This window comes from Agrobacterium sp. NPDC089420 (assembly GCF_044900305.1).
In the GTDB taxonomy this organism is placed as follows: Bacteria; Pseudomonadota; Alphaproteobacteria; order Rhizobiales; family Rhizobiaceae; genus Agrobacterium.
The window spans coordinates 1-113,343 of record NZ_JBJDMY010000016.1 but is presented as its reverse complement, the minus strand read 5'-3'; the positions used below and the strand labels follow the sequence as shown (position 1 = coordinate 113,343).

107 protein-coding genes (1 of these 107 only partly in view) are annotated in these 113,343 nt (G+C 61.7%); 44 read left to right on the top strand and 63 right to left on the bottom strand.

Annotation, left to right across the window (positions count from 1 at the left end; all coding sequences use genetic code 11):
* The 7 genes from xylA to ACI2KA_RS21700 all read left to right on the top strand — a co-directional run.
* Positions 1-427: the 3' end of a xylose isomerase gene (gene xylA, locus ACI2KA_RS21730; RefSeq protein WP_404504533.1), read on the top strand. Its footprint begins 884 nt before the window's first position; 427 of the gene's 1,311 nt are visible here — the last part of the coding sequence; its start codon lies beyond the left edge, outside the window; the stop codon is at positions 425-427.
* Between the two features lie 715 nt (positions 428-1,142).
* On the top strand, positions 1,143-2,522 hold the full coding sequence (locus ACI2KA_RS21725; RefSeq protein ID WP_404504532.1) for a GH1 family beta-glucosidase: 1,380 nt from the start codon (positions 1,143-1,145) through the stop codon (positions 2,520-2,522).
* Between the two features lie 366 nt (positions 2,523-2,888).
* Positions 2,889-3,518: an NAD(P)H-dependent oxidoreductase gene (locus ACI2KA_RS21720; protein ID WP_404504531.1), complete on the top strand. Its 630-nt coding sequence runs from the start codon at positions 2,889-2,891 to the stop codon at positions 3,516-3,518.
* Positions 3,519-3,886: 368 nt separating this feature from the next.
* The gene (locus ACI2KA_RS21715; RefSeq protein WP_404504530.1) at positions 3,887-4,927 is read left to right on the top strand and encodes a methionine ABC transporter ATP-binding protein; all 1,041 of its coding nucleotides are present in this window, start codon (positions 3,887-3,889) and stop codon (positions 4,925-4,927) included.
* Complete coding sequence (locus tag ACI2KA_RS21710) at positions 4,917-5,585, top strand: methionine ABC transporter permease (protein WP_404504529.1); 669 nt, start codon at positions 4,917-4,919, stop codon at positions 5,583-5,585. Before ACI2KA_RS21715 ends, ACI2KA_RS21710 begins: the two co-directional genes overlap by 11 nt.
* 33 nt (positions 5,586-5,618) lie before the next feature.
* Positions 5,619-6,398, top strand: coding sequence for a MetQ/NlpA family ABC transporter substrate-binding protein (locus ACI2KA_RS21705; RefSeq protein ID WP_404504528.1), 780 nt, complete (start codon positions 5,619-5,621; stop codon positions 6,396-6,398).
* Between the two features lie 199 nt (positions 6,399-6,597).
* On the top strand, positions 6,598-8,841 hold the full coding sequence (locus ACI2KA_RS21700) for an EAL domain-containing protein (RefSeq protein WP_404504527.1): 2,244 nt from the start codon (positions 6,598-6,600) through the stop codon (positions 8,839-8,841).
* Between the two features lie 68 nt (positions 8,842-8,909).
* Here ACI2KA_RS21700 and ACI2KA_RS21695 read toward each other — a convergent pair whose 3' ends face one another.
* From ACI2KA_RS21695 to ACI2KA_RS21685, 3 genes are all read right to left on the bottom strand, one after another.
* Positions 8,910-9,854 (bottom strand): rhodanese-related sulfurtransferase, encoded by a 945-nt coding sequence (locus ACI2KA_RS21695; RefSeq protein ID WP_404504526.1) that lies wholly within the window; start codon positions 9,852-9,854, stop codon positions 8,910-8,912.
* 101 nt (positions 9,855-9,955) lie between these two features.
* On the bottom strand, positions 9,956-10,864 hold the full coding sequence (locus ACI2KA_RS21690) for a CHAD domain-containing protein (protein ID WP_404504525.1): 909 nt from the start codon (positions 10,862-10,864) through the stop codon (positions 9,956-9,958).
* Positions 10,848-11,336: a CYTH domain-containing protein gene (locus ACI2KA_RS21685; protein WP_404504524.1), complete on the bottom strand. Its 489-nt coding sequence runs from the start codon at positions 11,334-11,336 to the stop codon at positions 10,848-10,850. The genes ACI2KA_RS21690 and ACI2KA_RS21685 overlap by 17 nt, the downstream gene beginning before the upstream one ends.
* Positions 11,337-11,508: 172 nt before the next feature.
* On the opposite strand from ACI2KA_RS21685, the gene ACI2KA_RS21680 reads away from it, so the two are divergent.
* The 4 genes from ACI2KA_RS21680 to ACI2KA_RS21665 all read left to right on the top strand — a co-directional run bounded on the left by ACI2KA_RS21680 (position 11,509) and on the right by ACI2KA_RS21665 (position 14,142).
* A complete protein-coding gene (locus ACI2KA_RS21680; RefSeq protein ID WP_404504523.1) occupies positions 11,509-12,147 on the top strand; it encodes a 2-dehydro-3-deoxy-phosphogluconate aldolase in 639 nt (212 codons plus the stop codon).
* Positions 12,148-12,255: 108 nt separating this feature from the next.
* Positions 12,256-12,951 carry a tellurite resistance TerB family protein gene (locus ACI2KA_RS21675; RefSeq protein ID WP_404504522.1) on the top strand — a complete coding sequence of 232 codons (696 nt, stop codon included), beginning with the start codon at positions 12,256-12,258 and terminating at the stop codon, positions 12,949-12,951.
* Positions 12,952-13,247: 296 nt separating this feature from the next.
* A complete protein-coding gene (locus tag ACI2KA_RS21670) occupies positions 13,248-13,934 on the top strand; it encodes a GNAT family N-acetyltransferase (RefSeq protein WP_404504521.1) in 687 nt (228 codons plus the stop codon).
* Positions 13,927-14,142: a hypothetical protein gene (locus ACI2KA_RS21665; RefSeq protein ID WP_404504520.1), complete on the top strand. Its 216-nt coding sequence runs from the start codon at positions 13,927-13,929 to the stop codon at positions 14,140-14,142. Before ACI2KA_RS21670 ends, ACI2KA_RS21665 begins: the two co-directional genes overlap by 8 nt.
* Here the strand turns inward: ACI2KA_RS21665 and ACI2KA_RS21660 are convergent.
* The 3 genes from ACI2KA_RS21660 to ACI2KA_RS21650 form a co-directional block, all read right to left on the bottom strand.
* A complete protein-coding gene (locus ACI2KA_RS21660; RefSeq protein ID WP_404504519.1) occupies positions 14,133-15,182 on the bottom strand; it encodes a nickel/cobalt transporter in 1,050 nt (349 codons plus the stop codon). The genes ACI2KA_RS21665 and ACI2KA_RS21660 overlap by 10 nt on opposite strands.
* Complete coding sequence (locus tag ACI2KA_RS21655; RefSeq protein ID WP_404504518.1) at positions 15,176-15,817, bottom strand: DUF1007 family protein; 642 nt, start codon at positions 15,815-15,817, stop codon at positions 15,176-15,178. Before ACI2KA_RS21655 ends, ACI2KA_RS21660 begins: the two co-directional genes overlap by 7 nt.
* A gap of 109 nt (positions 15,818-15,926) precedes the next feature.
* Positions 15,927-17,105: a hypothetical protein gene (locus ACI2KA_RS21650; RefSeq protein ID WP_404504517.1), complete on the bottom strand. Its 1,179-nt coding sequence runs from the start codon at positions 17,103-17,105 to the stop codon at positions 15,927-15,929.
* 269 nt (positions 17,106-17,374) lie between these two features.
* On the opposite strand from ACI2KA_RS21650, the gene ACI2KA_RS21645 reads away from it, so the two are divergent.
* From ACI2KA_RS21645 to ACI2KA_RS21630, 4 genes are all read left to right on the top strand, one after another.
* Entirely contained in the window at positions 17,375-17,662 is a 288-nt protein-coding gene (locus tag ACI2KA_RS21645; RefSeq protein WP_003505460.1) for a hypothetical protein, read from the top strand.
* A gap of 129 nt (positions 17,663-17,791) precedes the next feature.
* Complete coding sequence (locus tag ACI2KA_RS21640) at positions 17,792-18,016, top strand: hypothetical protein (protein WP_404504516.1); 225 nt, start codon at positions 17,792-17,794, stop codon at positions 18,014-18,016.
* 178 nt (positions 18,017-18,194) lie between these two features.
* Positions 18,195-18,842 (top strand): outer membrane protein, encoded by a 648-nt coding sequence (locus ACI2KA_RS21635; RefSeq protein ID WP_404504515.1) that lies wholly within the window; start codon positions 18,195-18,197, stop codon positions 18,840-18,842.
* Between the two features lie 207 nt (positions 18,843-19,049).
* A complete protein-coding gene (locus ACI2KA_RS21630; protein ID WP_404504514.1) occupies positions 19,050-20,231 on the top strand; it encodes an MFS transporter in 1,182 nt (393 codons plus the stop codon).
* 228 nt (positions 20,232-20,459) lie between these two features.
* On the opposite strand, the gene ACI2KA_RS21625 is transcribed toward ACI2KA_RS21630, so the two are convergent.
* The 3 genes from ACI2KA_RS21625 to ACI2KA_RS21615 all read right to left on the bottom strand — a co-directional run bounded on the left by ACI2KA_RS21625 (position 20,460) and on the right by ACI2KA_RS21615 (position 23,727).
* Positions 20,460-21,452 carry a WD40 repeat domain-containing protein gene (locus tag ACI2KA_RS21625; RefSeq protein WP_404504513.1) on the bottom strand — a complete coding sequence of 331 codons (993 nt, stop codon included), beginning with the start codon at positions 21,450-21,452 and terminating at the stop codon, positions 20,460-20,462.
* Between the two features lie 229 nt (positions 21,453-21,681).
* Positions 21,682-22,812 (bottom strand): CobW family GTP-binding protein, encoded by a 1,131-nt coding sequence (locus ACI2KA_RS21620; protein ID WP_404504512.1) that lies wholly within the window; start codon positions 22,810-22,812, stop codon positions 21,682-21,684.
* A 114-nt stretch (positions 22,813-22,926) separates the two neighbouring features.
* A complete protein-coding gene (locus ACI2KA_RS21615) occupies positions 22,927-23,727 on the bottom strand; it encodes a creatininase family protein (RefSeq protein WP_404504511.1) in 801 nt (266 codons plus the stop codon).
* 79 nt (positions 23,728-23,806) lie between these two features.
* Here ACI2KA_RS21615 and ACI2KA_RS21610 point away from each other — a divergent pair, with 79 nt between their 5' ends.
* The 3 genes from ACI2KA_RS21610 (at position 23,807) to ACI2KA_RS21600 (ending at position 26,896) form a co-directional block, all read left to right on the top strand.
* On the top strand, positions 23,807-24,316 hold the full coding sequence (locus tag ACI2KA_RS21610) for a MarR family winged helix-turn-helix transcriptional regulator (protein ID WP_404504510.1): 510 nt from the start codon (positions 23,807-23,809) through the stop codon (positions 24,314-24,316).
* Positions 24,317-24,449: 133 nt separating this feature from the next.
* Positions 24,450-25,472, top strand: a complete 1,023-nt coding sequence (locus tag ACI2KA_RS21605; RefSeq protein ID WP_404504509.1) for a LacI family DNA-binding transcriptional regulator — start codon at positions 24,450-24,452, stop codon at positions 25,470-25,472.
* A gap of 461 nt (positions 25,473-25,933) precedes the next feature.
* On the top strand, positions 25,934-26,896 hold the full coding sequence (locus ACI2KA_RS21600; protein ID WP_404504508.1) for a 2-hydroxyacid dehydrogenase: 963 nt from the start codon (positions 25,934-25,936) through the stop codon (positions 26,894-26,896).
* Positions 26,897-27,132: 236 nt separating this feature from the next.
* Here ACI2KA_RS21600 and ACI2KA_RS21595 read toward each other — a convergent pair whose 3' ends face one another.
* From ACI2KA_RS21595 to ACI2KA_RS21570, 6 genes are all read right to left on the bottom strand, one after another.
* Positions 27,133-28,260 carry a Gfo/Idh/MocA family protein gene (locus tag ACI2KA_RS21595; RefSeq protein ID WP_404504507.1) on the bottom strand — a complete coding sequence of 376 codons (1,128 nt, stop codon included), beginning with the start codon at positions 28,258-28,260 and terminating at the stop codon, positions 27,133-27,135.
* A 215-nt stretch (positions 28,261-28,475) separates the two neighbouring features.
* Positions 28,476-29,288 (bottom strand): 5-deoxy-glucuronate isomerase, encoded by an 813-nt coding sequence (iolB, locus tag ACI2KA_RS21590; RefSeq protein WP_404504506.1) that lies wholly within the window; start codon positions 29,286-29,288, stop codon positions 28,476-28,478.
* Positions 29,289-29,527: 239 nt separating this feature from the next.
* Positions 29,528-30,436, bottom strand: coding sequence for a myo-inosose-2 dehydratase (gene iolE / locus ACI2KA_RS21585; RefSeq protein ID WP_404504505.1), 909 nt, complete (start codon positions 30,434-30,436; stop codon positions 29,528-29,530).
* Between the two features lies 1 nt (position 30,437).
* Entirely contained in the window at positions 30,438-32,264 is a 1,827-nt protein-coding gene (gene iolD, locus ACI2KA_RS21580; protein ID WP_404504504.1) for a 3D-(3,5/4)-trihydroxycyclohexane-1,2-dione acylhydrolase (decyclizing), read from the bottom strand.
* Positions 32,261-34,177: a 5-dehydro-2-deoxygluconokinase gene (gene iolC / locus ACI2KA_RS21575; protein ID WP_404504503.1), complete on the bottom strand. Its 1,917-nt coding sequence runs from the start codon at positions 34,175-34,177 to the stop codon at positions 32,261-32,263. Before iolC ends, iolD begins: the two co-directional genes overlap by 4 nt.
* A 206-nt stretch (positions 34,178-34,383) precedes the next feature.
* A complete protein-coding gene (locus tag ACI2KA_RS21570; RefSeq protein WP_404504502.1) occupies positions 34,384-35,199 on the bottom strand; it encodes a MurR/RpiR family transcriptional regulator in 816 nt (271 codons plus the stop codon).
* A gap of 300 nt (positions 35,200-35,499) precedes the next feature.
* Between ACI2KA_RS21570 and ACI2KA_RS21565 the strand changes: the two genes are divergently transcribed.
* Positions 35,500-35,790 (top strand): GIY-YIG nuclease family protein, encoded by a 291-nt coding sequence (locus ACI2KA_RS21565; protein WP_174033401.1) that lies wholly within the window; start codon positions 35,500-35,502, stop codon positions 35,788-35,790.
* 188 nt (positions 35,791-35,978) lie between these two features.
* Here ACI2KA_RS21565 and ACI2KA_RS21560 read toward each other — a convergent pair whose 3' ends face one another.
* From ACI2KA_RS21560 to ACI2KA_RS21540, 5 genes are all read right to left on the bottom strand, one after another.
* Positions 35,979-36,695, bottom strand: a complete 717-nt coding sequence (locus tag ACI2KA_RS21560; protein WP_404504501.1) for an ABC transporter ATP-binding protein — start codon at positions 36,693-36,695, stop codon at positions 35,979-35,981.
* Positions 36,676-37,440 carry an ABC transporter ATP-binding protein gene (locus tag ACI2KA_RS21555; protein WP_404504500.1) on the bottom strand — a complete coding sequence of 255 codons (765 nt, stop codon included), beginning with the start codon at positions 37,438-37,440 and terminating at the stop codon, positions 36,676-36,678. Before ACI2KA_RS21555 ends, ACI2KA_RS21560 begins: the two co-directional genes overlap by 20 nt.
* Positions 37,437-38,444 carry a branched-chain amino acid ABC transporter permease gene (locus ACI2KA_RS21550; RefSeq protein WP_404504499.1) on the bottom strand — a complete coding sequence of 336 codons (1,008 nt, stop codon included), beginning with the start codon at positions 38,442-38,444 and terminating at the stop codon, positions 37,437-37,439. The genes ACI2KA_RS21555 and ACI2KA_RS21550 overlap by 4 nt, the downstream gene beginning before the upstream one ends.
* A gap of 1 nt (position 38,445) precedes the next feature.
* Positions 38,446-39,309 (bottom strand): branched-chain amino acid ABC transporter permease, encoded by an 864-nt coding sequence (locus tag ACI2KA_RS21545; RefSeq protein WP_404504498.1) that lies wholly within the window; start codon positions 39,307-39,309, stop codon positions 38,446-38,448.
* Between the two features lie 119 nt (positions 39,310-39,428).
* Complete coding sequence (locus ACI2KA_RS21540; protein WP_404504497.1) at positions 39,429-40,601, bottom strand: ABC transporter substrate-binding protein; 1,173 nt, start codon at positions 40,599-40,601, stop codon at positions 39,429-39,431.
* A 343-nt stretch (positions 40,602-40,944) separates the two neighbouring features.
* Between ACI2KA_RS21540 and ACI2KA_RS21535 the strand changes: the two genes are divergently transcribed.
* Entirely contained in the window at positions 40,945-41,322 is a 378-nt protein-coding gene (locus tag ACI2KA_RS21535) for a hypothetical protein (protein WP_404504496.1), read from the top strand.
* Positions 41,323-41,518: 196 nt separating this feature from the next.
* On the opposite strand, the gene ACI2KA_RS21530 is transcribed toward ACI2KA_RS21535, so the two are convergent.
* The 7 genes from ACI2KA_RS21530 to ACI2KA_RS21500 form a co-directional block, all read right to left on the bottom strand.
* Positions 41,519-43,252 (bottom strand): M14 family metallopeptidase, encoded by a 1,734-nt coding sequence (locus tag ACI2KA_RS21530; RefSeq protein WP_404504495.1) that lies wholly within the window; start codon positions 43,250-43,252, stop codon positions 41,519-41,521.
* Positions 43,253-43,257: 5 nt separating this feature from the next.
* Positions 43,258-44,106, bottom strand: coding sequence for an ABC transporter permease (locus ACI2KA_RS21525; RefSeq protein ID WP_404504494.1), 849 nt, complete (start codon positions 44,104-44,106; stop codon positions 43,258-43,260).
* Positions 44,107-44,112: 6 nt separating this feature from the next.
* Complete coding sequence (locus ACI2KA_RS21520) at positions 44,113-45,036, bottom strand: ABC transporter permease (protein ID WP_404504493.1); 924 nt, start codon at positions 45,034-45,036, stop codon at positions 44,113-44,115.
* A gap of 77 nt (positions 45,037-45,113) precedes the next feature.
* Entirely contained in the window at positions 45,114-46,649 is a 1,536-nt protein-coding gene (locus tag ACI2KA_RS21515) for an ABC transporter substrate-binding protein (RefSeq protein WP_404504492.1), read from the bottom strand.
* Positions 46,650-46,690: 41 nt separating this feature from the next.
* Positions 46,691-48,511 (bottom strand): ABC transporter ATP-binding protein, encoded by a 1,821-nt coding sequence (locus ACI2KA_RS21510; protein ID WP_404504491.1) that lies wholly within the window; start codon positions 48,509-48,511, stop codon positions 46,691-46,693.
* A gap of 137 nt (positions 48,512-48,648) precedes the next feature.
* Positions 48,649-48,786, bottom strand: a complete 138-nt coding sequence (locus tag ACI2KA_RS21505; protein WP_404504490.1) for a hypothetical protein — start codon at positions 48,784-48,786, stop codon at positions 48,649-48,651.
* 379 nt (positions 48,787-49,165) lie between these two features.
* Entirely contained in the window at positions 49,166-51,067 is a 1,902-nt protein-coding gene (locus ACI2KA_RS21500) for a bifunctional sugar phosphate isomerase/epimerase/4-hydroxyphenylpyruvate dioxygenase family protein (RefSeq protein ID WP_404504564.1), read from the bottom strand.
* Positions 51,068-51,189: 122 nt separating this feature from the next.
* Here ACI2KA_RS21500 and ACI2KA_RS21495 point away from each other — a divergent pair, with 122 nt between their 5' ends.
* A complete protein-coding gene (locus tag ACI2KA_RS21495) occupies positions 51,190-51,882 on the top strand; it encodes a TetR/AcrR family transcriptional regulator (RefSeq protein WP_404504489.1) in 693 nt (230 codons plus the stop codon).
* Here ACI2KA_RS21495 and aroQ read toward each other — a convergent pair.
* The 12 genes from aroQ to pcaD form a co-directional block, all read right to left on the bottom strand.
* Positions 51,857-52,300, bottom strand: a complete 444-nt coding sequence (gene aroQ, locus ACI2KA_RS21490; protein WP_404504488.1) for a type II 3-dehydroquinate dehydratase — start codon at positions 52,298-52,300, stop codon at positions 51,857-51,859. The genes ACI2KA_RS21495 and aroQ overlap by 26 nt on opposite strands.
* Positions 52,297-53,166 (bottom strand): shikimate dehydrogenase, encoded by an 870-nt coding sequence (locus ACI2KA_RS21485; protein WP_404504487.1) that lies wholly within the window; start codon positions 53,164-53,166, stop codon positions 52,297-52,299. Before ACI2KA_RS21485 ends, aroQ begins: the two co-directional genes overlap by 4 nt.
* 203 nt (positions 53,167-53,369) lie before the next feature.
* Positions 53,370-54,128, bottom strand: coding sequence for an amino acid ABC transporter ATP-binding protein (locus ACI2KA_RS21480; RefSeq protein ID WP_404504486.1), 759 nt, complete (start codon positions 54,126-54,128; stop codon positions 53,370-53,372).
* A gap of 29 nt (positions 54,129-54,157) precedes the next feature.
* Positions 54,158-54,994 carry a transporter substrate-binding domain-containing protein gene (locus tag ACI2KA_RS21475; RefSeq protein ID WP_404504485.1) on the bottom strand — a complete coding sequence of 279 codons (837 nt, stop codon included), beginning with the start codon at positions 54,992-54,994 and terminating at the stop codon, positions 54,158-54,160.
* A 35-nt stretch (positions 54,995-55,029) separates the two neighbouring features.
* On the bottom strand, positions 55,030-55,869 hold the full coding sequence (locus tag ACI2KA_RS21470) for a transporter substrate-binding domain-containing protein (protein ID WP_404504484.1): 840 nt from the start codon (positions 55,867-55,869) through the stop codon (positions 55,030-55,032).
* 39 nt (positions 55,870-55,908) lie between these two features.
* A complete protein-coding gene (locus ACI2KA_RS21465) occupies positions 55,909-56,559 on the bottom strand; it encodes an amino acid ABC transporter permease (protein ID WP_404504483.1) in 651 nt (216 codons plus the stop codon).
* A gap of 10 nt (positions 56,560-56,569) precedes the next feature.
* Positions 56,570-57,238, bottom strand: coding sequence for an amino acid ABC transporter permease (locus ACI2KA_RS21460; protein ID WP_404504482.1), 669 nt, complete (start codon positions 57,236-57,238; stop codon positions 56,570-56,572).
* Between the two features lie 368 nt (positions 57,239-57,606).
* Entirely contained in the window at positions 57,607-58,668 is a 1,062-nt protein-coding gene (locus tag ACI2KA_RS21455) for a 3-carboxy-cis,cis-muconate cycloisomerase (protein ID WP_404504481.1), read from the bottom strand.
* A gap of 68 nt (positions 58,669-58,736) precedes the next feature.
* Positions 58,737-59,357 (bottom strand): protocatechuate 3,4-dioxygenase subunit alpha, encoded by a 621-nt coding sequence (pcaG, locus tag ACI2KA_RS21450; protein WP_404504480.1) that lies wholly within the window; start codon positions 59,355-59,357, stop codon positions 58,737-58,739.
* A 2-nt stretch (positions 59,358-59,359) separates the two neighbouring features.
* Complete coding sequence (gene pcaH / locus ACI2KA_RS21445; RefSeq protein WP_003505508.1) at positions 59,360-60,100, bottom strand: protocatechuate 3,4-dioxygenase subunit beta; 741 nt, start codon at positions 60,098-60,100, stop codon at positions 59,360-59,362.
* Entirely contained in the window at positions 60,097-60,531 is a 435-nt protein-coding gene (gene pcaC, locus ACI2KA_RS21440) for a 4-carboxymuconolactone decarboxylase (RefSeq protein WP_404504479.1), read from the bottom strand. Before pcaC ends, pcaH begins: the two co-directional genes overlap by 4 nt.
* Positions 60,532-60,534: 3 nt before the next feature.
* On the bottom strand, positions 60,535-61,332 hold the full coding sequence (pcaD, locus tag ACI2KA_RS21435) for a 3-oxoadipate enol-lactonase (protein ID WP_404504478.1): 798 nt from the start codon (positions 61,330-61,332) through the stop codon (positions 60,535-60,537).
* Between the two features lie 95 nt (positions 61,333-61,427).
* On the opposite strand from pcaD, the gene pcaQ reads away from it, so the two are divergent.
* The gene (gene pcaQ, locus ACI2KA_RS21430) at positions 61,428-62,369 is read left to right on the top strand and encodes a pca operon transcription factor PcaQ (protein WP_404504477.1); all 942 of its coding nucleotides are present in this window, start codon (positions 61,428-61,430) and stop codon (positions 62,367-62,369) included.
* 176 nt (positions 62,370-62,545) lie between these two features.
* Here the strand turns inward: pcaQ and pobA are convergent, their stop codons facing one another.
* On the bottom strand, positions 62,546-63,718 hold the full coding sequence (gene pobA / locus ACI2KA_RS21425) for a 4-hydroxybenzoate 3-monooxygenase (protein ID WP_404504476.1): 1,173 nt from the start codon (positions 63,716-63,718) through the stop codon (positions 62,546-62,548).
* Positions 63,719-63,835: 117 nt separating this feature from the next.
* Between pobA and ACI2KA_RS21420 the strand changes: the two genes are divergently transcribed.
* The gene (locus tag ACI2KA_RS21420) at positions 63,836-64,759 is read left to right on the top strand and encodes a helix-turn-helix domain-containing protein (protein ID WP_404504475.1); all 924 of its coding nucleotides are present in this window, start codon (positions 63,836-63,838) and stop codon (positions 64,757-64,759) included.
* On the opposite strand, the gene ACI2KA_RS21415 is transcribed toward ACI2KA_RS21420, so the two are convergent.
* Positions 64,729-65,490 carry an IclR family transcriptional regulator gene (locus ACI2KA_RS21415; protein ID WP_404504474.1) on the bottom strand — a complete coding sequence of 254 codons (762 nt, stop codon included), beginning with the start codon at positions 65,488-65,490 and terminating at the stop codon, positions 64,729-64,731. The genes ACI2KA_RS21420 and ACI2KA_RS21415 overlap by 31 nt on opposite strands.
* 139 nt (positions 65,491-65,629) lie before the next feature.
* Here ACI2KA_RS21415 and ACI2KA_RS21410 point away from each other — a divergent pair, with 139 nt between their 5' ends.
* The 10 genes from ACI2KA_RS21410 (at position 65,630) to ACI2KA_RS21365 (ending at position 76,087) form a co-directional block, all read left to right on the top strand.
* Complete coding sequence (locus ACI2KA_RS21410) at positions 65,630-66,337, top strand: 3-oxoacid CoA-transferase subunit A (protein ID WP_404504473.1); 708 nt, start codon at positions 65,630-65,632, stop codon at positions 66,335-66,337.
* Complete coding sequence (locus tag ACI2KA_RS21405) at positions 66,334-67,029, top strand: CoA transferase subunit B (RefSeq protein WP_404504472.1); 696 nt, start codon at positions 66,334-66,336, stop codon at positions 67,027-67,029. The genes ACI2KA_RS21410 and ACI2KA_RS21405 overlap by 4 nt, the downstream gene beginning before the upstream one ends.
* 10 nt (positions 67,030-67,039) lie before the next feature.
* A complete protein-coding gene (gene pcaF / locus ACI2KA_RS21400; protein WP_404504471.1) occupies positions 67,040-68,245 on the top strand; it encodes a 3-oxoadipyl-CoA thiolase in 1,206 nt (401 codons plus the stop codon).
* 509 nt (positions 68,246-68,754) lie between these two features.
* Complete coding sequence (locus ACI2KA_RS21395; protein ID WP_404504470.1) at positions 68,755-69,783, top strand: LacI family DNA-binding transcriptional regulator; 1,029 nt, start codon at positions 68,755-68,757, stop codon at positions 69,781-69,783.
* A gap of 282 nt (positions 69,784-70,065) precedes the next feature.
* A complete protein-coding gene (locus ACI2KA_RS21390) occupies positions 70,066-71,007 on the top strand; it encodes a sugar ABC transporter substrate-binding protein (protein WP_404504469.1) in 942 nt (313 codons plus the stop codon).
* A gap of 152 nt (positions 71,008-71,159) precedes the next feature.
* Positions 71,160-72,068, top strand: a complete 909-nt coding sequence (locus ACI2KA_RS21385) for a substrate-binding domain-containing protein (protein ID WP_404504468.1) — start codon at positions 71,160-71,162, stop codon at positions 72,066-72,068.
* Between the two features lie 46 nt (positions 72,069-72,114).
* Entirely contained in the window at positions 72,115-73,011 is an 897-nt protein-coding gene (locus ACI2KA_RS21380; RefSeq protein WP_279658260.1) for a sugar phosphate isomerase/epimerase, read from the top strand.
* Positions 73,012-73,021: 10 nt separating this feature from the next.
* The gene (locus ACI2KA_RS21375; protein WP_404504467.1) at positions 73,022-74,032 is read left to right on the top strand and encodes a Gfo/Idh/MocA family protein; all 1,011 of its coding nucleotides are present in this window, start codon (positions 73,022-73,024) and stop codon (positions 74,030-74,032) included.
* A gap of 7 nt (positions 74,033-74,039) precedes the next feature.
* On the top strand, positions 74,040-74,825 hold the full coding sequence (locus ACI2KA_RS21370; RefSeq protein WP_404504466.1) for a TIM barrel protein: 786 nt from the start codon (positions 74,040-74,042) through the stop codon (positions 74,823-74,825).
* A 215-nt stretch (positions 74,826-75,040) separates the two neighbouring features.
* Positions 75,041-76,087: a LacI family DNA-binding transcriptional regulator gene (locus tag ACI2KA_RS21365; RefSeq protein ID WP_404504465.1), complete on the top strand. Its 1,047-nt coding sequence runs from the start codon at positions 75,041-75,043 to the stop codon at positions 76,085-76,087.
* Between the two features lie 249 nt (positions 76,088-76,336).
* Here ACI2KA_RS21365 and ACI2KA_RS21360 read toward each other — a convergent pair whose 3' ends face one another.
* The 6 genes from ACI2KA_RS21360 to ACI2KA_RS21335 form a co-directional block, all read right to left on the bottom strand.
* On the bottom strand, positions 76,337-77,386 hold the full coding sequence (locus ACI2KA_RS21360) for a carbohydrate ABC transporter permease (RefSeq protein WP_404504464.1): 1,050 nt from the start codon (positions 77,384-77,386) through the stop codon (positions 76,337-76,339).
* 2 nt (positions 77,387-77,388) lie between these two features.
* Positions 77,389-78,384, bottom strand: a complete 996-nt coding sequence (locus ACI2KA_RS21355; RefSeq protein ID WP_404504463.1) for a carbohydrate ABC transporter permease — start codon at positions 78,382-78,384, stop codon at positions 77,389-77,391.
* Between the two features lies 1 nt (position 78,385).
* Positions 78,386-79,492 carry an ABC transporter ATP-binding protein gene (locus tag ACI2KA_RS21350; RefSeq protein WP_404504462.1) on the bottom strand — a complete coding sequence of 369 codons (1,107 nt, stop codon included), beginning with the start codon at positions 79,490-79,492 and terminating at the stop codon, positions 78,386-78,388.
* Entirely contained in the window at positions 79,492-80,844 is a 1,353-nt protein-coding gene (locus ACI2KA_RS21345) for a glycoside hydrolase family 28 protein (protein ID WP_404504461.1), read from the bottom strand. The genes ACI2KA_RS21350 and ACI2KA_RS21345 overlap by 1 nt, the downstream gene beginning before the upstream one ends.
* Complete coding sequence (locus ACI2KA_RS21340; protein WP_404504460.1) at positions 80,841-81,935, bottom strand: glycoside hydrolase family 88 protein; 1,095 nt, start codon at positions 81,933-81,935, stop codon at positions 80,841-80,843. Before ACI2KA_RS21340 ends, ACI2KA_RS21345 begins: the two co-directional genes overlap by 4 nt.
* 116 nt (positions 81,936-82,051) lie before the next feature.
* Positions 82,052-84,574, bottom strand: coding sequence for a hypothetical protein (locus ACI2KA_RS21335; RefSeq protein ID WP_404504459.1), 2,523 nt, complete (start codon positions 84,572-84,574; stop codon positions 82,052-82,054).
* Positions 84,575-84,769: 195 nt separating this feature from the next.
* Here ACI2KA_RS21335 and ACI2KA_RS21330 point away from each other — a divergent pair, with 195 nt between their 5' ends.
* Together ACI2KA_RS21330 and ACI2KA_RS21325 are read left to right on the top strand one after the other, a co-directional pair.
* Positions 84,770-86,050: an ABC transporter substrate-binding protein gene (locus tag ACI2KA_RS21330; RefSeq protein ID WP_404504458.1), complete on the top strand. Its 1,281-nt coding sequence runs from the start codon at positions 84,770-84,772 to the stop codon at positions 86,048-86,050.
* Between the two features lie 231 nt (positions 86,051-86,281).
* Complete coding sequence (locus ACI2KA_RS21325) at positions 86,282-88,264, top strand: phosphatase PAP2 family protein (RefSeq protein WP_404504457.1); 1,983 nt, start codon at positions 86,282-86,284, stop codon at positions 88,262-88,264.
* Between the two features lie 55 nt (positions 88,265-88,319).
* Here ACI2KA_RS21325 and ACI2KA_RS21320 read toward each other — a convergent pair whose 3' ends face one another.
* From ACI2KA_RS21320 to ACI2KA_RS21300, 5 genes are all read right to left on the bottom strand, one after another.
* Positions 88,320-89,543, bottom strand: coding sequence for an MFS transporter (locus ACI2KA_RS21320; protein ID WP_404504456.1), 1,224 nt, complete (start codon positions 89,541-89,543; stop codon positions 88,320-88,322).
* On the bottom strand, positions 89,543-91,972 hold the full coding sequence (locus ACI2KA_RS21315; protein WP_404504455.1) for a TonB-dependent siderophore receptor: 2,430 nt from the start codon (positions 91,970-91,972) through the stop codon (positions 89,543-89,545). Before ACI2KA_RS21315 ends, ACI2KA_RS21320 begins: the two co-directional genes overlap by 1 nt.
* A gap of 118 nt (positions 91,973-92,090) precedes the next feature.
* Entirely contained in the window at positions 92,091-93,074 is a 984-nt protein-coding gene (locus ACI2KA_RS21310) for a FecR family protein (protein ID WP_404504454.1), read from the bottom strand.
* A gap of 84 nt (positions 93,075-93,158) precedes the next feature.
* Positions 93,159-93,665, bottom strand: a complete 507-nt coding sequence (locus tag ACI2KA_RS21305; RefSeq protein WP_404504453.1) for an RNA polymerase sigma factor — start codon at positions 93,663-93,665, stop codon at positions 93,159-93,161.
* Positions 93,666-93,871: 206 nt separating this feature from the next.
* Positions 93,872-95,020 carry an ROK family protein gene (locus ACI2KA_RS21300; protein ID WP_404504452.1) on the bottom strand — a complete coding sequence of 383 codons (1,149 nt, stop codon included), beginning with the start codon at positions 95,018-95,020 and terminating at the stop codon, positions 93,872-93,874.
* A 145-nt stretch (positions 95,021-95,165) separates the two neighbouring features.
* Here ACI2KA_RS21300 and ACI2KA_RS21295 point away from each other — a divergent pair, with 145 nt between their 5' ends.
* The 6 genes from ACI2KA_RS21295 to ACI2KA_RS21270 all read left to right on the top strand — a co-directional run bounded on the left by ACI2KA_RS21295 (position 95,166) and on the right by ACI2KA_RS21270 (position 100,962).
* The gene (locus ACI2KA_RS21295; protein WP_404504451.1) at positions 95,166-96,395 is read left to right on the top strand and encodes an extracellular solute-binding protein; all 1,230 of its coding nucleotides are present in this window, start codon (positions 95,166-95,168) and stop codon (positions 96,393-96,395) included.
* A gap of 84 nt (positions 96,396-96,479) precedes the next feature.
* Positions 96,480-97,520 (top strand): ABC transporter ATP-binding protein, encoded by a 1,041-nt coding sequence (locus tag ACI2KA_RS21290; RefSeq protein ID WP_404504450.1) that lies wholly within the window; start codon positions 96,480-96,482, stop codon positions 97,518-97,520.
* Positions 97,520-98,374, top strand: a complete 855-nt coding sequence (locus tag ACI2KA_RS21285; protein WP_404504563.1) for an ABC transporter permease — start codon at positions 97,520-97,522, stop codon at positions 98,372-98,374. The genes ACI2KA_RS21290 and ACI2KA_RS21285 overlap by 1 nt, the downstream gene beginning before the upstream one ends.
* Positions 98,374-99,237, top strand: a complete 864-nt coding sequence (locus tag ACI2KA_RS21280) for an ABC transporter permease (protein ID WP_404504449.1) — start codon at positions 98,374-98,376, stop codon at positions 99,235-99,237. The genes ACI2KA_RS21285 and ACI2KA_RS21280 overlap by 1 nt, the downstream gene beginning before the upstream one ends.
* Before the next feature lie 46 nt (positions 99,238-99,283).
* A complete protein-coding gene (locus ACI2KA_RS21275; RefSeq protein ID WP_404504448.1) occupies positions 99,284-100,180 on the top strand; it encodes a glycerophosphodiester phosphodiesterase family protein in 897 nt (298 codons plus the stop codon).
* A complete protein-coding gene (locus tag ACI2KA_RS21270; RefSeq protein ID WP_404504447.1) occupies positions 100,177-100,962 on the top strand; it encodes an inositol monophosphatase family protein in 786 nt (261 codons plus the stop codon). The genes ACI2KA_RS21275 and ACI2KA_RS21270 overlap by 4 nt, the downstream gene beginning before the upstream one ends.
* A 72-nt stretch (positions 100,963-101,034) precedes the next feature.
* Here ACI2KA_RS21270 and ACI2KA_RS21265 read toward each other — a convergent pair whose 3' ends face one another.
* The 9 genes from ACI2KA_RS21265 to ACI2KA_RS21225 all read right to left on the bottom strand — a co-directional run bounded on the left by ACI2KA_RS21265 (position 101,035) and on the right by ACI2KA_RS21225 (position 107,906).
* Entirely contained in the window at positions 101,035-101,610 is a 576-nt protein-coding gene (locus tag ACI2KA_RS21265) for a flavin reductase family protein (protein WP_404504446.1), read from the bottom strand.
* 11 nt (positions 101,611-101,621) lie between these two features.
* Entirely contained in the window at positions 101,622-101,957 is a 336-nt protein-coding gene (fdxA, locus tag ACI2KA_RS21260; RefSeq protein ID WP_065116941.1) for a ferredoxin FdxA, read from the bottom strand.
* Between the two features lie 102 nt (positions 101,958-102,059).
* A complete protein-coding gene (locus tag ACI2KA_RS21255) occupies positions 102,060-102,659 on the bottom strand; it encodes a superoxide dismutase (protein WP_404504445.1) in 600 nt (199 codons plus the stop codon).
* A 235-nt stretch (positions 102,660-102,894) separates the two neighbouring features.
* On the bottom strand, positions 102,895-103,692 hold the full coding sequence (locus ACI2KA_RS21250) for a 2-keto-4-pentenoate hydratase (RefSeq protein WP_404504444.1): 798 nt from the start codon (positions 103,690-103,692) through the stop codon (positions 102,895-102,897).
* Between the two features lie 24 nt (positions 103,693-103,716).
* Positions 103,717-104,565 (bottom strand): fumarylacetoacetate hydrolase family protein, encoded by an 849-nt coding sequence (locus ACI2KA_RS21245; protein WP_404504443.1) that lies wholly within the window; start codon positions 104,563-104,565, stop codon positions 103,717-103,719.
* A gap of 9 nt (positions 104,566-104,574) precedes the next feature.
* Positions 104,575-105,261 carry a hypothetical protein gene (locus ACI2KA_RS21240; protein ID WP_404504442.1) on the bottom strand — a complete coding sequence of 229 codons (687 nt, stop codon included), beginning with the start codon at positions 105,259-105,261 and terminating at the stop codon, positions 104,575-104,577.
* Between the two features lie 8 nt (positions 105,262-105,269).
* Positions 105,270-106,019, bottom strand: a complete 750-nt coding sequence (locus tag ACI2KA_RS21235; RefSeq protein ID WP_404504441.1) for an SDR family NAD(P)-dependent oxidoreductase — start codon at positions 106,017-106,019, stop codon at positions 105,270-105,272.
* Positions 106,020-106,080: 61 nt separating this feature from the next.
* A complete protein-coding gene (locus tag ACI2KA_RS21230) occupies positions 106,081-107,070 on the bottom strand; it encodes an ABC transporter substrate-binding protein (protein WP_404504440.1) in 990 nt (329 codons plus the stop codon).
* Positions 107,071-107,102: 32 nt separating this feature from the next.
* Positions 107,103-107,906 carry an ABC transporter permease gene (locus tag ACI2KA_RS21225; RefSeq protein WP_404504439.1) on the bottom strand — a complete coding sequence of 268 codons (804 nt, stop codon included), beginning with the start codon at positions 107,904-107,906 and terminating at the stop codon, positions 107,103-107,105.
* A gap of 132 nt (positions 107,907-108,038) precedes the next feature.
* Between ACI2KA_RS21225 and ACI2KA_RS21220 the strand changes: the two genes are divergently transcribed.
* The 3 genes from ACI2KA_RS21220 to ACI2KA_RS21210 all read left to right on the top strand — a co-directional run bounded on the left by ACI2KA_RS21220 (position 108,039) and on the right by ACI2KA_RS21210 (position 111,080).
* Positions 108,039-108,848: an ABC transporter ATP-binding protein gene (locus ACI2KA_RS21220; protein WP_404504438.1), complete on the top strand. Its 810-nt coding sequence runs from the start codon at positions 108,039-108,041 to the stop codon at positions 108,846-108,848.
* A 114-nt stretch (positions 108,849-108,962) separates the two neighbouring features.
* Entirely contained in the window at positions 108,963-109,733 is a 771-nt protein-coding gene (locus tag ACI2KA_RS21215; protein ID WP_404504437.1) for an IclR family transcriptional regulator, read from the top strand.
* A gap of 147 nt (positions 109,734-109,880) precedes the next feature.
* Entirely contained in the window at positions 109,881-111,080 is a 1,200-nt protein-coding gene (locus ACI2KA_RS21210) for an AGE family epimerase/isomerase (protein ID WP_404504436.1), read from the top strand.
* A 129-nt stretch (positions 111,081-111,209) separates the two neighbouring features.
* Here the strand turns inward: ACI2KA_RS21210 and ACI2KA_RS21205 are convergent, their stop codons facing one another.
* A complete protein-coding gene (locus ACI2KA_RS21205; protein ID WP_404504435.1) occupies positions 111,210-112,973 on the bottom strand; it encodes an ABC transporter ATP-binding protein in 1,764 nt (587 codons plus the stop codon).
* A gap of 269 nt (positions 112,974-113,242) precedes the next feature.
* Positions 113,243-113,343, bottom strand: a 101-nt coding sequence (locus tag ACI2KA_RS21200) for a hypothetical protein (RefSeq protein WP_404504562.1), incomplete at its 5' end; no start/stop codon positions are given.

Below are 113,343 nucleotides of genomic sequence, written 5' to 3'. Positions count from 1 at the left end.
CATGAACCGCAACGATTACCAGTCCGGCTGGGACACCGACCAGTTCCCCAACAACGTGCCGGAAATGGCGCTCGCCTATTACCACGTGCTTGCCGGCGGCGGTTTCAAGAATGGCGGCACCAATTTCGATTCCAAGCTGCGCCGCCAGTCGCTCGACCCGCAGGACCTGCTGATCGGCCATATTGGCGGCATGGATTGCTGCGCCCGCGGCCTGAAGGCGGCGGCGAAGATGATCGAGGACGGCGCGCTGTCGAAGCCGCTTTCCGAGCGTTATGCCAAGTGGGATTCTGCCGAGGCGCAGAAGATGCTGCGTGGCGAGCTGAAGCTCGACGAAATCGCAGCGCTGGTCGAGCGCGAGGATATCAATCCCGAGCCGAAGTCCGGTCGCCAAGAATATCTCGAAAACGTGGTCAATCGTTACGTCTGATTGGGTCATAGGTTCCAAAAGGAAAGCGGGAGAACATCTCCCGCTTTTGCCGTTTCGGCCTGGCGATCCCCGTCGCAACGCTCCAACGTCATTCCGAGGCTTGAGCCGAGGATGACGCAGGGTGTGGAGGAAGGCAGGCCTTAAGGGTCGGGTGAGGGGGACATGCTCTGCGTTGCCCACCCCTAGGCGGGGAAGGTTTTCCGCCGCCGCTCTTCATTTTTCAGCAACTTCCAGAAAAATACGGTCCCGTCCGTCCCCATCCGCCATTTTTGCCGCATCATTCTTCCCGCAACCGGAACGGAAAGGCGATACGCGCGGCGTCTTTCGCGAACCGGAGGCCGGCATCGACAAGCATGGTTCTGGCAGACCGTGTTTCGGAGAGGCGTCCCGCAAGGCCAGAGGCGGGGAGAGCCGATCGGATAGATGTCGTGACAAGGCTGTAAACGAGAGGCCATGATGACGGTCTCAATGATGCGGCCCGGCGAATGCAAAGACTTTCACCACCTCCCGTTCCACCCGCATTCGCCGGGCCTGCCTCCTGCGCCGACGGCAAACCGCTGCGGCGGCTTTCGTGCATGCAAAGCGCTTTGGATCTGTTAACTGCATGGTCTGAAACGTTGTAGATTTCTGCCCGCCCGACTGTACCTGGCAAGCGACATGGTCTAAACCGCTGCTGATCTTTTCACGCTCGATGGATGACGAAAGGGCCTCTCCGATGACCGATCCCAAAGCGCTTGCAGCCCGTTTCCCCGGTGATTTCCTGTTCGGGGTCGCAACCGCCTCGTTCCAGATCGAAGGGTCCACGAAAGCGGATGGCCGCAAGCCTTCCATCTGGGACGCCTTCTGCAACATGCCGGGCCATGTCTTCGGGCGACACAATGGCGATATCGCCTGCGATCATTACAATCGCTGGGAAGAGGATCTCGATCTCATCAAGGAGATGGGTGTCGAGGCCTATCGTTTCTCCATCGCCTGGCCGCGCATCATTCCCGACGGTTTCGGGCCGATCAACGAAAAGGGGCTCGATTTTTACGATCGCCTCGTTGACGGTTGCAAGGCGCGCGGCATCAAGACCTATGCGACGCTTTACCATTGGGACCTGCCGCTGACCCTGATGGGCGACGGCGGCTGGGCCTCGCGCTCCACTGCGCACGCCTTCCAGCGTTATGCCAAGACCGTCATGGCCCGCCTCGGCGACCGGCTGGATGCGGTGGCGACCTTCAACGAACCCTGGTGCGCGGTGTGGCTCAGCCATCTCTACGGTATCCATGCGCCGGGCGAACGCAACATGGAAGCGGCCCTTGCCGCCATGCATCATATCAATCTCGCCCATGGTTTCGGTGTCGAGGCATCCCGCCATGTCGCGCCGAAGGTGCCGGTGGGACTGGTGCTGAACGCCCATTCCGTCATTCCCGCTTCCGATAGCGAGGCCGATCTGAAAGCTGCCGAACGGGCCTTCCAGTTCCACAACGGCGCGTTTTTCGATCCGGTCTTCAAGGGTGAATATCCGGTCGGGATGATGGAAGCGCTGGGCGATCGCATGCCCGTCGTGGAGGCGGAAGACCTCGCCATCATCAGCCAGAAGCTCGACTGGTGGGGCCTGAATTATTACACGCCGATGCGCGTTGCCGACGATGCGACCCCGGGCGCGGAATTCCCCGCCACGACGCCGGCTCCCGCTGTCAGCGAGGTGAAGACCGATATCGGGTGGGAGGTTTACGCCCCGGCGCTCCAGTCGCTGGTGGAGACGCTTTACAAGCGCTACGACCTGCCGCAGTGCTACATCACGGAAAACGGCGCCTGCTACAATATGGGCGTCGAAAACGGCGAGGTGAATGACCAGCCGCGTCTCGATTATTATGCCGAACACCTCGGCGTCGTCGCCGATCTCATCGGCGACGGATATCCGATGCGCGGATATTTCGCCTGGAGCCTGATGGATAATTTCGAGTGGGCCGAGGGCTATCGCATGCGTTTCGGCCTCTTTCATGTGGATTATGACACGCAGCTGCGCACGCTGAAGAACAGCGGGAAGTGGTACAGTGCGCTGGCTTCGGGGTTTCCGAAGGGGAACCATGGCGTGGCGAAGGGGTAAGGCTCTCTTCCTCATCCCTGTGCTTGTCACAGGGATCCAGCCAGCCCAAGTCTTTGGGCTGAAAGGACTCTTTTCGCCGTGCAGACGCACGTCGGCTGGATTCCTGTGACAAGCACAGGAATGAGGGTGGGGCGGGGCGTGCATGAACTTTACGTGCCGTATCCGATAACAGGCGAGGGCACGAAGCCTCTCCACAATAAAGTTCTCTCCCCTTATTATCAGTTTTCCTAACTTTTTCCCCGGTTACCGCGCGGTGCCTGCTTGCACCCGCCGTCCCGCCTCCTATGTCAGGCAGGCTACAAAGACGTAGCGCCCGTTCTGTCGCCCAAGGGGCAGGGCGGGCCGGTCCTCCCAGGGAAAACGAAGATGCTTATCGAAAAACTCAACTGGCGTTACGCCACCAAAAAAATGGATCCTTCCAAGGCCGTGTCGGAAGACAAGGTCGAGCGCATCGTCGAGGCGGCGCGGCTTGCCCCCACCTCCAGCGGCCTGCAGCCTTTCGAAGTGATCGTCGTCACCGATCCGGACGTGCGCGCCAGGATCCGCGAGATCGCCTGGAACCAGGCGCAGGTGACGGATGGTTCGCATCTCTTGGTGTTTGCGGCGTGGGACAATTACACTGAAGAGCGGATCAACCACATGTTCGATCTGGTCAATGAAGAACGCGGCATCCGGAATGAAGGCTGGGAAGCCTATCGACAGATGCTGCTCACCACCTATCCGCAGCGCGACCAGCAGGTGAATTTCGAACACGCCGCCCGTCAGGCCTATATCGGCTTCGGCATGGCCGTGGCCCAGGCCGCTTTCGAGGGTGTGGATTCCACCCCGATGGAAGGTTTCGACCCCGCCAAGCTCGACGAGATTCTCGGCCTGCGTGAAAAGGGCCTGCGCTCCGTCACCATCCTGCCGCTCGGTTATCGCCAGCCGGATGGCGACTGGCTGGTGAACCTGAAAAAGGTGCGCCGTCCGGCCGAAGAATTCGTCAGCCGCGTCTGATTTTACGCCGCTCGCAAAAGCTTGACTGCCGCAGGGCCGCAAAGGCGGCTTTGCGGTAGATTTTTTCTCTCTTTTCGGATAATTGAAAAAACATCCCTGTTAAAAGGTGGCGCCTGCGGGCAAGTATGCGCCATCGAATTGCCGATCCCCGGCATTTCTGAGTGAAAGCCTGACGAAATGACCCGGAAAATCAGCTGTCATCGAATGTGCCCGAAGGCTGCATGAAGAGAGCGGTTCAGCACCGCAACAGGATTTTTTGAGACCCGATCCGTCACGCATTCCCAGAGTTCACAATGAGTTTTCCATCCAGTGCGGCCTCGCCCGCGCGTTCAGAACAGGCGGTCCCGCAAGGGGCGGCAAAGGAGCCGATGGTCACGTTTGAAGGCGTGACCAAGACCTTTGGCGGCACGGGCGGCAAGCCCGGCTTCGCGGCCCTTGCCGGTATCGACTACACCGTGCCGAAAGGCTCCATCACCGGCATCATCGGCCGCTCCGGTGCGGGCAAATCCACGCTCATCCGCCTCGCCAACGGCCTTGAAAAACCCTCGACCGGCCGTGTGGTCGTCGATGGCGTCGATGTCGCGGCGCTCGACGAAAAGAGCCTGCGCACCTTGCGCCGGTCCGTCGGCATGATCTTCCAGCACTTCAATCTCCTGTCGTCGCGTACCGCTTTCGACAATGTCGCCCTGCCGCTTGAAATCGCCGGCATGGGCAAGAAGGAGATCGAGACCCGTGTCGCGCCGCTGCTCGATCTCGTCGGGCTTTCGGACAAGGCGAAGCGGTATCCCGCCGAACTTTCCGGCGGCCAGAAGCAGCGTGTCGGCATTGCCCGCGCGCTCGCCACCCAGCCGAAGCTGCTCCTTTCCGACGAGGCGACATCGGCGCTCGATCCGGAAACGACGCAATCCATTCTCGAGCTGCTGAAGCGCATCAATGCCGAACTCGGCCTCACCGTGCTGCTCATCACCCATGAGATGGAGGTGGTGAAAACCATCGCTTCGCAGGTCGCCGTCATCGACAGGGGCCTGATCGTCGAGGAAGGCACGACCTTCGACATCTTCACCGCGCCGAAACACGAGACGACCCGCAGCCTGCTGTCGTCCTCGGTCGGCGTGAAGCTGCCGCATTGGGTCACTTCGGGACTGAAACCGCAGGCGGCTGAAGGCGACCGCGTTCTGGTGCGGCTGGTATTCTTCGGCGAAACGGCCTTCCAGCCGCTGACGGCCCGTTTGGTCGCTGAAATCGGCCCGGACGTGAACATTCTCGCCGGCACCATCGAGGAAATCTCCGGCGCGCCCTTCGGTTCGCTCGTGGTCTCCTATCCCGCCTCGGCCGAGGTCACCGCCCGCGCCAGCCGCTTTTATGCGGAAACCGGTCTTCACACGGAGGTGCTTGGTTATGTCGCCTGATATGCTGTTCAGCCTTCTCTCCAAGGGCCTGTTGCAAACGCTGCACATGGTTGCGGTCGCCGGCATCGTCGGCTCGCTGATCGGCGTGCCAATGGGTGTTTTCCTTGCCACCAGCGGCAAGGGCGAGCTGTTTCCGGCGCCGATGACCAACCGGATCCTCGGCCTCATCGTCAATGCGGCGCGCTCCACGCCCTTCATTATCCTTGTCGTGGCGATCATTCCCTTCACCCGTCTCGTCGCCGGCACTTCGATCGGCACCAGTGCGGCCATCGTGCCGCTGACGGTCGCGACCGTGCCCTTCATCGCAAGGCTGGTGGAAGCGGCGATCCGCGAGGTGGACAAGGGCCTGATCGAGGCCGCCCGCGCCATGGGCGCCACCCCGTTGCAGATCGTCACCAAGGTGCTGCTTGCCGAAGCCAAGCCCGGCATCACGCTGGCGCTCACGCTCACGCTGGTCAGCCTCATCGGCTATTCGGCCATGGTCGGCGCTGTCGGCGGCGGCGGGCTGGGCGATCTCGGCATCCGCTACGGTTACCAACGCTTCATGCCGGACGTGATGCTGGCCGTGGTTCTGGTGCTCATCGTGCTGGTGCAGCTGGTGCAGAGCGCCGGCGACAGGCTGGCCCGCAGCTTCGACAAGCGGACCCGCAAGAATTAACTGCCTTTATAATAACAACCCAAGGAGACACCCATGAAGAAACTCATTCTCGCGGCTTCGCTCGCCGCTCTCTTCACCGCCGGCCAGGCGCTGGCGGAAACCATCAAGATCGGCGTCACCCCCGCCGAACACGCGCAGATCATGGAGCAGGTGAAGAAGATCGCCGCCGCCAAGGGCCTCGATATCGACATCGTCGAATTCTCCGACTATGTCGTGCCGAACCAGGCGCTCGCCGATGGCGAGCTGCAGGCCAACTCCTTCCAGCACCAGCCTTACCTCGACAACCAGATCGCCGACCGCAAGTTCGATCTCGTCAGCGTCGGCACCACCATCACCACCCCGATGGGCGTTTATTCCAAGAAGGTGAAGAGCCTTGACGAGCTGAAGGACGGCGCAACCATCGGCATTCCGAACGACCCGACCAATGGCGGCCGTGCCCTGCTGGTTCTCGCCTCCAAGGGCGTGCTGAAGGTGAAGGAAGAGGCCGGCCTGAAGGTAACGCCTGCCGACATCACCGAAAACCCGAAGAACATCCAGATCGTCGAGCTTGACGCCGCCCAGCTGCCGCGTTCGCTTGACGATACCGACGCTTCGGTCATCAACACCAACTACGCGACGGCAGCGGGTCTCAACCCCAAGAAGGATGCGATCGCCATCGAAAGCGAAAAGTCTCCTTATGCGAACGTCATCGCCGTTCGTGCGCAGGACAAGGACAAGCCCTGGGTGAAGACGCTGGTGGAATCTTACCACAGCCCGGAAGTGAAGGCCTTCATTCTGGAAAAGTATAACGGCACGGTCATCCCGTCCTGGTAAGAACCGCCGTTACCGTAAAAATGAGGACCTCTCCCATCCGTTGGGGGAGGTCTTTTTTCTTTCAGAATGGGCACAAATCCGCCATCTCTGAAAAACCCCTGCCATTCCAGGGAAGGATTTTTCAGCGCTCCGTGCAGACTGTCGTTTTATACCCGTAGTTTTTTGGGGTTCGGCCACAATGCGGCTTAACGCCTTCTGAATGTTTCCTTCGCAAGATGATGCTTTCGAAGGGGATTTTATGCGGATTGCGCCGCGCAACATTGGAGACTATCTGCCGGTCGGGCGCAGAACCGCCGTGGGTGTGGTGCTGTCCACATTCGCGCTGGTGCTTCTCATCGTCACGGCGCTTGTGCTCTCCGCCCTCAGCCAGGTCCGGGAAAAGGCGAACCTGCTCGACAATGCCCGTTCGCGCGAAACGACGGCGGGTGCCCTCATCACCTTCCGCGAGCAGCTTGGCGCCACGCTGAACGACTATGCCGCCTGGGACGATGCCGCCGAATATGTCTATGCTCCCGACCGCTTCGACTGGGTGGCCAGCAATTACGGCGAGATGACGGTCAATAACGACCTTTTCGACACGGCCGTGGTCATCGATGAGGACGGCAAGGTCCGCATGGCCTATCAGAACGGCATGCCGGTCAAATGGGCCTATGGCAGCTATTTCGCGGGTGGCCTGCAGGAGATGATCGAGCGCGTCCAGGCCATGCGTCCCGGCATCACCTCGCATGTCACCGGTTTTGTCAAAACCGAAGACGGCATTGCCGCCGCCGGTGTGGCGCTTGTCCGGCTCAAATCCGGGGCGCTGCCGCCGGTCGGCGCGGAGCGGCGTTATCTGATTTTCGCCCGCCACCTCAAGCAGGCGACGGTGGACAAGCTTGCCCGCAACTATGTGATCGAGGGTCTGGAACTGCAATATGGCGACGGACCTGCCGCCAACCACGTGGATATCGTCAATCCCATGGGACAAGTGCTGGCGCGCCTCGTCTGGCGTTCGCACCTGCCGGGAGACGTCAGTTTCCATGAGGCGCGGCCTGTCGTCTTCACCGCGCTCGGTATTGCCGGCACGTTTTTCCTGGTGCTTCTGATCATCGGTTCGGCCACGCTCGACCGGCTGAAGGCGGATGAAGCCGCGGCGCGGGAAGAGGCGCTGCGCGATCGGCTGAGCGGGCTCAGCAACCGCGCCGGCCTGTTTGCGAAACTCAACCGCATGGTCGGCAAGGCCCGGCATGACAAGAGCGATATCAAGCTGCTTTACCTCGATCTCGACGGCTTCAAGGAGATCAACGATTCCTACGGCCATGCCGCCGGCGACCGGCTGATCAAGGGGGTTGCCGCGGCGCTCAGGGTGCTGGTGCCGGAAGACGCCGTGCTGGCGCGGCTGGGCGGCGATGAATTCGCCATCGCCATTCAGGGCAATGACGTCTGGTCGGAAGGCCGCAAGCTGTGTCTGTCGCTGCTTGAACTTTTTACCGAGCCTTTCAGCATCGGCGAAAGGGTGGCGAGCATCGGTTGCAGCATCGGCACCTCCGTTTCCCGCGCCGGCGATATCAATGGCGAGGAACTGCTGCGGCGCGCCGACATGGCCATGTATCAGGCCAAGGAGAACGGGCGCGGCCGTTACGTTTCCTACGAGCTGAAGATGGATGCGCTGCGTGAGGAAAAATTGCAGCTCGAGGCCGATCTCCGCTGCGCCATCCTGAACGACGAAATTTCGGTGGTCTATCAGCCGGTGGTGAATGCCGCCACACGCTGTATCACCGGGGTGGAAGCGCTGGCCCGCTGGCAGAGGCCCGGTTATGGCTTCGTGCCGCCGGATATTTTCATTGCCGCCGCCGAAACCAGCGGCCTGATCGACCGGCTCGGCCTGCTGGTTCTGCACAAGGCCTGCGAGACGGCGCGGCAATGGCCATCCATCAAGCTATCCGTGAATATTTCGCCGGTCCAATTCCGCAATCCGGCCTTTTCCGGCCATGTGGCGGATATTCTCGACGTCACGCGGACGCCACCGGAAAGGCTGCGGCTGGAAATGACGGAAGGTTATTTCATCCAGCATCCCGAGCGGGCGAGCGCGGCGATCGACAAGCTGAAACAGCTTGGCCTGCATATTGCGCTCGATGACTTCGGCGCCGGTTTTGCGAGTGTCGGATATCTGCGCCGCTTCGGTTTCGACCGGATGAAGATCGACCGGTCGCTGATCGTGGCGCTGCAGCAGGGCGGGCGGTCGCTGGAGATGTTGCAGGCGACCGTGGCGCTGGCGAAATCGCTCGATATTCCGGTCACGGCCGAAGGTGTGGAGACGGAAGAACAGGCGGCGATCCTGCATCTGTGCGGTTGCGATGAATTGCAGGGCTATCTGTTTTCCAAGCCGGTGGCCGCCGAAGAGATCACCGCCATGCTGGACGGGCAGGATGCGCCGCTGTTTGCTCTCCGGGCCGGGGCGTGAGTGATTTGAACTGCGTCATCCCGGATCCGGTCCGGTATGACGGAGAATAGATCGGTGCGGGCTTCGGCTCACCGCCCCAGATGCCGCCCGCCGCGTTTCTTCGCCAATTCGATCTGCTGCTGCCGGTCGCGAAAACGCTGGCGGTCCTCTTCGCTGCGCTCGTCGTAACAGCTCGGGCAGGAAACGCCGTCCTCGAATTTGGGAGAGAGGCGCACATCCGGCGTGATCGGGTTGCGGCAGGCGTGGCAGAGCTGGTGGTCGCCCTCGGCAAGGCCGTGCACCACGGAAACGCGTTCGTCGAACACGAAGCAGGCGCCTTCCCACAGGCTCTCTTTTTCCGGCACTTCCTCCAGATATTTCAGGATGCCGCCCTTGAGGTGATAGACCTCGTCGAAACCCTGTTCCTTCATGAAGGCGGTGGCCTTTTCGCAGCGGATGCCGCCGGTGCAATACATGGCGATCTTCGGCTTGTTGTGCAGGCCGGGATTGTTCTTCACCCAGTCGGGAAACTCGCGGAAGGTTTTTGTCTTCGGATCGACCGCGCCCTTGAAGACGCCGATGGCGGTCTCGTAATCGTTGCGGGTATCGATGACGATCGTATCGGGATCGGAAATCAGCGCGTTCCAGTCGCGCGCCTCGACATAGGTGCCGACGATGCGGTTCGGATCGATATCCGGCACGCCCATGGTGACGATCTCTTTCTTGAGCTTCACCTTCAGCCGCACGAAAGGCATATGCGCGGCACGGCTTTCCTTATGCTCCAGCGCGGCAAATTCGGGCTGGGCGCGCAGGAAGGAAAGCACGGCATGAATGCCCGCATCCGGCCCGGCAATCGTGCCGTTGATGCCTTCGGCGGCAAGCAGCAGCGTGCCCTTGACGCCGTTTTCCTGGCAGAGCGCAAACAGCGGCTCGCGCAGGCTCTCGAACCGCGGCAGGCGGGCGAAATGGTAAAGCGCGGCCACTAGGAAATCGCCAGAGACTTCCGGGCGGGGGAGAATGGTCGTGTCGGTCATGGGCGCTGAAATACAGCGACGGCGGCCGCAAAGCAATATTTATCGGCGCGGGGCGGTATTTTGAAAATCGTCAAATCCCGAGATTTTACGGGTTCTCCCGCCTATTTCGCCGCCTGCCGCCACAACAGGGCGACGATGCGGCTTTCGGTGCGGGCGGATTCGGAAAACACCTCGTCGGCCAGCTCAAGACCTTCGCTGCGCAGGGCCTGCTGCCTTGCGATGATCGCATCGAGGAGCAGCGCCAGCCGCTCGCCATTGCCGAAACGTTCCGGTTCCCGGTCGGCGACGGCGGCAAGGACGGAGAGATCATGCTCATGGCCGAGAATATCGACCAGCCGCTTGGTATCGGCCCGCTTGGCGCGCATGGCCGAGGGCCAGAGGCGGCGCATCAGGCCGAGATGCATCCAGTAGGCCTGTCCCGCCTTGCGCAATTCGTGGAAATGTTCGACGTCCGCCCGGTCGTGGCAATCGGAAAGCGCCTTGCGCGCTTTCGCCCTCTGTTTCGCCCAGCTGCCTCTCACCAGCCGCAGCGTCTTTCTCAGGTCATCCGGCAGGCAAAGGGCTTCCAGCCTTTCGCGTCCCGCCTCGCAGCCGGCGATGGCCGTAGCGATCGCCTCGTCGAGACCGGCTTCATGCTGAAGGGCATCGTCGCGGCGCTGGCGCAGCATCGCCGTGATCGAGCGTAGCGCCTCGCCCTGCGTATCGGAAAGGGCGAAAGCCTCGAGATATTCCGCCGTTTCCACCAGCGCCGCCGCATCGCGCGCAAAGGCGAGCGAGCGGGCGATATCGCGGAAACGGGCGTTTTCGGCGCGGCTGAAATCGGGCGCCGCCTTGCGGATGAGGCGGTACAGCGCCCGCAGCCGCTTGAAGCGCTTGCGGGCGCCGTGCACTGCCTCATGCGGACCGGAAGGCTGATCGCGCAGGATGGTGATCGCATCCTCGATCAGTTCCAGCCCGGCACGGCGGATTTCATCGCCGAAGGGTTTCTTCGGATCAATTCTGAAGGGCATCCGGCAAGTCTCCACTCGGACAGTCCATGGCGAGCGACTGGTTGGAAAAACGGCGGTCGCCCGTTACCTCCCTGCCCAGCCAGGAGGGCAGGTCCGGATCGGCATTCTCGTCGTTCATTTCCACTTCCGCCACCACCAGCCCCTGATAACGGCCTTCGAAAACATCGATTTCCCAGGTGAAGCCGCCATGATCCACCGTGTGACGCGTCTTTTCGATCACCACGCCCGGCGCGCTGGCCATCAGCTCTTCCGCGTCCTTGAGGGGAATGGAATATTCATATTCGTCGCGCACAAGCGCGCTTGCGCCGATCTTGATGGTCAGTGTCGCGTCACGCCCGTTGACGATCCTGACCCGGACCGAACGATTGTCCAGCGAAGCGACATAAGCCTGCCGGAAAGCCATGCTATGCGTCACCTCATCGCGCCATTCACCGCCCGCAACAAGAAACTTCCGTTCGATTTCCTTGGCCATGCTGTCTCCGCACACTGGTGCGCCAGATTATCGCAAGAGGGCTTCATGAAGAAGCGAATTGATTGAAGTATCTGGATAAAAAATGGCCCTGCCACGCCTCGACATCAAAGCCGGGGCAGGCTAATCGGTAAACGGGATTTCAATCGTTTCAATCGCGCAAGGGAGGCTCATCTTGGCCCAGGACTCCGAAAAACTTCTCTCCATCCTCAAGCTTCAGCCGGTCGTTCCGGTGCTGATCGTGGATGATGCCGCTTCCGCCGTGCCGCTCGCGCGCGCCCTGGTCGCTGGCGGCCTGAAGGCAATCGAGATCACCATGCGCACGCCGGCGGCCCTTAACGCCATCCGTGCGGTTGCGGCGGAAGTGGAAGGCGCCAATGTCGGCGCCGGCACCATTCTCAACGCGAAGGATTTCGAAGCGGCGGCCGAAGCGGGCTCCACCTTCATCGTCAGCCCCGGCATCAATAAAAGCGTGCTGGAAGCCGCGCGCGCTTCCAAGGTGCCGCTGCTTCCCGGCGCCGCCACCGCCAGCGAGGTCATGGCGCTGCGTGACGAGGGTTACAAGGTGCTGAAGTTCTTCCCGGCCGAACAGGCCGGCGGCGCGCCTTACCTCAAGGCGCTGTCCTCGCCGCTCGCCGGCACCGTGTTCTGCCCGACCGGCAGCGTGTCGCTGAAGAATGCCAATGACTACCTGTCCCTGCCAAACGTCGTCTGCGTCGGCGGCTCGTGGGTTGCCCCGCGCGAACTGGTGGCGACGGGCGACTGGGCGGGCATCACCAAGCTTGCCGCCGAAGCGGCCGCATTGCGCGGCTGATTTGTGTCCTGTCAAACCCGTTCACGAAGGCGTGAGCGGGTTTGACATTTATATTCGCGCGACGGCTTCCTATCTCCCCCTTAGATTTGACCTCTACAGGAGATTTTGATGTTCGACGCCAAGAAGCTTCTTGAACAATTCCTCGGCTCGCAGGTGCCGGGCCTTTCGGGAAGCGTCCGTGACAGAGCCGGGCAGGCCGCCGATATCGCCAAAAACAATCCCCTGAAGGCCGGCGCGCTCGCCGCTGCCATTCTCGGTACCAAGACCGGCCGCAAGCTTGCCGGCAATGTCGCCACCATCGGCGGCGTCGCGGCCATCGCCGGCCTCGGTTATCTCGCCTACAAGAATTACAAGTCCGGCCAGGCGCCGGAAGCCGCGCCGAAACCCGAGCCGGAGCTTCTCGCCCCGCCGGCCGATTCCGCCTTCCACCCGCAATCGCCGGCCCTTTCCAATGATTTCGCGCTGAAGCTCATCCAGGCGATGATCGCTGCCGCCAAGGCCGACGGTCATATCGACGAGAAGGAGCGCGCCAATATCATGGACAAGGTGCAGGTCTCCGGCCTCGATACGGAAGCGGAGCGTTTCCTGGAGAAGGAACTGGCCGATCCGCTCGACATCGACGCGCTGGTGGCGGCCGCCCGGACGGAAGAGCAGAAGGTGGAGCTTTATACCGCTTCGCGGCTTGCCATCGAGGCCGATACGCGGGCGGAGCGCGGTTATCTCGATCTTCTTGCGGGGCGGCTTGGGTTGCCGGATGCGCTGGTGGATCATATCGAGGCGACGGTGGTGGCGGCGAAGGTTTGAGGTAGGGGTCTGGTCTCGGTGGGCGGGGTTTACCCCCCTCTGCCCTGCCGGGCATCTCCCCCTCAAGGGGGGAGATCGGCAGGACGCGCTCCCACCACTTCATTCGCAAAGGTTGAGATGGGCGAGACTTAACCACTTGTCGATCTCCCCCCTTGAGGGGGAGATGCCCGGCAGGGCAGAGGGGGGTGAGCCACACCCACCAAGCCGGCAAGTCCTGCTCCATACCCAACCCCACATCCACTGTTGTCATCCCGGCCCGCTTGCCCTAATCCTTTCCCCAGCAAATGGGGAAGAGAATGCGCGATCTGAGTGATTTCAAGGGATGTCCGGCGCCCAAGCCGGTGGTGCTGAAGGGCCGTTATGTAACCGCCGAGCCGTTCGATCGCGAAAAACATCTTGCAAAGCTCTGGTCAGCCCTTGGCGGCGAGGGCGTGAATGCGCTGCTCAAATATTTCCCGCAAAACGCCTTTCCCGATGCCGATGCCTTTGGCGACTGGCTGATCGGCGCGGGCGAAAAGCTCAACTGGGTCACGCTGGTCTTTATCGAAAATGCGACCGGCGATGTCGTCGGCATGGCGAGCTACATGCGGCCCGATCCCGCCAATGGCGTGGTCGAGGTGGGTTCGGTCGCCCATGGCGCGAAAATGAAGCGCTCGCCGCTCTCCACCGAGGCGCATTACCTGATGGCGAAACATGTGTTCGAGGATCTGGGTTACCGCCGCTACGAGTGGAAATGCCATAATGAAAACGAACCCTCGAAAATCACCGCCACGCGTTACGGCTTCACCTTCGAGGGCGTCTTCCGCCAGCATATGATCTCCAAAGGCCAGAATCGGGATACAGCGTGGTTCTCGATGATCGACGGTGAATGGCCGCTGATCGGCAAGGCCTTCGAAGCCTGGCTTTCGCCTGACAATTTTGCCGCCGATGGCAACCAGAAGCACAAGCTCGAGGATATTCGCGCGGGGCTTGCCGATGCCTGAGAAGAAGGAAAGCTCGCCGGCCATCGCCGCCGCCCTTATCATCATTGGCTTCGGGATCGTCTTCTTCGTCATGCCGAAGATCATGTTGTGGCTGGGCGATTATTCGCCATGGCTCGCCGCAGGATTCGGCGCGGTTGCCGTGCTATGTTTCTTCCTGCTGTTCTGGCTGCGCGCCCGCTACCAGCGCCGCCGCGATCATCAGAACTGAAGCGAGGCGCCGAGCAGCAGCAATCCCATGATCAGCACGAACAGCGCGCCGGCGATCTCGATCGCGTGGCTGATGCCGGCTGCCTTGCGGCTGCCGGGGCCGGCAAAACGCACGGCAAGCCCCTTGGCCGAGACCGCCATGATGGCGAGAGCCGACACCGTGATGGCGGTGCCGAGCGACATGGCGAGTACGGAAAGCACGCCGCCGAGATAAAGCCCGTTCAAGAGCGCGAAGCTCATGACGATGATCGCGCCCGAGCAGGGCCTGAGCCCCACGGCAATTATGGCCGACCATGCTTCGTGCAGGCTGAAATTCTTGCTCTTCAACAGCATGGGATCGGGCGCATGGGATTTGCCGCAGGCGGTGCAGAGATCGCCGGTGCCGTTGTGATCATGATCCGCAAAGACCGGTTTGCCCTGGAACCGCAGCCCGGTGCCCATGCCGGTGGCTCTGGCCGACGGGGCCTCGCCCGCCGTGGCGAAGGCGGCAACCGGTTCGCGCCGGATGCGCAGCGACCAGAGCTTGCGCACCAGCAGCCACGCGCCGAACAACGCCACCATGGCGAAGCTGGCGATCTCCATCGCCTGTGTCGCCCTGGTCATGGTGATGGAGGTGCCGCGCAGCACCAGCCAGGCCGCACCGACGAGGCCGATGGCCATCAAACCCTGAATGAGCGCCGAGACGAAGGAAATGAGGATGCCGCGTCTCAACTGCGTTTCATTGGCGATCATGTAGGACGAGATGACGGCCTTGCCGTGGCCGGGGCCGGCGGCGTGGAAAACGCCGTAAGCAAAGGAAAGGCCGATCAGCGAGCCCAGCGCCCAGCCATCCTCGCGCATCGCCTTCAGCGCGCCGGTCAGCGCCCGGTAGAACATCTGCTGGTGCACGTTGATCCACTGCATCAGCGGCGCAAACGGCCCGCCGACAGAAAAGGACGGTTCGGCCGAACCGATGCCGAGCGGCGACTGCGCATGCGCCGTGCCGGCGAGCGCAATGAGGCCGATGGCGACGGCGGCGAAGCCTGCCCTGCGGCTCAGCATGAGACCTCCAGCCGGGTGGCGAACAGCTTGGTCATGTCGGTGCCGGTCGGATCGTTGAAAAAGGCGTCGGTGAGCGAGCTCTGGTTCTGCGAGATCACCTCGTCGGGATCGGGGCGCACGACATGGTGTTTGCAGGCATTGAGATCCTTGCCCTGGGTGGCGATATCGCTGTCCTTGGCAAAATCGATCGCCGTATACATGGTCGGATCCCAGGCGCCGAAGCTGAGCTTGCCCTTGACGGCCAGGGGCTTGGTCGGCTTCACGGAAAAGAACATCAGGATCTGCTGATCCTTGTAGTCCACGTGAATGGCGTCCGGCTTTGAAAATTCCACCGGTTTTCCGTTGGCGGTGATGAAGGTGTAATAGGAATATTCGGCAAGCGATTCCAGAACGGTATTGCCGATTTCGGCCAGCTCGTCCTTGTCCAGCTTCAGGTCGCTGTTCTTGTCGTAATCCATCACCACGCTTGCGGAAAACATTTCGTCGAAACGCCAGATATTGCGCACCTCCTGAATGGTGCCGTTCGGCCCCTCGACGATTTCCATGCGCGCTTCGGCAAAGATATGCGGATGCGCCGACGCCGCGACGGGAAGACAGGCGAAGCCGGCCGCGAGAAGCAAAAATCGTCTGTTCATTGTCCGGTCTGTCCTGCCTTCGAATCTCGAAGGCCCGACTCTAGCAGAAATTGGGACCGAATTTCGACCTGATGCGCCGCTTGATCCTGCATGCGGCCGCCGGCCGGGCTTAGAATGTGCCGGTGAAACGCGAGGTGAGGCTGGAGCCGCTATATGCGAACTCGTCGTCGCGCTCGCCATGCAGCAGGCGGTTGAATTCCAGTTCCAGCTTGCTGTTCCTGCCGGTGTCGAAGGACAGCGTGGCCACCAGCCGGCGCTCGCTGCTGTCGTAATTATAATAGATCCAGTCCTTGTGCACGCGCCGCAGGGCAAGATCGAGCCCCACCTTGTCGGTAAGCCGGCTTTTCATGACGACTTGCCAGCGGCGGTGAAATTCGGCAATCGGGTCGTCCGGGTCGAAAAGCGCATAATCCTGCGAAAAGCCGACGCCGAAGGCGAGGCGCTCGCTGGCCTTCATCTCCGCTTCCGCCCGCAGATAAGGCCGGGTGCGCTTGACCGTGTCGCTGATCTCGTCGCCGGAAATGGAGGTGAGGCCCGCCTCGGCCAGAACCGCGAAACGGTCGGAGAACCTGTAGCCATAGGCAAGCGAACCGCGCAGCGTACTGGCCTGAAACCGCTCGTATTTCTCCCGCTGCCCTTCCGGCACCAGAAGGCGGTCATAGGCAAGGGTCAGGCCGGCCTCGCCGCCGGCCAGCGGCCGTTCATGTTCGGCCTTCAGCGACAGCAGCGCCTCATTGGCCTCCAGCCGGGTGGGCATGAAATAGGCGGGGCGGAACCGCGCCTTGCCTTTCATCAGGCTGGCAATGCCTGCCGTCAGCGTGTTCTTGGCCCCAAGCGCGAGGAAGCCGAGCTGGGAAGAGGCTTCCAGCTTGTGATCCAGCCGCCGATAACCGATGTCTTCTTCCGGCAGATGCAGGAAAATATCGCCGGCATCGCTGCGCGTGCCGCGCAGTTCGATCGCCCATTCCAGCTTTTCGGAAAAGCGTCTCGTCAGCCCCAGCGCGGCGACGGTATTGTGTTCATTGGCGAAACGGTATCGGGGAAGGCGGACCTCCTCGTGTTCGAGCAGATAGCGCAGCTCCGCCCCTTCCAGCGCGACCTTGCCGTTGAGCCCGAAGCCGGCGCGCAGCGAAATCGCACTCAGCCGGTTGGTGTCGGCGAAATAATTGCTGTCATAGGCGATGCCGGACTTGTAGGTGACATTGTGCTCATCGGCGTTTTCCCCCGCCCGCACGCCACAGGCGCAGGCAAGCCCGAGAACAAGCGCGATATATCCCCCCAGCCGCATTCGCATCTCCGGTCTCTAATTAAGCAATATCTTATATTTGGATGGTTAACAAAGTTCTCTGTGCGGCATGACTGCCAAAGCGGAGAGATTGGCGAAAGAAGGGGAGTTGCGAAAAGTCCCGACAATGATGCGAGATGTAAAATTCTATTAAAATCGCCAGTATTAAAGTTAATCGTTTATTGTAATATTAGGCTTTGCTTGAATTAGAATCCTCTAAATATACAGTCCGGTTACGCCAGATGGCGTGATCAAACAAAGAGGAGAGAGAAATGATTGCAAAGTTTGCTTGTGTGGCGGCCATTCTTACTGTCGCTTCCGTTGGTCAGGCCAATGCCGGCGGCCTTCTGGGCGGCATCCTGTCCGGAAACAGCAACAAGGGCGGCGCGCTTGTCGTCGTCTCGCCGAGCATCGATCTCGGCGTCAGCGGCATCCTGTCCAATAACGGGATTCTGAACGGCAACAAGACGGGTATCCTGAATGGCCTACTGAACGGCAACAAGACCTCCGTCGATGTCATCGACAACAAAAATGACGGCGGCAAGAAGCGCCGGCACTAACTGACATACGGTGCGGGGTGGCCGGATGTTCCGCCCATCCCGCCCCGCGCAAGGCTCTACCATCGTCCGGCATGGTCGAGGCGAGCGATGCGCGGATTGCCCGGGCCGGGGTCGGGCCGCAAATCTTGCATGGCCGGTGCATGTCCTTCAGGAACAGACAGCGCGGCGTGTGACGGAAAAGCGCGGCTCGTCAGCCTGGCTTTTGTTCGGGCCGGCCCCGACCAGGCGGCTGGCGTTTTACCGGTAAATACTACTTTTAATGGTTTTTGGGGTGGGTCTATTGTTGGCGCCGCTCAGTTTTCCGTTTGGATTTTATATATTGATTTTCTAATTTATTATTTATTCAATATTTGAAAAGTTGATATTTTTATTTCCCTATTCATGGTTTCCCAGATGGTTTTTACCTGGTTTTAACCCTGTTGGGTTTCAATCGATAGCTGCGTTCGCCCCGTCAGTCACCTTGTGATTTTGGTCGTGGCCCGGTTCACATCCCGCAGCATGGCGGGGCAGGTATTTTTCAAGGAGCTATCACATGTTGAAACATTCATTTCTGGCGCTCGCCGCTCTCGGCATGCTTTCGGGCACCGCCCTTGCCGCAGATGCGGTCAATGACGTTCCGGCCGCGCCCTATGTTGACGATGCCGTGTCTTCCTTCTCCTGGGGTGGTTTTTATGCCGGTGCTGCGGCCGGTTACGGCCGGTCGCGGCTAAAGGCGACCGAAGCCGGCGAAACCGACAAGTATAATTTCGACGGCGCGCGCTTTTCCGGTTTTGCCGGTTACAATGCGGAAGTCGCGCCATCCGTCATTCTCGGTCTCGAGGCCGATATCGGTTATTCCTGGGGCGACAGGAAAGTAAACCTCTCGGAAGTGTCCACCGGCCTCAACGGTTCTGCCCGCCTGCGCGCCGGTTACGCGCTCGATCGCGCCCTCATCTATACCGCCGGTGGATATACCGCGACGGACAGCGAGATTGAAACGCCGATCGGCAAGGACAGCAAGGTTCTGCATGGCTGGACGATCGGCGCCGGCGTCGATTATGCCTTCACCGACAATCTATTTGGCCGTCTTGAATATCGGTACAATGATTTCGGCAAGGAAACCTATACCGTCCAGGGCCTTTCCGCCGATGGAAAGCTCAGCGACCATGTCGTCAATGTCGGCCTCGGCGTGAAGTTCTGATTGCCGGCATTTTCCTGTCGGAAAAAAGTGCCGGGCTGCCGTCGCCCCACCACCGCCTCGGCCTGATGGCGGCGGTGGCCTGCGTAAACACAGACGGCCGGCTTTCATTCTGAGATAAAACCGCCGGACTTGCCTTCTGGGCTTGAACTGGCGGTCGTTTCGGTGTGATGGTGCGTTTCCATTCCGCTCCATCCCCAGTCGATTCCCATGTTCCAGAAACGCGCCTCGCCGGGCGCTTTTGATCGTCAGGCCTATTTGATCGCGCTGCTGGTCTTCCTTGCCGGCAGCACCAATGCGGCCATCGTGCCGTTTATCGGCTTTTACATCATTCAGGTGCTTGGACATCCGCCGGCGACGCTTGGTCTTTACAGCGTGACGGCGGCGCTCGCCTCGATCGTCGCCAGCCGCCTTTATGGCGAACGCGTCGATGCCGGCGTGCCGGTGCGGCCGCTGCTGCTGCTCTCGGTCACCGGCGCCTTCATCGCCGCGGGGGCGGCCACCTTCGGGCATCTGGCGCTGCTGGTGGCGGTCACGGCAACCGGCATGGGGCTTTCCAATGCGGCCAGCACGCTCATCTTCAGCTATGGCCGTTATCACGGCCGGGCGGCGGCGCTCGATGCGACCGCCTACAACGCCTTTCTCCGGACGATGGTGTCGCTGGCATGGATGCTGCTGCCGGCCGCGGCTTTCCTGATCGTCGATTTTGCCGGTGCGAAAGCGGTGTTCGTCAACGCCATGCTGATGGCGGCCATCTGGGGCGGGCTGGCGCTCGCCATCGTGCCGCGCGGCCAGACCTGCCCGATGGAGCGGCGGCAGGAAAGCGAGACGGAGGCGGGGCGAAACCTGCCGCTCTTTCTGGCGGCGGCGGCCAGTTTCTGCATGTCTTTCGCCCATGCCCTGTGCGCTTCGGCCCTGCCGGTGTTTCTGGTGCGGGAGGTCGGCCTGCCGGACTTCGCACCGGGCCTGTCGCTCAGCGTCAAATGCGCCATGGAGGTTCTGTTCATCCTGCTTGCGCCGCGCATCATGCGTCGCGTCAGCCCCCGCATCCTGCTGTGCGTCTCGGCGGTGATGGCGATCATCGCCTTCAACATCATCGCCGCGGTCCAGTCCCTTCCGGCCATGCTGGTCGGGGCGGCGATGGAAGGGGCCTATTACGGCCTTTGCGCCGGCACTTGCCTGACCTTCGTGCAGGGTTTTGCGCGTGGACGCACGGCGCGGGCAACCGCGCTCTACATGAATTCGATCTTCCTCGCCGCGCTTTTTGCGGTGCCGCTGATGGGGTTTGTGTCGCAATATGCGAGTTTCGGCGTTTCGATCCGGCTGGCTTCGGTCGGAGCCGGCGCGGCCTTGCTGCTCCTGTTTCTGACACGGCGGCAGGTGGCGGATTAGGGTATTGCAGGGTGGCGGCAATCTTGCACAAATGCTTGTCTGACGGCGACATAGCGGGCGACCCTCATGCCTGTGCTTGTCACAGAAATCCAGTCGACGCGCGTCTGCACGGCGGGAGACTCCTTTCAGCCCGAGGACTTGGGCTGGCTGGATTCCTGTGACAAGCACAGGAATGAGGGGCGGGAGATTGGCCGTGGAATGAGTGGCCGCCACGCGACCGACCAGCCCTCACGCCGAAATATCGATGATCCCGCAATCGCCCGCTTCCGACGCAAAGGCGAGCAGCTTGCCGGTGGCGCTCCAGTCCATGCCGGTAATGGCGCCCTTGCCGGGGCGGCGCAGCAGGGCTTCCTTGCCGTCCGCGAGCCTGACGCCGAGGATCATGCCGTCGATGAAGCCGATGGCGAGCACGTCTTCCACCGGGTGGAAGGCGACATGGGTGACCATGATGTTGGCGCGGGTGCCGAGTTCTTCCGGGGCCTTGCCCATCGGGCCGTCCTTGCCGGCAAAAGGCCAGACGATGGCGGCCGGCGCGCCGGAGGAGGCGAGCCATTTGCCCTTGGCCGACCAGGACACGGATTTGACCTTGGCGGGATAACCCGTCATGCGCATGTGCCGGGCTTCCATGCCGCCCTTGGTGGCGTCCATCTTCCAGCCGTGCAGGGCGTTTTCCTGCATGGTGGTGACGAGGAACCTGCCATCGGGCGAAAAGGTGACGCCGGTATGCGCGCCCTTCCATTCCAGATCGACGGGATCGCCGGCGGTTGCCACCCAGTGCAGCGTTACGCCGTTATAACGGGCAACGGCAATGCGCAGGCCTTTCGGCGCAAAGGCGATCGCCTCCACCGTGCGCTCTTCCTTGAATTCCTTGACCGTGCCGTCCGACAGCCGCACGAAGCTGGACTTGCCGACGCCATAAGCGACCGCCTTCTGCGGCCCGCCGGCCACGACGCCCACCCATTTGCGCGGCACATTGGCGATTTCGCTGATGCTGCCGTCATGGCCGATGCGCAGCACGCGACCGTCTTCGCCACCGGAAAGCAGGGTGGCGCTATAAGGGTCGCGCACGCAGGTCAAAAGCCCGTCATGCGCCTCAGTCACCTTCTCGCCGCCATCCAGCCGGTGGATGGTGCCGGCGGCGGTGGCAAACAGCGGAATGTCGCCGAGAAAATGGGTCGAGACCACGTGGCCTTCGATATCAAGCGGGGCAACAGTCGGCATGGAGCATCGGTCTTTCGTATCTGTGTTTTTCGTGTGGTGGATTTCGGTAGCTGACCAGGTCGGGAAGACCCGTTGTTGCGGTTTCAACCCGTGGCGTCATGGTCGGGCTTGACCCGGCCATCCACATGCTGGCGGCAATGGGTCCTCGGGTCAAGCCCGAGGATGACGTCGAGTATGGGGGAGGACGCCGGTAAGCAGCAAGAGCGTCCCGGCGTGTCCCTTGAAAATTTCAAGCCGACGCGAGGCAGGCGTTGAAGCTCTTTTCCAGCTTCTCGCGGTCCAGTTCGCGGCCGATGAAGACGAGGCGGCTTTCGCGTTTTTCGTCTTCCTTCCACGGGCGCTGGTGGTCGCCTTCGATGATCATGTGCACGCCCTGCACCACATAACGCTCGGCATCGCCCTTGAAGGCGATGATGCCCTTGAGGCGCAGAATGTTCGGGCCGTCGGTCTGGGTGACCTTCTGGATCCACGGAAAGAACCGCTCGGGGTTCATCTCGCCGCCGCGCAGCGAGACCGACTGCACGGTGACGTCATGGATCGGCGACACGGCGCCATGGTGGTGATGATCGTGGCCATGGTCGTGCCCATGGTCATGATCGTGGTGATGATGCCCGTGATCGTGATCGTGGTCGTGATGATGGTGGTCATGATCGTGGTGGTGATGGTCGCAATCGGGGCCGCAGACGTGGTCGTCATGGCCGTGCTCGAGGAAATGCGGATCGTTTTCGAGCGCCCGTTCCAGATTGAAGGCGCCCTGATCGAGAACCCGGGCGAGATCGACGCCTGAACGCGTCGTCTTGTAGATGCGGGCGGACGGATTGATGGCGCGCACGATATCCTCGATGCGGGCGACTTCCTCGGGCGAAACGAGATCGGTCTTGTTGACGACGACGACATCGGCAAAGGCGATCTGGTCTTCGGCCTCGCGGCTGTCCTTCAGGCGCAGCGGCAGATGCTTGGCGTCAACCAGGGCAACGACGGCGTCAAGCTCGGTCTTGGCGCGCACGTCGTCATCCATGAAGAAGGTCTGGGCGACGGGCACCGGATCGGCAAGGCCGGTCGTCTCGACGATGATGCCATCGAAACGGCCGGGACGGCGCATCAGGCCTTCCACGACGCGGATCAGGTCGCCGCGCACCGTGCAGCACACGCAGCCATTGTTCATTTCGTAGATTTCTTCATCGGACTCGACGATCAGGTCGTTGTCGATGCCGATCTCGCCGAATTCATTGACGATGACCGCGTATTTCTTGCCGTGGTTCTCGGAGAGAATGCGGTTGAGAAGCGTCGTCTTGCCGGCGCCGAGATATCCCGTCAGGACTGTGACTGGAATGGGCTTGGCTATAGCTGTTTCGGTCATGGAAAACCCCGTATCGAGACAGGCCGTCGGGCCTTGAGGAAGATGTGTCGTCGTCCATATAGGCGCGACGTCCTGGCAGTTCAAAGAGATTTTGGCCGAATTCGGCCAGGCGGCTCAGATTTTGTTATGAAATAACGTTATGTCAAAAGCGTGGACATCTTCAAGCAGTTCGACAAGGCCGTTTACGGCATGGGAAATCAGCCTTTCGCCCTTTTCCACCGTTGCGGCGGCGGCGTTTCCGGCGACGCCATCGGGGTTGAGATCGCTCATCAGCCAGCCGAAGGCATTCGGGCCATAGGCGCGCAGGTGTTTGAAGCGGCTGGTGAAATCGCTCTGGCGGGAGGGAAAGTTTTCGGCCTTCTGCATCGCCACCCGTTCGGGGTGAAGCGCCAGCATGACCGATGTCTCGATATCGCCGCCATGAATGTCGACCGCCTTGTCCTCAGGCTTCACGATATCGGCCGGCACGCCGAAACGGGTCCAGCTGGTGGCGACCGCCAGCATGCCGAAACGGGCGCGGGCCTCGGTGGCGACGATGGTCATCAGCGGTGAATTGCCGCCATGGGCGTTCAGCATCACGAATTTGCGCACGCCCTTTTTATATTCCGCCTCGGCGATGCCGAGCCAGCGCTCGATCGCCTTATCGTATCGCAGCGTCTTCGTGCCCGGCACATCCATGTGTTCGATGGAATATCCGACCGGTTCCGCCGGCAGGAAGGAGACGGGCAGATGGCCGGGCAGGGCGGCGGCGAGACGGGCGGCGATGCCTTCGGCAATCAGCGTATCGGTCTCGAAGGGCAGGTGCGGTCCGTGCTGTTCATGCGCCCCGAGCGGCAGCACGGAAATTGCGGCTGTTGCGCGAAGATGCGGGTCTGTTACGTTTTCGTCGTGATAATGCGTGTATGAGTTTGGCATCTGGCAGTCCGCGCGTGCATTCGTTAAGGATTTCCAGCAACATATATCGGTTCCGCCACAGGGTAAAAGGCACTCGCATATGAGCAAGGACAAATCCGGGCATAAGGACAAAAGCGCCAAGAAGGAAAAAGGCGGCAAGAAATCAAAGGACGCCAAAAAAAGGGATGAGAATTTCAACCCCGAGGAGCTGGCGCAATCCATTACCCAGGCCGCCCGTTCCATGCGCACGGCGCTGAGCCACAGCCTTGCCGAAAGCGGGCTTTATGCGGGCCAAGACGGTGTCATCCTGGCGCTGGCGCAGGAAGGCAGCCTCACGCCGGGCCAGATCGCCCAGAAGCTTGGCGTCAAGGCGCCAACCATGACGCGCACCATCGGCCGCATGGAAGCCCAGGGTTTCGTGGAACGCAGCGGTGACGACGAGGACGGCCGCGTGACGCTGGTAAAGCTGACGGAGGCAGGCCTGAAGAGCGTCGAGCACATCAATCTGTCGATAGCCGATTGCGGCGCAAGGGCCATAGAGGGTCTTTCAGCCAAGGATGTGCGCAATGTGGTTAAACTTCTCAAGGCGATAGACGCTAATCTTCAATAAAGACGTTGAAATTTTTAAATCATATCTTGCTTTTGAGGGTATTCCTTAAACGGGTTGCGGATTTCGTTTAAATTGTTTAATTGCAATTTAAACAGGGACATCCGTCGCTGACATGCGTTTGGGGAGGAATGCCGTGGCCCAAAAGGTCAAACTGTCCACGATTGCCGAAAGCCTTGGCCTTTCAACCGCCACCATTTCGCTTGCCCTGCGCGACAGCCCGCTGGTCGCCGCCGATACCCGCGACAAGATCAAGGAACAGGCCCGCGCGCTGGGTTATATCTATAACCGCCGCGCCGCCAGCCTGCGCACCTCGCGCTCCGGCATTGTCGGCGTGGTGTTCCATGATGTGATGAACCCTTTCTATGGCGAAATCCTCAAAGCCATTGAAAGCGAGCTGGACCGCAGCCGCCAGACCTTCATTCTTTCCAACCATTATGATTCGGTGGAAAAACAGCGCACCTTCATCGAAACGCTGCTGCAGCTCGGCTCCGACGGCATCATCATGTCGCCGGCCATCGGCACGCCGATCGAGGACATGACGCTTGCCGAAGACAACGGCATGCCCGCCATTCTGGTGGCCCGTTCCATGGACGGTGTCGACATGCCGACCTATCGCGGCGACGACAGCTACGGCATTTCGCTGGCCACCAACCACCTGATCAGCCTCGGCCACCGCACCATCGCCATGGTTGGCGGTACCGATCAGACATCGACCGGGCGCGACCGTTACCAGGGTTATGTCAATGCGCTGCGCAAGGCCGGTATCGAGGTCGATCCGAACCTGCGCATTCCCGGCCCGCGCTCCAAGCAGGGCGGTTTCGAGGCGGCGGTGCATTTCCTGTCCTTGCCGCAGAAGCCGACCGCCGCCGTCTGCTGGAACGATCTCGTCGCCATCGGTCTCATGAACGGCATTTCCCGCGCCGGTCTGGTGCCGGGCGTCGATATTTCCGTTACCGGCTACGACGATCTGGAGGAAGCGGCGATCGCCACTCCGGCGCTGACCACCGTTTCCAACGGCCAGGCCGAGGTCGGGCGCCTGGCGGCCCGCGCGCTGCTGGACAGGCTGGCGGGCAGCCACGAGCCTGACGGCATTCACCTCATCAAGCCGGAAATGCGCATCCGGCAATCGACCGGGCCGGTGCGGCCGCGGGTGTGAGCTCGTTCGCGACTCTGAGCCGGCTGACCGTGCGCCCATAATCGTCCGCAGCGTTTCCTTCCTCCGTCATGCCGGCCTTGAGCCGGTATCCAGCCAGCCCAAGTCCTTGGGCTGAAAGGACTCTCTCGCCGTGCAGACGCGCGCCGGCTGGATTCCGGCTCAAGGCCGGAATGACGAGCTATATGTTTCCTACCTTCTGGTCGCCTTCTCGATTCAAACCGGACAGGGTGGACCGGATCCGGCATGACGATCTTGCAAGTGCCGCAAAGAAACGGCTTGACGGTGAGGGGCGCTTCAAAAAATCGGCATGAAACTTCCGTCTGCCCCCATAGCATCCCCTTATTGCCCTTTTCACGGCCGCCGTAGTTTGAAAAGATCGCCCTCCGGAGGAGTGGGATGGCGAAAGGTTCGCCTGAAACCCGCTCCGGCTATCGGAATGTTATCAGGAGGAATATCCGCTCATGTCTGACAAAAAGGCCGTCGTTCTCGTTCCCGGCAAGATCAATCCGCGCGTTCTCGAACGCCTCGAAGGCATGGTCGAGATCGTGGCAGTGCCTGCCGGCGCCGAACCGGTCCTGCCTGACGGCGCGGCGGAGCGCATCAATGCCATCGCCGTTTCCGGCGTCGTTAACGCCAAATGGATCGATGCGCTGCCGAAGCTCGAGATCATCGCCAATTTTGGTGTGGGTTATGACGGCGTCGACGCCAAACATGCCGCCACGCGCGGTGTGGTGGTGACGAATACGCCCGATGTGCTGAACGACGAGGTGGCCGATACGACGATTGCGCTGTTGATCAACACCGTGCGCCGGCTCTATCAGGCCGAGACCTGGCTGCGTGATGGCAAATGGGTTGGCGAAGGCCCGTTTGCGCTGTCGCCGTTTTCGCTGCGCGGCCGCAAGGTGGGCCTCTTCGGCATGGGCCGCATCGGCCAGGAAATCGCCAAGCGGCTGGAGCCCTTCAAGCTGGAGATTGGTTACCACACCCGCAGCAGGCGGGATGGCCTTTCCTACACCTATTACGGCTCGCTGAAGGCGATGGCGGAAGCGGTCGATATCCTGATCTGCATCGTGCCCGGCACGCCGGAAACGCACAAGGCGATCAATGCCGAAATCCTGACGGCGCTGGGGCCTGAGGGCGTTTTCATCAATGTCGGCCGCGGTTCCAGCGTCGATGAGGATGCGCTTCTGCAGTCGTTGCAGAGCGGCGCTTTGGGTGCTGCCGGTCTCGATGTGTTTTATGCCGAGCCGAAGGTGCCGGCAGCGTTTCTTGCATTGCCGAATGTCTCCCTACTGCCGCATGTCGCTTCCGCCTCGATTCCGACGCGCAACGCCATGGCCGATCTGGTGGCGGACAATATTCTTGGCTGGTTCAGGGATAGCACGGTGCTGACGCCGGTGCCGGAGACGCCGGTCAAGGGGTGAGGCCTGTTGGCAAGCCCTGACCAATATCCTCTGGTGAGGCGAATGGCTTTGTCCGCTCACAAATCCCGCGCACCGTCACCCCGGACTTGATCCGGGGTCCAGCGCGATCAAGTCTTTGATCGCAAAAGAATTGTTTCTCACGGCGCAGACGCGCCGTGGCTGGATGCCGGATCTAGTCCGGCATGACGGAAGAGAAGTTTGTGACGACGGCGGTCGACCCCGCGCCTGCACCCGTCCTATTCCGCAATCTCCGCGCTTCCCACCCAACGCCCTTCGGCAAACGACCGCGCCATGGCGTGAATGCTGCGCTCGATCTTCAGCCCTTCCTCGAAATCGATGATATGGGCCTTTTTCCCCTCGATTGCCGCGATCAGCTCCCGGCATTCGATGACCTTCAGGTCGTTGAAACCGAGGCCGTGGCCGGGAGCGGGGATGAAGCGGTCATAGGGCTTGTGGTGGGGGGCGGTGAGGATGGTTCGGAAGCCCTGTTCCTCCGGGCGTCCATCCGTGGTGTAGAGCTGGAACTCGTTCATCCGCTCCTGATCGAACAGGATCGAACCGGTGGAACCATAGATCTGGATGGCGATGCGGCCCTTGCGGCCCCAGGCGGAACGGTTGGCGATCAGCACGGCGGAAATGCCGCCTTCGAGCTTCAGGAGAACGCTGGCAAGGTCATGCGTCTCGACCGCGCGCTCGCCGCCGCCGGCAAGCGGGCGGGTCTCATAGGGTTTCACCATGTCCGTGATGGCGCTTTGTGCGTGGCCGAACAGGGCATAAAGCAATGACAGCGGATGCACGGCGAAATCATCCAGCGCGCCGTAACCGGAAGATGCCTCGCTCTTCCAGTAGAAGAGCTGGGTGGCATCGGCCATGAAGTCCTCGTCCATTTCGGCGCGGACGTGATAGACCTTGCCGATCGCGCCTTCGTCGATCAGGCGGCGGATGTGGCGGATGACGGGGTTCTGAATATAGTTGTAACCCATCGCCGCCGCCTTACCGGACCGGCGGGCGGCATCGCGCATCTTCACCGCATCGGCAAAGGCGGGCGCCATAGGCTTTTCGCACCAGACATGTTTGCCGGCCTCAAGGGCGGCAATCGCCATTTCCGGGTGGAAGGCGTTGGGCGTGGTGACCGAGATGACGTCGATCTCCGGATCGGAAAGCAGGTCGCGCCAGTTGCCTGTCGAGCGGGCGAAACCGAACTCGGCCGCTTTCCTGGCCGCCAACTCCGGGTTGACTTCCGCGAGCGTCACGAGGCGGGGGCGTTCGACATCGCCGAAGACGCTCTTGACATTGTTCCACGCCAGCGCGTGGCATTTGCCCATATAACCGGTGCCGATAAGGCCCACGCCAAGAGCGGCCATGGTATTTTCCTCCCGAGAGTTTTATAATGAAATCAACGTATTGAGCGTTTATTGAAATGTGGCAGGCGAAACAAAGCCCCTCCGCCCTCATCCCTGTGCTTGTCACAGGGATCCAGCCAGCCCAAGTCCGTGGGCTGGGAAGACTCTCCCCGCCGCGCAGACGCGCGTCGGCTGGATTCCTGTGACAAGCACAGAAATGAGGGACGTCGTGCGTCTCAGGGATTATCCCGCTTGAAAATCCAGTCGTGATCCGGATGGTTCTTGAAGCGCCATTTGCGCATCGGCCCCGCCATCACATTCAGGTAATACATCTCGTAACCATAGGGCGCGCCGCAGGGGTGGTGGCCCTTGGGAACGAGCACGACATCGCCGTCCGACACCGCCATGGTCTCATCCAGCGCGCCATCCTCGGTGAAGACGCGCTGGAAACCGAAACCCTGCGCCGGGTTGAGGCGATGATAATAGGTCTCTTCCAGATAGGTCATGTCGGGGTAATTATCCTCGTCATGCCGATGCGGCGGATAGGACGACCAGTTGCCCGACGGCGTGAAGACTTCCGTTACCAGCAGGCTGTCGGCCACATCGCGCTCTTCCATGGCGATGGGGAAGATGTAACGCGTATTGGCGCCCTTGCCGCGTTCGGTCAGCTGCACGCCATTGGGGCCGATCTGCTGCGCTTCGCGGCTGCCTTTTTCGCCGGGTGCGGTGCAGACGCCGACGGTGCAATCGGTCGTGGCCGTCAGCGACCATTCTGAGCCGGCCGGAACGTAGACGCAATGCGGCGGCTTGCGCTCGAACACGTTCATGCGGTCGCCGAGTTCACCGAAATCTTTACCGCCTGCGGAAATCGTCGCCTTGCCTTCCACCAGCACGAGGATGACTTCGGTATCGCCGGTGTTTTCCGCCGCCTTTTCACCCGGCTTCAGGCGGTAGAGGCCGAAACCGACATAACCCCAATCCGCGCTTTGGGGCGTGATGTCGTGCACCTTGCCGCTGGTCGCGACCGGCTTGCGCAGAAGTGAGGTCATGGTGGCGTTCCTTTTTGGTCAGTCGTTCAATTTATCGGGCGGCTATTCCCGCGTTTCCCTCATCCCTGTGCTTGTCACAGGGATCCAGCCAGCCCAAGTCCTTGGGCTGAGAGGAGTCTTGCCGCCGCGTAGACACGCGTCGGCTGGATTCCTGTGACAAGCACAGGAATGAGGGGGAGGGGGTTGCGCCGGAATATGCGATCCTTAGACGACGTATACACCGGTGCTACCCCGACGCTTCAAGCAGCCTCGGCCTTATCCAGCCCCGCCTCGCGCGCAAAAGCCTTCAGCGATTTCAGCCCGAGGCTCTGATATTCGAACGGGTTGCGCACGTCAGGGTCCTGTTCGGCCTCGATTACCAGCCAGCCGCTGTAACCATGCTCGGCCGCCACCTTCAGCACCGGCGGAAAGTCCACGCCGCCTTCGCTGTCGCCGGGAACGGTGAACACGCCGCGGCGAACGCCTTCGAGGAAGGAAAGCCGCTCATTGCGCACCTGATCGGCAATGACGGGACGCACGTTCTTGGCATGGATATGGCCGACGCGGCCCATATATTTCTGCGCGACGCGCACGGGATCGCCGCCGCCGAACAGGCAATGGCCGGTATCGAGCAGCAGATGCGTCTTAGGACCGGTATGTTTCATCAGGAGGTCGATCTCCTCTTCGCTCTCGACCACCGTTCCCATGTGGTGGTGATAAACGAGGGTGATGCCCTGTTCTGCGGCAAAGGCGGCCAGCGCCTCGACGCCCGCGCCGAATTTCGCCCAGTCCTCGGCCGCAAGGCGCGGACGGTCGACCAGCGCCGTGTCGTCAGCGCCATGGATGGCATTGGAGGTCTCGCAGACGATGATGACCTTCGAGCCCATGGCTTTCAGCAGGTCAAGCGCCGGCTGCATCGCCTTCTTTTCGGATTCGATGTCGTCGGTCAGGAGGTTCAGCGAATGCCAGCCGGAGACGAAGGAGAGGTCGCGCGGCGAAAGCACGCCCTTCAGGCCTTCCGGCTCCGTCGGGAACTTGTGGCCCTTCTCTATGCCGTCGAAGCCGATCTTCGCGGTTTCATCAAGGCATTGCTCCAGGCTGATATGGGCGCCCAGCGTGCGGTCGTCGTCGTTGGACCAGGCAATCGGGTTGGTACCGTAACGGATCATCTTACTGTCTTTCCTTGACATGGTTTTCATAACGGGCGCGGGCCGGGCCTATTTCGGCGCGGTCGGACACTTCGGGCACCGCGACATCCCACCAGTGACCGCCGGCGCGCGGCGTCGGGTAAGGATCGGTATCGATGACGATGACGGTGGTGCGGCTGGAGGCGCGGGCGGCGGCAAGCGCCTCTTCCAGCTCGGAAATGGTGGAGACCTTGCGCGCATCCGCCCCCATCGAGCCGGCATGGGCCACGAAATCGATGGCAATCGGGTTGACGTTGGTGTGGGCGTAGAGGTTGTTGAACTCCGCGCCACCGGTTTCCATCTGCAGGCGGTTGATGCAGCCGTAACCGCGATTGTCAGTGATGACGAGGGTGATCTTCACGCCCATGGCGACCGATGTGGCAAGCTCGGAATTCATCATCATGTAGGAGCCGTCGCCGACCATGACGATCACATCCCGGTCCGGTTCCGCCATCTTGATGCCGAGACCGCCGGCCACTTCATAACCCATGCAGGAGAAGCCGTATTCCATGTGATAGGAGAGCGGCAGCTTGGATTTCCACAGCTGGTGAAGCTCGCCCGGCATGGTGCCTGCCGCGCACATGACGACGGTATTGTCACGCGACTGGCGCTGCACCGCGCCGATGACCTGCATGTCGGTGGGCAGGCTGTTGGCATTGTCCTCGCCCGGTGCCGCCGTATCGGCATCGGCCTTTTCGAACCATGCCGCCTTGAGGCCGGCATTGGGCGCTGCAAAACGGTGGCTGCCAAGCGCTGCGGAGAGCTTTTCAAGCCCGATCTTGGCATCGGCCGTGAGGCTGATGGCATCGTGCTTGGCGCTGTCATAGGGCTGCACGTTGAGCGCCAGGATCTTGCGGTTCGGGTTCTTGAACAGCGCCCAGGAGCCGGTGGTGAAATCCTGAAAACGGGTGCCGACGCCGAAAACCAGATCGGCCTTCTCGCTGATGATATTGGCGCTTTCCGCACCGGTAACGCCGACGGGACCGAAATTGAGATCGTGATCCCAGGCCAATGCCGATTTACCGGCCTGCGTCTCCACGACGGGAATGGAATGGGTTTCGGCAAAGCGCTTCAGCGTGTCGGTTGCGCCGGCAAAATGCACGCCGCCGCCGGCAACGATGATCGGGTGCTTCGCCGCCTTCAGCGCCGCGATCGCCTCTTCGAATTCCACCACATCCGGCTCGGGACGGCGCTGGCGCCAGACCCGTTTTTCGAAGAAACTTTCGGGGTAATCATAGGCTTCCGCCTGCACATCCTGGCAGAAGGCGAGCGTGACGGGGCCGCAATCGGCCGGGTCCGTCATGGTGCGCATGGCGCGGGGAAGCGCCGTCAGCAACTGTTCCGGCCGCATGATACGGTCGAAATAGCGGCTGACCGGGCGGAAGCAGTCATTCACCGTCGTCGTGCCGTCGCCGAAATCTTCGAGCTGCTGCAGAACGGGGTCGGGGCCGCGATTGGCGAAGACATCGCCGGGGATCAACAGCACCGGCAGGCGGTTGACATGCGCCAGCGCTGCCGCTGTCACCATATTGGCCGCACCGGGGCCGATGGAGGAGGTGACCGCCATGGCGCGGCGGCGGCGCAGCTGCTTGGAATAGGCGATGGCCGCATGGGCCATGGATTGCTCGTTCTGGCCGCGATAGGTCGGCAATTCGTCGCGGATGCCATAAAGCGCCTCGCCGATGCCGGCGACATTGCCATGGCCGAAAATGGCCCACATGCCGGCAATATAGGTTTCGCCGTGTTCATTCATCTGCGCCGCCAGGTAACGAACCATGGCCTGCGCAGCCGTCAATCTGATTGTCTTCACGCTGCCTCTCCCTTTTTGGCGCGCGCCTCATCCCAAATGCGGCACAGGCTGGTGTAACGCTGCGCCATATCCTTCACTGCTTCCTCGTCGGTTATCTTGCCGGAAAGCCAGCCGCGGGCGGCTTCCGCAAAGATCGTGCGGCCAACGGCGAAACCTTTGACCAGATCGAAGCCGGCGGCAAGGCGGAAGCTCTCTTCCAGCTCGCTTTGCGGTGCATCGAGACCGAGAACGACGATGCCCCGCACGTAAGGGTCGTTGCGATTGACGGCGTCGCAGGCATTCTTCCAGGCGGCGCGGGTCTTCATCGGCTCCAGCTTCCACCAGTCGGGGTAAACGCCGATCTCGTAAAAACGCTCGATGATGCGGGCGGCAGTCAGATCGTCGGTCGGGCCGACCTTGGAGGGAATGACCTCCAGCAGCATTTCCAGCCGGTTGCGGCGTGTCGCCTGGAACAGACGCATGACCGTCTCTTCCTGCGCGGCGCGCATCTCATCCGTATCGTCGGGGTGATAAAAACACAGAACCTTGACGACATTTTCAAGCGGCCATTCCGAAAGCCCGCCAAAATCCTTGCCGAGATCGGGTTCCAGCGTCAGCGGGCGCGAGCCCGGCCATTCCACCGGACGGCCGATCCACAGGCCGGAGCCGCTGGCGGCAAACAGCGCGTCGCGGCCAAGACGACCGTCGCAGAGAATGCCGTAACCCGCCTCACCACCGGCCACCTGATGTGCCGCCTGGAGGCAGAGTTTCTTGAAGGCGCCGATCTGCTCGTGTTTCACACCAAGCCCGTCGGCGATGGCTTCCAGCTGCATGCGGTGGTCGAAGGCGAAGACGCGCATCGTGTCCCAGTCGCCCTTGCGGTTGGTGGACCAGTGCACCTGCTCCAGCGCCTCGTCCTTGCGCAACGCCTTGTTGCGGATGCCGGCCTTGAAGAAATATTGCAGCTCTTCCCAGCTCGGATAGGCCGGCGTGCAGCCATGGCGGGAGACGGCGAAGGCGCCGCAGGCATTGGCGTATTTCAGCGTCGTCGGCCAGTCTTCGCCGCGCAGCCAGCCGCGGAAGAGGCCGGCCATGAAGCCGTCACCCGCGCCCAGAACGTTGAAGACCTCGATCGGAAAACCTTCGCCGGTCTCGCCATCGTCGAGGCTTGCCGGAATGTCGCCGGCGAAAACCGAAGCACCCATCGGCCCGCGCTTGCACACCAGCGTCGCATTCGAAACCTTGCGCACGGCGTTGAGCGCGGTCAGCGTATCGGTGGAGCCGCCGGCAATGTGGAATTCCTCTTCCGTGCCGACGATGAGATCGAACAGATGCAGGGTGGATTGCAGCTTGGCGGTGACCTTCTGCGATTCGACGAAACGGCTCTCGCCATCGCCATGGCCGGCCACACCCCAGAGATTGGGGCGGTAATCGATATCGAGCGCGGTCTTTGCGCCATTCTCGCGGGCGAGTTTCAGCGCCTTCAGCACGGCCGCTTCCGTTTTAGGATGCGACAGATGCGTGCCGGTGGCGCAGATGCAGCCGGCCTCGGCAATGAAGGCGGGATCGATATCATCTTCGCTGAGCGCCATGTCGGCGCAGTTTTCGCGATAAAAGATCAGCGGGAACTGGTTCTGGTCGCGAATGCCGAGCAGCACCAGCGCGGTCAGCCGCTCCGGGTCCGTCTTCACGCCGCGCACGTCAACGCCTTCACGCACCAGCTGTTCGCGGATGAAGCGGCCCATATGCTCGTCACCCACACGGGTGATGACGGCGCTGTTCAATCCAAGGCGCGCGGCGCCGGCGGCGATATTGGTGGGCGAGCCGCCAATATATTTTGCAAAGGAGGCCATGTCCTCCAGACGGCCGCCGACCTGCGAACCGTAAAGATCGACAGACGAGCGCCCGATCGTGATAAGATCAAGTTTTTTCAAAAGGTTCCTCCTTCGGGCCGCCTGTTGCGGCGGCCTGCCTCACATGTTTGGAGCGACACCGGGCGAAGCCGCCCGCATCTTCCGCCATCCCGCTCCGGTGAGCCTCCTCCGCCCACAGTCCTCCGTCACGAGACGGACGATGATGGAATGCCCGTTTCATGGATTTGGATCATAAATTCTATTTTTTCCGTTTTCAATAAAAATATTCAGGCTGTCTTGCGTGTTCCCACAGCAACCGCCAGCGTGATGGCGAGACAGAGCGTGGCGGAAAGCGAGCGGAATGCGCCGAAATCGATTTCGGTGACGGTCAGCAGCGTCGCGCCGGATTTCCGGAGCGGATTGACCGCGGAATCGGAAAGCGCCACGACCGGAATGCCGTTGGCGCGGGCGTTTTCCGCCAGTTCCAGCGTCTCAGTGGAATAGGGGGAGAAGGTGATCGCGATCAGCGCGTCGTCGCTGGAAATGGCGCTGATATTGCCAAGCCCGCCGACGGCGCTGTGCAGAACCGCCGGCACCTTCATCTTCTCGAAGGCGTAAGCGAGATAGCTGGCAATCGGGAAAGAGCGCCGCAAACCGATGATATGCACGGTGCGCGCGCCGGCCAGCGCCGAAACAGCCTCGTCAAGCTGGCGTGTATCGACCGATTTCAGCAGCATTTCCAGCGAGGACCGGCCGGCCTCCACGAATTCCGCCAGCAGGCCGGAGGCGCTCTCATCGCCCTTTTCCCGCAGGTGATCGAGCCGCGTGGCATAATCCGGCCAGCCGCCGACATAGGAATCACGAAACAGGCGCTGCATTTCCGAAAAGCCGGAGAAACCCATGATCTGGCAAAAGCGCATGAAGGCCGAAGGCTGCACACCCGCACCTTCCGCCATTTCGGCGACGGTGGAAACGGCGATGCGATCCTGATTGGAGGCGACATAATCGGCGCATTGCCGCAACCGTTTCGGCAGGCCCTCCGCGACCTGGAGCAGCCGCTCCTCAAAAGCCTTCACCGATTCTGGCGCCTCGATTGCCGTCATTGTCGTTCCCTTGTGCAGACTGAAATCGTGTGCAGTTTAACTGCAATGGAATTTTTATTCCATTGGGTTTTTTGAGGGGGGAATGAGGCAGGGGGGGGTGATGGACGCAGGCTGCCCCACGCACTCTCCTCATCCCTGTGCCTGTCACAGGGATCCAGCCGTCGCGCGTCTGCGCGGCGGGGAGGGTCTTCTTCCAGCCCAAGGACTTGGGCTGACTGGATTCCTGTGACAAGCACAGGAATGAGGGGAGGATATAATTCGACCTTGCGAAGCATTAAGGAAAGATGCACGTTCATTTACATGAAAGGCTACGTTTATATTTTAGCATCCAAGCGAAACGGAACGCTCTATACTGGCGTTACGAAGGATTTGCCCAATAGACTATTCGAACATCAGAATGAACTCACGCCCGGATTTACGTCACGATATGGTGTGAAGATGCTTGTGTGGTTCGAGGAATACGACCTCTTGACGAGTGCGATCACTCGGGAAAAAACGATCAAGAAATGGCCTCGGCAATGGAAGCTCAATCTGATTGAAAGCACAAATCCGGATTGGGATGATATATCTGCTCATCTGCACGGCCTGTGAGTCACGCCCTATGATCAGGCCGCGGAGGGTCACCACATACTCCCTCATCCCTGTTCCCCGGAACACGCCCGAGGATGTCACGGGGATCCAGTCGACGCGCGTCTGCGCGGCGGAGAGACTCCTTTCAGCCCAAGGACTTGGGCTGGCTGGATTCCTGTGACAGGCACAGGAATGAGGGTGAGGGTGGCTCAGTGCAACCCGCCAACCCCGAGATGCGTGTCGATAATATCCGGGTTCTCCGCAAGCTCGCTCGACGGTCCTTCCCAGACGATGCGGCCGCGTTCCATGATGATGGCGTGGTCGGCGAAGTCGATGGCCATCTGGATGCGCTGTTCGACGAGGAGAATGGTCATTTCGCCGGATTGGGCGAGTTTGGAGAAGGCGGCCATCAGTTCTTCGCAGATGACGGGGGCGAGGCCTTCGAGCGGTTCGTCGAGCAGCAGCACGCGCGGCTGGCCGAGAATGGTGCGGGCGGTGGAGAGCATCTGCTGTTCGCCGCCGGAAAGCTGCGAGCCGAGATTGCGGCGGCGCTCTTTGAGGCGCGGAAACAGCGTGTAAGCTTCCTCGATCGCAGATTTCGGCCGGGTCTTGAGGCCGACGAAGAGGTTTTCCTCAACGGTCAGCGTCGGGAAGACGTCCCGCGTCTGCGGCACGTAACCGAGGCCGGCTTTGGCGCGGGCAGCACTCGGCAAAGCGGCGATGTCTTCTCCGCCGATGCGGATATCGCCGGCAAAACGTTTCGTCTGGCCGGCCAGCGTGGCGAAAAGGCTGGTCTTGCCGACGCCGTTGCGGCCGAGAACCGCGAAACGCGAACCCGACGGCACGGACAGCGACAGGCCCTCGATGACCCTTGTCGGACCATAACCGGCGGTGAGGTTGACGATTTCAAGCGGCGCTGCGGGCATTGGCGTAACTTCCGAGATAGGCTTGGCGGACTTCCGCATTGCTGGTGACGTCTTCCGGCGAACCGTCGAAGATGACGGCGCCGGCCGCCAGAACCACGACGCGTCGGGCGAAACGGAAGACCAGATCCATGTCGTGCTCGATCATCAGGATCGCGAGGTCGGCCGGCAGCCGGTCGAGCGCCTGTTCGATGCGCGCGGTTTCCGTGGAGGGCACGCCGGCGGCCGGTTCGTCGAGCAGCAGGATTTTCGGGCGAAGCGCCATGGCAAGCGCGATCTCGATCAGCCGCTGCTGGCCATAGGCGATTTCACGCACCCTTGTTTCGGCAAGCGCCAGAAGGCCGAGCGTGCCGAGAATGTCGCGCGCTTCGCTCATCACCGCGGGCATGGCGCGGTAACGGCCGAAAATCCGGCCGGTCTTGCCTTCGCGCTGGAGAATGGCGAGCGCAACATGCTCCTCAGGCGTCATGTCCTGAAACAGCCGCGTGACCTGAAACGAGCGCACGAGGCCGCGTTTCACCCGCTGGCTGGCGCTGAGCCCGGTCACGTCCTCGCCGGCGATGCGCACCGTGCCGGCCGAGGGTTTGATATTGCCGGTGACCAGATTGACGAAGGTGGTCTTGCCGGCGCCATTGGGGCCGATCAGCACCGTGCGGTCTCCCGGCGAAAGCGACAGCGAGACATCATTGGTGACGACGAGGCCGCCGAAATTTTTCTTGAGGCCGGAGACTTCGAAAATGGCGCTCATTTGCGATCTCCCCGCAGGCGCGCAACGACCTGCTCACCCGCGCCATAAAGCCCGCGTGGTGCAAAGAGCACGACGGCGATCAGCAGCAGACCGACAATGGTGAGCCAGTGGAACGGATTGGCGGCGGAGACGACATCTTCGAACCACATGAAGGTGACGGTACCGATCAGCGCGCCGTAAAGCGAGCCCGCGCCGCCGAGCACCAGCATGACCAGCGCTTCGGCCGAAAGCGTGAAGCTGAGGCTGTCGAGGCCGACGACCTGGGTGGAGATGGCGTTGAGTGCGCCGCCAATGCCGGCGACGATGCCCGATATCACGAACATCTTCAAGATCGTGCCGTTGACGGCGCCGCCCATGGCCTGAATGCGGATGCTGTCCTGCTTGACGCCACGGCACAACATGCCGAAGGGCGAATTGACCACGACCCTGAGGGCGAGGAAAACGAGGAGCAGCAGGCAGACGCCGTAAATATAGGCGGTGCGGCCGAAGAGGTCGAATTCGAAGGCGCCGAACAGCGCGTCCGGGGAAACGCCGGCAAGACCGTCGCTGCCACCGGTCCAGCCCGATGCCTTGTTGGCCGCCTCATGGAACAGGTGGATGACGGCGATGGAGAGCACGAGCTGCGGCAGGCCGTGGGCGCGCAGCAGCACCGTGCCGGAGACCAGCCCGGCGACGCCGCCCGCAGCCGCGCCGATTACGGTCATGAGAAGCGGATCGGTGATTTCGAAATGGGCCGCGGCAATGCCGGCGGCATAAGCGCCCGCGCCGAAGAGGGCGGCATGGCCAAGGGTTGCGACGCCGCAATAACCGGTGACGAGATCGATCGACAGCACCAAGAGCGCAATGGCGATGATGCGGGTCAGAAGCGCCAGATTATCCGGAAACAGGTAATAACCGGCAATGGCGGCGATTAGGATGAGGAGCGGCCCCGCAAGCGTGCGCAGCGGCGAGCGCGCCTTCGGGATCTCCGCCGTTTCAGTCACGTCGTTCATGAGCACCGCCATCTCATTTCGCCCTTCCGAGAAGGCCGCGCGGGAACAAGGTGATGATCACGATGACCGCCAGATAAAAGAAGAATTCGCCATATTCGGGCGCAAGATACCGCCCGGTCGTATCGATGGCGCCGAGCAGCAGGCAGGCGATCAGCGCGCCGGGAATGGAGCCCGCGCCGCCGACCGAGACCACCACGAGGAAGGTGACCATGTAGCGCAGCGCATAATAGGGCTCGACCGGCAGCAGTTCCGCGCCGATGACGCCGCCCATGGCGGCAAGGCCGACGGCGATGGCGAAGCTGACGGCATAGATGATCTCGGTGCGCACGCCGAGCGCGGCCGCCATGGCGGCATTATCGACAGCAGCGCGCAGCTTGATGCCGAAGGCGGTCTTCTCGAAGGTGAACCACAGCGCGCCGGCCACGGCCAGGCCGCAGGCAATGGCGAAGATGCGGTGGGTGGCGATGGTGCGGAAGCCGAGATCGGTGGGGCCGGCCAGCTGCTGCGGCAGCGGAATGGTCTTCAGCGTCGGGCCGAAGACGAAATTGGCGATGCCGATGATGCAAAAGGTGATGCCGATGGTCATCAGCACCTGCGTCAGTTCCGGCGCGCCATAGATGCGGCGATAGAGGAAACGCTCAAGCGGAATGGCGATGACGATGGTGCCGACGATGGCGACGAGGATTGCCACGGCATAATCGAGGCCGAGGCCGTGGGCGGCATAGGAGGCGAGATAACCGCCGATCATGGCGAAGGCGCCATGCGCCAGATTGACCACCCGCATCAGCCCCATCGTCACCGAAAGGCCGATGGAGATGATGAACAGGACCATGCCATAGGCAAGCGCATCGATGAGGATGCTGAAGACCGTCTGCATGCTGAAAAAACTCCTCCCGGTGCTGCAACGCCCGTCCGGGCCGGAACCGAACCGCCCTAGGGGCGGTTCGACCGTTTCAAGAATGGCCGCTATTGTGGCGGCGAGGCCCGTGTCGCCGGTTATTTCGCGGCGGCGAGACCAGGGTCGCCCTGTTTTTCGAAGGTCTGGACTTCCTTGTTGTAATAGCTACCGTCATCCGCCTTGGCCACTTCGCGCAGATAGATGTTCTGCGTGATGTGGCGGCTTTCCGGATCGATGCTGACAGGGCCGCGCGGGCTTGTCCAGGAAAGACCCTTCACCGCATCCACCGCCTTTTCCGCATCCTGCTTGCCGCCGGTCGCCTCGATCATCTTGCTGATGACATACATGCCGTCAAAGGCGCCGACTGCGGGGAAGGACAGTTCCTTGGGATTGCCGATCGCCTTGGCGGCGGCTTCCACGAAGGTCTTGTTCTCGGGCGAATCATGCGAGACGGCGTAATGGAAGGTCGTCTGCATGCCGAGTGCGGCTTCGCCCAGCGCCGGCAGGTCGGATTCCTGGGTAAGGTCGCCCGGCGCGAAAAGCTTGACGCCTGCGGATTTCAGGCCGTTATCGTTGAAGGCCTTGACGAAACCGAGCGTGGTCGGGCCGGACGGCAGGAAGGCGAAAACCCCTTGCGCGCCGGAATCCTTCACGCGCTGCATGATCGGGCTGAAATCATTGGTGGAAAGCGGCATGCGGATGGTTTCCACCACCTCGCCGCCGGCGGCGGTAAAGGCCGCCTTGAAGGCGTTTTCGGCATCGACGCCCGGGCCGTAATCGCTGACCAGCGAAATGACCTTCTTCACGCCGCCGTCAAAGGCCACCTTGGCGATGGGGGTGGAGGTCTGCCAGGTGGTGAAAGAGGTGCGCACCACATAGGGGCTTTTCGTCACGATGGCCGAGGTGGCGGCATTCATGATGACCATCGGCACATTGCCCTGCTTCAGAAGCGGCGTGACGGCCATGGCGTCCGGGGTGAAATAGAAGCCGGCGAGATATTGCACGCGTTCCTTCACCACCAGCTCCTGCGCCAGCGCCTTGGATTGCGCCGGATCGGCCTGCGGCACATCGCGATAGACGACCTCGATCGTGTCATCGCCGACCTTGTTGCCGTGAAGGGCAAACCAGGCGTCGATGCCGGCCTTGAAGTTCTTGCCCTGCAGCGCAAACGGCCCGGAGAACGGACCGACGACGCCGACCTTGATCGTTTCGGCATAAGCGGCAGAACTGAAACAGATGGCCGCGATTGCGGCGGTGATCCGTAATTTCATGATTTCCTCCCAGTTGATCCGTGGCTCCCATCCACCGATCCAGACTGCCAGATTGATGAGTGCGGTGGCCAAAGTAAAATGAAATAAGGGGGGTAATAGATAACCTGACGGTTATCAATATCGTCCCATTCCGCTTTGCCCCATAGTGGATCCGACATTATGCGGCCGTGCCGGCGATTTTCAAACCGGCGACCGCCGGCAAGGCTCTCAAGCGAAGACAGCTTCGGGCAAACCCGGTGCGGGATAGTGTTCTCACAAAGGCGGAACCGGTTGCCTTAACCAGTTCTAAGGGGATTGTTCGTAGTCTCGCAAAGCATATTTTTGAACTTTACTTGGTGTGTTGATGGGCGAATATCAGAATAAAGCTGTTGAGCTGATGCGCAATCGCATTGGAGAAAATAGGCTCAACAACCGGATCGAGCGTCGTGAGGCATTCCTGCGCAAGGCGCTCACGCTCTATCACGCCATGGGCGGAACGGCAGATGATATTCAGGCGGCGTTGAAGGACGCCGCATCCGCGCCGGCGCCAACCATCGACGTGGCTGTCGGCGACGTCATGTACAAGCTCGCGGCGATCGGCCACGTTGCCGATATCGATATTATTCAGGCAGGTTACAACAAGCTCGACGCCGCCAACCTGCATATTCTCAGCAAGGGCAAGAAGCTGCTGCAGAAGCAGCGCGACCAGAAGCTTGCGACGCCCACGACGCCGGCAAAGTAAGCCGCCGGTTAAGGGCGGTCGCAAGGCATGAAAAGCGCCGCTCACACATGGCATTGTCCCTGGGCTGGCGCGAAGGACCCGTTCCGCCGACAAGATCGGGAGGTTGCGGATGCCCCGGAACAGGCGGGCGTCTGACGAAGGCGGCCTTCGCGGCCGGCGCGTCATTGCCTGTTGCCGATCCGCGGCGGCCCTGATCTTATGCAGCGGCTCCGCCGGCAATCTCCTGCCAGGCCTCGTAGGCCGACAGAACCGTTTCCATCTGCGCGGTATGGCCGGTGATGAAATCGTCGCCGTAGATCGTCTCGTCGGGATATTCGGTGATCAGCGTCATCGGCACGGTGTGGCGGTCGTCGACGGAGGAGAGGCAGGGGAAGCCGTTGATGATGCGGAAACCGGTTTCGCCTGCGTGGATTTCATAAAGCGCGATCTGGCGGTTGTTGTAGTCGAGAAGCCCCGGAATGGCGCCGAGATGGCGGGTCACCCGGTCGAGCAGGGCTTCGGCCTGGTTTTCCCAGTCCGCGTGATGGCGGATGATGAGGAAAAAGCCCTTCGGCAGCGTCCACATGGCGAAATTGCGCGGCACATAACCGGAAAGCGGCCGGGTCCACTCATGCGAGGGATAACCGTGCAGGTTCACATGCAGGTTTGCGCCGCTCATGCCCTGCGCCTTGAAACGGATGTCCTTCTCGTTGATATGGCTGCCCGAATTGTCCGGCGTGCGATATTCGAGGTCGTCTCCCAGCGCAGTGTAGCGCGCCGCATGGTGCATGTGGCGCGGATTGTCGAGGCGCAGCCGCTGGTGCAGGGCGTAACCGTCCGGATTTTCCAGCGGCGAGATGGTGAAATGTGCGCCCTTGCGCTGTTTCAGCCTGCGGGCGGCGCGGATTGCGCCGACGATGCCGGTCGTCTCGTTGGGATGCTGGCCGCCGCTGATCATCACGGCGGCATCGCTGCCGGCCAGATAACGGGCGGAGAGGATGCGGCCGGCGCGGGAGCGCGCCTCGAAGGCATCTCCGCCGATGTCGTCAAGCAGCCTGGCGAGCTGGCCTGCGGCGACCGGTTCACGGGCCGTATCGATCGGCTGCTCGCCGCCATCGAAGAAGGCGGTGGTGAGCGCGCGGGTTTCGATGCGCACGGAGACTTCGCCCTCGCTTTTGACGATTTCCGGGACGATCTGGCCGGGTTTGAGACCCCGGTCACCCAGCGGACGGCCGGATTTCTTCTGGAAGAACTCCAGCAGCGAAAAATACAAATCCTCATGCAGCGCTTCGCGAAGGCTGAGGACCTCGTCGCCAACCGGCAGGGCCATGTCCTCGGCCGGATGCGCGACGCGGATATTCAGTTCTTCGAAATAGGGTTCTGCATCGTCCCAGTCATGGCTGGCCACGGCCTTGGTCGCGGCTTCGAAAAGCCGCTCATAATCCGTTTCCATCCGCTCTCCGGCATCCTCGCCGGTGAGCCGGAACCAACCGGTGGGCGAGACATTGGTTTCGCCGACAATATCGGTGTGAACGCGGTTCGGTGCGAGAACCGTCAGCGTTTCCGTGCCGGCGGCGCGGTGAAGCGCGACGTCGTAATGGAAGGCATTGTCATCGCGGGCGATGAAGTCGATCTTCGCCGTGCCGGCCAGCGCCGCCAGCGGATAGGCCTCCAGCCGGAAACGGTTGGCGGGCGCGCTTTCGTGCACGGGATAACGCACCTCGATGGCCTCGACGCCCGCAAGGTCGATGTCTTCTAGGAAGGTGAAAAGAAGCGGCTTGTAGGCACTGCGGATGCGGGCGCTGACACCCTTTTCCCGCAGCCTGTTTTCGGCCGCGCGGCGGCTTTTGCCGTCATCGAAGGTCCATGCCTCGAAAGACTGGCCGGGCCTGGCGCCGGCGACGAGGATGTCCAGCGTCCGGTCGAAGGTCTGGTCGAAAATCTGGCTCATCGTGATCACCTCGAGGTTCTGCCGGTGGGGTCGAGGCTGTCGCGCAGCCAGTCGCCGAGAAGGTTGAGGCCGAGCACCGTCAGGAGGATGGCGAGGCCGGGGAAGACGCTGACCCACCATGCCGTCTGCAGATAGGTACGTCCATCCGCCAGCATGCCGCCCCAGCTCGGAATCGTCGGATCAACGCCGAGGCCGAGGAAGGTGAGGCTGCTTTCCAGAAGAATGTTGTTGGCGACATTGAGCGTCATCAGCACGATGACCGGGCCGATGAGGTTCGGCAGCAGGTGCTGGAGGATGATGCGCCAGTCTTTGACGCCGATGGCGCGGGCAGACAGGATGAATTCCCGTTCTCTCAGCGTCAGCACCGAGCCGCGCACGAGGCGGGCATATTGCACCCATTGCGAGACGATAAGCAGGATGATGGTGTTGGTGAGGCTGCCGCCGACAATGGCGATGAAGGTGATGGCGAGCAGGATGAAGGGCATGGCCAGCTGGATATCGGCAAAACGCATGACCAGCATGTCCCAGAAGCCGCGATAATAACCGGCGACCAGGCCGACCGCGACGCCGAAGACGACCGCACCGATGACCGAGGTGAAACCGACCAGCAGCGAAATCTTGCCGCCGGCAACGACGCGGGCGAGCACGTCACGGCCGAGCGGATCGGTGCCGAGCGGGTGGGCGGCATTGGCGAAAGGCCTGGCAAGGCGCGCCATCAGGTCGATCTTGTCCGCACCGCCCGGAAACAGCACGTCGGAAAAGACGACGGCAAGGCAGATGACGGTCGTGAGAAAGGCGCCGAGGACAAATTCGAGATTGGTGAAGCGCGCGAGACGCGAGGTTTTGGCAGCCATCGTCACTTACTCCGTGCGGATGCGCGGATCGACAAGCCCATAGGCGATATCGACCAGAAGGTTGATGCCGACGATCATCAGCGACAGTACGGTGATGACGGCCTGAAGCACGGGATAATCGCGCGCGCCGACTGCATCGAAGGCCAGCGTGCCGAGGCCCGGCCAGTTGAAGACGCGCTCGATGACGACGATGCCGCCGAGCAGCCCGCCGAATTGCAGGCCGAAATAGGTGATGAGCGGAATGGCGCAGTTGCGCAGCGCGTGTTTGTAGAGAACCTTGCTTTCGCTGAGGCCCTTGGCGCGCGCCACCATCACATATTGCGAGCGCAGCGTATCGAGCATGGCGGTGCGCACGAGGCGGACATTGGTGGCGGTGAGGATGACGCCCATCGTCACGGCGGGCATGATGTAGCTGGCAAAACCGCCCATGCCGCTCGGCGGCAGCCAGCCGAGCGTGATGGAGAACAGCAGCACCAGCATGGTGGCGAGCCAGAAATTCGGGAAGGACAGGCCGATAAGCGAGAAGATGCGGATCACCTGATCGGCCGTCCTGCCGCGTGAGGTCGCCGCCTTGATGCCGAGCGGGATGGAGAGCGCGATCGACACCGCCATCGAGATGAAGGCGAGCAGCAGCGTGGCGGGCAGGGCATCGGCGATGAGGCGCGAGACCGGCGTGCTGCCGGTAAAGCTGCGGCCGAAATCCAGCGTCACGAGGCCCTTCAGGAAACTGAAATATTGCACGAAGAACGGCCGGTCGGTGCCGAGTGCTGCGCGGATGCGCGCCAGATCGTCTTCCGTCATGCTGCCGCCGCCCTGGAACATGGTGACAGCCGGATCGCCGGTGAGGCGGATGGCGAAGGAGACGAGAAGGGTGATGGCGATGACGACAAAAATCGCCTGCAGCAATCGCTTGATGAGGAAACCGGTCACGTTTTTTACCTTGAAGAGAGACCCGGCCTTGCCCGCATTGCGGCGGGCAAGGTGTGTTGATCAGAAAACCAGCCTGATTATTCGACGGTCACGTCGGTCAGCTTCAGGCGGTTATCCGGCGGTGCGACGAAACCCTTGACCCGCTTGTTGATGCCGTAAATGGCATTGGTGTTGTAAAGCGGCAGTTCCAGCGCGCGCTCGGCAGTATAGCTGCCGATTTGCTTGAGGATCTTCTCGCGCTCGGCACGGTCGGTCAGCGGACGCTGGGATTCCAAAAGCTTGTCCAGCGTCTCGTCCTTGTCGTAAGGGTTCCACTTTTCACCCGAGTGATACATGGAATAGGCCGTGTTGTCGTAATCGAAGGTCCAGCCGCCCCATTTCTGCTGGAACATCGCGCCGGTCTTGCCCTGCGGGATGATGTCGTTCAGCAGCACGTTGGTTTCATAGGGCTTGATGGTGGCGGTGATGCCGACCATGGAGAGGTAGCTGGAAATGACCTGCGCCACCTCGTTCATCGTCGCGTCATTGCCGCGGATATCGATCTGCAGCGCCGCACCCGGCTTGACGCCGGCTTCCGCAAGCAGCTTTTTCGCGCCTTCCGGATCGTAAGGCAGCGGCTTCAGTTCCGGGTCGTAACCGAAGGACAGCGCGCTCTGGAAGCTGGCGATCTCGGATGCCTGACCGGCGAGGATCGACTTGACGATGGTGCCGCGGTCGACGGCCATGATGATCGCCTTGCGCACCTTCGGGTCGGCTGTGATGCCGTCACGGGTGTTGAAGCGCAGCGCATCGACCGTCGGGCCGGGAACGCTGACGATCTCAAGCTTGGAATCGCCCTCGATGACCGGGATCATGCCGATCGGGATGGTCGGCGGAATAACGAGATCGACACGGCCGGCCTGCAATTCGGCAACGGCGGTCGAAGGCTCGGCGATGAAACGATACTCCAGTTCGGAGAGTTTCGGCGCGCCGCCCCAATAATCGGGGTTGGCTTCCAGCTTGATATTGGTCTTCGGCGCGTAGGACACGAATTTGAATGCGCCGGTGCCGACCGGGTTGAGGTTGAAATTGTCCTCGCCCTTTTCCTGAATGTACTTCGGCGGAACGATCATGCCGCCATAACCGGCAAGCTTGGTCAGCAGCACCGGATCCGACGCCTTCAGCTTCATGTCGACCGTATAGTCGTCGATGACGTCGACGCTTTCGATGGCGACATAGTTGGAGCGCTGCGGACCTTTGGCGCCCTGTTCGCCGAGAAGGCGCTCGAAGGTGAACTTGACGGCGGCGGCGTTGAAAGGCTCGCCATTGTGGAACTTGACGTTCTGGCGCAGCTTGAAGCGGATGCGCTTGCCCTCATCCAGTTCTTCCCAGGATTCGGCAAGGCCGGGCACAACCTTCAGGTCCGGGCCGCGATAGGTCAGGCCGTCGAAGATGTTGGTGGCCACAGCCGCCCATTGCACGAGGAAGGTGTCGATCGGATCCCAGCTGCCGGGGTCCTGCGGGGTGGAAATCGTCATCTTGCCGGCGGCGAAAGCCGGTGCGGCTGTAAAGGCCGTGCCGGCCAGCGCAAGCGCGACGAACGTTGTCGTCATCCCCTTCTTGATTATTGTCATCTACCTGTTCCTCTTCAGATGGTTGCGGTTCTGGTTGCTGTTCAGGCGCTCTTCGCGATGAAGTGGCCCGGATTGATTTCCTCATGGGCGAGAATGGCCGGTTCGTCGCCGACACGCCGCACGGGATTGGGGATTTCGCCCTCGATCATGGCGATGCGGCGCTCGATGGACGGATCGGCGACCGGCACGGCCGATAGCAGGCGGCGGGTATAATCATGCGTCGGGGTTTCGAAGACCTGCCGGCGGCTGCCGATTTCCATGATCTGGCCGAGATAAAGCACGGCGACGCGGTGGCTCATCTTTTCCACCACCGCCATGTCATGGCTGATGAAGAGATAGGCGAGACCGCGCTCGGCCTGCAGGTCCATGAACAGATTGATGATCTGCGCCTGAATGGAGACATCGAGCGCCGAGAGCGCTTCGTCCGCGATGATGAGCTTCGGATCGGAAGCCAGCGCGCGGGCAATGCAGACGCGCTGGCGCTGGCCGCCGGAAAACTCGTGCGGATACCGCGCGGCATGTTCGGAGCTTAAACCCACACGTTCCAGCAATTCATCCACGCGCCGGCCTACCGCTTTCTGATCATGGATCAAACCATGGGTGTTGATCGGCTCGGCAATGGAGAACCCGACCGTCTTGCGCGGATCGAGCGAGGCGAAGGGGTCCTGGAAGATATATTGCACCTCCTGGCGCATGCGGAAGCGTTCCGCCGCCGACATCTGCGCATAGCTGCGGCCATTAAAGGCAATCTCGCCCGATATGGCCGTCTGCAGCTGCTGGATGGTGCGGCCGATGGTGGATTTGCCGGAACCGGATTCGCCCACCAGCGCCAGCGTTTCTCCGGCGTGAATATCGAAGCTGACCTTCTGCACGGCGTTGCAGCGATGCGTCGCCTTGCCGAACAGGTTCTTGCGGATATCGAAACGCACGAATAGGTCCTTGACCGACAGAAGCGGTTTCTGATCGTATTTTGCGGTGTCCTGCACACGCTCCTCGCCGACCACGACCGGCTTGTCGTCCTGCAAAATGGTGAGCGGCAGGCGCTTGGGAAACGCCTCGCCTTCCATGCTGCCGAGGCGCGGCACGGCGGAAAGCAAAGCGCGCGTGTAAGGGTGCTGCGGGTTGGCGAAGATATCCTTGACCGGACCTTCCTCGACCTTCTTGCCCTTCCACATGACGACGACGTCATCGGCCATTTCCGCCACCACGCCCATATCATGGGTGATGAAGACCATGCCCATGCCGAGCTTTTTCTGCAGGTCGCGCATGATGTTGAGGATCTGCGCCTGAATGGTCACGTCGAGCGCCGTCGTCGGCTCGTCGGCGATCAAAAGCTTCGGCCGGCAGGCGAGCGCCATGGCGATCATCACGCGCTGGCGCATGCCGCCGGAAAGCTGGTGCGGATAACGCTTCAGAAGCTCGGCCGCATCGGGCAGGCGCACCATCTCGAGAAGCGTCCGTGCTTGCGCCAGCGCCGCCTGTTTGCCCATCTTTTCATGCAGCACAAGCACTTCGCAGATCTGGTCGCCGATGGTGAAGACGGGATTGAGCGAGGTCATCGGCTCCTGGAAGATCATGGCGATCTCCTTGCCGCGGATCGCGCGCATCTCCTTCTGCGACGCCTTCAGCAAGTCCTTGCCTTCAAACAGGATTTTGCCGGTGGGGTAGGTCGCGCCCATCATGTCCGCAAGGCGCATGGTGGAAAGCGAGGTGACCGATTTGCCCGATCCGGATTCGCCGACGATCGCGACCGTGCGGCCGGGTTCGACGCTGAAGGAAATGTCGTCCACGACGCGGCTGTTACCGAACTCGACGCTCAGGCCTTCGACGGACAGGAGGGCGTTGCGGTTTGCGGCGGTCATGTCAGCGTCTCCGTCATGGCCTGCGCGGCAATTTTCGCGCAGTCATCTGAAATGGAAAGGGGGAAAAGGTCGCGGGCAGGCATGCGCCGGGCGGCGTCATGCGGACAGGACGGGAATGTCACGAGGGACTGCATGTTTCAGGCCGCATTGCCAGCGGAAAGCGCCTTGCCCGGCGTCCGACAATACAAAACCCGCAGTGCCGCAGAAGCACCGCTGGCGACCTCGCAGCTACCATCGGGATAATTTGCGTCGGCGGCAGATTCGACGATGCGCATGAAACTTTATTCCCCACCCTTGTTTTGCCGAAAAAGCTAACAAAACAGAACAATCATGTCCAGAGTGTTGAACAATTTTTGTGTAATGCTCTACAAATGCGCAAGTGCATTTTTATTGAGCGCAGATTTGGTGCGGGGGATGGTGGTGAGGCTAAGCTTTGCGGATGCGTGCTCTCTCCCTCATTCCTGTGCTTGTCACAGGAATCCAGCCAGCCCAAGTCCTTGGGCTAAAAGGAGTCCTTCTCGCCGCGCAGACGCGCATCGACTGGATCCCTGTGACAAGCACAGGGATGAGGGAAGGAGAGGTAGGAGGCGAAGCCGCTACCTTCAGCGGGTGCATTCCGTTCGAAAATCGTCCGGCGAGTGGCATTCCGCGCCGCTATTCCTTCGGCATGCCAACAGGCGGTGCAAGGCGCCGTTGCGCCGCGATGCGGAAAGGGGCGTTCATGGCGCCATAACCGCCGTAAGCGCCGCGCCTTTCGATGATTTCGAAGAAGAAACCCTCGCCGAAGGTGCGGCTGTAGATCTGGAAATATTCGCCATTGTCGTCGCGGTCGTAGAGAATGCTCGCGGCCCTCAGCGCATCGGAAAATTCCGGTTCCAGCCCGAAACGGGCTTCCAGATCGTCGTAATAATTGCGCGAGATCGGCAGGGCGTGGAAACCGCGCGCCTGCATCGCCTTGGCCGTGGCAAAAATATCGTCGGTGGCAAAGGCGATATGCTGGATGCTGGTGCCGAAACCCTCGGCCAGGAATTTGCCGGCGAAGGTCTTGCGATTGTCGGCGCCGTTCATGGTCAGGCGGAAATGCGGTGAGGGCACGCTTTCAATCGCCTGGCTGCGCACCAGCCCACCCGGATCGACCACATCCACCATCGGCGTGCGGCGGGAGGAAAACAGCGACGTGTAAAACAGAAGCCAGGTCAGCATTTCATCATAATGCGTTGTTTGCGCAAGATGATCGATGCGCGTCAGTCCGGCGTCGCCCTGTGCTTTCGAGCTATCCGTGGAGACGAATTCCTTGTTCCAGATGGAGGCGAGCGGCGGTGACGCATCGAGGAAATAGATGACGCCGTTGCCGACGCCCTGAATGGCGGGAACGGCGACTTCACCGGTCTTGCGCGGTTCGGCGAAGGTCGGCGCGCCGAGCGCTTCCGCCCGGGCAAGGGCTGCTTCGGCATTGTCGACCTTCAGGCCGAAGGCATAGGCGTTGGTGCCGTGGATGGAATAGGACGCACCGGCAAAACTGTCGCCGTCATCGCTGGTATTGATGACGATACGGATATCGCCCTGGGTATAAAGATCGACATTGCGGTTGCGATGCCTTGCGGTTTTTTCAAAGCCCAGCGTGGCGAGCAGCGCTTCCAGATTGGCCTTCTCCTCCGGCGCGGTGGTGAATTCGACGAACTCCACCCCTTGCGTCTCAACCCGTTCCGGCATGGCGGGCACGTCGATGCGGATATCGGGTTCGAGGCGGCGCACCTGATCCATAAGGTTGACGAGCGAACGGTGGCCGTCTTCGGCAAGCAGCCGGGCCGAGCCGCCGCGGAACTGGTCGTTGAAGATTTCCAAGGACAGCGGGCCGCTATAGCCGGTTGCAGCCACGGCGCGCATGAAGTCCACGACAGGCAGATCGCCTTCGCCCGGCATGTTGCGGAAGTGGCGGCTCCAGTAGAGCAGGTCCATGTCGATCAGCGGCGCATCGGCCAGCTGCACGATGAAGATCTTGTCGCCGGGAATGGAGCGGATCGAATTGGGATCGATCTTGCGCGACAGCGTGTGGAAACTGTCGAGGATGATGCCGACATTTTCGTGATCGGCACGGCGAACCACCTCCCAGGCATCGCGGTGATCGCTGATATGGCGGCCCCAGGCCAGCGCCTCGTAGCCGACGCGCACGCCGTGTTTTGCGGCCAGTTCACCAAGCTGATGGAAATCGGCGGCGGCGCGGTCTATGCCGCCGAGCGACACCGGCGAGACATTCGAGCAGATCAGCATCAGATCGGTGCCGAGTTCGCCCATGATGTCGAATTTCCGCTCGGCTCGCTCGAAGGCGCGGCTGCGATGCGGCTCCGGCATGCCCTCGAAATCGCGGAACGGCTGGAACAGGGTGATATCCAGCCCGTGATCGGCGGCCAGCGCCTTCACCGCGCGCGGCGAGGCGTCATAGGTCAGGAAATCATTTTCGAAGATCTCCACGCCACTGAAACCGGCCTTGGCGATGGCCGCCAGTTTCTCCGGGAATTCGCCGCTGATCGAGACGGTTGCAATGGATGTGCGCATTGGCACGCCGTGTCTTATCGTGTCATAGCTCGCCATATTGCCTTCCTTTTCAGCCTTATGTACTGATTGGTTAATAATCAGGGCGTGACCTGAAGGCCGCCGCCCCACCGATGGAATGGATCATGACCAAAAGCGCGATTTCGAACGGAACCCGAGACAGCCGGCAGGCGAAGCGCGATCCGGAAGGGGTTCGCCGCGACATTCTTTCGGTGGCCATGGAGGAGTTTTCGCAGAACGGCCTTTCCGGCGCCCGCATCGATGAAATTGCGGCGCGCACGCGCACGTCCAAGCGCATGATCTATTATTATTTCAGCGACAAGGAGAGCCTGTACCAGCGTGTGCTGGAAGAGGCCTATGCCAAGGTGCGCGGCGGCGAGAGCGATCTGGAGCTGGACGATCTGGAGCCGGCGGCCGCGCTCGACAGGCTCTGTCGGTTCACTTTCGATCACCACCGGCGCAATCCGGCCTTCATCCGCATGGTGATGATCGAGAACATCCATCACGGCCGGCACATGCAGTCGTCGGAAACGATCCGCCAGCTCAACCGCCCGGCCATCGACGCGCTGGAAAGCGTTCTGCTGCGCGGCCAGCAACGCGGCATCTTCCGCGATGGCATCGATGCGCTGGAACTGCACTGGCAGATCAGCGCGCTGTCCTTCTTCAACGTCTCGAACGTCGCGACCTTCTCGTTCATTTTCGGCAACAGCCTGTTCACCGATGCGGGACAGGAGACATTGTCGCGGCATGTCAGCGACATGGTGCTGCGTTATGTGCTGACGCCCGGCCATATCACGACGATCGGGAAAGACGGTTGACGAGGTGGCTGAGCGCCACCGCGTAACCTTCGATGCCGAGGCCGGCGATCACGCCTTCGGCGCGGGTCGAGACATAGGAATGGTGGCGGAAAACCTCGCGTTTGTGTATGTTGGAAATGTGAACCTCGATGACGGGCGCTTCAAAGGCATTCAGCGCATCGAGGATCGCCACCGACGTATGGGTGAAGGCGCCGGGATTGATGACGATGCCCGATGATGTGCCGCGCGCCTCGTGAATCCAGTCGATCAGCTCGTATTCGCGGTTGCTCTGGGCGAAAAACAGCTGGTGACCGGCGGCGTCGGTTATGGCGCGGCAATTGGCCTCGATATCGGCCAGGGTCTCATAACCATAGATGTCCGGCTGGCGCTGGCCGAGCAGGTTGAGATTGGGGCCGTTGAGGATGGTGAAAAGGCTCATGCCACGCCCTCCGCCAGGCAAAGTTCGGTGAAATGTGCGGTCATGCGCTGCGCATCCGGCTCCCGGCCGCAGAAGAGGCGGAATGCGCCGACGGCCTGGAACACGGTCATGCCGCCGCCAGGCAGGGTGCGACAGCCCTTTTTCGCCGCCGTCGCCAGCAGTTCGGTGACGAGCGGCATATAGACGATATCCGCCACCCAGTGCCTTTGTTCGATGAGATCGGCCGCAACCGGCATGCCGGGATGGGCAGGCATGCCCATCGGCGTCGCATGGATGAGACCGTCGGCGAAAGGCAGGGAGGCCGCCGGGTCTTTTACGGCAAAGGCGCGGCCGTCTCCGAACCGTACGTTCAGTTCGCCGGCCAGCCGCTCTGCCCGCGGCAAATCGCGGTCGAAAATATCGAGACGGGCTATATCGAGCTTCAGCGCCGCATGGGCCACAGCCACCCCGGCCCCGCCGGCGCCGACCAGCAGCGCCCGCGCCCGCTTCGCATCCGGCAGGCCGCGCACGAAGCTTTCGTAAAAGCCGTACCAGTCGGTATTGTGGCCGATGCGGCGGCCATCCCTGAAGACCACGGTGTTGACCGCGCCCAGCATGCGGGCATCGTCCGACAGTTCATCGAGATGGGCGATGACGGCCTGCTTGAACGGATGGGTGATGTTGGTGCCGGCAAAACCGCGCGCCTCCAGCTCGTCGAGCAGGTCGGGAAGGGCGCTTGCGGGCAGATTGCGGGCGGTGACGTCCACCAGCTCATAGGAATAATCGAGGCCATGGGCCGCGCCCTCGCGCATGTGCAGCGCCGGCGATTTGGAAAGCTGGATGTCGGCGCCAATCAGGCCGACCTTGAAGGAGGTTTTTTCTGTCATGATCACGGGTCGTTCGTCGGTTCGGGGCAGGCGCGGCCTGCCGATCAGGTTGCTGGCGAGGTGCTGAAACCTCTCCTTCGTCATCCTCGGGCTTCGACCAGAGGCGGTGTCATCCGCTGAATTTCATGAATCCCCGGGTCACGCCCGAGGATGCCGTCGCGTATGCCGGGAGGTCGCCCAGGTCCGGAGACACAGGGCGAATCTCAGTGGTGAGCGAGGATTTCGCCGAGGAACGTGCGCGTGCGCTGGTGCTTCGGGTCACGGAAGAACTCGTCCGGCGGACCTTCCTCGATGATCTCGCCTTCCGACATGAAGACCACGCGGTCGGCCACCTGCCGGGCAAAACCCATTTCATGCGTGACGCAGATCATCGTCATGCCGTCGCGGGCAAGGCCGATCATGGTGTCGAGCACTTCCTTCACCATTTCCGGGTCGAGCGCCGAGGTCGGTTCGTCGAACAGCATGGCTTTCGGCTCCATGCACAGCGCCCGGGCAATCGCCGCGCGCTGCTGCTGGCCGCCGGAAAGCTGGGCGGGGTACTTGTCCGCCTGGTTGAGAATGCGCACGCGCTCCAGATATTTGCGCGCGGTCGCCTCCGCATCGGCTTTCGAGACCCCCTTCACCCGCATGGGGGCGAGCGTGCAGTTTTCCATGATGGTCTTGTGCGGGAAAAGATTGAAGCTCTGGAACACCATGCCCACTTCGCGGCGCACCGCATCGATGGCGCGGCTGGAATCCGAAAGCGTGGTTCCCTCGACCGTGATCTTGCCCTCCTGGATTTCCTCCAGATGGTTGATGCAGCGGATGAGGGTGGATTTTCCCGAACCCGACGGCCCGCAAAGGACGATTTTTTCACCCTTGCGAACCGTCATGTTGACGTTTTTAAGCGCGTGGAAGGCTCCATACCACTTTCCAACCCCTTCGAGGGCGATCAGCGGAGCCTGAGCGGCGGATTGCGGCATGGAACTTTCCTTCGTGCCTGGCAGCGGTTTCAGTTGACGGTGTAGGGGATGTCCGGAAGCGAGGCCGGGAACTGCGGCACCGGGCGCTTCATCCATTTGGCGTAGACTTTCGCGAGATCGCCATTGGCCTTGATCTTGTCCAGATAGGCGTTCAGCGCTTCGTTCCAGTCCTTTTCCCCCGGGCGTGTGGCGGCGCTGTTGTAGAGGGTCACGAGATCGAACTTCACCTCGTAATCCTTGCCGCCGGCGGCCGCGAGACGATCGCCGTAGAACTGGTTGCCGCCGATCGCCTCGATCTGGCCCGACAGAATGGCCTGGATGGTGGCGGCATCGTCGTCGAAGCGAAGGATATTCGCCTTGGTGCCTGCGCCGGCGGTCAAGGCCGTATCCATCGGGCTGGATTTCGGCGCGCCGACGGTCATTCCCGTCAGGTCGTCGAAACCGGCGATCTTCCTGTCCCTGGTGGCATAGACCGACATGACGTTATGGGCGTAAGGCTGCGCATATTGCACGTTCTTTGCACGCTCCGGCGTCATTCCCATCGATGCGAACAGCGCGTCGACCTTGCCGGTGCGCAGCGAAGGAATGCGGTTGGCGACGGCAAGCGGCACGAACTCCACCTTCAGTCCGAGATAATCCGCAAACCCCCTTGCCAGATCGGCATCGTAGCCTTCCTGGACACCGGCGGAGTTTATGAAGCCCCAGGGCGCATTGTCGCCCTGGATGCCGATGACGACCTTGCCGCTGGATTTTGCGTCTTCCAGCGTTCTGGCATCTGCACCTGCGGGGGTCAGGATCGGCAGCAAGGCTGCCAATCCGACTGCGAGGGCTGTCCGCCAACCTGTCTGGTTTTTTAAAATTCCCATCGGTTGTTCCTCCCGATACCAGCCTCGTGCGACGCTCACTTCACGGTGAACGGAATGTCGGGCAGGCTGTCCGGGAAGGCCGGCACTTCGCGCTTCATCCACTTGTCATAGATCTTGGCCAGCTGGCCGTCCGACTTGATCTTGTCGAGGAAGGCGTTGATGGTCTCGTTCCAGTCCTTTTCGCCCGGACGGGTGCCGGCGCCGTTATAAAGCGTCGTCAGGTCGAACTTCGATTCGTATTTGCCTTCGGCCGCCTTGTTCAGACGGTCGCCATAAAACTGGTTGCCGCCGACCACTTCGACCTGGCCGGAAATCAACGCCTGGATATTGGCGGCGTCATCGTCGAAACGCAGGATATTGGCCTTGGAACCGGCGCCGGCGGTGATCGCGGTGTCCATGGCGCTGGACTTCGGCACGCCGACGGCAATGCCGGTCAGATCGTCATAACCGGCGATCTTCTTGTCCTTGGGGCCATAAACGGAGAGCACGTTGCCGGCATAGGGTTTGGAATACTGGATGGTCTTGGCGCGCTCGGCGGTCATGCCCATGGTGGCGAAAAGCACATCGACCTTGCCGGTCAGAAGCGCCGGGATGCGGTTTGCCACTGCAAGCGGCACGAACTCGACCTTGACGCCGAGATAGTCGGCAAAGGCCTTGCCGATATCGGCATCGAGACCGTCCTGGACGCCGCTGGAATTGACGAAGCCCCAGGGCGAATTGTCGCCCTGAATGCCGATGACGACCTTGCCCTTGGCCTTGGCTTCTTCCACCGTGCCGGCGAAAGCGTCGGCCGGTGCGACGAAGGGCAGGGCAACCGCTGCCGCGGCGAGCGCCATGAGGGTGCGACGTGAGAATTTCATGCTGGTGGTTTTCATCTTTTGCTCCTCCTTACAAAGCTGATGAGATGATTTTGATTATCTGGACGCGGCCTGCAGCCGCTTTTCGACGCCGGCGCCCCACAGGGAGAGCGGCCAGCAGATCAGGAAATAGATGACGCCGACGAGGGCGAAGACGGTGAGCGGGCGGAACGTCTGGTTGGAGACGATCTGACCGGCGCGCGACAGCTCGACAAAACCGACGATTGCCGCAAGCGAGGTGCCCTTGATGAGCTGCACGAGAAAACCGATGGTGGCCGGCAGCGAAATCTTGAAGGCCTGCGGCAGGACCACGTCCTTCATGCGCGATACGTAATGCAGGCCGAGCGCATTGGCGGCTTCCGTCTGGCCCTTCGGCACCGCCTGGATGCCGCCGCGCCAGATTTCGCCGAGAAAGGCGCTGGCATGCAGGGTAAAGGCGATGGCCACCGCAATCCAGGCATCGACATTGAGGCCGGCAAGCGCCACGCCGTAATAAACGACGAAAAGCTGCATCAGAAGCGGCGTGCCCTGGAAAACGGCGATATAGCCGGTGCTGGCCCGCTGGATCGCGACATTATCGGCAACGCGGGCCAGAGCCACGCACAGCCCGAAGACGCCGCCGCCGATAAAGCCGATCAGGGTCAAGGCAAGCGTCCATTTCAGGCCTTGCAGCAGGAAGAAGAGTTCGTTGGGACCGATGGAAGCCATTGTCTTCTCCTCACTTGACCGGATAGCTGAACGATGCGCGGGAGATGAGCGAGAAGATGCCCATCATCAGCGAGGAAATGACGAGATAAAGCAGGGTGATCGAGAAATAGACCTCGAACGACCGGAAGGTGTCCGCCTCGATCTTCTGCGCCACCGAGGTAAGCTCGTAGGCGGCAATCGAGGTGCAGACGGAGGTCGTCAGCGTCAGCATGATGAACTGGCTGGTGAGCGAGGGATAGACGGCCCTCAGCGCCGGCTTCAGGATGATGTGGCGGAAGATCTGCGCGCGGTGCAGGCCGAGCGCCAGCCCCGCTTCCACCTGGCCCTTCGGAATGGAATCGACGCCGCCGCGAATGATTTCAATGGCATAAGCGCCGCCGTTGAGGGCCAGCGCGATGATGGCGGTGACCGTGGGATTGAGCTTTATGCCGATCTGCGGCAGGGCGAAGAAGATGAAGAATATCTGCACCAGAAACGGCGTATTGCGGATGACTTCGACAAAGCCGATGACGAGGCCGCGCAGCAGCCGGAACCGCGACCGGCGGGCGATGACGCCGAACACCCCGATGACGGTTGCCAGCGACATGCCGGCAATGGCAAGGCCGATCGTTGCCAGACAGGCCAAAAGCAGCTCGGGCAGCTGGTCCAGGACCGCTGAAAAATCGAGACTGTAAGACATTCTTCCTCCCAACCCGTTCGGGTCCGGACAGACGTTCCGCCTTGTCCGCATCGCTCTGGAAACCTTGCGGCGCCAAAGCCCTCCATTCGTCCGAACCTGCGCCGAAGGCTTTTTCTTCCCGCCGCCGGCACCGTTTCGATATGATTGTTTGTACCAGTTAGTTCATTTTTGTGTCAAGCGCTTCACCCCGTTAAAAAGCAGCTGGAGGGCTGTTTTTTCTGCTTCTGTCCCGTTTCAGAAAGTCTTTTTTTATCAATGGCTAAGGCGCAGAGGCGCAAGCGTTTTCAACGCATCGGAACGCGGCCGCCGAAGCGCTTGCCCGGGGCGTTGGGGGAGGCTGATTCACGGCGAGGTCCAAGGATTTTCGGCTAGTCCCCGCCCGCGCCCAACCTGTCTATCTGGCCTGCGAGGCGTTCGGCGATCAGCAGGCAAGCGCCCGTCGCCGTCACCATGTGCGGCAGCGTCAGCCATTCCAGCATCCAGCCCGCGCCGGACCTTTCCTGTTCATGCACAAGCGACTGGTGCAGCGCGGAGATCTGCACGGCATTGAAGCGCGAAAGCGCCACCAGCGTTTCGGCATTCACCGGATTCTGCTTGTGCGGCATGGCCGAGGAGCCGCCGCCGCCGGAGAGGCGGATTTCCGCACCCAGTTCCGCCATCAGCGCGATATCCTGGCCGAACTTGCCGAGCGCGCCGGTGATGAGGGAGAGAATATTGCCGAATTCGGCGATGCCGTCGCGCTGGCTCTGCCATTGCGGCCGGTCGGCAAGGCCGAGGCGTTTGGCGAGATCGGTGCGCACGGCAGCGGCATGGTCGCCAAGCTTTTCCAGCGTGCCGGCCGCGCCGCCGAATTGCAGGGCAAAGCCGTTCTGGGAAAAGGTTTCAAGCCGCAGCAGGTGGCGTTCCAGCGGCGCGATCCAGCTTGCCGCCCGGTCGGCGACGGTGATGCCGATGGCGGCCTGCATGCGGGTATAGCCCGTCAGCGGGTTATGGCCGTCGCGCGAGGCGAGGTCCGCCAGCGCATCGATGAGCCGGCCGAGCCGGGCGGCGATGATTTCCGCCGCCATCTTCAGCCGCAGCATCAGGCTGGTATCGATGACATCCTGGCTGGTCGCGCCGAAATGCACCGTCTCCGCTGCGGCAGAGGGGACGGCCGCCCGCATCTGCCGCACCAGTTCCGGCACCACCACGCCATCCTTCGCGACGCCATGGCGAAGCGCCGTCATGTCGGCGGCGAAGCCGGCAAGTCCCGAAACGATCGCTTCCGCCACCGTCTCGGGGATGAGGCCGGCCGCGGCTTGCGCTTCGGCCAGTGCCTGCTCGAAACGGACCATGGCATCGATATCCGCCTTCGCCGAAAAAAGCTCGACGATCTCGCTGTCGCCGAACAGGCCGGACAGGAACGGATGCTCGAAGGGGGAAAGGCTCATCTTCCGGCTCGCTTTCTTTTGCGCATATCGTCGTCGCAAAACCGCTGCACACTTTTGCGCGATATGCGTCAGATATCGAAAAACACGGTTTCGCCGTCGCCCTGAAGGCGGATATCGAAACGATAGACGTTGCCTTCCTCCTTTTTGGCGACAAGCGTGGCGATGCGGCTCTTCTGCTCAACACGGGCAAGAACCGGGTCGGCCGCATTGGCCTCCTGTTCTTCCGGGAAATACATGCGGGTCTGCAGGCCGATATTGATGCCGCGCGCCACGATCCAGAAGGTGATGTGCGGCGCCATCGGCCGGCCGTCGCGAAACGGCACCGTGCCGGGCTTGATGGTCTCGAAGACGAATTCGCCGGTATCCATGTCGCCGGGCGAACGGCCCCAGCCGGTGAAATTCGGGTCGGCCTTGCCGCGGGTTTCGCTCGGGCTGTTGTAATAACCGTCGCAATCCGCCTGCCAGATTTCGATCAGCGCGTCCTTCAGCGCCATGCCCGCGCCGTCATAGACCGTGCCGCGCACGCTGATGCGCTCGCCGCGGGCCTTGTCGTTATAAAGCGCGCCGGACCCCAGATCCTTTTCGAACACGCCTTCGATACCGACGAAATTCGGTGTGCAGCCGATATGCACATAGGGGCCTGCCGTCTGCGAGGCGGTTTCCTTGAAATAATTGAGCGGCTGAACCATGGTCAGTTGCCCTCCATGCGGTTTTCGAAAAGGGTCGAGCGGCGGCCGCGCAGGACGATATCGAACTTATAGGCCAGCATGTCCATCGGCAGCGTCGCATTCATGTCCAGCGGCGCGATCAGCCGCCTGATGGCATCCTCATCCGGAATCGTCTTGACGATCGGACATTTCCAGATCAGCGGATCGCCCTCGAAATACATCTGGGTGATCAGCCGCTGGGCAAAGCCGTGGCCGAAGACCGAGAAATGGATATGGGCCGGCCGCCAGTCATTGACGCCGTTCGGCCAGGGATAGGCACCCGGCTGGATGGTCTTGAACCAGTAATAACCGTTCTCATCCGTGATCGTGCGGCCGACGCCGCCGAAATTCGGGTCGATGGCGGCAAGGTAGCTTTCCTTCTTGTGGCGGTAACGGCCGCCGGCATTGGCCTGCCAGAACTCCACCAGCGCGCCATCCACGCCGCGGCCGCGTTCGTCCAGCACCCGGCCGTGCACCAGAATGCGCGGGCCGACGGGCATTTCGCCGGGGCGGGCATAGTTGAGGATGAGGTCGTTATCCAGCGGGTTGAGCATGCCGTGGCCGAAGACGGGACCGGTGATCTCGCTTTTCGTGCCTTCCAGCGAAATCAGCGCGCGCTGCGGCGAGCGCAGGATCGAGGTCTTGTAGCCGGGCGCATAGGCCAGCGGGTGAATGTCGCGGTTGCGCGCGAAGAACGGCCCGGTCTCGGGCGGCTGGTTGCTCATTTCGTCTCCTCCCCATCGCCAGAATTATCAGGGGAACTATCGGCCTTCATGCTGGCCAGGGCAAGCTTGGCGATCTTGAAAGCATGGTTGGCGGCGGGCACGCCGGCATAGATCGCCACATGCAGCAGCGCCTCGCGGATATCGGCTTCGGTGGCGCCGGTATTGGCGGTGGCACGCACATGCATGGCCAGCTCCTCATCCTGCCCCAGTGCCGCGAGCAAAGCGATGGTCACCATCGAGCGCTCGCGCTTCGTCCAGTGGTTGCCGGACCACACCGTGCCCCAGGCGGCTTCGGTGATGAGCTGCTGGAAGGGCTGGTCGAAGCCGGTCGTCACCGTCTGCGCCCGGTCGACATGGGCGTCGCCGAGCACGGAGCGCCGGGTCTTCATGCCCTGTTCGAAACGTTCGTTCTTGTCGATATGGTCCGCCATCGGTCAATGCTCCGGCAAGGTCTTGAGAAAATCGCCGACCGTCTGCGCATAGGCAGGCGGCTGTTCAAGGCAGGGAATATGGCCGCAGCCGGCAATGGTGGCGAAGCGGCTCGCGGGGATGAGAATGGCAAGCGACCGCACCAGTTCCGGCGGGGTGGAGCCGTCCTGATCCCCCGCGACACAGAGCGCCGGCACGGCGATGCGGCCTGCCTCACCGGTAAAGTCCGCATCGCGGATGGCGGCGCAGGTGCCGCCATAACCCGCTTCCGGCTGCTGCGAAAGCATGTTGCGCGCGCCGGCATAAGCGGCATTGTCAGGCTGGCGGAAAGCCGGCGTGAACCAGCGCTCCATGACGGGATCGACCAGCGAGGCGAGGCCATCGGCGGCGATCTTGTCGATACGGGCATTCCACATCTCGGCCGTGCCGATCCTGTGGGCGGTATTGCTGAGCACCAGCGCACGGACGAGATCGGGCCGGCGGGCATAAAGCCCCTGGGCAATCAGTCCGCCGACCGACAGGCCCCAGATGATCGCGCCTTTGACGCCGAGATGATCGAGCAGTTCGATCAGGTCGCCGGCATGGTCGTCTATCGAATAGGGAGGATGACCGACATCGGAAAGCCCATGGCCGCGCTTGTCGTGCAGGACATAGGCATAGTCATCGCCCAGCGCCTCGATCACCGCATCCCAGATGCGGAAATCGGTGCCGAGCGAATTGATGAAGGCGATAACCGGTTTGCCGCTGTCCAGTCCCTTGGCGCGATAATGGATCACGGTCTCGCCGCAGCGCAGAAAATGCATGATGTGCTCCTCTTGGTTCAGGATATTGCAAGCCGGTTCCGGTTAAGTAAAATGACATTATCGATGAAAATCATAACCTGTGGATTATATGAGCCATGGTCGACCAGCGTATCAAGTTTCGCCACCTGCAGACTTTCGTGGAGGTGGCGCGCCAGAAGAGTGTCATCCGCGCCGCGGAAATCCTGCATGTCAGCCAGCCGGCGGTGACGAAGACCATCCGCGAACTGGAAGAGATTCTCGGCGTCTCGCTGTTCGACCGGGAGGGGCGCGGCATCCGCATCAGCCGCTACGGCGAAGTGTTCCTGCGCCATGCCGGCGCGACGATGACGGCGCTGCGCCAGGCGGTCGATTCGGTCTCGCAGGAGGCGGCGCGTGCCGGTCCTCCGGTGCGGATCGGCGCTTTGCCAACGGTTTCGGTGCGGATCATGCCGAAGGCGATGGCCGGTTTTCTGGCGGAAAGGACCGGCAGCCCGGTAAAGATCGTGACGGGCGAAAACGCCGTTCTGCTGGAGCAGTTGCGCGTCGGCGATCTCGATCTCGTCGTTGGGCGTTTGGCCGCGCCACAGAAAATGGCGGGTTTTTCCTTTGAACACCTCTATTCGGAAAAGGTGCGCTTCGTGGTGCGCGCCGGCCATCCGCTTTTATCGCCGGGTCTTTCGGTGTTCGATCACCTGCATGAATATCCGGTGCTGATGCCGACGCGGCAATCGGTCATCGGGCCGATCGTCGAGCAGTTCCTGATCGCCAACGGCGTTCCGGCGCTGCCGATCCGCATCGAAACCGTGTCGGATGCCTTCGGCCGCGCCTTTCTGCGCACCAGCGATGCGATCTGGATCATCTCCGAGGGCGTGGTGGCGGCGGATGTGGCCGACGGCGTTCTGGCGATCCTGCCGGTGGAGACCGGCGACACCAGCGGCCCGGTGGGGCTGACGGTCCGGGCCGATACGCAGCCCTCGCTGCCGCTGTCGCTGCTGATGCAGGCTATTCGCGAAGCGGCGGGCGAGTTGCTGGATGGGAGGACTGAGACGGGTTTTTGATGCGCGGGGCGAGTCTTCCTCCGTCATTCCGGCCTTGAGCCGGAATCCAGCCACGGCGCGTCTGCGCCGTGAATAGAGTCTTTTGCGATCAAAGACTTGATCGCGCTGGACCCCGGATCAGGTCCGGGGTGACGGATGTGGGAACGGTACAGATAAGACCGCTTGTCTCAGGGCACCTAATAGGGAAGCCCGACATAATTCTCCGCGAGCGCCGTGGAAGCGGCGCGCGATTGCACGAGATAATCGAGTTCCGCCTCCTGGATGCGCTGGCCGAAATCGCCCGTATCGGGAAAACGGTGCATCATCGTCGTCATCCACCAGGAGAAACGCACGGCCTTCCAGACGCGCGACAGCGCCTTCTGCGAATAGGCATCGATGCCGGCCTCGGACCTGCCGTGATAAAACTCGATCAGCGCCTCGCTCAGATAATGCACGTCGCTGGCGGCGAGGTTCAGGCCCTTGGCGCCCGTTGGCGGCACGATATGGGCGGCGTCGCCGGCCAGAAACAGCCGTCCGAACCGCATCGGCTCGCTGACGAAGGACCGGAGCGGCGCGATGGATTTTTCAAAGGACGGGCCGGTCACCATTTCATCCGCATGGTTTTCCGGCAGGCGGCGGCGGATTTCATCCCAGAAGCGCTCGTCGCTCCAGTCTTCCGGCCGGTCCTCCAGCGGACATTGGATGTAATACCGGCTGCGCGTGTTTGAGCGCATGGAACAGAGGGCAAAACCGCGCGGGTGGTTGGCGTAGATGAGTTCGTGGTTGACCGGCGGCACATCGGCGAGAATGCCGAGCCAGCCGAAGGGATAGACCTTCTCGAATTCCTTGATCGCGCCTTGCGGCACGGATTTGCGGCTGACCCCGTGAAAACCGTCGCAACCGGCGATAAAATCGCAATCGATCCGGTGGCTTACGCCGTCTTTCCGATAGGTGACATAGGGGCTTTCGCCATCGAAATCATGCGGCTCGACATTGGCGGCGTCATAGATGGTCACAAGGCTTGCCGCCTCGCGCACATCCATCAGATCATGGGTCACCTCGGTCTGGCCATAGACCATGACGCGTTTGCCGCCCGTCAGATCGAACAGATCGATACGGTGGTCGCGACCGTCGAAGGTCAGCGAAAACCCGTCATGCGGCAGGCCTTCCCGGCGCAGGCGCTTGTCCGCGCCTAGTTTTTCCATCAGCCGCACCGTGCCTTCCTCCAGCACGCCGGCGCGGACACGGCCGAGGATGTAATCCTTGCTGACCCGGTCGAGGATCACAGTCTCGATGCCGGCTCTCGCCAGAAGCTGGCCGAGCAGCAGCCCCGATGGGCCGGAGCCGATGATGACGACCTGTGTGCGCATTGTTTCCTCCCGAACTTGTCTCCCGTCAAGAAATTGACCAAGGCATACGACAAGCTCAATGGACTTTCCGGTCCGTAAATTGCACAATCCGACCATCAGGCGGAGGAGTGGGGTGAGATGCGGATTGCTGCGCATGAGGGGCTTTATGGCGAAGAAGCGGCGCAAGCCACTGATTTCCGCTTCCATTGCGAGACGCTTTTTTCGAGAAGCAGCCTGCACCGTTTCGAAATCGGGCTGCATCGCCACTCGGCTTTCCTGCAAATCTTGTACATTTTTGGTGGTGAGGGCGACGCGTTGCTGGATGGCCGCATCGAGCCCATCCGCCCGCCGGTCGCCATCATCGTGCCGCCGGGTTTCGAACACGGCTTCCGTTTTTCCCGCGATATTGGCGGGGTGATCGTCACCATGCTGCCGGGCGCGCTGCCGGCGTCGGTGCAGGCGCTTTTGCTGCGCAATTTCCAGCAGCCGGTGCTTTTGCCGCTGCAGGATTTTGCCGAAAAAGAAGGCCTGCGCAGCGGTTTCGAACGGATTTCCATGGAATATGAGGCGCGCGATATTGGTCGCGATGCGATGATCGAAGGCCAGCTCGCCACCGTGGTTGCGCTTCTTTCACGGGCGGCGCGACCGCTTCTGGAAACAAGCGGCGAGGGCCTTGCCGAGCAACGTTTCGAACGGCTGCTGTCGCTGATTGCCCGCCATATCCGCGAGCCGCAAAAAGCCGGGTTTTACGCGAAGAAACTCGGCCTTTCAGAAACCCACCTCAACCGGCTCGTCCGTTCGGTTTCCGGCCTCAGCCTGCAGCGGCTGATCGCCAGGCGGCAGATCGAGATCGCCCAGCAGGAGCTGATCTTCACGGTTTCCAGCGTGCAGATGATCGCCGAAGGGCTGGGTTTTGCCGATCCGGCCTATTTCAACCGCTTCTTTAGGCGCGAGACCGGCATGACGCCGCGCGCCTGGCGGCTCGCGGAACAGCGCAAAATGGGCGATTCCGGCATGCGGCAGACGCTGCCTCAGACCAGCATTCTCGCCAGTTCCCGCTGAACGGCAAGAAGGGCGGGCAGGTAACGCGCCACTAGATCCTCCATCGAGGCGACCGAAGCGGCGAGGCCGACATTCAGCGCGGCGACCGTCTGGCCGCGCACGCTTTTCAGCGGCACGGCGATGGAGCGAAGACCGATTTCGACTTCCTGATCGATCAACGCATAACCACGATGGCCGGTCATCTCGATTTCGGCGAGCAGGGCGTCCATGTCGGTGATCGTGTTTTCCGTGCGGGCCACCAGCCGGGAGGCTCCGAGAATATCGCGCTGCCGCTCGGGTGTTTGTGCGGAAAGCAGAACACGACCCATCGAGGTGCAATAGGCGGGCAGGCGCGAACCCGGCATCAGCGCAATCGACATGACCCGTTGCTGGGCGGCGCGGGCGACATAAACGATTTCCGTCTCGTCCAGGATAGAAACCGACGTGCTCTGGCCGATCTCTTCCGAAAGACGGTCGATGAGCGGCTGCACGATCTTCGGCAGCGGCATGGTGGCGAGGCAGCCGGTTCCAAGCCGCAGCACCTTCGGCGTGACGGTAAAGAACTTGCCGTCATAAGCGGCATATCCAAGCTCCGAAAGTGTCAGCAGACAGCGGCGTGTGGTGGCGCGGTCCAGCCCGGCGATCTCGGCGGCGTCGGAGATGGACAGGCGCGGGCGCTCGGCGCTGAAAGCCTCGATCACCCGCAATCCCTTGGCAAGACCGCCCATCATGTCTCTTTCGCTGACGGCCATGTCACGCCTCCATTTGTGCGATATACGAACAAAAATCATATAACGCACAAAATCCTTGCCGTCGAGGCAATTTCGGCTTTACCTCATGGCAACGCAGCCTTGCCGGTTCCATCCGCGCGGCTGGAAGGAGGCTTTGAGAATGGACAAGACAATCAAGAGCGCGGAAGAGGCGCTTTCCGGCATCGGCGACGGTGCGACGATCATGATCGGCGGTTTCGGCGGCTCCGGTGCGCCGATCGAACTGATCCATGCGCTGATCGACAGGGGACCGAAGAACCTGACGGTCATCAACAACAATGCCGGCAATGGCCGCATCGGCATCGCCGCGATGATCGATGCCGGCATGGTCAAAAAGATGATCTGCTCCTTCCCACGCTCTTCCGATCCGCGCGCCTTTACAGACCGCTATCTGGCCGGTGAAATCGAGCTGGAACTGGTGCCGCAGGGCACGCTTGCCGAGCGCATCCGCGCCGGCGGTTCCGGCATTCCCGCCTTCTACACCCCGACCGGCTTCGGCACGGAACTGGCAGAGGGCAAGGTCATCGCCGAATTTGACGGCCGCTCTTACGTTCAGGAGCGCTGGCTGAAGGCGGATTTCGCCATCGTCAAGGCCGAGCTTGGCGATACCTATGGCAACCTCACCTACAACAAGGCGGGGCGCAATTTTAACCCGCTGATGTGCATGGCCGCAAAGACCACCATCGCGCAGGTCTCCAGGATCGTCGCCGCTGGCGACATCGACCCGGAGCATGTCGTGACGCCCGGCATTTTTGTGAACGGCGTCGTGGAAATCCCCGATCCGCAACAGGAAGAAGTCCTCATTCGCGCCGGAGTAGCCTACGCATGACCACGACCATCGACACCCGCGAAGACATCAAGCTCTCCAACGCCCAGATCGCCTGGCGTGCGGCGCAGGACATCGAGGACGGCGCTTATGTCAATCTTGGCATCGGCTTTCCGGAAATGGTGGCGCGTTACCAGCCGCCCGGCCGTCAGGCGATCTTCCACACCGAAAACGGCATCCTGAATTTCGGCGAAGCGCCGCCGGAGGGCGAGGAGGACTGGAACCTCATCAATGCCGGCAAGAAGGCCGTGACGCTGAAGCCGGGTGCCGCCTTCTTCCACCATGCCGACAGCTTCGCCATGGTGCGCGGCGGGCATCTCGATGTGGCGATCCTCGGCGCCTATCAGGTGGCGCAGAATGGCGATCTCGCCAATTGGCGGGTCGGCTCCAAGGGTGTGCCGGCCGTGGGCGGGGCCATGGATCTGGTGCATGGCGCAAAACAGGTTTTCGTCATCACCGAACATGTCACCAAGAACGGCGAGCCGAAGCTCGTTGAAAAATGCAGCTTCCCGCTCACCGGCGTCGGCTGCATCACCCGCATCTATACCAGCCATGCGGTGATCGACGTGGTGGGTGGCCGTTTCGTGCTGCGCGAAAAACGGCCGGCGATGACGTTCGAGGAATTGCAGGCCATGACCGGCGCGCCTTTGGCGGTCGATGGCGATGTCGCCGATCTCGTCGCCCCGGAACTTTAAGGAAAAACCGATGACCGACGCATTCATCTGCGATTATATCCGCACGCCCATCGGCCGCTTCGGCGGCGCGCTTTCCCCGGTGCGGGCCGACGATCTCGGCGCGGTGCCGCTGAAGGCGCTTGTCGAGCGTAATCCGTCTGTCGACTGGGAAGCGGTCGAGGATGTCATTTTCGGCTGCGCCAACCAGGCGGGCGAGGATAACCGCAATGTGGCGCGCATGTCGCTGCTGCTTGCCGGCCTGCCGGTTTCCGTGACCGGAACCACCATCAACCGGCTGTGCGGCTCCGGCATGGATGCCGTCATTGCGGCTGCGCGCGCCGTCAAATCGGGCGAGGCGGAACTGATGATCGCCGGCGGCGTGGAAAGCATGAGCCGCGCGCCCTTCGTGTTGCCGAAGGCGGACAGCGCCTTTTCGCGCAATGCCGAAATTTATGACACCACTATCGGCTGGCGTTTCGTCAATCCGCTGATGAAAGCGCAATATGGCGTCGATTCCATGCCGGAGACGGGCGACAATGTCGCGGTCGATTATCAGGTGTCGCGGGAGGATCAGGATGCCTTTGCCGTGCGCAGCCAGCAGAAGGCGGCGGATGCGCAGGCCAATGGCCGTCTCGACAGGGAAATCGTCTCTGTGACGATCCCGCAGCGCAAGGGCGATCCGCTGGTCGTCTCCAGGGACGAACATCCGCGTGCGACCAGTCTCGAAGCGCTGGCGAAACTGAAGCCGGTGAACAGGCGCGATGGCGCGACGGTGACGGCGGGCAATGCGTCGGGCGTCAATGACGGTGCCGCCGCGCTCATCATCGCTTCGGCGGAAGCGGCGAAGAAATACGGTCTGACGCCGATTGCCCGCATTCTCGGCGGTGCCGCCGCGGGCGTTCCGCCGCGCGTCATGGGCATCGGCCCGGCCCCGGCCTCTGCGAAGCTTTTGGCTCGGCTCGGGCTGAAGCAGGAACAGTTTGACGTGATCGAACTGAACGAGGCCTTTGCCAGCCAGGGCCTTGCGACGCTGCGCCAGCTTGGCATTGCCGATGACGATGCGCGCGCCAACCCGAATGGCGGCGCGATTGCACTCGGCCATCCACTTGGCATGTCGGGTGCGCGCATTGCAGGCACGGCAGCGCTTGAACTGTCGCTGACCGGCAAGCGGCTTGCACTCGCCACCATGTGCATCGGCGTCGGGCAGGGAATTGCCGTGGCGCTGGAGCGGGTCTGACGGGACAAGCGGCTTCGGTATCGGGATACGGTGCGGATGCCGTCGTGAGGCGGTGCGGATGCTGCTATAAAAGGGTATGAATACCGCTGCCGTAGTTTCATTCCGCGTGATTGGAACCATTCAGGCCACTCGGCAGACGATTTTCTCGCCTTGCCCCCAAAATCCCCCTCATTCCTGTACTTGTCACAGGAATCCAGCCGACGCGCGTCTGCGCGGCGGGTAAGGTCTCCTTTCAGCCCAAGGACTTGGGCTGGCTGGATCTCTGTGAAAAGCACAGAGATGAGGGGAGGAGGCGTGATGACAAGCAAAGAGAGGGAAGGAGGCGTGGCGGACTAGTCGTAACGGCTAGTCCTGGTGGATGGTAAAGCAGGCGCCACACAAGAGACGCAGCCTCAGCATTTTTCCCATGACGCTCTTACCATATCCCTTCACCCATGTTGGATTCCATCATCATCCGTGACATGTTTTGCGAGATATGACGGGAATCTTTCCGCTTGCGGGGTGCCAACATGAAGCGTCCGACCATCACCGATGTTGCAAAAGCCGCCGGCGTCAGCGTCGCCACCGTCGACCGGGTGCTGAATGGTCGCCTGCCGGTGCGGGAGGAGACCGCGCGGCGGGTGTTCGAGGCGGCGGAGAAGATCGGTTTCCATGCCACAAACATCATTCGCCAGCGCATGCTGGCCGATATGCCGTCCTACAGTCTCGGCATCATCCTGCGCAAGGAACGGCACGCTTTTTACCAGACCTTTGCCGACGAGCTGGAGCTTGCGGCGCGCAACGTCCGTGATCGTCATCTCAATCTGCGCATCGAATTCGCCCAGTCCGGCGAGCCGGGCGAACTGGCAGCGCTGCTGACCGGCATGAAGGGCCGGGTCCAGGCGGTGGCCGCGACGGGACCGGACCATCACGATGTCACCGCCGCCGTCGAGGCGCTGAAGACCAGGGGCATTCCCACCTTTTCGCTGCTTTCGGATTTCGCGCAGGGGGTGCGGGAAGCCTATCTCGGTGCCAACAACATGAAGGTGGGGCGCACGGCAGCGTGGATGATCTCCCGGCTGGCGCGCGGCAGGGGCAAGGTGCTTCTTCTCCTCGGTGGCCACCGGTTCCATGGCCATTCGCTGCGCGAAACCGGCTTTCGCAGCTACATGCGCGAATATGCACCGGAGTTCGAGGTGATGGACGCATTGATCACGCTGGAAACACGGCGGCTGACCTATGAGCTGGTCATGGATACCATCGCCAAGCATCGGGACCTTGTCGGCATCTATTGCGTCGGCGGCGGCATGGAAGGGGTGATCGAGGCGTTGCAGCAGGAAAACCGGCACGAAAACATCGTCTGCCTCGTCAATGAACTGACGCCCGAGTCCCGTCAGGCGCTGCTGGAAAGGCGCATCAGCGGCGTCTTCCAGACCCCGCTGCGCGAACTCTGCACCGACCTTCTGGCCACCATGGTTCACACCATCGAACACGGCATGGCGGAAACGCCGGGGCAGCGTTTTGTGCCCGCGCATCTGTGGGTTCCTGAAAGCCTGTGATGGTTTGATAGATTCCATCATAAACCCGGTGTCCGTTTCTATCATGCTTGATGGTTTTGCGTGCTGCTGACGCGTTGACGCCGGGGCCGGACTAGGAAATCTTGGCCGCCGGTGGAACGGGCAGGAGGCCGGACCCACACGACATTAGATTATTTCAGGGCTGTTTGACGCTGCGGATTTTCCTTCGCGGCGAAGGGGCGGCCTTTGCCGGAAGGCGGTGGCGGCGCAACACGCTCAAGCCCGCCCAGCCGGTTCTTTTCAAGGGTTTTGGAGGAGGACGACATGAAAAGACATTTCGCAATTGCAGCTTTCGCCGCCATGCTGGCAACGGGTGCGTCGGCGCAGACCGTCGGGGTTTCGATGGCGCTGTTCGATGATAATTTCCTGACCGTGCTGCGCAACGGCATGATCGATTATTCCAAGGGCATGAGCGGTGTTTCGCTGCAGGTCGAGGATGCGCAGAACGATGTCGGCAAGCAGCTGAGCCAGGTGCAGAACTTCGTCGCTGCCGGCGTCGACGCCATCATTGTCAATCCTGTCGATACGGACGCGACCGTGGCGCTTTCGCAGGCCGCTGCCGCCGCCGGTATTCCGCTCGTTTACGTCAACCGCCAGCCGGTCAATCTCGACAGCCTGCCGGACAAGCAGGCCTTTGTCGCCTCCGATGAAAAACAGTCCGGCACGCTGCAGACGCAGGAAGTCTGCCGGCTGTTGAAAGAAGCTGGCAAAACGGACGCCAAGGCCGTGGTGATGATGGGCGAGCTTTCCAACCAGGCGGCCCGCATGCGCACGCAGGATATCAAGGATGTGGTCGCCACGCCCGATTGCAGCTTCATCAAGCTTGTCGAGGAACAATCCGCCAACTGGTCGCGCACGCAAGGCTCGGACCTGATGACCAACTGGCTTTCAGCCGGTGTGGAGTTCGATGCCGTCATTTCCAACAATGACGAGATGGCCATCGGCGCCATCCAGTCGCTGAAGGCGGCCGGCCGGTCGATGGACAGCGTCATCATCGCCGGCATCGACGCCACGCAGGACGCGCTGGCCGCCATGGCGGCGGGCGATCTGGATGTGAGCGTTTTCCAAAACGCCGCAGGCCAGGGCAAGGGTGCGCTGGATGCGGCGCTGAAACTCGCCAAGGGCGATGCGGTGGACAAGAAGGTCTTCGTGCCCTTCGAACTCGTCACGCCTGACAACCTCAAGAACTATCAGGCCAAGAACTGAGCCATGGCCATGCCAAGGCGGCTTCTCCGCTCCCGGGGAGCGCCGCCGGGCAGGCCAAACGCGCCGGAGCCGGCAGGATGGCCGGCTCCGGCGACACGGAATGATTGAACCAGCGGCGATTTCCGCGGGAGGAAACCTTGAGAAAACTATTGATGGCGACGGCACTTTGCATTTTCGCGACGCCGGCCCTTGCCGAGACCCGCATCGCGGTCTCGATGACGTCTTTCGACAATCCGTTTCTGACGATCCTGCTCAACGGCATCAGGGCCGAGGCCGGGCGCGATAAAACCATCGAGCTTCTGGTCGAGGATGCCCAGCTTGATCCATCAAAGCAGCTCAATCAGGTGCAGAATTTCATCGCCAATGGCGTCGATGCAATCATCGTCAATGCCGTGGATGGCGATGCCACCGCCGCAATCACCAAGGCCGCATCAGCCGCAAAAATTCCGCTTGTCTATGTCAACCATCCGCCGGCGGAACTGGAAACCGGCCTGCCTGACGGCACGGCTTTTGTCGGTTCCAACGAACTCGATTCCGGCACCATGGAAGCCGAAGCCGCCTGCAAGCTGATGGGCGGCAAGGGCAAGGCCGTCATCCTGATGGGGCCGTTGGAAAACCACGCGGCGCTGGTGCGCACCAAGGATGTCGAAACGGTGTTTTCCAAGCCGGACTGCAAGATCGACATCCTTGAAAAACAGACGGCGAACTGGAGCCGCACGCAGGCGCAGGACCTTGTCTCCTCGTGGCTGACGGCGGGCATCCAGTTCGATGCCGTTATCGCCAATAATGATGAAATGGCGATCGGCGCCGCGCAGGCGCTCAAAGCAGCAGGCGTTTCGATGAAGGATGTCGTCATTGCCGGCATAGACGCCACGCCGGACGGTCTTGCCGCCATGCAGGCCGGCGATCTCGATATCACCGTTTACCAGAACGCGACGAAGCAGGGCGAGGTCTCCGTGCAGACGGCGGTGAAGGCCGCTGCCGGGCAGGGCACGGAAAAGACGCTCTGGGTGCCTTTCGAACTCGTCACCCGCGAAAACATGTCCGCCTACGCGAAATAGACGGGGCTTCGGCCCCGGTCCATCTATTACTCTACTGGAAACAGCCATGAAACATACGCTCGATCCCCACATGTTCCGGCACCTTTCCCTGGCCGAAACCTGCCGCAAGGTCGCAGACCTCGGTTATGACTATGTCGAACTTTCGCCGCGCCCGGATTTCCTCTCCTGGTGGACACGGCCGAAGGTCTATCCCGAACGGGTCGCCGAATTCAAAAAGGCGCTGAAGGACCATGGCGTCGGTCTCGCTACCCTGCAGCCCATGTATCGCTGGGCAAGCCCCTATCCGGACGAATGGGAAGTGGCGATCGACAACTGGAAACGCGCCATCGAAATTGCCGTCGAGATGGAATGCCCGATGTTCGTTTCGGAATTCGGCCGCGGCGGCTCGCCGGAGCGTAGCCTCAACGACCGTTCCGGCCTGCACCGCCCGGAAACCTGCGAGGCGCAGTTCTTCCGCGCCATGGATATTCTGGTGCCGATCCTCGAGCGGGAAGGGCTGGTGCTGTCGCTGGAGGCGCATCCCGAAGACTGGATCGAGGAGATCGCGCCGGCCATCGACATCATCAAGACCATCAATTCCAAGGCGGTAAAGGCCTCCTTCATCGCGCCGCATACGTTTTTTTACGGGCCGGACATGGTGGCGAACCTGCGTGCGACCGAAGGCCATCTGGTGCATGTGCGCCTTGCCGATACCTATGACCACAACAAGTCCTCGCAGCTGCGTTACATCGTCAATCCCCCCGGCTCGAAGGTCCGGGTGCATCAGCACACCGATTTCGGCCAGGGCGAGATCGACTGGGAGACCTTCTTTGCGACGCTTGCCGACATGAAATTCGATGGCGTGCTGTCGAACTGCGTCTTTGCCTGGGAAGATCGCGTCGATGAAAGCGCGCGGTTCATGCTCAGCGAAACCCGGCGATACGTCGCCAAATACTGGAAATGAGGTATTTCAGATGACTGTGAGAATTGGTGTCGTCGGCACCGGCGCAATCGGGCGCGATCACGCCCGCCGTATCAATCAGGTTCTGGGCGGCGCGAAGGTCGTTGCGCTGAGCGACGTCAACCGCGCCTCGGCCGAGGCGGTCAAGAACGACATCGCCCCGGATGCCGCCATCTTCGCCACCGGCGAGGAGCTTATCGCCTCGCCCGACGTGGATGCCGTGCTCGTCACCTCCTGGGGTGCCACGCATGAGCAATATGTGCTGGCGGCCATTGCCGCCGGCAAGCCGTGCTTTTGCGAAAAGCCGCTGGCGACAACGGCCGAAGGCGCAAGACGCATCGTCGACGCCGAGGTGGCGCATGGCAAACGGCTGGTTCAGGTGGGCTTCATGCGCCGTTACGACGCCGGTTACGTGGCGCTGAAACGGGCCGTGGATACGAAGATCGGCGCGCCGATCATCGTCCATGCCGCCCATCGCAACCCCACGGTTCCTGAACATTATGTGACGCCGATGGCGATCAACGATACCTTCGTTCACGAAATCGACGTGCTGCGCTGGCTGCTTGATGACGACTATGTCTCGGCGCGGGTGCTTTTCCCCCGCTCCGCCGCCCGCAGCCACGCGAAGCTGAAGGACCCGCAGATCGTCATTCTGGAAACCGCCAAGGGCACGGTCATCGACGTCGAGATCTTCGTCAATTGCCACTATGGGTATGACATCCAGTGCGAAGTGGTCGGCGAGGACGGCATTGCCCGCCTGCCGGAGCCGATGGCGATCCAGCTGCGTCTCGGCGCGAAGCTCGAAAACGATATCCTCACCGACTGGAAGGATCGCTTCATCGCCAGCTACGATGTCGAATTGCAGGATTTCATCCATGCGGCCGCGAAGGGCACGGCATCGGGGCCGAATTCCTGGGATGGCTATGTCGCCGCCATCACCTCCGACGCCTGCGTCGCCGCGCAGGAGACGCAAGGGGCGGCCGTCGCCATCGAACTGCCTGCCCGTCCCGCCCTTTATCAGTGAGGTCTTCATGCGTTTTGCCATCAACCACATCACCGCCCCGAAACTTTCCCTTGAGGCGTTCTTTACAACCGCCCGTGAACTCGGCCTCACCGAAGTCGAAATCCGCAATGATCTGCCAGACATCGTCGGCACAGTGGATCCAGCCGCGGTAAAGGCGGCGGCCGAAAAGGCCGGCGTGACGATCGTCTCCATCAACGCGCTTTATCCCTTCAACGTCTGGTCGGGCGACCTGCCGGAGCGCGCCGTGGCTATGGCCGATTATGCCGCCGCCAGCGGTGCCAAGGCATTGGTCATGTGCCCGCTCAATGACGGTACGGTGGTGTCTTTTGACGATCTCGTCACGGCGCTGAAGGCCATGAAACCGATCCTCGAAGAGCGCGGCCTGACAGGCTTGGTCGAGCCACTCGGTTTCCCGGTCTCCTCGCTGCGCACCAAGGCCGAAGCCGTCAGGGCCATCGACGCGGCCGGCGGCGGCGATGTCTACCGGCTGGTGCACGACACTTTCCATCACCACCTTGCGGGAGAGACGGCGTTCTTTCCCGAACGCACCGGCCTGGTGCATATTTCCGGTGTCACCGACCCCGCCGTCTCCGTCGCCGACATGCTCGACGCCCACCGTGTTCTCGTCGATGGCGGCGACCGGCTGGAAAATATCGCCCAGATCAGGACGCTTGAAGCTGCCGGTTATAAAGGTCCCTACAGCTTCGAACCCTTCGCGTCCGAGGTGCACGCGCTGAAGGACTCGGCTGCTGCCGTGAAGGAAAGTATCGATCATATCTCCCGGGCGCTCTGACCGTCTCGCCGCCCGCGGTTTGCTGCGGGCGGCGTTTTGAGCGAAGACGGGAAGAACGGCGAAAACCGAGAGAAATCAATTTCGTATTTACCGATGATGCTGTAGTCTTCGGATGACTAGAGAGCAGCAAACCGGCACGGTTATTCTTCAGATCGACTGCGTGAGGCAGGCTTTCTGGCCGCACCGTCCGAAGAAGAGTGGTTGATTTCCCTCATATGAAAGTAGACAGGAAAACGACGCTTAAGGATGTGGCGCGGGAGGCGAATGTTTCGCTGAGTACCGCTTCGCACGCCATCAACGGCACGGCGCCCTTGACGACGCAGGTTCGCGAGCGGGTGCTGGAAGCGGCCCGCACGCTGGGTTATCTCGAAAGCCGCCGGCAGAAGGCGACAATCGCCACGCTGCGCGTCGTGCTGCTCGCCATGACCAATGACGCCGCCCCGCAGAGCGATCTCAACATGGTCAGCTGGACGATGCTGAACGGTTTCCGGCGCGAATGCGAGCGGCGCGGCATTCGTATCGTTCCTTATGTCAGCACCACGAGCCGCCTTGATCCCGTTGCCGTGGCGGAGGCTGCCGATGGCGACAATGTCGATGGCATCGTGGTTCTCAACGATGACAGGGCACAATTGGTCGAGGCGCTGTCCGGGCTTTCCAGGCCGGTGGTGCTGATCAATGGCGAAGACCCGGCCATGATCGTCGACACGGTGACGGCCGAAAACCGTTTTGGCGCGCGCCTCGGTATCGAGCATCTGCTCTCCCTCGGGCACCGCAATATCCTGCACATCACCTGGAAGGGGCGCACGACGATCCGCCGGCGGTTTGATGGATATAGCGACGCCTTTCTGGCGGCTGGCCTGACAGTTCCGGCCGATATGGTCATAGAGGTGGAGAGTTATGAGCCGGAATGGGGCGAGATCGCCATTCGCCGCCTGCTGGCCGAGGAATGCCCGCTCAGAAACGCGACGGCGATCTTCTGCGCCGCCGACAATCTCGCGCTCGGTTGTCTGAAGGCGCTGACGGAAGCGGGTATACGCGTTCCCGACGACGTCTCGGTGCTGGGTTTCGACGATATCATGCCGGCGGCTTTCAGCGCGCCGCCGCTCAGCACCATCCAGCTGCCGGCCGACCGGCTGGGCGGCGCGGCTCTTTCGCTGCTGGAGCAGCGGCTCGTGGCGGCTGATCCGACCCGCCCGGCGCATCGGCTGGAACTCGGCTGTCGGCTGGTTTTAAGGGGCAGCATCGCGCCGCCACCGAAGTAGGGTGATCCAACGCCTCCGGGGCTCGTGGCCATATGTCTTTAGAGCGATTAGCTTTCCTCCCGTCATTCCGGCCTTGAGCCGGAATCCAGCCGTCGCGCGTCCGCGCGACGGGAAGACTCCTTTCAGCCCAAAGACTTGGGCTGGCTGGATCCCGGCTCAATGCCGGGATGACGGGGTGAAAGGAGCACCAGTGACATCACCAAGCCAACGGTGAAGTCAGGGTTTCAACGCGAGTATCCATGATCCCCCTTACTTCATCCCCGTGCCGGCAATGCCCGTCGTGATGTAACGCTGGAGGAACAGGAAGACGACGGTAACAGGCGCCAGGCTGAGGAAGGTCATGGCGAGGATATAGTGCCATTGCACCGAGAACTCGCCCTGGAAGGCGTTAAGGCCCACCTGCAGCGTGAAGTTTTCGCGGCTGCTGAGGACGATCAACGGCCAGAGGAAGTCGTTCCAGCGCCATAGAACCGAGAAGATGGCGAGAACCGCGAGCGCCGGCGCCGTCAGCGGCAGGATGATGCGCCAGAAGATGCGGAATTCGCTGGCGGCATCGACGCGGGCGGCCTCGATCAGCTCGTCGGGGATGGTCAGCATATATTGCCGGAGCAGGAACACGCCGGTTGGCGTGGCCACGGTGGGAATGATGACGCCCCAGAGATTGTCGACGAGGCCGACGCCGACGATGACGAGATAGGCCGGCACCATGACGACGGTGAGCGGGATCATCAGGGTGGAAATGATCAGCACGAAGATCGCCTTCTCGCCGCGGAAACGGTATTTCGAGAGCGCAAAGGCCGCCATGGCGTTGACGATCAGCGTCAGGACCGTCGCGACGAAGGTGACGAAGACCGAATTCTTGAGGAAGGTCAGGAAGCTGAACCGCGTCAGCGGATCGGTAAAGTTCTCCGTCGCGATGGTCAGTTTCTGGACAGGCGTTATTTCGCGGGTATCGACGCTGACCGGCGGGCCGGGATTGGCCGGATCCACCATCTGGGCTTTGAGGCCAACGCGGCGGACCATGGCCATTTCCCGCTCCACGCCATCGATGGTGGCTTTCCACAGGCTGAGCTGTTTGTCGTAACCTGGCACCTCCACCTGTACGGCGGCGCGGGGCAGGAGGCTTGGCGGAAACCGGGTGATCTCGGCTTCCGGTTTCAGCGATGACATGGCGGCCCAGACGACCGGGATGAGGACGGCAAGCGTGCCGCCGATGAGCCAGACCCAGGAGAGGATATCGGTGAGGCCGATCCGGCCGGGTCGGCGGGTGCGCGTGAGGAACGCGACGGCGTTGGACATGATCAGGACTCCATCTTTTTGCCGAGGCGCAACTGCACGAGGGTCAGCGCAAGAAGCACGAGGCCCATGAGAACCGATGCGGCCGACGCCAGGCCAAACAGCCTCAGATCGCTGCCGAAGGCCATCTGGTAGATATATTGCACGACGAATGTATTGGCCGTGCCGGGTCCGCCGCCATTGGTCAGAACCCATGCTTCGTCAAAGATTTGCACCGAGCGAATCATCAACAGGATGAGCACGACGAGCAGGTTTGGGCCGAGAAGCGGCAGGGTGATGCGGAAAAGCGTGCGCCGGGGCGACGCGGCATCGATGGCGGCGGCCTCATAAAGATCCTTCGGGATGGCCTGAAGGCCGGCCAGCAGGATGAGCGTATAAAAGCCCATATGGAACCAGACCGAAACGACGACCACGAAGAAACGCGACCAGCCGACATCCAGCAGGAAGATTTCCGGCGGCACGCCGAGCATCTGCAAAAAGGCGTTGAGCAGGCCGTTGCGGTCCAGGAACCATTTCCAGATGAGGCCGATGACGACGGGCGACAGCAGGACCGGGTAAAAGAACATGGCGCGGAAGAAACCGCGCGCGGCTATCGCCCGGTTGAGGATGAGCGCGGTGATGAGCGCCACCAGCAGTGTGGCGACGACATTGAAGCCGACGAACCAAAGCGTGTTCCAGATCGCCGTCCAGAACAGCGATTCCCGGCAGCTTCCGGGATCCATGTAGCTCTGGCAATCCAGCAGCTTGCCGAAATTCTCCAGTCCGACGAAGGGGCGGTCGGTGATCAGAAGTTCGGTGCCGCCGGTAAAGGCGTAACCGACCGCAATCGCAATCGGCAGGAAGGTGAAGATGCTGAAAAGGACGAGGTTCGGCATCAGGAACAGATAGGGCATGCGCTTTTTGCCGATCAGCCGCTCGATGAAGTTGAGCGGCACTTCGGCGATCGCCATGACGGCGTCAAGCGCACGGTCGGACAGTCTCGCAAGCGTCGGATTGGCCATGCTAACCTCTCCCTTCGCTGCCGAGGCGTGGCAATGCCAGTTCGGTTACGGGATCGAAGACATGCACCTTTTCCCGTGCCGGCGCGATCTTCAGCACCGAGCCGGATGCGGGCGCGAAATGGCCGGCCTGATGCACGATGATCTGCTCCTTCTCACCCTGAAGATTGCCGTAGAGATAGGTCTCGGTGCCGAGACTTTCGTGATACTGCACCTCGAAGGGCAGGCCGGCATTGTCGGTGATGGTGAAGTGCGATGGGCGGATGCCCGCCAGCACCGCCTGTCCCGGGCTGACGCTTGCCGGATCGACGAGGCAGGGCAGCGACACGCCGTAACCGGCGTCGATGGCGATGCTGCCCTCCTCGCCCTTGGTGATGGTGCCCTTCAGCATGTTCATGCGCGGTGAGCCTAGGAAGCCGGCGACGAAAAGATTGCGCGGATTGTCGAAAAGCTCGAGCGGGCTGCCCACCTGCTCGATGCATCCGGCCCGCAGCACCACGATCTTGTCGGCCATGGTCATGGCTTCCACCTGATCGTGGGTGACATAGATCATCGTCGTCTTGATATCGCGATGCAGGCGGGTGATTTCAGCGCGCGTCTGCACGCGCAGCGCCGCATCGAGGTTCGACAGCGGCTCGTCGAACAGGAAGATGTCCGGCTCGCGCACGATGGCGCGGCCGATGGCGACACGCTGGCGCTGGCCGCCGGAAAGCTGCTTCGGCTTGCGGTCGAGATAGGGCTCGATGGCGAGCATCCGCGCCGCCTCGTTGATGCGGCTTTCGATTTCCGCCCGCTTGAAGCGCAGGTTTTCCAGGCCGAAGGCAAGGTTCTTGCGCACGCTCATATGCGGATAAAGCGCGTAGGACTGAAAGACCATGGCGATCTTGCGCTCGGCCGGAGACAGCGCGCTGACATCGCGCCCGCCAATGGCAATGGTGCCTGACGTGACATCCTCAAGGCCGGCGATGATGCGCAAGAGCGTCGATTTTCCGCAGCCCGAGGGGCCGACGAAAACGACGAACTCGCCGTTCTCGATCTGAAGATCGATGTCATGCAGCACATGAACGGCACCGAAGGCCTTGTTGAGGTTTTCCAGTTTCAGACTTCCCATTACCTGCTCCCTTCGGACAAGTTCGTCGTCGCGACGATCTCTTGGCTGTTCCAGCCCTCGGGCAAGGGCATCGTTCTTTTAATGGCGACATCATGCGCCGCAAATCCCTCTACACCGGCAAGATAGACCGCCGGCATTCCGCCCGGATAATCCTGAAGTCCGACGATCCTGCCTTCGGCATCCCGCGTCCAGGCATTGGCGCGGCCGGCCGCATCCGGGCTCGGGGCGATATCCGCATTGGTGGGACGCAGATCATGTTGCAGGCCGGTTCCGAGCTTGCCGGGCTGTTGCGACAGCGTGATGCGCTCCAGCCTGACATTGCGGATACCGGCTTTCGACGTGGCGACGAGGTTGATCGCGCCTTCCATGGAACCGCTGAGATCTTCGACGATCAGATTGTCGACGCTGCCGGCCTGACGCTCGGGGCGGCGGTCGACGACAGTGACGGTCACCGCCTCGCCGGAGCCCCAGAAGCCGCCCGGCGTTTCGTGGCACTCGGCCTCGATGCGGGAAAAGCGGATGTTGCGCATCGCGCCGCCATCGCGGGAGAACAGGCCGATGCCGCGATTGGACTCGACGATTTTGCAATCCTCGAACACGACATTGGTGAAATCGCCGAAGGATTCCGTGCCGAGCTTCAGGGCGCAGCTGACGCTGGAGACGGTGCAGCGGCGAACCGTGATATCGTTGCAGACGCCGACCGCCTTGCCGTCCGGCCCGGCGCTGGTCTTCAGGCAGATGCCGTCATCGGCGGTGGAGATGAAGCAATCCTCGATCAAGGCGCGCCGGCAGGCATCCAGCACGATGCCATCCGTATTGGGCAGGCGGCGGTCGTTTTCGACGCGGAGATTGCGGAAATTGAGATCGTCGCAATCGACCATATGCAGCGTCCACATCGGTGAGCCGCTGACGAAGAGATTTTCGAGCCGCACGTTGCGGCAGGCTTCCAGCACCATGACCCGCGGACGACGTGCCGCCGGGATGTAGGTTCCCATCGCCTCGTCATCGCCGGTGATGAAGTTGTTACCGCCGGCCTCGATGCGGCCGGGGCCGGTGACGGCGATGTCGCTTGCGCCCCGGGCAATGATCATGCCGCGGTTGGATGCCTCGGCGATCACCGAAACCGTTGTATGGGCATAGGCCTCATAGTCGGAGACGGGGGCCAGCACCGCGTCTTCGGCAAGGTGCAGCTCCACCCCGCTCCTGAGCCGGAGGCCGCCGCTGACATGGCGGCCGGCCAGAAGCGACACGCGGCCGCCGCCGGCTGCCGAAACCGCGTCGATCGCCCGCTGGATGTCGGCCGTGGCGTCGCCGCTCCCGGCTGGGATGGTGATATCGGCTTGCGTGCTCATGATATTTGCGGCCTCTTCAGAAACACGTCGATCAAAAGCAGCATCGTCAGCGCCTGACCATAGGGCGTCGGCAGATTGGGGATGCGGCGGTAAAATTCGAGGTCGTGGCCCATGGGCGTGCCGTCGGAGACGCCGTGAACGACGCCTTCGTCATCGATATTGCCGAGCACCGCTTTCAGCGCACGGTCGGCATGCGGGCGGTTCTCTTCGCCGAGAATGCCGGCTTCGATGCCGCGCAGAATGCCATAGGCGATGCCGGCGGTGGCCGATGTTTCCACCGGCGAGGTCGGGTCGTCGAGAAGCGTGTGGAACATGCCGTCTTCGCGCTGATATTGCCGGAGCGACCGCACCTGGCTTGAAAGGACATTGGCGAGGAAACGTTTGTCCTTTTCGCCAAGCGTCGGCACCAGTTCGAAAAGTTCGGGAATGGCGACGGTGATCCAGGAATTGCCGCGCGCCCAGAAGGCGTCCGCGAAATTGTGGCGGCCCTTGAAGGTCCAGCCGTGATACCACAGCCCGGTGACGGGGTCCGACAGATAACGCGTATGCACCATGAACTGGTACACCGCCTCGTCGATCCAGTCCTGGCGTTTGCAGACGACGCCGGCGCGGGCAAGGAACAGACACGCCATGAACAGCGTGTCGTCCCAGAGTTCGCCCTCGTTCAGCCGCTCCTTGACGACGTGCTGGAAGCCGCCATCCTCGGTTTTCGGCAATTGGTGCACCAGCCAGTCGGCCCAGTCTGCCACCAGCGCCCGGAAATCCGGCCGGTCGACATGTTCGGTGAGGATGACGAGCGGCAGCATCGGGGCGGAACTGTTGATCTGGCGCGGCGGCAGGCCACGCTCGATCTGCCAGCCATACCATGTCACGAGGTCGTCCAATGCCTTGCGGTCGTTGGCGGCGAGCGCCCGGCGCAGGAAGCCGTAAAGGCCCACACCCACTTCCCAGTCCCATTCGTCGAACTGGATCTTGCCGTCGGAACTGCCGCTGACCAGACCTTCCTGAATGCCCTTGAGGCGGCTGAAGGCGGCGGCGACATTGTCGATCGTCGTCCTGAGAGTGTCTTTTTCCATGCTTGGCTGGTTCATCTGTCAATTCCGCTGAGGAGCATTTCCAGTAAAAGCGGAAGCGCCTTTACGTCCGGACAATGCGTTAGAACAAAGAGCTAGAGCGTTTTCGCGTTTCGCAGAAAAGCGGAAGCGCCCTAGGAGTAGAATGGTCGCGCCGCGCCGCCCGATGCGGCGTCGGCACTGTCGAAGGTGATTTCCGGCTGCGGCTGGTCATGGTCGAAGGCCATGGCCTGCCCGCCAATGGTGAATGCGCCGTCCCAGGCGAGGGTGAGATCGGGTCCGCCGGGTGGCGTGACCGAGAGCCGCCGGTTTTCGGCATCGAAGCTGACCCGCGTGGCGAGAATTTTTTCCCGGAAGCGGGAAAAGGCTGGCCCGTCGCCGCAGCCGATGATGCCGACCCAGCCGGCGCGGCGGCCGGGAGACCTGATTTCGCGGTCGGCGGTGGCGCCAGCGGTAACGGGCTGAAGCCCGTTCGTCGCATGAAGCGCGGCAAAACCCCGGCCCGAACGGGTGATGAGCCAGTTGCCCTCCACCAGCACCTCGTCCAGCCCGTCGCGGCCGAGATAGGCATGGGTCCAGTCATTGCGGTGATCGTCCGTATCGAAGATCATCATCGCCAGATCGCGATGCTGCGCCACGCGCGGCAGGATGCCGCTGCCCGCCCAGTAGGACGGCCGCTGGCTGCCCCAGGGATCGTCCTCGCCCGGATGGTTGACCCACAGCCGGGCCATGGGATGGCCGGCAAGCTTGATGTCCATGACGTGCTGTTGATGGCCCTTGCGGCCGGTCTTGTGGTCCACCACGGTGGAAAGCTGCGCGGCCTCGTTCTTGAACAGCACGAGCTTGCCGGGTTCCAGCCCCTGCGCATAACGGGCCTCGACCATGCGGCCGCTTTCCAGCTGCGAAAGGGCGGCAAGATGCGCCGGCGGCAGGTAATCGCCGCAGCAGAACAGCGGCAACGAGGCGACGCCGTTGTTGAGCCAGCCCTGACCGAAGGCGACCTGAGCAAAGGGCGCCAGTTCCGTCAGCGGCCCGGCGCGCAGTTCCTTGTCATAGGCCCGGCCTTGCGAGCCGGAGGGAACGCCGCCGAGCGTATGGAGCGCGATCATTTCGAAAATGAGGTCGACCTGGTGGCGGGCGCGGGCGGCAAGCTCCGGCCCGGCCCAATGTTCGACCGCGAGAAGGCCGATGAAATCCACCGGGTAATAGGCGGCGGAATTCCATTCGGCGAGGCCATGCGCCTCGACGCTGTCGAACCAGCGCTCCAGCCGGCCGGCCGCCAGCGCCGCCTGTTGCCGGCCGGTGCGGCCCGAGGCGGTGAAAACGGCGTCCGGCAGATAGTCGCCGGCCAGCAGCTGGCTGGTGTGGAAGCACAGCACGTGGTTTTCGCTCCAGAACCACATGACGTCGTTGCCCGGTTCGTCCACCCAATAACGATAGGCGAGGATAGAGGCATCGATCCGCGAGCGCATCTCAGCCGGCAGGCGGTCGCCATAGGCGCGCACCAGCCAGAGCAGCGGGATCATCACGAAATCGGAGCAGTCCTCGCGCCGGTCGATGGAGCGCAGCGTCGCATCGACGATGCCGCCGATCGTGTCGATGTCATCGCTGCCGGTGGCGACCATCGCCAGCGCGCGGCCGATGCGCCATGCACCGAAACGGGCGCTGAAGGCAAGCGCCGCTTTCTTGCGCTCGTTGATATCGACGCTGGACGCTTCCGGCGCAATCGCATGCATGAAGGCCGCATCGATAAGGCGGGTGACCGTTCCCGCTCCGGATCCCATGGTGATCCTGACGCCGTGATATCCGTCCGAAATGCCGATGGTTTCGGGGATCGTGAGTGCGGATTGGCCGGCCTTCAGCACCGTATCCACGTCCGCGAGCGCGGCGCGCTCGTGGCCATGGCTTTTGACCGAAATATGCACGGGCAGGTCGCTGGCCGGCGCCGCGCCGAACACAAGTTCGAGCGCCGCGCCGCAAAACACGTCCCGCGCCGGGCGAACGTCGCGCACCAATGCTGCAAGACGTTTCGTTTCCTCGCGGTCGAGCGGCACGGGCAGCACGACCGTCAGCGGCACGGCATCGGCAACCTCAAGCTCGAAGAACCAGATGATGTCGCGTTCCGCTAGATCCTCGCACAGCAGCAGCACCTCGTTGTCGCCGGCCCTGAGGTCGAGCGCGATGTCGCGGCTGCTTTCGACGTTGCGGATGAAGGGTTCGAAGCGGACCTGTTCGACGCCGTTCACCCAGATGCGGACGCCGCCGCAGGTGCTGAGCCGGAAATGCGCCTTTCTGGCCGTTTCGCTGCGGAAGGTGCCTTTCAGCCAGCGCTGCACATGGGTGGGAACATGCCAGAAGCCGGTGAATTCCACCCGGCGGTTGGAACCCGGCAGGTTGAGATGTGACTCCGGCCAGCCGGTATCCGGCGCGATGTCGCGGCCGATCATGGTTTCCTGGAAGGCCTTGCGGCAGGGCAGGTCGCCGACATCGACGAAACCATTGATGAAACGGTAATTGACCCGGTCTTGCGCCGGCGCGGGCGTACCCGGAAACGATGTCTCCACCAGATCCGAGACGATCCAGGCTGTCACCGTTTCGCCGTCCGTGACGGTATATGTGGGCTGCGACGTCTCCGTCGCCAAAGGTCCATCCGTCATAATGGATCGCCTCCCTTCGATCTTTATGAAATTATTTTCACAAACCGATTTTGACTTTTTCACGTCGATTTGTGCGATTTAGGCGAAACAAACAGCTTGACGTTTATTCTGTCAAGTCGCAAAACAGGATAAATCGAATTAAGCAGAGGAGCTTGCATTCGATTTTGTGAAAATATTTTCATTGGGAGGATGAGCATGATGAAATTGTTTTCGGGCGTCAGCGCCCTTGTCGTTGCCTCTGTCGCCGGTCTTGCGGCCGCGCAGGCCGAGACACGCACGATCACCTTTCTTTTTACGGATGACGACCAGGGTTACGTCCAGCGCATGGCCGACCTCAGCAAGGAGTTCGAAACGGCCAATCCGGGCGTGAAGATCAACTTCGTGTCTTCGGGTTATGACGCCGTTTCCAAGCAGCTGCCGGTGCAGCTGGCGGTGGGCGAAGGCCCTGACATTGCCAAGATCACCGACTGGCAGCTCGCCCCCTATTATCTCGACATGCGCCCCTATATGAAGGACGCGGAAGCCTTCGCGAAGCTGCATGGCTCCAGCCTCAACCAGCTGCGCCTGCCGAATGTCAACGATCCGCAGTCGATCAACGGTTACATGGCGTCGCAGACGCTCAACCTGCCCTTCGTCAACAAGACGCTGTTCGAGCAGGCCGGTGAGCCGCTGCCGGGTCCGACGGCGAAATTCAGCGAGATCGTCGAGGCCTCCGCCCGCGTCGCCAAGGCGACCGGCGTGCAGATCCCCTTCACCATGGACCGCTCCGGCCACCGCTTCTCCGGCGGCGCTTTCTCTTATGGCGCGACCTATGTGAAGGACGGCAAGTTCAGCTTCCCTGATGATGCGGCAAAAAAATACATCGCCGATATCTATTCATGGACGCAGAATGGCAGCTTCCCCAAGGAAATGTGGGGTGCGGCCGGCGGCTCGCAGTACAAGAACATGGGCGACGAATTCGTCAACGGCAATGTCGTGACCTATCTTGCCGGCAACTGGATGGTCAATCCGTTCCAGAACAAGATCGGCGACGCTTTCGAATGGGCGGCGATCAACGCGCCCTGCGGTGATGCCGGATGCTACGCCATGCCCGGCGGCACCGCCATTGTCGGCTTCAAGCGCACCAAATATCCGGAAGATGTCGCCCATTTCATCGAATTCCTCGGTTCCGAGAAGGTACAGCGGGAAATCGCTGAAAACTACGTCATCCTGACGGGCGCTGAAATCGTCGATCCGCAATACAAGCTGAAGAGCGAAGACGCCAAGGCGGCGATGAAGGTCTTCCTCGACAACAAGAAGAACGTGCCGCAGGCGGCGCGCGATTTCGAACGCGCCAAGGGCGGCAGCGCCATGTATCAGCAGATCGTCCAGCGCATGAGCCAGCTGATCGTCGGTGAACTGACGCTCGACCAGACCTACAAGGTTCTGGCGGATGATGTCGCCAAGATCAACGAGGCCGTCGCGGTCAAGAAATAAAGGCCGACATCCGGCTTTGCCGGAGAAACGAAGCCATCGCACGATATGCCCGGAGCCGGTCTCCGGGCGTATCTCTCCGCTTTCTAGGGCGGATATTGCCGCAAATGCTGTCTCGATCAGCCCCTTCGAAAAACTGAAATACGCTCCGTTTAAACCTGATGACGAGGCGCGCGGAAAGCCGTGCCGCCTGTTTTCGTCACGCGTCACTCGCTGCAAATGATAGGATTCGTCATGGCCAAACTGAAGATGTCGTCTTTTCCGTCCGCACGCTCGGGCCTGCTTGCCTCCGTGGCATTGCTGGTTCTGGTTCAAAGCGCCGAAGCATTCGATCGCACCGGGCCGTCAGGCCAGGGTTATGCCATCACGGTGCCGGAGCCCGTCGCGACATATCCGTTGCCGCTTGCCGACAATTATCGCAACCAGACCGGCAAGAATGAGAAGGGCGAGGACGTCCGCGCTTATGATGACCGGGACAATCCGATCATCGAGATACTCTCCGGTTTCAATCGCATCTGGACGCTCGGCGACGAAAAATGGGCGGATGGCGGCGCCAATGGCGACGGCCCTTCGGATTTCAGCCATGTGAAGATCGTCGATCCCGCCGTCTGGCAGGAAAACATGCGTTACGTGCTGTCCGTCACCGGCGAGAACCGCACGCGGGCTGCCGCTTTCGAAGCCTATATGAACGACCGCCGCTCGCAGGGTTACAGCGTCATCGATGGCTTAGGCCCGTTTGCCGACTGGTATCGCGAAGGGGCGGGCGCGACGACGACGATCAATCATACGCTTGGCGATTTCGACCCGAACGAGGTCATCACCCGCAAGGAAGACGACAAGGGCACCGAGGCGGGGGCGGCCGATAGCGAGCTGAAGGATTTCGTCGCCTTCATGAAGGTGATCCGCGGCCCGGAAGGCACGACATCGCCGGCGAAATATTTCTATTCCACACCGCGGCCCTGGCGCATGAACGCCAAGGGCGAGGTGATCGAGACCGGCAAGGAAACCATTGGCGACCGCACCTTCGAAAGCCATGACAGCGACCCGGGCGTCATCGTGCCGGCGCTGAAATATGCCCGTGAAAATCGCGGCCGCGCCAAGGATGGCGGTTTCCCGAGCGGGCACACCAATGCCGCCTATCTTGCCGCCATCGCCTATGCCTATGCCGCGCCGGAGCGTTTTTCCGAATTGCTGACGGCGGCCTCCGAACTCGGCGAGAGCCGCATCGTCGCCGGCATGCATTCGCCGCTCGACGTCATCGGCGGTCGCATCACCGCAACCGCCATGGCCGCCGCCATGTTGCAGGACCCGAAAAATGCCGCGGTGAAGAAGGCCGCGCATGAGGCTCTGCAGGCCTATTTCGCCAAACGCCTGCCGCAGGGCCAGTCGCTTGTCGACTTTGCCCATGGCGCAAAGCTTGATGTCGACCCCTTTGCCGATGCGGCGAAGAACGGGGCGGATTATCGCAGGCGCATGACCTATTCCTTCAGCCGCGACAAGGCCGCCGGCGATGCGGCGATGGTGGTGCCGAAGGGGGCGGAGGTCCTGCTGGAGACGCGCCTGCCCTATCTCGATGCGGCAGAGCGGCGCGCCGTGCTGTTTTCCACCGGCATCGAGGCCGGTTATCCGCTGCTTGACGACAGCAATGGCTGGGGCCGCATCAATCTGGTGGCTGCCGCCGGTGGTTACGGCGCCTTTGACGGCGATGTCGAGGTGACGATGGATGCCGCCGCCGGCGGCTTCAATGCCGCGGACAAATGGACGAACGATATTGCCGGGGCAGGGCGCCTCGTCAAATCCGGCAGCGGCGCGCTGACGCTCAGCGGCCATAACAGCTATGGCGGCGGCACGATCGTCAGGGACGGAACGCTGGTGGCGTCGTCTGCCGATGCGCTGGGAACCGGCGGCGTGCTGGTCAGCGGCGGCACGCTTTCGCTTGGCGGAGACAAGGATGCCGTCATCGGCGGCGATTATACGCAGTCGGGCGGCACGCTGGCGGTTGACCCGCAGAAGGCCGCGCTGCGGATCAAGGGCAATGCGGTGCTGGATGGCGCGACGCTGAAGCTTACCTTTGATGGCGGCGCACCGGCAGCCGGCACGCGGCTCGACGTGATTTCCGCCAACGGCCTGACCGGCACATTCGCCACGATCGATGCGGGCAATGTGAAGGTGCGGCCGGTCTATACCGGCTCGGCACTGTCGGTGGTGGTCGAATAGGCCGACGCAAGGTCCTGCCGGGCGCGGTTTTAACCGCCGCGCCCGTTGGGCTTGTTCAGGAGCGCTGCCGCCGCATCAGCAGGAAGATGACGGGTGCGGCGAGCAGGGAGACGATGGCGGCCAGTGCGAAGGAGGCCTGATAGCCGAATTTTTCGGCAATCGCGCCGGCCCCGAGCCCGCCGGCCATGCTGACGATGCCGTCCATGCACTGGAACAGGGTGAAATCGACACCCGCCTGCCGCGGATCGGACCAGCCCATGAAACAGGCGTAAAGCGCGACGAAGCCGATGGACATGATGCCCGACGAGCTTGCCACCGCCACCGCCATGACAGCCCATTGCGAGACATCGCGGTGGCTGCTGAAATAGACGAAGACGCAAAGCAGCGCCGTCTGCACGAAGATGGCGACGAGCAGAACCCGCGACGCGCCGTAAAGCCTGACCAGCGTGCCGCCGAGCAGTGCGCCGGCGAAACCGACGATCATGCTGCCGACGCCGTTCAGCGCGCCGATGGTGGCGAGATCAAAGCCGTAATCGACCAGAAACGGGCCGAGCATGGCCAGCCCCCATTTCTGCGCGGCGACATAAACGGCGGCGACCAGAAGGCCGGTGCGCACCTCGCGCCGCTGCAGGGCATTTCTGATGGAGGGCAGGTGATCCCGGGTCTGCGCCACGGTTTTTGCCGCCGGGCCGAACAGGAAGGGTAAAGCGAGCAGGATGACCAGCCCGGCCATGACCAGCGTGGCGCTCATCCAGCCGGAGCGTTCCACGAGCACCAGAAACAGCCCCGCGCCGATGGCCGAACCGAGATAGGAGCCGCCGACCTGGGCGGCATTGCCCCAGCCATGATGTTCGGCCGCCAGCGTCTCGACCGCGTAACCGTCGCAGGCGATGTCGACGGTCGCCGTCACCAGTGCGATCACCGACAGGATGGCGATGGCGACGGAAACCGGCGAAGGGCCGGTAAAGGCAAGCACCGCGAGGCCGCAGGCGCAGGTGACGATGCCAGCGCCGACGATCACCCGCGAGCGGTTTTTGCCGACCGGCGGCAGGCGGTAGCGCTCCACATGCGGCGACCACAGGAATTTCAGCGCCCAGGGCAGAACGGTGAGATAGAGCAGGCCGATCTGGTCCAGCGGCAGGCCGGCGGTTCTGAGCACCGCGGGCAAGCCGAGAAAGGTAAGCCCGCCAATGACGCTCTGGCCGACATAAAGCCCGCCGACCGCCACAAAGACGGCGGCCGGCGAGGGCTTCGCTGCGACGGGGTTCTGCTGCAGCATCAGAAACGATACCGGATGCTGCCGACGATCTTGCGGCCTTCGTCATAATAGCAGTAGCCCGTGGTGCACACCTGCTTGACTTCATCGAGCAGGTTTGTGGCGTTGATCTGCAGTTTCACGCCCTCCAGCGAGGGCAGGGCCTTGCCGAGATCGTAGCGCAGCGAGGCATCAACGAAGGTGCGGGCCTCATTGTCGAGAATGGGCGTGTGCTGGTTGTCGCCGAAACTCGATCCGACATAACGCAGGCCCGCGCCGATGCCGAGCCCCTCCAGCGCGCCGTCCTGGAACTCGTAATCGGCCCAGAGCGAGAAGGTGTGATAGGGCGAGGAATTGAGCTGCTTGCCGACCGTTTCCGATGTCAGCTTGGTGATTTCGACGTCGTTATAGGAATAGGAGGCGATGACGCTCCAGCCATTGTCGAGCGAGGCCGTGGCTTCCAGTTCCACCCCGCGCGAGCGCAGGTCGAGCTGGCGCAAAAGGTTGATGCCGGAGGAGGTCTCGTAGACCGTGGCATTGTCCTGATCGAGATTGAAGAAGGCGGCGCTCAGCAGGGCGTTATATTGCGGCAGGGCGTATTTGACGCCGAGCTCATATTGCTTTCCGACCGTCGGCTGCGCCTGCCCCGTCACCGTTCCCGAGGTGATGATGACGCCCGGATTGGCGACGAAGGAGGTGCCGTAGCTGACATAGGGCATCACGCCGTTGTCGAAGACATAACCGAGGCTGGCGCGGCCCGTCGTTTTGGTTTCATCGCCGTCATAGGTGGGAGCCGTTGCCGCGCCGACGGTCTGGGCCTGATATTCGGTGTCCAGCCAGTCGTGGCGGATGCCCGCCGTCAGGCGCCAGCGGTCGATCTCGATCTGGTCCTGCGCATAGATGCCCAGCGTGTTCATGCGCTGCGTCAGGATCAGCGATACGTCAGGCGTATAGGTATAGGTGTCGGTGAACAGGTCCGGACCGCCGCCCTGTTTCGAGGTGTAGGACATGTGGCTGAAGTCGATGCCGGTCAGCAGCGTGTGTTTTGCCGGGCCGGTATCGAATTCGGTCTTGAAGTAATTATCGGCGGAAACGCCCTCATTATCCTCGATGGTGATGCCGGGCCAGCTGTTGAACACCCATTGCTGGTCGGCCGACAGGGCGGAATAACGCGCCTTGCTGTAGAAGGTGACGTTGTCGTTCAGCTCATGCTCGAACTCGTAGCCGATACGCCATTGTTTCTGTTCGAAATCATTGAACCGGGAATCGCCGCCATAAACCGATGTCGCACCGATGGAGGTGCCGCTGGCGCCATATTTGTTGATGTAGCCCCAGGTGCCGCCGGTGGTGCTGTCCATATATTCGCCGAGCAGCGTCAGCTTGGTGCCGGCATCCGGCTGGAAGGTGAAGGCGGGCGCGATGAACAGCCGGTCGTCCTTGATGGCGCTGATTTCGTTGCGGCCGTCGCGGGCAACGCCTGTCAGACGGTAAAGCATGGTCTTTTCGTCATCGACGGCGCCGGAAAGATCGAAGGCGCCCTGGACGCGGCCGAAGGAGCCATATTGCAGCTCCACCTCGCGCAACGTCTCTTCCGTCGGGCGCTTCGAAATGATGTCGACGATGCCGCCGGAGCTGCTGGCGCCATAGATGGAGGCGGCAGGTCCACGCAGGATGGAGACCGCTTCCACGCCATAGGGCTCCAGCCGGGCGCTGCCGTTCTGGCTGCTGACCTGCCGCAGCCCGTCGCGGAAGATGCCGGTGGTGCTGAGATCGGTGCCGCGCACCTTGAAGGCGTCGAAACGCGGTTCCGCGCCATATTGGCCAAGGCGCGCGCCGGGCGTATAGTTCAGCGCTTCCGAAAGGTTCTGCGGTTTCAGGTCATCCAGCTGCTTGCGGCTGACGGTGGTGATCGACTGGGCGGTTTCGGCAATCGGCGTATCGGTCTTGGTGGCGGTGCGGCCGGATTTGCCGACATAGCCCTTGCTCTCGATAATCCCCCTGGCGCCTTCGGTAGCATTGCCCTGCACGGTGATGGGGGCGAGGAGGGTGCTGCCGGCGGCGGCCGATCCGCTGCCGTCTGCCGCCTGGTTCGCGGGGTCGAAAATACGCACCGTGTTGCCACCGGCCAGCGTGTAGTTCAATCCCGATCCGGCCAAAAGCCCGCTGACGGCGGCCGAGACGCTGAACGTGCCCTTGACGCCCGCCGTGCTGCGGCCCCTGGTGATGGCTGACGGATAGACCATACGCAGATTGGCCTGGCGGCCGAAGGTCAGGATGGCGTTTTCCAGCGGTCCGGCGGGAATGGAGACGGTGACGGTTGCGGGCGCGCCGCTTGCGGCTTGCGGCGTCTGTGCTCTGGCGGCGGTGGCGCCGGGACCTGCCGCGACGATGCCCCCGATGATCGCCGTCGTCGTCAGCCAGAACCAGCCGCGTGCCTGCTTGCCCAAATTCATGTCTTTCCCTCTCACTCGTGATCGCATGCCGCCGCGGCGAAAGCCGCAGCGGGTCCTGATTGCCTAGAGTGAAAAGGCAGGCTGCCTCCTGACGTCGGAGCCGTAAAAAAAATACTTTTTATCGCGAGCGGACAAAAACCAGCATGTTCGAAAGCCGCGATACCGAAACGGGAAGGCTTTCTTCGAGAATGGTGAGCGCCTGATCGGTATCCTTCAGGTCAAAGATGCCGGATACGCGCTGTCTTGCCGCCGCCTCATCCAGAATGACGATGCGGCCGCGGCGATATTGCGAGAGGGTATCGAGGACCTCGCGCAGCGGCTGGCCGGAAAAGACGAGCTTGCCCTCGCGCCAGGCCATGCTGTTGGCGACATCTTTGTTCGCGCGCACCAACCTGCCGTCGTCGCCAAGCGTGACGGTTTCACCGGGTGTCAGCACGGCGACATCCGTATCCGTCGTCACCTCGACGCGGCCTTCCTCCACCTGCACCTCCTGCGGCAGCACGCCGCTGCCGGCGCGGACGGAATAATGCGTTCCGAGCGCCTTTGCCGTCAGGACTCCATCTTCGACTACAAAGGGCCGATCCGGGTTTTTCGCCACATCGAAATAGGCTTCGCCGCGAAGAAGGGTGATGCGCCGTTCGCTTGCTGAGTAATGTACGGTGATCGCCGTGTCGGTATTCAGGCTGATGCGGCTGCCGTCTTCCAGCGCCAGCACCCGCGTCTCGCCGATTTCGGTGTAATAATCCGCCTGCCAGCGGTCTGTCAGCCCGCTTTTCTGCGCAAACAGCGCCGCAAGCCCGATGAGGCAGAGACCGGCCACACCCGCCAGCATCGCCCGGCGCGGCCCGCGCCGTTTTTGCTGCCCGGCCGGTGCAAGCTCGATCTCGCCGAGTTCTCCCCAGAGGCTCTGCATGTCCTCATAGGCGCTGGCATGGGCGGCGTCGGCCCGCAGCCAGACATGAAACGCCTCGCGTTCCGCTGCGGTCGCGTCTGCGGATTGCATGCGCGCCACCCACAGCGCAGCCTCTTCGGCCAGGCTGTCATCGGTTAGGCTGTCATCAATTGGGCCGCCATCGTTCCGACCGTGCGGGCGCTCGTTCATGTCCTGATCTGCCGTTTGTTGCGTGCCGATGTTTGTTCCTTTTCCCTTATAGAGTGAAAAAGGATGCGAACACCTGATGCCGGTTTAGATTTTTATTTGTGCCCGGAGCTGACGGCAGTGCAGCAGCGCCTTGATGATGTGTTTTTCCACCATGTTGCGGGAAATGCCGAGCCGGACCGCGATCTCGCCGTTGGAGTGGCCATGCAGCCGGCTCAGCACGAAAACCTGCTGACAACGCGTCGGCAGGGCCTCGATGGCCCTCGCCATCAGGATGAGATGCTGCCGCCCGGCGACGATCCGCTCCTGCCCGGGTTCCTCGCAGGCAACGGCAAACCCCGCCTCGTAAGGGGCGAATAACGGCCGCTCGCGCGACTGGCGAATGACCGTCAGGCGGGCGACGGACCGGGCGATCTGGAAGAGATAGGCCTGCGGATTGTCGATGAGCGTCGCATGTGAGACTTCCAGCGCCCGCAGCAGGGTTTCCTGCATGGCGTCGGCGGCGTCTTCCCGGTTCTGCAGCCGCCGGCGGAAAAACCGCATCAGGCGGTTTTCCTCCTCGGCGTCGAGAACCTCAAACAGGGCTTTGCTCATCAATCGGTCCGGTGGCGTATTGGCTCGCTGCATGAAACCGGCGGCGGACATGCGCGCCGTTTCACGTGGCAATAAACATGATTATTGCTGTCATATTTACTGTCTTCCGGCGCCGGCTGCCAACCGGTAAAAAACCGCAGGGCGGATCAGGCTCACGTTTCCGTGATGATTGTTGCGGGATTACATCAGCCTGCCCGGGCGGTCCCCTAGAGGAAATAGCGCACCCGGAGCGGCAGCAGCGCAGCACCGATGGCGGATGGATCGCCCTTGGTTTCACTCAGAACCAGCTTCGCCTCCTTTGGCCCGACGCCATAACGATGTTCACGCTCTGAGGGCATGTGCGTGCGTTCGATCATCATCTGCCCAAGCGCGCGCGGCAATTGCCCGCCGAAGACGATGGCCTGCGGATCGAGGACCGCGATCAGGCCCGCCACCAGCCGGTCCACCTGCGGCATGGTTTCGGTCAGCCATTCTTCCACGCCCGGCCATGCGGGATCGAACCGCTGATAGAGCGCTTCGATCGAATGGATGTCGACGCCGTTTTTCTGCAGCGTGGCGATCAGATATTGCAAAGCCGGGCGTTTGGCCGATTCATCCGGGCTGTATATGCCGCTGAATTCGCCGGCATTGCCATGAAAGCCGTGAAACGGCTGGCCGCCAAGGATCAGCCCGCCGCCGAAACCATAGTTGAACGACAGATAGGCGAAGGTCTGGCACCAGGAGCCGACGCCGCGAAGGCTTTCGCCGATCGCGCCCGTGGTGGCGTTGTTCTCCAGCCAGACCGGCAGCTGGAACCGTTTCTCAAGGATCGGCTTCAGGTCCATCAGCGACCAGTCGAGCAGGGGCTCCGGCGCGTTGAAGGCGCGGTCTTCCGACACGAAAAAGCCGGACATCGAAAAACCGAGGCCAAGCAGGCGCTCGCGCGGGATGCCGTGTTGCGAGAGCAGCCGTTCGAGGGCCAGCGACAAGGCCGCAAGCGTCTCCTCCCGGTTTTCCGGAAGCATCTTCAGTTTTTCCTCGACAATCACGTCGCAGCGGAAATCGGCGATGCAGATGACGACGGAGTCGGTGTTGATGGAAATGCCGAGCGAATAGGCGGCTTCCGGCACCAGCTCGATGGTGGGGCTCGGCTGGCCGCGCGTGCCCTTGAGCGGCGCGCCGGTTTGCAGAAGCCCGCGCTCCTGAAGGCCTTCGATCAGCCGGTGCACGGATTGTTGCGTCAGGTTCGTATGGCCGGTGATCGAGGCGCGGGCAATGGGGCCGTGACGGCGCACGATATCCAGAATGAGACGCTCGTTTTCGCTGGCAAGCGGCTGGCGGTCAAAGGTCCGGTGCGGCGTCTGATCTGTTGTCATGGCCTTGGATAACGGCTGCGCGGGGCGGCGGCAACATGGGCCACTGGTTTGCGACAGCATTTTTCACTGGACTGTCACAAATATTACACTTAGAGTGTATTAATAAGGGGCCGGTCAACAACGGCTCCCCAGGAGGAACCATTCAATGCGCATGAAATTTCTTGCGATCGCCGCGCTTGCGCTGGCGACGACGGCAGCGCCGTGCCTATCGGCGGACAGCAACATGAAAAACCTCGACTTCGATCTGTCGAAGGTCACGCGCGACAATTTCTACGACATCGTCGTTCCCGCCGCCAAAGCGGAAGGCACGGTGACGATGTATAATTTCGCCGGCAGCTTTGCCGATACGTGGAAGGAGCTGATCACCCGCTTCGAAGCCAAATACGGCATCAAGGTCGCCTATAGCGACGTGAAGGGCGACCAGGCGAACCAGCAGCTGATCGCAGTACAGGCGGCGGGGCAGGATTCGCCGGTCGACGCCTATTTCGCCGGCGGCGGCAGCTATCCGCTGCTGTCCGCCAAGGGCGTTGTCGGCAATATTGCACTGACGAAGATCCTGCCGAACATGGCCAATTATAATCCGGAACTGGCCGAGACCGTTTTCGGCAAGGCGCATGGCGGCAGCTTCCCGCTGGTGCATCTCAACCAGACGGCTATCGGTTATGACTCCGCCTTCGTCAAGGCCGAGGACGTGCCGAAGAGCTTCGAGGAGCTGCTGGTCTGGGCGGAAAAGAATCCCAAGCGGCTTGGCGTCACCCTGCCGGCCAAGGGCGGCTCGGGCGGCGGCTTCATCTATTCGGTGGCGCTTAATTATCTCACCGGCGACTGCCGTGCAAAGCTCACCGACTATAACCAGACGCTGCAGCAGGCCGAAGACTGGGCGATGGACACCGAGTGCCTTGATCCCGTCTGGGACTATTACCGTCGTCTTCTGAAGGTGGCCGAACTGACCAACGGCAACGCCGATACGCTCAATCTCATCAACAACCAGCAGCTTCACATGGGCACCGTCTGGGAAGATCAGGTCATGAGTTTCCTCGGCACCAAGCAATTGCCCGACAGTTTCCGCGTTACGCTTCTCGAAAAAGGCCAGGTCGGCTCTGGCGACGCCATGTTCGTGCCGGCGAATGCGAAGAACGTCGCCGCCGCGCTGCTTCTGATCGACATGGCGATGAGCAAGGAGTTCCAGCTCTGGAAGCTGGAAAACAAGGCCTCCCGCTCTCCGCGCGCCGATGTCACCAATGATCTGATGCCGAAGGCCGTGCAGGAGCATGTGCTGCCGCAGAGCGTCTATCCGCGCCTGTCGCTGCCGGCTTTCTGGGACATGTCGACGGCGCTTGCCGAAGCGCTGGATGAAAAAGTCCTCAACCAGTAACGCCGTCGGGATTGCCGGACCGTGTGGCTGCAAGCGGCTGCACGGTCCGGATACTCCTGGTCAAAAATATGAGGGAGGCTCGCCATGAGTGAACTCGAGATCAGCAATATCAGCAAGGATTACGGGGCAAGCCGGGCGCTTCATCCCGTATCGATTACCGTGGAACGGGGTGAATTCGTCACCATTCTCGGCCCTTCGGGTTGCGGCAAGTCCACGCTTTTGCGCATCCTTACCGGCATCAGCCAGCCATCGGGCGGCGAGATCCGGCTTGGCGGCAGACGCATCGATCAGGCGCCGCCGGAAGCGCGCGATATCGCCATGGTGTTCCAGTCCTATGCGCTTTTCCCGCATATGTCGGTCGCCAAAAACCTCGGCTTCGGCCTGAAGATGAAGAAGGTTGCAAAGGATGAGCGGGTCCGCCGCATCGCCCATGCGCTGGAAATCTGCAATCTTGCCGGTCTGGTGGATCGCATGCCGCGGCAATTGTCGGGCGGCCAGCAGCAGCGCGTGGCGCTGGCGCGCGCCATCGTCATGCAGCCGAGCCTGCTGCTGTTCGACGAGCCGCTCTCCAACCTCGACGCCAAACTCCGCGACACGCTGCGCCATGAGTTGACCGAGCTTCACCGCCGCATCGGCGCGACCAGCCTTTATGTGACGCATGATCAGGCAGAAGCCATGGCAATGTCGGACCGGATCGTCGTCATGAATGCCGGCCGGGTGGTCGAGATCGGCACGCCGCTTGAGCTTTACCGGTCGCCGAAACACGCCTTTACCGCCGGCTTCCTCGGCCAGACCAATCTGCTGCCGGTCTCCGCCGCGGGAGAGCAGGCGCAATTGCCCTGGGGCCAGCCGGTGATGCTGGACCGGGCGGCGGCCGGCAATGTGCAGATTTCCGTTCGTCCGGAAAACATCCACATCCGCGCCGATCAGGCCGGTGACGGTACGGTTTCCGCCGTCTCCTTCATGGGCGCCAATGCGCTCTATACGGTCGAGATCGGCGGCCGCCAGATAAGGGTCAGCCAGTCCGGCGCCGAGACGCTGATCGATGCCGGGCAAAGGGTCGCGCTGCAGTTTCCCGGGTCGGTCCATCTTCTCGATGACGGGATGGCGGGGGAGGCGGCATGATGGCCGGGATCCTTCGCGACAGGCGCGCCCAGCTTCTCCTGCTGCTTTTGCCGGGGGTAGGTTATCTTCTGGTCTTCTTCGGCGGGCCGCTGCTGTCGGCACTGATCGGCAGCTTCAGGCAGGAGGATGGCAGCTTCACGCTGATGTTCTACCAGCGGATTTTCACCCGCCCCTCAATGCTCCGCGGGCTTACGACCTCCATCTATTACGGCGTCATGCCGGTCATCGTCTCGCTTGCGGCCTCGGTGCCGCTGGCGCTTCTGATCCGCAAGAGCTTTCTCGGGCGCAAGTTGTTCAGCGGGCTTTACAAGCTGCCGATGGCGGTGCCCGGCATCATCGTCGGCCTGATGGTGATCGTCGTTTTCGAAAGGGGCGGTTTTCTCGATCGTCTGCTCGCGCCGCTCGGGCTCGAACTGCCCAAGCTCGTGCGCGACGACTGGGGCATCGGCGTCATTCTCGCCAGCGTCTGGAAGCAGATACCCTTCATGACGCTGATCATCACCAGCGCCTTTGCCGCCATTCCCGAGGATATCCGCCATGCCTCGCGCACGCTTGGCGCGTCGCGGCTGAAGACCTTCTTCTTCGTGGAAGTGCCGCTCGCCATGCCGGGCATCACCGCCGCCATTCTCCTGACCTTCATCGGCTCCATGGGGTCTTACGCCATTCCCGATATCGTCGGCCCGCCGACGGCCCGGCCGCTTTCGGTGCTGATGATCCAGGAGTTCAATCAGGGCCGTTTTAATCAGGTCTATGCCATGGGCATGGTTCTGAGCCTCTTCGCCGTCACCGTGCTCATTCTTTATTATTCCCTGACATCCCGCATCGGCCCCGGCCAAAACCGAGGAGACGCATGATGAGTGTTATCGCCATTGAACCTGCCATCACTCCCCGCCGCCGCACCTTCACGCCGGAGGACCGGATTTTTGTCTCGATCGGGCTTTATGGCGCGCTGACGCTCGCCATAGCCGTGCCACTGGCGCTGATGTTTCTCTGGAGCATTGCCGACGGCTGGTCGCCGCCGCTCGTCGTGCCCAAGGATTATACCACGGCGCGCTGGGCAGGCATTCTGGGCGATGCGAGCCTCATCCGCGCCGCGGTCAACAGCATCGTCATCGCCATCGTCGTCACCTTCCTGACGGCGGCCATCGCGCTGCCCACCGCCTGGGCGATGGCGCGTTTTCCCTTCCGGCTGAAACGGCTGGTGGAGATTTTCATTCTGGCGCCGATCATCATTCCGGGGCTGGTCGTCGCCGTCGGCATCGGTCAGGTATTCCTGCTTTTCGGTCTCGCTTATTCGGTAACGGGGGTCATTCTGGTGCAGATCGTCGGCACCCTGCCGCTGATGATCCGGCTGATGACGGCGGCGCTGGAGACCATTCCCGACGATCTCATTCATGCCGCCCGTTCGCTCGGTGCGGGAACGGTCGGCATCGTGCTGCACATCATATTGCCGCTTGCGGTGCCCGGCCTTCTCGCCGGCGGGCTGATGTCCTTCATCGGCAGCTTCGAGGAATTCGACAAGTCCTTCATCGTCGGCGCGCCTGTCGTCGAGACGCTGCCGATCAAGCTCTACATGTATCTCGACCCCTATTCGATGCAGCTGCCGCTCGCCTCCATCGTCTCCTTCATCCTGCTTCTTCCCGCACTCGTCGTTTTCATCATCGCCGGCCGCATCCTGCGCGACGATCTGATGGCGGCAGGCATGGGGAAAATCTGATCCGGGCGCTCAAACCCGGTAATTGCAACGTCCGAAAGTGAAAACCATGCACCAGACCCTTGCCTCCTCCACAAAGACCTCCAATGCCTGCAATGTGCTTGCGCTCTGCGCGCGCGACAATCCCGCCATCCTGACCATCGCCCATCGCGGCTTCTGGACGGCCACCGCCGAAAACTCGCTTGCCTCCGTCCGCGCTGCGGTTGCGGCCGGCGTCGAGATGATCGAGATCGACACGCAGGCGACGGCCGACGGCCGGCTGGTCGTCATTCACGACGAAACGCTTGACCGCACCACGACGGGCAAGGGCACCGTGAGCGCGCTGCCGTTCGAGGTGGTTCGCGCAGCGAAACTGAAGGCCGGCGCGGGCGGCGATGCGGCTGGTGTGACCGATGAATGCGTGCCGACGCTGGAGGAATTGCTGGAAGAGGCGCGCGGCAGGGTCACCGTCAATATCGACACCAAATTCACCCGCGATCTGCCGCAGGTCATGGAAACCGTGCTGAGGCTCGGCGTCGAGGATCAGGTGCTGGTGAAGACCGATATCGATCCCGAGGCCAGCCGTTTCGCGGTGCTGGAGACCGACTGGTTCGGCAAGATCCCGCATATGCCGATGTTCCCGGTGAGAAAGGGCAGGTTCGCCGAGGATCTGCGCCGGATCGAGGCCTTGAAGGCGCCGATGATCGAGGTGAAATTTACCGATATCGCCGATCTCACCGAAGGCCGGGCCGAGATGGAGCGCCAGAATATCCGCCTGTGGATCAACTCGCTCGATGTGTCCCATTGCCTTGATTTCAACGATACGCGGGCGCTTTCAAATCCCGAAGCCGTCTGGGGCGCTCTTGCCGCGGCTGGCGTCGGGGCGATCCAGACTGATGAAGTCGAAGCCTTCACCGGCTGGCTGAAGACGGGCGCCGGCGCAACCGGCAGGGCGTGGACACGATGAGCGAGCGCCTCGACCGCGCCGTCGCCATCATCGAGGAAGCGATGGGCCTTGCCCTTCGCTTTTTCGAGGCGCGCGACGCCATCGCCACCCGGACGAAGGGTTTTCAGGATTTCGTCTCGGAAGCCGACACCACGGTCGAAAGGCTCATCCGTGACCGTCTGGCGGAAGCCTTTCCGGGCGAAACCGTGCTGGGCGAAGAAATGGGCGGCGTGGCCGATGACGCCTACTGGATCATCGATCCCATCGACGGCACCGCCAATTTCCTGCGCGGTTCGCCACTCTGGGGCATCTCGCTCGGCTTCGTGCGGGGCGGCCGGCCGGAACTCGGCATCGTCGCCATGCCGGTGTTCGGCGACATCTATGCGGCGGCGGATGGGACCGGGCTGATGCTGAACGGCAAGCCGCTTGCCCGCCATGTACCCTTCGAGGCTGTGCAGGTCTTGTCGCTCGGCGACAGCGCCGCCGCCGATGCGGAAGAGGTGGCGGCCCTCAACGTCGGGCTCCGGCATGCCGGCTGGGTGGTGGAATCCATCCGCTCGACATCGATCGGCCTTGCCTTTGCCGCGCGCGGCATCTTCGACGGCCATCTGCAGAAGCTGACGACCATGTGGGACATCGCCGGCGGCGTCGTCCTCGCGAGGGAAGCGGGTCTCGATGTCCGTATCGGAACGCGCCCCGGTAGCGGCATCCCCTGGGTCGCCGCCGCAACGCCGGCACTGATGGCGGTGACGGAAGGGCTGTGGCCGGAGGTCATGGAAAAGCAGGCGGCGGAACCCGTGTGAATTTCATCGCCATCGTTGCGTGCCCGGAACCCCGCAGTCCTTGCTCGTTCTTGAGGTAGCCCAGGCACGAGCTCACGAAATAACGGAGCTTGCTTCCCCCGTACCGGTATAGGCGCGCGCGCTCCAGAGCAGGGCCTTGCGCAACGGATCGGACGTCGCTTCGATGATGGCGCCGACGAAGAGGATGTGGTCGGCGGCGTCGATGGAGCCGACGAGTTCGCAATCCATGGAGAGCAGCGCCTCGGCAAGCCTTGGGTTTCCCGAGGGCCAGGCGTCCCAGCGGCCGAGCGAAAACCGGTCCGGCAGGTTGCCTTTTCCGGCAAATGCGTCGGCAACCTCTTCCTGCCCTCTCGCCAGTGCGGCGACGGAGAAGCGTCGGCTTGCGGCGATGAGATCGACCATGCGGCTGCTGGCATCGATGGAGATCATCAGAAGCGGCGGCTCTGCGCTGAGCGGCATGAAGGAGGTGATCGTGCGCCCGATCCGCTCACCCGCATGGGCGGCCGTGGCCACCGCCACGGTGAAGGCGAGGCCGGCCATCGCATCCTTGAACTCACGCGGTGAGATCGTCGGGGAGGTGGAGGTCTTCAGCGGAATATGCGCGTGATTGACGACACCGCCATCGATCAGCCTGAGATTATGAGACATGCAGTGCCGGGCTAACCGCCCGCTCCCGGATTTTTCGAAAAAATGGAAAACTTGGCCGCGGCGCCATTCATGATGTCGGCATTGTCGGGCGGCGTCCTTTTCTGGTGCACGCGCGGCCAGATGCCGGAATAGTGGCGGTTGAGGTCAAGCCAGACATGCAGACCCGCCTCGGTATCCGGCCTGATCGCAGCCGCAGGACATTCGCGCTCGCAGATGCCGCAATCGATACATTGGTCGGGATGGATGACGAGCATGTTCTCGCCTTCATAAAAGCACTCGACCGGGCAGACCTCCACACAGTCCATGTATTTGCAGGCGATGCAGTTTTCGGTGACGACATAGGGCATGGGGATGCTCGAATGGAGTTGCAGCCGGACGGCGGCAGTCCGGCTGCGCCTGGCCCGGCCGGCCGCCCAGGGCAGCGGCGCCGGCCGGGTCCGGGGAGGGGATCAGAGGCGGGCGGCCACTGCCTGCCAGTTCACCAGATTGTCGAGGAAGTTCTCGATATAGGCCGGACGCTTGTTGCGGAAATCGATGTAATAGCTGTGTTCCCACACATCGCAGCCGAGAAGCGCCTTCTGCCCGAAGCACAGCGGGTTGACGCCGTTTTCCGTGCGGGTGATCTTCAACGAACCATCGGTATCCACCACCAGCCACGCCCAGCCCGAACCGAACTGCGATGCGCCGGCGAGGGCGAAATTCTGCTTGAACAGCGATACCGACCCGAAGGATTGTGTCAGCGCATCGTCCAGCGCCTTTGGAATGGCATGATTTTCCGGCCCCATGATCTCCCAGAAGAGATTGTGGTTCCAGTGCTGGGATGCGTTGTTGAAGATGCCGGACTGCGCCACCGCGCCCTTTTCATAGGTGCCGCGGACTATGTCCTCAAGGCTGCTTTTCTCCCATTCGGTGCCTGATATCGCCTTGTTGAGATTATCGACATAGGCCTTGTGGTGGATATCGTGATGAAACTTCAGCGTCTCCTCGGACATGCCCGAAGGGGCGAGCGCATCATGGGTATAGGGGAGATCGGGAAGCTGGAAAGCCATGGGGTATCCTTTGTCACTGTTCGCTCAAGAGCATGGAAAAGCCTTGCGAAAACAAGGTGACACCACTTCTAGAACTTCAACCATGGTTGAGGTCAAGCGGTTTTTTTGGCAGTCGACCGGGCCTGAAATGCCGGCTGGCGCGCCGGCAAGGGCACGCTGCAAATGCGCGGCCCGACATCGCATGAACGGTGCCGGGGAGCCGAGTGCGAGACGAGGCGAGAGGCGCTTCCGCCCGTTACCGAAGGGTTCCCGGCCGGTGCTCGGCAAGCGTAAACGCCGCCACCGCCTTCATCTGAATGTGTATATCGGTGGCAAGAGTACCGGGTATTACGCCACAGAGGCTGCCCGTCGTCACCACCTGACCCGCCTTGAGCAGGCCGCCCTTGTTGATGGGAGCATTCGCAAAGGCGACCAGCGGCGCGAGGATGTCGCCGTTCGGATGTCTCGCCGTGGCATCGAACAGCTCGACCGACCCTTCCGTCACGGTCAGATGCGGCAGGCCCGCTTCATTCCCGGCAAAGACATCCAGAATGCCGCGATCGACTTCCGGGCCGATGGCAAAACCGTGATTGGCAAGGCGGTCGGCCAGAAACAGCGGGAAGGGGACCTGGTTTTTCTCGACCAGCCTGTAGCGCAGCAGTTCCGCGCCGAGATGGACCTTGTCGATATGCCGGATCAAATCGACCCTGCTGAGGGCGACCGCGCCCGCTGCCGGAATGTCGGCGGCAAGCGTGAAGCAGATTTCAACCTCGATGCCTTCCGTCCCGCTGTTCGGAAAGACGGCGACATCATCCTCCCCGGCCCAGTGGCAATCCAGCATCAGGGCGCCAACGGCTTCTCCATTCGGGCGGATCGCCAGCTTCCAGCCTTTCACGGCCTTTCCGGCAAGTCCGGCGAATGCCCGCTGGACGGCCATTGCCGTTTCGAAACCGTCCGGAACAAGGCCGCCGGCCTCCAGCTCCGCCAGAGGAATTTTTACGCCGGCGCGGTCAGCCCCTAGATATCGTTGCGCCAGTTCTTCGATCACCGTCATTGCCGTCACCATTCCCTGCTGCATTTACGCATGGAATGCTGTCACGATTTGGCGTTGCCTGCCAAGGCCATCGATGCCGAGTTCCACCACATCGCCGGCTTTCAGGAAGACCGGCGGCTTCATTCCAAGCCCGACGCCGGGTGGCGTGCCGGTGGTGATGACATCGCCGGGCATGAGGCGCATGAAACGGCTGATATAGGAGACCAGCGTTGCGATCGGGAAGATCATCTTGGATGTCGATCCGGTCTGCATGCGTCGGCCGTTGACATCCAGCCACAAGCCGAGGTTCTGCACGTCGTCGATTTCGTCCGGCGTGACCAGCCACGGCCCGAGCGGTCCGAAGGTCGGGCCGCTCTTGCCCTTGGTCCACTGGCCGCCACGCTCGATCTGGAAGGCGCGCTCTGACACATCGTGGCAGATGCAGAAACCGGCAATCACCGAAGATGCGTCTTCTTCGCGGACATGATAAGCGGGCTCGCCGATCACGAAGGCGATTTCCACCTCCCAGTCGGTCTTTTCCGAATCCTTCAAAAGCACGATCGGATCATGCGGGCCGGAAATGCAGGAGGTATGTTTATTGAACAGTACCGGTTCCTCGGGGATGGGCGTGTTCGTTTCCAGCGCGTGGTCGCTGTAGTTCAGGCCGACGGCGACGAAATTTCCGACAGCACCGACGCAGGGGCCGATCCGCACATCGGCAGGCACTGCCGGAAGTGACGAAAGGTCGATCCTGGCCAGCGTTTCAAGCGAGCGGCGCGACAGGCTTGGTCCGCAGATATCCGGGACGATGGACGAAAGATCGCGGATAATGCCGTCGGCGTCGATCGCTGCCGGCCTTTCCTGGCCGGACGGTCCGTAACGAAGAAGTTTCATGCTGTTTTCCTATGCGGCTGATTGCTCAAGGGCGTTTTCGCCGAGCGCAAATTCAAGGCGGTAAAGGCCGTGTTTTACCGGCCCGGTCAGATATTCTTCCGGCAATCTGCTTGCCAGGGCATCGGCAGCGGCCGTGACGGAAAGCGCCGAGCCGCCCTCGATCATGATGATCCAGTTCGGCACGCCCACCTGCCGCCCCTTGCGTTCGGCGGTTTCCAGGCTGCTGGCGCCATTATCGGCGATGCACAGATGCGTGCCGCTGACGCCGTTGCTTTTGCCGATCTCGGCGAGTGCTTCGATGAGGATGGTCCGCAGTGTCGTTTCGCGGCCGTCGGCGGCGTCAAACCGGAACGTGGCGATAAAGCCGCCATCGCCGCAGCCATGGGAATATGCGGTATTGCAGACGCCACGGGTGGTGTTGCGGAAATCCGCCGTGGATCGTCTCGTCCATTCGGTAGGGTTGTTCAGCCTGTCGAGATAGGGCTGGCCGACGAGCACCTGCGCATCCGCCGCCTCATAAAGCGTAAAATACTCCGGCGTGCCCCGCTCGGCAACGTAACGGCGTCCGCGCAGGAAGCCGGCAATCGCCACCCGCTCCGGAATATGTTCGCGATTGTGCCATTCGATGAAATTTTCGCGGCCTTCCGGCAAGATGTCGTTCCAGATGGCGACGACGGCCTTTCCCAAAAGAGACATTGGTTACCTCAATATGTTGCACGACCGCCGGACAGGTCGAAAACCGCGCCGGTCGAAAAGCTGCATTCGGAAGAAGAAAGCCAGGCCACCATGCTGGCGACTTCGGCGGGGTCGAGAAAACGCCGCATGGGAATGCGGGAAAGAATGTCGTCCAGCCGTTCCCTGGGCGCATCGATGCTCATCGCCGTCATGGAGGCGGCCGGGGTGATGGCGTTGACGAGAATATCCGCTGTCGCCAGTTCCTTGCCGAGGCTTTTGGTCAAAGCCACCAGCCCGGCCTTGGCGGCGCTGTAGGCGGCGGCCTGGTGCATGCCCTCCTTGGCCTGAATGGAGGCGACATTGACGATGCGGCCGAAACGGCTCTGCCGCGCGGTTTCGATCATCAGCGGCACCAGGGCGCGGCAGACCAGAAACGAACCGAACAGATTGACATCGATGATCCTGCGGAATTCCGCCACCGGGATTTCCCAAAGAGGCGCGACAGCGCCGACGATACCGGCATTGTTGACAAGGATATCGAGCCTGCCGAATTCGCGGCGCAGTTCGGCCGCGGCCGTGTCGATGCTCGCCATATCGGTAATGTCGACCCCGGTGCAGGGCAGGGTGGCGAGGTGCTGCCGTTCCAGCGCGGCCGGCAGGTCCCAATGGACCACCGTTGCACCGCAGTCGCGCAGTCTCTGGCTGATGGCGGTGCCGAAACCGCCGGCGGCACCGGTGACGAGCGCCACCTTGCCTTCGAGATCATAATGTGTGGGCATGTTCCAAACCATTGTTCCGCCTCGAACCCGGCGTATTCCGCCGGGTTCGAGGTGTCGGGGCTCATTTTGCGATCAGGCTGTTGGTGAAGAAGGCATCCGCCGGCATATCGGTCTTGATATCCTGATATTCCTTCATCAGGTCGAGCGTCTGCTGCCAGTCGGCCACCGCCATTTCCCCAAGCGGTGCGGTGGGGGCGGAAGGCGATGGCAGAAGCTTGAGCGAGATTTCAAGCTGCTCCTTCAGCAGTTTCGGATCGCCGGTCGGCTTTTCCTTGACCGCGGCCGCAACCGCCGCCGCCGGATCGGCCTTGGCCGCCTCGATGGATTTCAGAGAGGCGGCAACAAAGCGCCTGACGAGATCCCCATTGCTGTCGATCAGCCTGCTGTTGGTGATGATCGTCAGGCCCTGCGTGTTGACGCCGAGTTCGGCAAAAGAAAACACTTTCTGTTGCAGACCTTTGGAGTTGAGGACCACGACCTGGTTTTCCAGCCCGCCGAGGATGCCGGCGGCGCGATCCTGCATGATGGCGATGATCTTGCCGGGGCCGTCGACATTGAGGATATTGACCTTCGAGGCGTCAACGCCGTTTTTCTTCCAGATGGCGGGCAGCAGCGCCAGGGACGCTTCGCCGGCGCTGGCGGCAACCGTCTTGCCTTCCACATCCTTGATGGAATTCACGCCGGCATCCGTGCGGAACGTCATTGCGTAGGGGGATGTATTGAGAAGGCCGAGCACGGATTTAACGGGCGCGCCCTTGGAGGCGCCGGCAATGACGCTGCCGCCGTCGGCAATGCCGAACATGTCGCCGCCGGTTGCGACGGATTGTACGGTGCGGGCCGAGCCCTGGCCTTCGCCGATCTGCAGGTCGATGCCGGCATCCTTGTAGAAACCCTTCTCCGCGCCGTAATAAAAGATCGTGTGGACGCCGCTCAAAAGGAAATTGAGGCGCAGCGTGACCTTGTCTTCTGCCGCCGCCGGCTGCATGCCGGCCAGGCCGACAGCGAGTGCGATAACGCCGCCCGCAAGCGTTTTCTTCATTGTATTGAACATCTTATCCTCCCGTTTTTAATTGAAGTCTTGATTTAGGTCGCGCTTTTCCCGACGGTAAAGTCGTCCCGGCGCTGGGAGACGTGCCAGGGGATGGCGAAGCGCTCGATCAGTTCCACGATGCCGTAGAGAAGCAGGCCAAGCAGGCTCAGCACGATGATGACGGCAAAGGTCATGCTGGTGTTCATGTTGCCGTTGTAGTTCAGCAGCAGGTAACCAAGCCCGTTATCGGACGCGACGAATTCCGCCACCACCGCTGCGGTGGCCGAAAGCGCGGCCGCCACCTTGAAGCCCGCAAAAAGCGAGGGCAGGGCGCCCGGCAGTTCCACTTTCCAGAAGATCTTCAGCCGTCCCGCCCGGTAGCTCCTGGCGAGGTCATAAACGTCCGGCTCGATGGACTTGAAGGCCACGATGGAGTTGACGACGATCGGGAAAAAGGAAAGCAGGAAGACCAGCAGGATTTTCGACGGCAGGCCGAAGCCGACCCAGATGATGAAAAGCGGTGCGATGGCGATCTTGGGAATGATCTGCAGGATCACCAGCAGCGGATAAAAGATCGCCTCGAAAGCGCGGGAATAGACCACCAGCAAGGCGAGCAGCGTACCCATGACCACGGCGACGAGGAAGCCCAGCACCATGGGCTGCAGCGTGTAGAGCGATGCGGTAAACACCACCGGCACGTTATTATAAAGATCGGCGAAGATCCTGCTCGGGGCAGGCAAGATATATTCCGGCACCTTCAGCGCCCGGACGGCGATCTCCCATACGACCCCCGCCCCCACCAGACTCCCGATCGTGTGGGCTTGGCCTTTGACGGCCCCCAAGACATTCCAAGACATGTTTCCTCCCGAAATCGCCCGTCATCGGACAGACAATTTTTAATTTCTGGAACAATGTTCCATATGGACTGATGTTTCGTCAAGTGGTAATTCAGGGATGAAACAGGAATTGGCATGCAGCGGGAGGAATGGATGTTGCAGACGAAAACCGAGAGGACGACCTATGAGCCGGGCGTATTGCTGCAAGGGGTCAGCAAATATTTCGGGCACGCGGATGCGCCGGTCGTGGCGCTGGAAAAACTTGACCTGACGATTGGGGATGGCGAATTCGTGGCGATTGTCGGGCCGTCCGGCTGCGGCAAATCGACGATGATGCGGCTGATTTCCCGGCTTTCCCAGGCCAGCACCGGCCAGATTTCCGTCTTCGGCGACGTTTCGAAGGAGCCGCCGCCGGGCATGAGCATCGTCTTCCAGAACCATGTGCTGCTGGCGTGGCGCACGATCATCGACAATGTGCTGTTCCCGGCGGAAATGACCGGCCGCAACCGTGAGGAGCTGCGGCCGCAGGCCCTGGCGCTGCTCGAATCCGTCGGACTGAAAGATTTTGCCGACCGTTTTCCGCACGAATTGTCCGGTGGCATGAAGCAGCGCGCGTCGATTGCGCGGGCGCTTTTGCTGCAGCCGCGATTGCTGCTGATGGATGAGCCCTTCGGCGCGCTGGATGCCCTGACGCGCGAACAGATGCGTATCGACCTCGAGGCCCTGTGGTTGAAGAACCGCATGACGGTGGTGTTCATCACCCATTCCATCGACGAGGCGGTTCTTCTGGCGGACCGTGTCATCGTCATGACGCCCCGGCCCGGCCGGATCGAGAAAGTACTGGAGATCGACATGCCGCGCCCACGCGGATTGGCGGCGCGGCGGGAGCCGGAATTTATCGAGAAATCCGAGGAAATCACCGAGATATTCCTTTCACGCGGCATTTTGCAGCGCCATGCCTGAAACGGCGGCGTCTTTCCCGCTTCCGTGCAGGAATGCGGGAAAGACGCCGCACCCTCTTGATGAGGCATCGTCTTTTGATTGAAAAGACCGACGCCTATGCGACTGGAGACTGAAATGGACAGGACGATCAACGTACCAAGCGGCGGGGTCGAGCGGACGATCGCCATGCTGGAGCTTCTCGCCCTGGCGGAGGAGCCGCTCAAGCTTTCCGATGTCGCCCACCAGCTCGATATCCCGAAAAGCGCATGCCACCGTATCCTGACATCGCTGATCGACAATGGCTGGGCATGGCAGAGCCCAGAAAGCGACTGTTACGCCCTGACGATGCGCATGGCGCTGGTGGGCCAGAAACAGCTGGCTCGGTTGCAGGTTTCGGATCTCAGGCAACCGATCCTCAACGCCCTGGCCGAGCGCACCCGCGAGCTCGTCCGCCTGACGGCCGTACAGAACAATATGCTCGTCTGGGTCGGCTCGGCGCGCGGCCGCCGCTCCGGCCTCGTCTTCGAACCCGACATGAGCGCCGGCATCGTGCCTTATGCCACCGCGAACGGAAAAATATGGCTGGCGAGCCTTGAGCGGGAAAAGGCTCTGCGGATCGCGCTTGAAGCCGGGCTCGGCCAGGCCGGCCAGCAGGCCGCCAATGCCATCAACACCATCGAGGCGCTCAACAGGGAACTGGACGCCGTCGCCCGCCTCGGTTACGGCCGCGCGGTTGGCGAGGCCGAGGAGGGGGTCGGAGCGATAGCCGTCGCCATCCGCCAGGGAAACGACGTCGTCGGCACCATGAGCGTCGCCGCACCGCTGACCCGGCTGACCGACGCGAGGGTGGCGGAGATCATGCCGTTATTGATGCGTGCGGCGAGCGATATGGAGATCGCGTGGTAGCGGCGTCCGGATGACCGGAATGATGTGCAAGATGTGTATTTAGTGCAGGAATGCCGGGTGCTTCGTCAAATCCGGTTTGTCGTACTTGTTTCTGGCTGTCCTTTGCGTATTGGTGCCTTTTCACGACGCCGAATAGAGAGCGACCGCATGACAGTGCAATTTCCGAGCATCGGGCAGACGCTTGCCGAGGAGATCGGGACCCTACGGCGATGGCTTGATGAGGACGCCCTGCCTTTGTGGTGGGAGGCAGGTTCGGCCCGTCCGGATGGCGGTTTTTACGAACGTCTCGGCCAGGACGCCAAACCGGTTTTTTCCGATGACCGCCGTGCCCGCGTGCAGCCGCGCCAGGCCTATTGTTTCGCCGCCGCCGGCCAGCACGGCTGGCAGGGGCCATGGAAAGACGCGCTGCTGCACGGCCTGAGCTGGTTCGAAAAGGTCTATCGCCTCGAAAACGGCCTTTACGGCAACCTCGCCGACCAGGCCGGCCGGCTGATCGATCCCACCTTCGATCTCTACAATCAGGCCTTTGCGCTTTTTGCCGCCGCCCAGACAGCCGCAAGCCTTCCCGACCGCAGGCAGGAGATGCGCGTCAGGGCGCTCGATATCCTCGCCATCCTCGAACGCGACTACAGACATCCTGTCGCCGGTTTCGAGGAGGCGAACCCGCCGCGCACGCCGCTCTGCTCCAATCCGCACATGCATCTGTTCGAGGCGATGCTGGCCTGGGAGACCGAGGATCCGGACGGTCCGTGGGCGGCCCTGGCCGACGAGATCGCCGGGCTTGCGCTCACCCGCTTCATCGATGGCGGCAATGGGGGCCTGCGGGAATTCTTCGACCATGACTGGACGCCTTACGCGGGCGAGAAGGGCCGGATCATGGAGCCGGGCCACCAGTTCGAATGGGCGTGGCTGCTGGTGCGCTGGGGCAGCCTGCGCGGTCATGACGAGGCGATCGGCAAGGCCAAGCGCCTGTTCGCGATCGGTGAGGAGCACGGCATCTGCCTGCGCCGCAAGGTGGCGGTGATGAGCCTCTACGATGATTTCTCGATCCATGACGGGTTGGCGCGGCTGTGGCCGCAGACGGAATGGCTGAAGGCGGCGGTGCGGCTTGCCAGTGTCACGTCCGGCGAGGAAAGGCAGCGTTACCTCGCCTCCGGGCTGCGGGCGATCGGCGCGCTGCAGCCGTTCCTCGACACGCCGGTCAGGGGCCTGTGGTTCGACAAATGGCCGGCCGACAGGCCGATGCTCGACGAGCCGGCGCCCGCCAGCACCTTTTATCACATCGTCTGCGCCATCTATGAGGCACAGGCCGTGTTGGAGATCGGTGGGTACGTTACAAGTCACTAAACGGTGCCTGCCTGCCGCTCCGCTGCCCCTCATCGTCAGGGCAGCGCGGTAATCACCGTTGGTATGCCCGTAATCAGGCGACCCGTCGACGTCGTGGGCCGCTGCCCCACCCGTCAGCCCGGCTGCTGATCACGCGACATCGGCATCGAACTGGATGCTGTGAAGCCGCTTGTAAAGGCCGTCATTGGCAAGAAGCTCCCGCCTGCTGCCCTGTTCGGCGACTTCGCCATTGTCCATCACGACAATCTTGTCGGCACGATTGATGGTGGAAAGACGGTGGGCGATGACGATTGACGTCTTGTTCAGCGTCAGCCGCTCAAGCGCATCACGAACGAGGGCTTCGGATTCGGAATCCAGCGCACTTGTTGCTTCGTCAAGGATCAGGATATCGGCGTCTCTCAGCATGGCGCGTGCAATCGCCACGCGCTGTCGCTGTCCGCCGGACAATCCGGAACCGTTTTCACCGAGCCTGGTATTATAGCCGTCAGGCATGTTCATGATGAAGTCATGGGCGTTGGCCGCTTTGGCCGCCGCTATGATCTCTTCTTCCGTGGCGTTATCACGACCAACGGAAATATTGTGCTTCACGGTTCCAGAAAACAGGAATGTTTCCTGCCCGACGTAAGAAACCTGCTCGCGCAGGCTTGCAAAGGAGGCGTCGCGCAGGTCCATCCCATTGATCTCCACGGACCCGCTTTGCGGGTCGTAAAGGCGCATCATCAGATTGATGATGGTGGATTTACCACTGCCGGAGGGGCCGACCAGCGCGGTCATCTTGCCCCCTTCAAACAACAGGCTGACATCCTTCAGAACGGGTTGTCCTGTAACATATTCGAAGCTCACATTCTTGAGTTCGACAGCGCCCGTCGTCCGGGGAAGGGGCTCTGCATCCTTTTTCTCGGCCAGCGTCAGCGGGGCATCCAGCACCTCGAACATCATCCGCACGCCGATCATGCCGCCCTCGATCTGTACCCGCATGCGGGCCAGACGCTTCGCCGGTTCGTAAGCGAGCAGCAGCGCGGTGATGAACGCCATCAGATCGCCCGGCGAACCGCCCTTTTCAAGGACGGTGTAACCGGACACGGCGATAACGACGGCAATTGCAAGGCCTGACAGCGTTTCCATGATGGGGCTGGTTGCCGCTTCCAGCTTGGCGATGCCATTGGCGCGCTGCTCCACATCGGAAACCGCCTTGTTCATGCGTTGGCGCATCAGCTTTTCCAGGGAGAAAGCCTTGATGACACGAACGCCGATGCTGGTTTCCTGCACGACATTGACGATCTCGCCGAGCGAAGCAAGTTCGGCTTCCATGATCTTGCGCACGCGGCGCAAGACAAGCCGGACGCTGAAGATGGCAAGAGGACCGATAATCATGGAAATCGCGCTCAGAAGGAAATTCTGGGCAAACATCACGATGATCAGGCCGATAAGCGAAAACAGGTCGCGGACGAACGACGTGACGATCGTATCGATGACGCTGCGCGCCGACTGCGCATTGTATGTCACACGAACCAGCAATTCGGAGGAGGGCAGGTTCTGAAAGAATGAAACGCCCTGCTTGAGCAGCCGGTCGTAAATCTTGCGCTGTTGCTCCGCCACAATGCTGTTGCCGGCCTTGCTCAGATAGTAGCTCTGCACAAAAGTGGCGAGGCCCTTGACGATGAAGATGGCGGCGACTGCAAATGCAATCTCGAGAACGACATCGAAGCCCTGTTTCAGATAAACGCTGTTGACGATATCGCGCATGATCCATGCGCTCAGCGATGTCGTGCCCGCAACAACGACCATCGCCGCGATTGCCGCAGAATACCAGCCCACGTGCTTTTTGAAGTTTTCTTTGAAAAGTCGCACCAGCAACTTCTTGTCGTTTTCAGACAAAAAAGATCCGATCACGGAGATATCCTTAATTAGCCGATACCACTACGACTTGAGAAATTGACGGTTGTCCATTTCGATCATTTTGACCGGGAAACCAGTCGCTATCTGTTCCGAATAGGTAAGCCACATCGTACTTCGTTTGATGATCCCGTATCAACTGGCTTAATAATTTCTCTCGGCGCTGGAGAAGTCTTCAGACTCTTTGTTCGAGCGAACCAAATAGTGCGATGGCTGGCGAGTGTCAACATCCCGCCGCCGCCGGGTCGCATGCTGAAAACGCGTGTTTACGTTCGCTTGTAATCATCCTCGATACGGATGACATCGTCCTCTCCGATATAGGCTCCGGTCTGGATTTCGATGAGTTCGAGGGGGATCTGGCCGTTAT

Bases quoted from the DNA above. Each gene is read 5' to 3' on its own strand.
- ACI2KA_RS21535 (WP_404504496.1), top strand. From the start codon at position 40,945: ATGGGCGAATATCAGAATAAAGCTGTTGAGCTGATGCGCAATCGCATT.
- iolE (WP_404504505.1), bottom strand. From the start codon at position 30,436: ATGATCCGTTACGGTACCAACCCGATTGCCTGGTCCAACGACGACGAC.
- ACI2KA_RS21415 (WP_404504474.1), bottom strand. From the start codon at position 65,490: ATGGCCGTCAGCGAAAGAGACATGATGGGCGGTCTTGCCAAGGGATTG.
- ACI2KA_RS21610 (WP_404504510.1), top strand. From the start codon at position 23,807: ATGAGCAAGGACAAATCCGGGCATAAGGACAAAAGCGCCAAGAAGGAA.
- ACI2KA_RS21480 (WP_404504486.1), bottom strand. From the start codon at position 54,128: ATGCCGCAATCCGCCGCTCAGGCTCCGCTGATCGCCCTCGAAGGGGTT.
- ACI2KA_RS21305 (WP_404504453.1), bottom strand. From the start codon at position 93,665: ATGAGCAAAGCCCTGTTTGAGGTTCTCGACGCCGAGGAGGAAAACCGC.
- ACI2KA_RS21475 (WP_404504485.1), bottom strand. From the start codon at position 54,994: ATGGGAATTTTAAAAAACCAGACAGGTTGGCGGACAGCCCTCGCAGTC.
- ACI2KA_RS21315 (WP_404504455.1), bottom strand. From the start codon at position 91,972: ATGAATTTGGGCAAGCAGGCACGCGGCTGGTTCTGGCTGACGACGACG.
- ACI2KA_RS21340 (WP_404504460.1), bottom strand. From the start codon at position 81,935: ATGAACCAGCCAAGCATGGAAAAAGACACTCTCAGGACGACGATCGAC.
- ACI2KA_RS21670 (WP_404504521.1), top strand. From the start codon at position 13,248: ATGCGCGATCTGAGTGATTTCAAGGGATGTCCGGCGCCCAAGCCGGTG.
- ACI2KA_RS21545 (WP_404504498.1), bottom strand. From the start codon at position 39,309: ATGCAGACGGTCTTCAGCATCCTCATCGATGCGCTTGCCTATGGCATG.
- ACI2KA_RS21525 (WP_404504494.1), bottom strand. From the start codon at position 44,106: ATGGCTGCCAAAACCTCGCGTCTCGCGCGCTTCACCAATCTCGAATTT.
- ACI2KA_RS21635 (WP_404504515.1), top strand. From the start codon at position 18,195: ATGTTGAAACATTCATTTCTGGCGCTCGCCGCTCTCGGCATGCTTTCG.
- ACI2KA_RS21505 (WP_404504490.1), bottom strand. From the start codon at position 48,786: ATGCGCATCGTCGAATCTGCCGCCGACGCAAATTATCCCGATGGTAGC.
- ACI2KA_RS21255 (WP_404504445.1), bottom strand. From the start codon at position 102,659: ATGGCTTTCCAGCTTCCCGATCTCCCCTATACCCATGATGCGCTCGCC.
- ACI2KA_RS21350 (WP_404504462.1), bottom strand. From the start codon at position 79,492: ATGGGAAGTCTGAAACTGGAAAACCTCAACAAGGCCTTCGGTGCCGTT.
- ACI2KA_RS21220 (WP_404504438.1), top strand. From the start codon at position 108,039: ATGTTGCAGACGAAAACCGAGAGGACGACCTATGAGCCGGGCGTATTG.
- ACI2KA_RS21285 (WP_404504563.1), top strand. From the start codon at position 97,520: ATGGCCGGGATCCTTCGCGACAGGCGCGCCCAGCTTCTCCTGCTGCTT.
- ACI2KA_RS21325 (WP_404504457.1), top strand. From the start codon at position 86,282: ATGGCCAAACTGAAGATGTCGTCTTTTCCGTCCGCACGCTCGGGCCTG.
- ACI2KA_RS21565 (WP_174033401.1), top strand. From the start codon at position 35,500: ATGAAAGGCTACGTTTATATTTTAGCATCCAAGCGAAACGGAACGCTC.
- ACI2KA_RS21280 (WP_404504449.1), top strand. From the start codon at position 98,374: ATGAGTGTTATCGCCATTGAACCTGCCATCACTCCCCGCCGCCGCACC.
- ACI2KA_RS21515 (WP_404504492.1), bottom strand. From the start codon at position 46,649: ATGACAATAATCAAGAAGGGGATGACGACAACGTTCGTCGCGCTTGCG.
- ACI2KA_RS21555 (WP_404504500.1), bottom strand. From the start codon at position 37,440: ATGAGCGCCATTTTCGAAGTCTCCGGCCTCAAGAAAAATTTCGGCGGC.
- ACI2KA_RS21615 (WP_404504511.1), bottom strand. From the start codon at position 23,727: ATGCCAAACTCATACACGCATTATCACGACGAAAACGTAACAGACCCG.
- ACI2KA_RS21405 (WP_404504472.1), top strand. From the start codon at position 66,334: ATGACCACGACCATCGACACCCGCGAAGACATCAAGCTCTCCAACGCC.
- ACI2KA_RS21290 (WP_404504450.1), top strand. From the start codon at position 96,480: ATGAGTGAACTCGAGATCAGCAATATCAGCAAGGATTACGGGGCAAGC.
- ACI2KA_RS21210 (WP_404504436.1), top strand. From the start codon at position 109,881: ATGACAGTGCAATTTCCGAGCATCGGGCAGACGCTTGCCGAGGAGATC.
- pcaD (WP_404504478.1), bottom strand. From the start codon at position 61,332: ATGCATTTTCTGCGCTGCGGCGAGACCGTGATCCATTATCGCGCCAAG.
- ACI2KA_RS21630 (WP_404504514.1), top strand. From the start codon at position 19,050: ATGTTCCAGAAACGCGCCTCGCCGGGCGCTTTTGATCGTCAGGCCTAT.
- ACI2KA_RS21600 (WP_404504508.1), top strand. From the start codon at position 25,934: ATGTCTGACAAAAAGGCCGTCGTTCTCGTTCCCGGCAAGATCAATCCG.
- aroQ (WP_404504488.1), bottom strand. From the start codon at position 52,300: ATGAGCCTTTTCACCATCCTCAACGGCCCCAATCTCAACCTGCTCGGC.
- ACI2KA_RS21395 (WP_404504470.1), top strand. From the start codon at position 68,755: ATGAAGCGTCCGACCATCACCGATGTTGCAAAAGCCGCCGGCGTCAGC.
- pcaC (WP_404504479.1), bottom strand. From the start codon at position 60,531: ATGGCGGACCATATCGACAAGAACGAACGTTTCGAACAGGGCATGAAG.
- ACI2KA_RS21310 (WP_404504454.1), bottom strand. From the start codon at position 93,074: ATGAACGAGCGCCCGCACGGTCGGAACGATGGCGGCCCAATTGATGAC.
- ACI2KA_RS21385 (WP_404504468.1), top strand. From the start codon at position 71,160: ATGGCGACGGCACTTTGCATTTTCGCGACGCCGGCCCTTGCCGAGACC.
- ACI2KA_RS21330 (WP_404504458.1), top strand. From the start codon at position 84,770: ATGATGAAATTGTTTTCGGGCGTCAGCGCCCTTGTCGTTGCCTCTGTC.
- ACI2KA_RS21365 (WP_404504465.1), top strand. From the start codon at position 75,041: ATGAAAGTAGACAGGAAAACGACGCTTAAGGATGTGGCGCGGGAGGCG.
- ACI2KA_RS21700 (WP_404504527.1), top strand. From the start codon at position 6,598: ATGTTTCCTTCGCAAGATGATGCTTTCGAAGGGGATTTTATGCGGATT.
- pobA (WP_404504476.1), bottom strand. From the start codon at position 63,718: ATGCGCACACAGGTCGTCATCATCGGCTCCGGCCCATCGGGGCTGCTG.
- ACI2KA_RS21715 (WP_404504530.1), top strand. From the start codon at position 3,887: ATGGTCACGTTTGAAGGCGTGACCAAGACCTTTGGCGGCACGGGCGGC.
- ACI2KA_RS21655 (WP_404504518.1), bottom strand. From the start codon at position 15,817: ATGAACAGACGATTTTTGCTTCTCGCGGCCGGCTTCGCCTGTCTTCCC.
- ACI2KA_RS21410 (WP_404504473.1), top strand. From the start codon at position 65,630: ATGGACAAGACAATCAAGAGCGCGGAAGAGGCGCTTTCCGGCATCGGC.
- ACI2KA_RS21460 (WP_404504482.1), bottom strand. From the start codon at position 57,238: ATGTCTTACAGTCTCGATTTTTCAGCGGTCCTGGACCAGCTGCCCGAG.
- ACI2KA_RS21380 (WP_279658260.1), top strand. From the start codon at position 72,115: ATGAAACATACGCTCGATCCCCACATGTTCCGGCACCTTTCCCTGGCC.
- ACI2KA_RS21295 (WP_404504451.1), top strand. From the start codon at position 95,166: ATGCGCATGAAATTTCTTGCGATCGCCGCGCTTGCGCTGGCGACGACG.
- ACI2KA_RS21560 (WP_404504501.1), bottom strand. From the start codon at position 36,695: ATGCCCGCAGCGCCGCTTGAAATCGTCAACCTCACCGCCGGTTATGGT.
- ACI2KA_RS21660 (WP_404504519.1), bottom strand. From the start codon at position 15,182: ATGCTGAGCCGCAGGGCAGGCTTCGCCGCCGTCGCCATCGGCCTCATT.
- iolB (WP_404504506.1), bottom strand. From the start codon at position 29,288: ATGACCTCACTTCTGCGCAAGCCGGTCGCGACCAGCGGCAAGGTGCAC.
- ACI2KA_RS21370 (WP_404504466.1), top strand. From the start codon at position 74,040: ATGCGTTTTGCCATCAACCACATCACCGCCCCGAAACTTTCCCTTGAG.
- ACI2KA_RS21710 (WP_404504529.1), top strand. From the start codon at position 4,917: ATGTCGCCTGATATGCTGTTCAGCCTTCTCTCCAAGGGCCTGTTGCAA.
- ACI2KA_RS21265 (WP_404504446.1), bottom strand. From the start codon at position 101,610: ATGTCTCATAATCTCAGGCTGATCGATGGCGGTGTCGTCAATCACGCG.
- ACI2KA_RS21250 (WP_404504444.1), bottom strand. From the start codon at position 103,692: ATGACGGTGATCGAAGAACTGGCGCAACGATATCTAGGGGCTGACCGC.
- fdxA (WP_065116941.1), bottom strand. From the start codon at position 101,957: ATGCCCTATGTCGTCACCGAAAACTGCATCGCCTGCAAATACATGGAC.
- pcaQ (WP_404504477.1), top strand. From the start codon at position 61,428: ATGGTCGACCAGCGTATCAAGTTTCGCCACCTGCAGACTTTCGTGGAG.
- ACI2KA_RS21215 (WP_404504437.1), top strand. From the start codon at position 108,963: ATGGACAGGACGATCAACGTACCAAGCGGCGGGGTCGAGCGGACGATC.
- pcaF (WP_404504471.1), top strand. From the start codon at position 67,040: ATGACCGACGCATTCATCTGCGATTATATCCGCACGCCCATCGGCCGC.
- ACI2KA_RS21485 (WP_404504487.1), bottom strand. From the start codon at position 53,166: ATGACAGAAAAAACCTCCTTCAAGGTCGGCCTGATTGGCGCCGACATC.
- ACI2KA_RS21355 (WP_404504463.1), bottom strand. From the start codon at position 78,384: ATGGCCAATCCGACGCTTGCGAGACTGTCCGACCGTGCGCTTGACGCC.
- ACI2KA_RS21470 (WP_404504484.1), bottom strand. From the start codon at position 55,869: ATGAAAACCACCAGCATGAAATTCTCACGTCGCACCCTCATGGCGCTC.
- ACI2KA_RS21495 (WP_404504489.1), top strand. From the start codon at position 51,190: ATGACCAAAAGCGCGATTTCGAACGGAACCCGAGACAGCCGGCAGGCG.
- ACI2KA_RS21695 (WP_404504526.1), bottom strand. From the start codon at position 9,854: ATGACCGACACGACCATTCTCCCCCGCCCGGAAGTCTCTGGCGATTTC.
- ACI2KA_RS21685 (WP_404504524.1), bottom strand. From the start codon at position 11,336: ATGGCCAAGGAAATCGAACGGAAGTTTCTTGTTGCGGGCGGTGAATGG.
- ACI2KA_RS21540 (WP_404504497.1), bottom strand. From the start codon at position 40,601: ATGAAATTACGGATCACCGCCGCAATCGCGGCCATCTGTTTCAGTTCT.
- pcaG (WP_404504480.1), bottom strand. From the start codon at position 59,357: ATGGTTCAGCCGCTCAATTATTTCAAGGAAACCGCCTCGCAGACGGCA.
- ACI2KA_RS21360 (WP_404504464.1), bottom strand. From the start codon at position 77,386: ATGTCCAACGCCGTCGCGTTCCTCACGCGCACCCGCCGACCCGGCCGG.
- ACI2KA_RS21230 (WP_404504440.1), bottom strand. From the start codon at position 107,070: ATGTTCAATACAATGAAGAAAACGCTTGCGGGCGGCGTTATCGCACTC.
- ACI2KA_RS21335 (WP_404504459.1), bottom strand. From the start codon at position 84,574: ATGACGGATGGACCTTTGGCGACGGAGACGTCGCAGCCCACATATACC.
- ACI2KA_RS21235 (WP_404504441.1), bottom strand. From the start codon at position 106,019: ATGCCCACACATTATGATCTCGAAGGCAAGGTGGCGCTCGTCACCGGT.
- ACI2KA_RS21300 (WP_404504452.1), bottom strand. From the start codon at position 95,020: ATGACAACAGATCAGACGCCGCACCGGACCTTTGACCGCCAGCCGCTT.
- ACI2KA_RS21705 (WP_404504528.1), top strand. From the start codon at position 5,619: ATGAAGAAACTCATTCTCGCGGCTTCGCTCGCCGCTCTCTTCACCGCC.
- ACI2KA_RS21550 (WP_404504499.1), bottom strand. From the start codon at position 38,444: ATGGCGGTGCTCATGAACGACGTGACTGAAACGGCGGAGATCCCGAAG.
- ACI2KA_RS21345 (WP_404504461.1), bottom strand. From the start codon at position 80,844: ATGAGCACGCAAGCCGATATCACCATCCCAGCCGGGAGCGGCGACGCC.
- ACI2KA_RS21650 (WP_404504517.1), bottom strand. From the start codon at position 17,105: ATGCGGCTGGGGGGATATATCGCGCTTGTTCTCGGGCTTGCCTGCGCC.
- ACI2KA_RS21320 (WP_404504456.1), bottom strand. From the start codon at position 89,543: ATGCTGCAGCAGAACCCCGTCGCAGCGAAGCCCTCGCCGGCCGCCGTC.
- ACI2KA_RS21720 (WP_404504531.1), top strand. From the start codon at position 2,889: ATGCTTATCGAAAAACTCAACTGGCGTTACGCCACCAAAAAAATGGAT.
- ACI2KA_RS21270 (WP_404504447.1), top strand. From the start codon at position 100,177: ATGAGCGAGCGCCTCGACCGCGCCGTCGCCATCATCGAGGAAGCGATG.
- ACI2KA_RS21665 (WP_404504520.1), top strand. From the start codon at position 13,927: ATGCCTGAGAAGAAGGAAAGCTCGCCGGCCATCGCCGCCGCCCTTATC.
- ACI2KA_RS21570 (WP_404504502.1), bottom strand. From the start codon at position 35,199: ATGACGGCAATCGAGGCGCCAGAATCGGTGAAGGCTTTTGAGGAGCGG.
- ACI2KA_RS21420 (WP_404504475.1), top strand. From the start codon at position 63,836: ATGCGGATTGCTGCGCATGAGGGGCTTTATGGCGAAGAAGCGGCGCAA.
- ACI2KA_RS21375 (WP_404504467.1), top strand. From the start codon at position 73,022: ATGACTGTGAGAATTGGTGTCGTCGGCACCGGCGCAATCGGGCGCGAT.
- ACI2KA_RS21510 (WP_404504491.1), bottom strand. From the start codon at position 48,511: ATGACCGCCGCAAACCGCAACGCCCTCCTGTCCGTCGAAGGCCTGAGC.
- ACI2KA_RS21625 (WP_404504513.1), bottom strand. From the start codon at position 21,452: ATGCCGACTGTTGCCCCGCTTGATATCGAAGGCCACGTGGTCTCGACC.
- ACI2KA_RS21725 (WP_404504532.1), top strand. From the start codon at position 1,143: ATGACCGATCCCAAAGCGCTTGCAGCCCGTTTCCCCGGTGATTTCCTG.
- ACI2KA_RS21690 (WP_404504525.1), bottom strand. From the start codon at position 10,864: ATGCCCTTCAGAATTGATCCGAAGAAACCCTTCGGCGATGAAATCCGC.
- ACI2KA_RS21500 (WP_404504564.1), bottom strand. From the start codon at position 51,067: ATGCGCACATCCATTGCAACCGTCTCGATCAGCGGCGAATTCCCGGAG.
- ACI2KA_RS21595 (WP_404504507.1), bottom strand. From the start codon at position 28,260: ATGGCCGCTCTTGGCGTGGGCCTTATCGGCACCGGTTATATGGGCAAA.
- ACI2KA_RS21645 (WP_003505460.1), top strand. From the start codon at position 17,375: ATGATTGCAAAGTTTGCTTGTGTGGCGGCCATTCTTACTGTCGCTTCC.
- ACI2KA_RS21245 (WP_404504443.1), bottom strand. From the start codon at position 104,565: ATGAAACTTCTTCGTTACGGACCGTCCGGCCAGGAAAGGCCGGCAGCG.
- pcaH (WP_003505508.1), bottom strand. From the start codon at position 60,100: ATGAGCAACCAGCCGCCCGAGACCGGGCCGTTCTTCGCGCGCAACCGC.
- ACI2KA_RS21530 (WP_404504495.1), bottom strand. From the start codon at position 43,252: ATGAGCCAGATTTTCGACCAGACCTTCGACCGGACGCTGGACATCCTC.
- ACI2KA_RS21675 (WP_404504522.1), top strand. From the start codon at position 12,256: ATGTTCGACGCCAAGAAGCTTCTTGAACAATTCCTCGGCTCGCAGGTG.
- ACI2KA_RS21390 (WP_404504469.1), top strand. From the start codon at position 70,066: ATGAAAAGACATTTCGCAATTGCAGCTTTCGCCGCCATGCTGGCAACG.
- ACI2KA_RS21455 (WP_404504481.1), bottom strand. From the start codon at position 58,668: ATGAGCCTTTCCCCCTTCGAGCATCCGTTCCTGTCCGGCCTGTTCGGC.
- ACI2KA_RS21275 (WP_404504448.1), top strand. From the start codon at position 99,284: ATGCACCAGACCCTTGCCTCCTCCACAAAGACCTCCAATGCCTGCAAT.
- ACI2KA_RS21225 (WP_404504439.1), bottom strand. From the start codon at position 107,906: ATGTCTTGGAATGTCTTGGGGGCCGTCAAAGGCCAAGCCCACACGATC.
- ACI2KA_RS21620 (WP_404504512.1), bottom strand. From the start codon at position 22,812: ATGACCGAAACAGCTATAGCCAAGCCCATTCCAGTCACAGTCCTGACG.
- ACI2KA_RS21465 (WP_404504483.1), bottom strand. From the start codon at position 56,559: ATGGCTTCCATCGGTCCCAACGAACTCTTCTTCCTGCTGCAAGGCCTG.
- ACI2KA_RS21240 (WP_404504442.1), bottom strand. From the start codon at position 105,261: ATGTCTCTTTTGGGAAAGGCCGTCGTCGCCATCTGGAACGACATCTTG.
- ACI2KA_RS21640 (WP_404504516.1), top strand. From the start codon at position 17,792: ATGGCCGGTGCATGTCCTTCAGGAACAGACAGCGCGGCGTGTGACGGA.